This is a genomic window from Peptococcaceae bacterium 1198_IL3148, from assembly GCA_036763105.1.
Classification (GTDB): Bacteria; Bacillota; Desulfotomaculia; order Desulfotomaculales; family Desulfohalotomaculaceae; genus JBAIYS01.
In genome coordinates this window covers 1-115,343 of record JBAIYS010000006.1, presented here as the reverse complement: position 1 = coordinate 115,343, position 115,343 = coordinate 1, and the positions used below count along the sequence as shown (strand labels likewise).

Genomic DNA, 115,343 nt, shown 5'->3' with positions numbered 1-115,343 from the left:
TTAACCATCAAAGTTGCCAGGTTGGGTTATCGCATAAAGGAAGTGCCTGTTCAAATGACCCATGCAGAAACTGGCAGAGATATTGCTGGTTTTAAGCACCGTGGCAAACAATTTGTCCATGTGGCTAAAGAATTGTTTGTTTGTTTTTTAAACAGGTAAAAATAAAGATTAAGCTAAAACCGAGGTGTTTTTGTTGCTTTCAGTAGCCACTGTAAGCTTTCCTTTTCTATTACTATTAAATATCATCATTGGTTTTATTATCACAATGGTTATTATGCCACCCATTGTGGAAATGGTTCGGGAATCTGGTTTTGTCAGACCCAATTATAAAGGTGACCCAATTCCAGTGGGTGTGGGTTTTATTTTTTTAATTACCGCATTGGTTGCTTGCACGCTAAGTCAACTAATGTTGAATTTGCTGGGCAATAATGGTTTGCTTTTTATGTTGGCAATATCGGTCATTACCTTTTTGGGACTGGTGGATGATGCGCTGGGTTCTAGGGCGGCCAGCGGTTTAAAAGGCCATTTTAAAGCATTGCTAAAGGGTCAACTGACCACTGGGGCATTAAAGGCGTTGGCTGGAGGATTGTTGGCCTTTCTCATTGCTTTGACGGGCCATATATCCGCCACCTTTGAATGGCGAGTAATTGCTTTAATTGTGGCTGACACCTTGATTATAGCTCTGTCAATAAATGCCGTTAATCTGTTAGATTTGCGACCGGGCAGAGCCTGTAAAGGCTTTATACTACTGGCCGGTATTATTATATTTATTGGTTGGAAAAACACCAATCTAATGCCGTTAGCGTTGTTGTTGGGCAGTGTGTTAAGATACATTTCTTGGGACTTAAAAGCCCAGACCATGATGGGTGACACCGGCTCAAATGCTTTAGGGATAGCCATTGGTACAGCAGCAGCATGGTGCTTTAGCGATGTTGCTAAAATTTGTTACCTGATATTTCTAATAGCGTTTCATATCTTTACTGAAAAGTACTCGCTAACCAAGGTAATAGCTGGTAACCGTCTTTTAAACTATTTAGATAAATTAGGCAGAGATTAATGACCAAATACCAACTGTCGGTATTTGGTCATTTTTTGTTAGAAATAATTAGCAGGTATTTTCTGAAAAGTGTCGAAGAACTGATTACTCAAACAATAATGGATGTCAGATTGCCGAGGGAAGGTGTTAGATTGAATTTTAATAGTCGCCCGGTGACAATATTTACTGGCAATTTGGGCAGCGGGAAAACAGAAATAGCGATAAATTTTGCTGAAGGCTTGGTTCAAAGGGGAAAAAAAGTAAGTCTAGTTGACTTGGATATTATCAATCCATATTTTCGTACTAGGTTGGCCAAGGAGTGCTTAATTGATAAAGGGCTGGACGTTGTTTGTCCACCGCCCCACTTGGCAAATGCCGATGTCCCGGCCCTTTCTCCTGCCATCAAAGGGGCATTGCAGGTTGAGAATGGTTTTTGTGTCTGTGATGTGGGTGGCGATGATGTGGGCGCCATTGCGTTAGGTAGATTTAAGCCGTTATTGCCTGCCGAGAGGATTAATTTATATTTTGTCATCAATACCTGCCGCCCTTTAACGGCAACATTAGATGACATCCTAACGATGTTAAAGACCATTGAAACCACCTCCCGCCTTAAAGCCACCGCATTGGTGAATAATACCAACCTAGGTCCAGAAACAGATTGTGACTTGGTTATGGCTGGAGATAAATTAGTGCGAGAAGTGTCAGCTATTTTAGAGCTTCCCATTGCCTTCACCGCCGTTAAAAAAGAATTGGCGCCGCAGCTGTTAGAGTATGGGTTATCTACACCAATATTGCCGTTAGAATTTTACATGTTACCACCATGGAAAAAAGAAGAAATGCAATAAATTTTTATAACTAACTAAGCATAAAGGAGGAGACGAGCATTGGCCCGAGTTATATTTCGTGAAGAGCGCTGCAAGGGTTGTGAATTGTGCATTGCTGCCTGTCCGGAAGATATTATTGTCTTGGCTGAACATATTAATGCCATGGGCTTTCACCCCGCCACAGTGACTGAGCAAGAAAAATGTAAGGGTTGTGCCATGTGTGCCAGAATGTGTCCTGATGTTGTAATCACAGTGGTTAGGGAGGTGGCGGAGGCATGAGTAAGGTACTAATGAAAGGAAATGAAGCCATAGGCGAAGGTGCAATCAGAGCTGGCTGTCGCCATTTTTTTGGCTATCCCATTACTCCCCAAAGCGAACTACCCCACTACTTGGCTAAACGGATGCCAGAGGTGGGAGGGGTATTCTTACAGGCGGAAAGCGAAGTTTCTTCAATCAATATGGTGTATGGTGCCGCCGGCAGCGGGGTAAGGGTAATGACTTCCAGCTCTAGTCCTGGTCTTTCTTTAATGCAAGAGGGCATATCCTACATGGCAGGGGCGGAATTACCCTGTGTTATCGTCAATGTGATGCGCGGTGGCCCTGGTTTGGGTAACATTGCGCCATCCCAAAGCGATTACTTTCAAGCCACCAAAGGTGGTGGTCATGGGGATTATAAATTAATCACGTTGGCACCGGCGTCGGTGCAGGAAATCATTGACATGATGGCCAAAGCCTTTGATTTGGCGGATCAATACCGAACCCAAGTAATGGTACTGGGTGACGGTGTTTTAGGGCAAATGATGGAACCGGTCGAACTTGGCGAAATGAAGGAAGTAGAACAACTGCCAAAACCTTGGGCTGCCACCGGCCTAAGGGGACGGAGTGAGCGCAACATCATTAATTCATTATACATAGTTCCCGAAGTCTGTGAGGAGTTAAATCAAAAACTATTTGCCAAGTATGCGGAGATCGCTGCCAAAGAAAAGCTTTGGGAGGAGTACCAACTGGCTGAGGCGGAAATAGTTTTAGTGGCCTACGGAACTGCCGCTCGGATTTGTAAAGCAGCGGTGGAAAAGGCCAGGGCCAATGGGATAAAGGCCGGTTTAATTCGGCCCATTACTTTATGGCCTTTCCCCACAGAGGTAATGGCCCAGGCAGCAATCACAGCCAAAGAATTTTTAACGGTGGAGATGAGTATGGGTCAAATGGTTGAGGATGTCCGTTTGGCTGTAAATGGAGCATGTCCGGTGCATTTTTATGGTCGCACCGGAGGTATGGTGCCAACGGTGACCGATGTATTAACAGAAATAGAAAAACTGGCTGGAGGTGATCAACAGTAATGATTAAAGAAGTATTTAAAAAAACATCAGTGCTTACTGACAAGCCATTTCACTACTGTCCGGGATGCACCCACGGCATTATTCACCGCTTGGTGGCAGAAGTGATTGATGAGCTGGGTATTGCTGACAATACTGTTGGTGTGGCTCCGGTTGGTTGTGCTGTCTTTGCCTATGACTATTTTAATCTGGATATGTTTGAGGCCGCCCATGGTCGGGCGCCAGCGGTGGCAACGGGCATAAAACGTTCGTTGCCAGACCGAATTGTGTTTACCTATCAAGGTGACGGAGATCTGGCTTCCATTGGAACCGCTGAGATAGTGCATGCGGCCGCCAGGTCGGAAAAATTCACCACCATCTTTGTCAACAATGCAGTATATGGCATGACCGGGGGGCAAATGGCCCCCACCACACTGCTGGGTCAAAAAACCACCACCACACCCCAGGGACGTAACCAAGAGCTAAACGGGTTTCCCATTAGAATGTCCGAACTGCTGGCCACAATGGATGGTGCTGTATATGTGGCCCGGGTGTCAGTACACAATGCCATCCATGTAAACAAAGCTAAAAAGGCCATCAAAGAGGCCTTTATGGCCCAAATTAATGGTTTGGGATTTGCCATTGTGGAAGTGTTATCCTCTTGCCCAACTAACTGGGGACTAAGCCCCAATGAAGCACTGAAGTGGTTGGAAGAAAATATGATTCCTTACTATCCACTGGGTGTATTTAAATCACCAGCGGAGGTGGATTAAATGTTAGAAGAAGTATTAATAGCGGGTTTTGGTGGACAGGGGGTTTTATCCACCGGCCAACTTCTGGCCCAAGCCGGTATGACCGAAGATAAGCATGTGGCCTGGTATCCATCCTATGGTCCGGAAATGCGTGGCGGTACAGCAAACTGTGCAGTTACCATATCTGACCAGCCCATTAGTTCACCACTGGTAACGGAACCATCCACATTAATTGTAATGAACCGACCTTCTTTAGAAAAGTTTGAAAACCAGGTGGTGTCCAATGGCAGAATTTTAATTAACTCATCGCTGGTGGATTTTGATGTCAAACGCCAAGATGTTTTAGTAATGAAAATTCCTGCCAATAAAATTGCTGAAGAAATTGGCAACCTTAAAGTGGCGAACAACGTGATTTTAGGGGCGTTAATTCAATTAACTGGTATAGTGACCATCGACTCGGTGGTTGAATCCTTGAAAAAAGTGCTGCCGCCCAGAAGACATAATCTAATTCCGGCAAACCGCGAGGCGTTGGAGCGGGGGGCTAAATTGGCAACGGAGTATACAGTTTAAAAATAGTAACAATGCGGGGGTGATTTATCGCCCCCGTATTGTTATGTCTAGCAAAATGTGGACACAATTATAAATAAGTGCTAACATTTTTCTGTGGAGTTTGATTATTAAATGAGGTGATTTAGATGGTTAACCGCGAGCGGTTGGTGGAAGAATTCCTAGAATTGATACAGATTGATAGCCCGTCAGGCCAGGAAAGAGCAATTGCCGATGTGCTTAAGCAAAAGTTAACTGATTTAGGATTCGAAGTTTACGAAGATAATGCCGGTGGTCAGGTGGGGGCAACGGCCGGTAACATCATCGCCACCCTACCCGGGGACGGAGCCGGTCTGATGTTAATGTTAAGTGCCCACATGGACACGGTGGAACCGGGGATAGGTGTTAAACCTGTAATCAATGACGGGGTGATATCCTCTGCAGGAGACACCGTGCTGGGAGGAGATGACAAAGCTGGAGTTGCGGTAATACTGGAGGCCGTTAGGTGCATTAAAGAAAACAACGTTAGACATGGTGGCCTGGAAGTAATCTTTACAATTTGGGAGGAAGGCGGTCTCAGAGGTGCTAAGGCATTGGACTATAGCAAGGTGAAGTCTAAAATGGGTTATGTACTGGATAGTGATGGTGCCCCGGGAAAACTGATTATAACTGCACCGACATCAAATGCCATCAGTGCCACCATCAAGGGAAAAGCTGCCCATGCCGGAATGTCTCCGGAGAAAGGGATTAGTGCCATTCAAGTGGCGGCCAAAGCCCTTGCCAAAATGAACCTGGGCAGAATAGATGAAGAGACCACTGCCAACATTGGCATTATCCAAGGGGGCAAAGCCACCAACATAGTGCCGGACAATGTATATATTTCTGGCGAAGCCCGTAGTCTCAATCCTGAAAAATTAGCTGCCCAAACTAAACACATGTGTGATTTGCTACAACAGGAGGCCGATGCAGCCAAGGCTGAAATAATCATTGACGTGGAAAAGGAATATGATGTCATTAACCTAAGCCAAGGGGACCAAGTTGTACAACACGCTGTTGCTGCTGCGAAAAATCTTGGTTTGCAACCGGTGTTGGGTAGTACCGGCGGTGGCAGTGATGCCAACGTCTTTAATGGTCGCGGTATTTGCTGTGCTAATATCGCCATTGGCATGAACAAAGTGCATACCACCGATGAAAATATTAAAATAGCGGATATGTGTCAGGTGGCGAAATTTGTGGTGGAGATAGTTAAAGAAACCAACAAGTAAATATTGGAGTGATATTATTGATTCGTATCAGGCAGGGCAGGGTAACGAAAATACTAACCCAGCACGCTGATGTGGTTGACCTAATGGTTGCAGTGGAGGGACTTGAGCAAAGGGCGGTAAATTACACGCAGTTAACCGGGTCGGTACAGGTTGGTGATCAGGTGATTTTAAACACCACCGCTGTCCATAAAAAATTAGGTACCGGCGGCAACCATTTTGTCATTGCTAACATAAATAACCACAGTGTTGATCCAGCCGAAGCTGGTCATATTATGAAACTGCGCTATACCCCTAGTCAGGTCAAGGTGTTGTCTGTTGAAGAAGATGACAGTCCCTACGCAGACATCATGGGCCGGACCACATCACTGGCCGGTATGCCGGTGGTGGTGGCTACGTTGCACAGTATGTTGCCGGCGGTGGCTGCCGCCATTCACCGACAGAGTTATGGCAAACTAAAGGTTGCCTATGTGATGACCGATGGAGCGGCCCTGCCGATGGCCTTTAGCAGAATGGTCAAGCTATTAAAGGGAAAAAACATGATCCACAGCACCATCACCTGTGGTCATGCCTTTGGGGGCGACTATGAGGCGGTAAATATTTATAGTGGCCTGATAGCGGCCCGGGCGGTGGCTAAAGCTGATATAGCAGTGGTGGCCATGGGTCCTGGCATTGTTGGCACAGGTTCCAAATATGGCTACACTGGATTGGAACAGGGGCAGGTGGTTAACGCTGTGCATACACTGAAAGGTCGAGCGGTGGCGGTACCGAGAATTAGTTTTGCCGACCCCCGGGAGCGCCATCGGGGTTTAAGTCATCATACCAGGACAGCTCTAGGTGACGTGGCTTTGGCCCAGTGTACCGTAACCATTCCCTTGATGGAACAGTCTAAAAATCAATTGGTGGCTAATCAGTTGCGGGACAGTGGTATTAGCAATAAACATCAAATTGTACAGGTTGATGCTGATTCAGCGCTGCAAGCATTGAGTGACGCCGGCATTAAAGTAACCACCATGGGTCGAACGGTGGAACAGGATCGGGAGTTTTTCCTGGCTGCTGGCGCTGCCGGTATCTATAGCGCTAAGTTATTTGATTGAGCACCAATGAATTTACGGGGGCAATTAGTTTAATTTGGCATGGATTAACTCAGTTACTGTTTTATACTCTTTGCTGTATTCAGCAAGGATTTGGCGTAAGTCCTTTACTCTGCCAAAGATAAAAATACTGTTTTTATTAATATAAACATCTGTGATTCCCAAAGAATTATCCCCCTAACGTTATTTTATTAAGTGTTTCAATATATGATGGAACATTAAAAGTTATGATTAACTGTTGGAGGAATTTATATGCTTCCCACTGTCATGTTGACCGTTAACGCCAGTGGTGCGGCGGCGGCTGCCAAGAACGGGCAGGTAGTGGTGGTGGTAGATCTGATTGATATGTCCACCACCTGTGAGGCTGCTTTAGATGCCGGGGCGCTGGCGATATTTGGTGCTGCACCGGATAACGCCCGCTGTCCGGTGGCCACCAACCCCGAACAGATTGGCATTATAGCCGGTAATAAGGCTGTTGCCGAACAAACAGATATTGTGGTCATTGCCGAACCGCGGGTGGGTTCCGATGCCGAAAGGTTAAGCAGTGTTTCCCAATTAATCAAGGGGATAGAAAAGTCCGGTTCCCGGGTGGGTGCAGTATTGCCCAATATTGGCTCTGAAACAGCAAAATTAACCGACCTAAGGGGCCGCATTGTGGTGGCTGCCACTGGCACCGGCGGTGTAGCCTTTGATGCGGCAGTAACCGCTGGGGCACCGGCGGTACTAACCGCCACTGTGGCCCGCACCATGCAGAAAAAAGGCGTTGCACCGGCCAATGCCGGTGTAGAACGGGCGGTGGCCACCGCTAGACAACTAAAAACTGGTATTGCTGTGGTGGCAGCATCTGCCAACTCCCTTGAGGATATTTTGGCGGCAGAATATATAATTAAGCAAATTATTACCACCTGGTAATACAAAACGCCCCCTGCGCATAACATGTATGGACAGGTTTATGCACAGGGGGCGTTATAATGTCTAGACTTAGTAAAATATGCTTAGCCTCACTGCGTGCCAACTGGATTTATTTACTAATTGTAGTAGTTACCTATGGCTTTGGTTGTGTTCTGGGTGTGTTGGCATTGGATTATTTAAAGGCAGATCAGGCGGGGGAGTTAAATGAATATTTGAATATGTTTATCGAACAAGCTGGTGGTTTGAGCATCGACGCCCAGCAGGCAGTAAAGTCCAGTACCATTAATAATTTGAGTGTGATCGTAGTCATCTATCTGCTGGGGTTAACGGTTATCGGTATACCGATGATTTTGCTGTTACTGTTTGTTAGAGGGTTTGCCATTGGATTTGCCATCGGGTTTCTCACCAAACAAAAGGCTTGGCAGGGTGTAATACTGGCATTGGTATCTATTTTGCCTCACAATTTTTTCTATGTTCCCGCTTTATTGATAGCTACAGTGGCATCACTTTCATTTTCGGTGCTATTGGTAAAAAGGTTTTTCAACTCTAAGTTGGCAATCTGGCCCAGTTTTATCGGTTATAATTTGATACTGTTAGCTGTATGTGCCGTAGCGGTGGGGGCTAGTTTTGTGGAAACATATTTAACCCCATACTTAATAAAAAGTACCGCTGCTATGTTTGGTGGTTAATGGCTGGTGTGGAGGGATAACAAGTGTTTATCGTTGTGATGCAAAAAATTAAGGATAAAATGATGCAGTTGCTGAGGATGTTATTTGTTTTAGCCATTTTGATCATCTTGGTGGTGCAACTGTGGGAAACGGTAAAATCCATTGATATGGAAGATAAGCCTCCCCAAGGGGACGCGGTGAGGGTGGAGTTAAATAATATATCTGTCTATGGTGATCATCAAGAGGCAGAAAAGCGTGCCGGTGATTGGTTTAATGGTTTACTTAACAAACTAAAAAATTATCATCGGGGGGAATAAACATGAAATTGACAGAGGATTTGTGAAATTTTTGTGGAAGTAGTCTAGCTGTAAGACTACTTTTTGGTTTTTAGGGGGTGTAGGGGTGGAGAGAATAGTTACAGATTTTTTTCACTACCTTGCTGTAGAAAGAGGGCTTTCTCAAAACACGTTGTCTTCGTATAAAATAGATATTAATCAATACGTTAATTTTTTGAAACAACAGGGAATAAATAAATTGGTGGATTCATCCAAAAACAATATTATCAGCTACTTAATGCAGTTACAAAAGGCCGGTAGGGCGCCGGCCACCATATCCCGAAGATTAGCTGCTTTAAAAACCCTCTACCGATTTATGCTCAGCGAAGGATTGATTGACACTGACCCAGCAGCTGATTTAGAATCGCCAAAACTAACCCAACGTTTACCTCAAGTGCTAACTTTTCAAGAGGTAGAAAAGCTTCTCAACCAGCCCCAGGTGGATACTCCCGCAGGTCTTAGAGATAAAGCGATGTTAGAGTTGCTTTATGCCACTGGTATCAGAGTATCAGAGTTGGTTTCATTGGATATTGAACATGTTAATCTGGAAGTAAGTTACATCCGCTGTTTTGGTAAAGGGTCTAAAGAAAGGATTGTCCCCCTTGGATCAATCGCCGGCAAATATGTAAAAGAATATGTAGCAGTTGCCAGGGTAAAACTAACCAAGGGTAAAAAAGATGAGCAAGCGCTCTTTGTCAACCAGCATGGCAAACGCTTAACGCGCCAAGGATTTTGGAAGATTATTAAAAAATATGCCCGCAAGGGAAAAATCGGCAAAGTGATCACCCCCCATACCTTACGCCATTCCTTTGCCACCCATTTGTTGGAAAATGGCGCCGATTTGCGTTCGGTGCAAGAAATGTTAGGACATGCTGATATTACCACAACCCAAATTTATACTCATTTGACCAAAAGCAGAATAAAAGAAATATATTCACAAACGCATCCAAGGGCTTAAGGAGAGTATTTAAATGGCTAATTATGATATTAATCGCATTACCATTATCGTGTTGGACAGTGTTGGCATTGGTGAACTGCCGGATGCCGCCCAATACGGTGATCAGGGTAGCAATACTTTGTGTAATACTGCCTGGGCAGTGGGAGGGCTAAACTTACCCAACTTAGCCCAGTTGGGGTTGGGCAATATTGCACCCATTGAAGGTGTGCCCGCAGTGGAAAATGCCACTGGATGTTATGGCAAAATGCAAGAGCAATCAGCCGGAAAAGATACCACCACCGGTCATTGGGAGTTGGCTGGAATTATATTGGACAACCCATTTCCGGTATTCCCCAACGGCTTTCCACAGGAGTTTATAGAGCAGTTTGAAAAAAGAATTGGTCGAGAGGTTTTAGGCAATAAAGCGGCCTCGGGGACAGCTATAATCGAAGAATTAGGTGCGGAACATGTGCGCACCGGTAAACCAATTGTCTACACTTCGGCGGACAGCGTTTTTCAAATTGCCGCCCATGAAGAGGTTATATCTGTTGAGGAGTTATATCGCTTTTGTGAAATTGCCAGGGAGATGCTTACCGGGCAACTGGCGGTGGGTAGAGTGATTGCTCGGCCCTTTATTGGAGAGCCAGGAAGTTTTACACGAACCACCAACCGCCATGATTACTCGCTGTTGCCAGTTAAAACCACTGTGCTGGATTTACTTGTTGAAAACAATTTGGCGGTAATGGCTGTGGGTAAAATTGCAGATATATTTGCTGGCCGGGGCGTGACCGATGTCACTCGCACCAAGACCAACATGGATGGTGTCGACCAAACCTTAGCCTATCTGGGCAGTGATAGCCGAGGGCTAATTTTTACCAATTTGGTAGAATATGACCAAACCTATGGCCATCGCAATGATCCCCAAGGTTATGCCAGAGCTTTAGAAGAGTTTGACGGTCGGCTACCGGAATTAATTTCTGCCCTCAAGGATGAGGACATTTTAATTATTACCGCTGATCACGGTTGTGACCCCACAACCCCTAGCACAGACCATTCCCGGGAATATGTACCGCTGTTAGTTTATGGTTCTAAAGTAAAGCCCGGAATCAATCTCGGGGTTCGTCAGACCTTTGCCGATGTGGCGGCCACCATAGCGGATATTTTTGGCATCCCCTTTAATGTGGGCACCAGCTTTGCAAAAGATATATTAAAATAAACTCAATTGTTTTTAGACAGGTTCTGTTAATGCGTCAGAGGTGCTAATTTTTGATGCACCTCTGACGTATTTTATAGGTAGCGTGCTGCGCCAACAAACTGCACCATATAATTTTTTGAAAGAACGTAATTATACCCTGAAACACAGATTGATGCTTTAAGTCAGAACGGGTATAAGTGACTTAAAAAGCTGGGGTTTTGCATAGTGAGCGGCGTATGGATGAGCAGTGCCAAACTAAGCAAAGGCTGCTGGCGGAGGCGGGCCGCGCATAGGACGTGCGCGGCCGGCAACTGAGTTATGGACGACGAACTTGCCGGGAACCCGCCGGAGCCAGCAGACTGAGCGCTAAGTTTTGGCCTGCGAAGAAATAGCTTAGCGAACGGTGCAAAACCCCAGCTTTTTTAACTAATAGATTATCAGTTTGCCGTAACCTTTATCTCAACAATAAAACAAAAATTAAACTAAGCAAAAGACACCTGGGTGTCGTTATTAATTAACAATACATAAAGGGGCTGGTGCAAAACGTTATGCAACAGCCTCTTTTAATACCTTCAGTTGAAACCCAACAACGTTCGCTATAGCCGATGCCGTTTTTTTAAAATGACCTTTTCTTAAATGCCAGTGCCAAGGTGCTTTTCCAAAAAGTACTAAACATTAAGTTGCCCCCTGCGAAACATAATACCTTCTAGAGGATAGTGTTTATTTTTCAAAAGGGGGACCGGAAATGTTTAAAAAATTGGTATCAATATTTTTAACCTTAGTACTAATATTGGGATTGGTTTCAACAGCTTGGGCAGTGCCACAACCAGGGGATGCCAGTGCTGTGTTGGAAACAACTGCTGAATCAGCTATTTTACTGGACTACCACACTGGGCAAGTGATGTTTAGTAAAAATCCTGATAAAAAGTTGCCAATGGCCAGCGTTACTAAGTTAATGACCATGCTGCTGGCCTGTGAGGCACATAGTAAGGGTCAGGTTAATTTATCGGATATGGTCACCACCAGTGAACATGCCTATAGCATGGGTGGTTCGCAAATATACCTTGAACCAGGAGAAGAATTGACCTTTGAGGAGATGATGATATCCATTGCCACCGGGTCAGCCAATGATGCCAGTGTGGCGGTGGCGGAACATTTGGCTGGTAGTGAAGAAGCCTTTGTTCAAATGATGAACGACAAGGCCAAAGAACTGGGTTTAAACAATACCCATTTTTCTAACCCCACCGGATTGCCAGCAGAAAATCATTACACCTGCGCCAGCGATATGGCGGTAATTCTGCGGGAAGCACTAAACTACCCATTGTTTAGAAAAGTTTCTAACATTTATGAATATGACCTCCGGGGCGGTGAATTTAAACTCTGGAACACTAACAAATTGCTTAAATGGTATCGTGGTTGCGATGCCGGTAAGACTGGTTGGACCAATGAAGCCAAATATTGTTTAGCGGCATCGGCGGAGCGGGATGATCTGCGGCTAATTTCTGTGGTGTTGGGGTGTCCCGAACCAAAGAGCCATTTTAGAGAAACTATGAAAATATTTAACTATGGCTTTGCCCGTTATCAGTCGGTGGTGTTGGCTAAAGAAGCCCAAAAAATTAAAACCTTACCGGTGAGCAAGGGAATGGTTGACACCATTGAAGTGGTCACTGCAGAGCAAGTGTCTGTGGTGGTGCCCCGCGGTGGCGATAAAGGTATTAAAGGTGAGGTGAAGCTACCGGACTATTTGTCCGCTCCCATCCAAAAGGGGCAAGTGGTGGGTAGTTATACTGTGACCAAGGATGGCCAACAACTTTCCCAGGTGGATTTAGTGGCCACCGCCGATGTGGCCAAGGCATCTCCATTTCAGTTGATGGGTAAAGTGATCAACAGCATGTTTGGGATGGATAACAACAAGTAAATTTGATGAAAAATTTAGGGGCTGTTGCGCAACTTTGCAACAGCCTCTAAATGTATTGTTAATAACGACATCCAGGTGTCTTTTGCCGTTGCTTTTTAGATAAAAAGTTAATTGAAAAACCCAACACCTGCTGCAGGTGGCGAACGACATATAGTGGCGCAGCGAACCGAAGTTAGCGAAGGAGGTTGTCGGAGGCAGGGTGGCGCATAGGACGTGCGCCACCGGCTAAGAACAGCCCTTTTTTGCATTTCGACAGATGTTGTGGTAATATATGGCAGGAAAATAATGGTTGTTAATAGAAATAGAAATAAACAATATTGTGTAAAACTGGAGGAACTGTGATGCAGTGGGAAATTTCGGTGAATGACTATACACTTTTGGCCAGATTATCAGGTGAGTTTGATCTTAGCTTTGCCGACAGATTGCGCAAAGAATTGGACACAGTTATTCAAAATGAACAGGTACGGAATATAGTTTTTACCTTTACCGATGTCAGTTACATAGACAGCTCTGGCTTAGGGGTAATACTGGGGAGATACAAGCGCATTTCTCAATTTGGTGGCAAGATGGCCATCGTTGATCCCCAACCCCAAGTAAGGAGAATACTTGAACTATCTGGTTTATTAACTATTATTAGTGAATACAACGATGAAGTAGAGGCTTTGGAAAAAATTGTGTAAAAGGAAGTGAGTGCGATGGAACTAATTAACCAATTTAAAATGCAGTTTAAAAGTATTGCTGAAAATGTTGCCTTTGCCCGGGTGACAGTGGCAGCCTTTGCTTCACAGTTGGATTATACGTTAAATGAACTGGAGGAAATAAAAGTTGCTGTTTCTGAGGCGGTAACAAATTCTATAGTGCATGGCTACAACAATGAACCCCAGCACTTTATTAAATTGACAGTATCCCTAACTGAGACCGGCATGCAGATATTAGTGGAGGACAATGGCCGTGGTATTGAGGATGTTGACCAAGCTATGCAACCAGCCTTTTCTTCGGCCGAGGATAGAATGGGTTTGGGATTTGTATTTATGCAATCCTTTATGGATGAACTAAAGGTTGAATCTACGGTGGGTAAAGGTACATCCATTAACATGTTTAAAAAAGCAAAACTAGCTGCGGTAAATCCGGAGCATTAAGGCGGTAAGAGAAAAAAATGAGCGGTAGACTGCTGGAAATGAACCTGCCTCGGTTTCCTTTGCTTAAAGATGAAGAAATGAAACAATTAATAACTAAGGCCCAAGCCGGGGATCAAGAGGCTAGGGATAGGTTAGTAAACTGCAATCTAAAACTTGTCTTTAATTTAGTACAGCGGTTTCAAAATCGCGGCTATGAATTGGAAGACCTCTTTCAAATTGGCACCATTGGGCTAATGAAATCAATAGACAAGTTTGACCTTAGTTATGATGTTAAGTTTTCTACTTATGCTGTGCCGATGATAGTGGGGGAAATCAGGCGCTTTTTAAGGGATGACAATCCCGTTAAAGTAAGCAGATCTTTAAAAGAAGCTGCTTACCGCATTCAAATGGTTAAGGAGCGACTGATCACTAAACTGGGTCGAGAACCGACCATTGGTGAAATTGCCGAGGATTTAGGCTGTACCAGGGAGGAAGTGGTCACCGCTCTGGAAGCTGCCCAATCTCCCACCTCAATATATGAAACATTGCACCAGGACGATGGTGACCCAATTTATATTTTAGACCAACTGAAAAGTGATGAAGAAGGCGACAATCCGTGGTTAGAGCAACTGGCGGTCAAGGAGTTGCTGATGAGACTGCCTGAGCGGGATCGAAAAATCATTTTATGGCGTTTTTTTGAAGATTTAACCCAAGCCGAAGTGGCTAACCGATTAAACATCTCCCAGGTTCAGGTATCACGGTTAGAGAGGCAAGCACTAAAAAAATTGCGCCAATTAGTGGCCAATGAATCTTAAGAAAGGATGCGAAACGCATCCTTTTTGCATTAAAAGACCTTTAGAAACGCATAATAACCTAGGAACTGGCAACGGGCCGCTGTTGGAGGTGATAACTTGACTGAAAAGAGGAGAGTAATCATTATTACCGATGGTGATACTCTGGCAAAAAATGCAGTGGAGGTGGCCGCCAGAAATATTGGGGCCCGCTGTATTTCTTCTTCAGCAGGTAACCCGACTAAACTATCCGGCAGAGAAATAGTTAAACGAATACTACAAACCCCCTATGATCCAGTGGTGGTGATGGTGGATGATCGTGGTTGGCGAGGTGAAGGGGCGGGAGAAAGGGCCCTTAGACAAATTGCCGCACACCCCAATATTGAAGTATTGGGTGTGTTGGCAGTGGCCTCCAATACCGAAGGTTTAGAAAGCATTGATGTAAACGAATCTATAACCAGTACCTGCCGAGTGGTTGATGGCCCGGTGGACAAGGACGGCCATCGCTGTTCAAAGGAGTACGGTTTGCGCGGGGACACGGTGGAAATACTAAGGGATTTAGATATTCCGGTGGTTATTGGTATTGGCGATGTGGGTAAAATGCATGGTGCTGATGACGCTGTTTTTGGCTCCCCTGTGACGACCAAGGCGCTGCAAGAAGTGTTAGAGAGGAGTGGTTATTATGGCAATGGCCGCAGCAACTGATGAAGCAACGCTTTCCAAACACTTAGATGACAATATAACAACCCTTAATGAGCAGTTGGGGGTGGGTAAAAGTTATGATTTGATTTGCCGTAAAATGACGGTGGCTGGCAAGAAAATTGCGCTATATTACATCAACGGCATGGTTAAAGATGATGTAATGACGTTGATATTGCGCAACCTTGATCAACTTGAGCGACAAGATATTTCATTACATACGCTGCAAAAGTTGCTCAGTGAACATATCAACCATATTCAAGTGCAGGCGGAGAGCAAGCTCACCACCATTATCAACAATGTGATGTCCGGCCCATTGGCACTGGTGGTTGATGGCGAGGACCAAGCATTAATTATTGATGTTCGCACCTACCCCGGCCGTCAACCCCAAGAACCGGATTTAGAAAAGGTGGTTCGGGGATCCCGGGATGGTTTTGTAGAAACGGTTTTGCTGAATACCGTTCTGTTGCGCCGTCGTATTCGCGATCCCCGGTTGCGTTTTGAAGTGATGCAGAGTGGTGCCCGTTCTAAGACCGACATTGTGATTGGCTATATAGCAGATATCGCTAATCCTGAAATGGTGGCGCAGGTTAAAGAACGGGTTAAATCCATCAATATCGATGGCCTGCCGATGGCAGAAAAGGCGGTGGAAGAATTAATTACGCCGGGCAGCTATTGGAATCCCTTTCCCAAGGTGCGTTACACCGAGCGGCCTGATGTGGCGGCAGTGCATTTGTTGGAAGGTCGGGTTTTGGTGATGGTGGATACATCACCCAGTGTTATTATAGCGCCATCCACGCTGTGGGATCATATGCAACATGCCGAAGAGTTCCGGCAGAACCCCACGGTGGGTGTTTATGTGCGTTGGGCCAGATACATCGGCATAGCGGCTTCGATATTCCTATTGCCACTTTGGTTTTTATTTGCTATCCAGCCGGATCTGTTACCGCCCAGTTTAAGGTTTATAGGTCCCAATGACCCCGGTAAAATACCGTTAATTGGGCAGTTTTTATTGGCTGAGCTGGCCATAGATTGGATTCGACTGGCGGCTATTCATACGCCGACGCCGTTGGCCACGTCCTTAGGTATTGTGGCCGCCCTGCTAATAGGTGACATGGCTGTCGGGGTGGGGTTGTTTACCGCCGAAGTGGTGATGTATACTGCGGTGGCCATGGTGGGTGTATTTTTGACCCCCAGTTATGAATTGTCATGGGCCAATCGATTGGTGCGTCTATTTCTGTTGCTCTCGGTGGCAGCTCTTCAACTGCCGGGATTCCTAGTGGCCAGCATGATTGTGTTAGCGTTGCTGGCATCCACCAAGTCCTTTGGTGCCCCTTATTTGTGGCCGGTGATTCCCTTTGATTTTAAAGGGCTAAAAACAATCTTTATCCGTACTCCGGTTTCGGTACAAAATCATCGGCCCAGTATTTTAAAACCCCAGCAAACCATTCGACAATCAACCCAACAACGGAGGCTGGCACCGGCTAGAAAGCCGGAAGAATCTAAAAAGCCTCCCAAGGGCAAATAATCACAAAAAAGGGCAACCTTTGTTTGTTCTCAGCCGGTGTCGTTATTAACAATACAAAAAGGGGCTGTTGCAAGTTTTTGCAACAGCCCCTTTTTGCATTAACGACAAGGTGGATATGGTTGGGGAGTCCCCAAAAGAAGCAGAATCAAAACTAAGAAAACAATAAAACTGTTATCGCCATAGCCATAACCTGGCCCGTGACCGCAACCGCTCATAATTTCACCCCCTCGGTAATAGGGTATGTAGCTTAATAGTAAATGGTGAAAGTTTAGTTGGATGGGATATTTTGGCTAAATTTTGTTCATAATAGGGAAAGATGTGTTTTAAGGAGGTATATATATGTCCGTTAAGGTGGGCATTCCCAGAGCCCTCTTATATTATTATTACTATCCGCTGTGGAAAGATTTTTTTGAATCACTGGGCTGCGAAGTGGTGCTTTCTGATAAGAGCAACAAGGGCATATTGGACAGCGGCATTAAAAATACTGTGGATGAGGCTTGTTTGCCGGTAAAGTTGGCCTTTGGCCACGTAAAAAATTTAGCAGATAAACCTGTTGATTACATATTTATCCCCAGGCTGGTCAGCGTTGCTTACAAAGAGTATATTTGTCCCAAATTTTTAGGTTTCCCGGATATGGCCAGGCAAAATATTGTTGGATTACCGGCGGTCATTGATACCACCATCAGTTTTATGCGCAAGCGCCATAATGTGGATCAGGCATATAAACAGTTGGGCAAGAAATTTAGCGGCAATCCTATTAAGGTGCGGCAAGCCTATCACAAAGGTCTAAGGGCATTGGCAAAGTATAACCAATTGCTGTTAAAGGGCCATCTGCCAGAAGAGGCAATGTCAATAATGTATGATCGGAGCGCCAAAGCCAGCCAAGTTAAACCCTGTGGTGATTTAAACATTGCCATCATTGGACATCCATACAATATTTATGACCCCTATATTAGTATGAATATTATAAAACGGTTGCAGAGCATGGGGGTAGTGGTGGTGACCCCGGATCACCTGTCAGAGGATGAAGTGCGCCACCAGGCTGGCCGATTGCCCAAAAAACTGTTTTGGACTTTGGGCCAACGCATGATCGGTGCCGGATATCATTATGCCGAAAGTGAAGATATTGACGGCATCATTCATATTGCTGCCTTTGGCTGTGGACCGGATTCAATGACGGGAGAACTGATTGAAAGAAACATTCGGGGTAGCACCAAGTTGCCCTTTTTAAACCTAACTCTGGACGAACACACTGGAGAAGCGGGGGTAATCACCAGGCTAGAGGCATTTTTGGATATGGTGCGTTGGAAAAACTCCCCAAAAAAACAATTTATTAGCTAGTACTGAAATTTGTTTTAAACAAACGCTTATTTTGGAGGGAAAAATGAAAGTTACCTTTCCCCATATGGGGTATCTATATGTGTGTGTTAAAGGGTTGCTGGAGTATTTAGACATTGAGGTAATATTACCGCCGCCCACCAGCAAGCGCACCCTAACCTTAGGCACTAAATACGGCCCGGAATTTGCTTGTATGCCCTTAAAACTTAACTTGGGCAACATGATTGAAGCCAGCGAACTTGGTGCCGATACTTTGATAATGATTGGTGGCTGTGGCCCCTGTCGTTTCGGCTATTATGCTCAGGTGGAATACGCCATTCTAAAGGATCTAGGTTACCATTACAACATGGTGGTATTGGAACCACCGGATAAACACATTAGCGAATTAACCACCCGCATTCGCAAAATAACCGGTAATAAGTCTTGGGTGCAGGTGATTAAAGCCATCCGGTTTGCTTACCAAAAAAGTAGAGCGGTTGATGAAGTGGAATTAATGTCCTTTAAAATAAGGCCTCGGGAGCTGGTTTTAGGGGAGACAGACCGTGCTTTGGCAAAGGCAATTAAAGAAATTGATAACGCCGCCAGCCCACAGCAGTTGCAATTGGCCCTGCTGCGGAGCAAAGATATCATGAACAGTGTAGCCATCGATCCAAACCGACCGGTGATTAAAATTGCCTTGATAGGCGAAATCTATACACTGCTAGACCCCTTTTCCAACTTAAACATTGAACGCCATTTAGGCCGACTGGGAGTGGAAGTGGATCGATCCATTTATTTAAGTGAGTGGATTAATGATCATTTATTTATGGGTCTGTTAAAGGGCATCCGCAGCACCAAGGAGTACTGCCAAAGTGCTGCCCCATTTCTTAATCACTTTGTGGGTGGCCACGGATTAGAAACCATTGGCAGCGTGTCGGTTTATGCTAAGCGGGGATACCACGGGGCAATTCAATTATTTCCCTTTACCTGTATGCCAGAAATAGTGGCCCAAAGCATTCTGCCAAAGGTGGGGGATGCTTTGGCTATGCCGGTAATGACTTTAATTGTAGATGAACACTCCGGTGAAGCAGGGATGATTACCCGGTTAGAAGCCTTTGTGGATTTGCTCACCAGAAAAAGAGAATTTAAAGCTAATTAGATAAATTTTTAGAGGAGGCAATTTTTGCAGTGATTGGTTATTTAGGAGTAGACGTGGGGTCGGTCAGTACCAATATTGTATTAATTAATGAAGACAATCAGGTATTAGAAAATCTATACCTGCGCACCCAGGGACAACCAATAAGAACTGTCCAACAGGGTTTAAAGAAACTTGCGCAACATCTACCAATCAGTACAGTGATTAAAGGAGTGGGTACCACTGGCAGTGCCCGTCATTTGTCGGCAGTGATGGTGGGGGCAGATGTGGTTAAAAATGAAATCACCGCCCATGCTGTTGCTGCATCCCAGCAGGTACCTGGGGTACAAACGGTATTAGAAATTGGTGGCCAAGATTCAAAGATAATTATACTGCGCAACGGTGTGGTGGCGGACTTTGCCATGAACACAGTTTGTGCAGCCGGCACTGGTTCCTTTTTAGATCAGCAGGCCAGCCGGCTAAACACACCGATAGAAGAATTTGGCACATTAGCCTTAAAAAGTACCACTCCGGTGCGCATTGCCGGGCGCTGTGCTGTTTTTGCCGAGTCGGACATGATTCATAAACAACAAATGGGTTTTGAACTGCCAGACATAGTGGCAGGGCTTTGCGAAGCGCTGGTGAGAAACTATTTGAATAACGTAGGTAAGGGCAAAGAAATTTTGGGCCCAGTGGTATTTCAGGGTGGTGTTGCCGCCAATGTTGGCATGAGAAAGGCCTTTGAAAAAGAGCTGGGACTGGAAGTAATTATTCCTCAAAATTACGATGTCATGGGGGCTATGGGAGCCGCGCTGTTGGCCAAAGAAGCGGTGGCCAAGGGGCAACCCACCAAATTTAAAGGCTTTGGTATCGCAGACGTCAATTTTGCCGTGGGCAGTTTCGAATGTGACGGTTGCCCCAATATGTGTGAAGTGGTGGAAATAAACGAAGAAGCCATCACCATCGCCCGCTGGGGCGACCGCTGTGGCAAATGGGCCAATGCGTTGGTAAGGGAGCAGAGTAAGATTAGTTAATGCTCAACAATTTTGAATTATGAATAAAGACATCGGTTTGCCGTAAGTGTATACAATATTTTGTAGTTAACAAGGTTGAAATAATATCCTAAATAAAATATAATAACACCAGTTCAAAAGTTAATATAGTGAAACCTCATCTCTAGCCGGAGGTGGGGTAGAGGCGCGAAATACAATAGTACTTTAGCGGAGAAGCGGTTCGTTGATGCTATAGGAAAGGGTCTTTCGCCGAAGTTCAGCAGCAAACCGTAACCTGCTGGGCTGGGGCGGCATCGAATAGGTGTCGGACTGCCACACAGACAAGCTGTGTGGAGCGCTATCTCACAGGTGTAGAGGTATCTATGTCTATAACGATCCATAGCATACCTATGGATCGTTTTTTGTTTTTATTACCAATATTTACCGGTGTTAAAAAATGTTTAAGAATGCACAAATTGGTACCTCAGACGCGTAAAATTTTGTATAGGAGGTATTTCCAATGAAACTACACGGTACTATGCGCATAAATGATAAAGGAAATCTTGAAATAGGCAGTTGTGATACCACAGAGTTAGCCCTGGAGTTTGGAACGCCCTTATATGTTTTAGATGAACAACACTTCCGTCAAAATTGCCGGGATTACTACCGATCCTTTACAGAACAATATGGAGCAGATGTTCTCTATGCTGGAAAAACCCTTCTTACGTTGGCGGTTTGCCGCATCATTGATGAGGAAGGGCTCAGCCTTGATGTGGTTTCCGGTGGTGAGCTTTACACCGCCATTAAGGCTGCTTTCCCCATGGAAAGGGTATATTTTCACGGTAACAACAAAAGCCCTGAAGAAATTAGACTGGCCTTGGAATATAACATAGGTCGTTTTATGGTGGATAACCTTTATGAATTAAAGCTTTTGAACAAACTGGCGGGAGAAATGAAAACAACTGCCCAAATATTGCTTAGATTGACCCCCGGGGTTGATGCTCACACTCACGAATATATTAGAACGGGTCACATTGATTCCAAGTTTGGACTGGTCATTGAAAACGGTCAGGCTATGGCGGCGGTGCAACGGGCTTTGGAACTGCAGAATATCGAACTAAAGGGTTTCCATTGCCACATTGGTTCCCAAATCTTTGAACTGGAATCCTATGCCCATACCGCTGAAGTGATGATGACCTTTGTTAACAGTGTGCGTCAACAAACAGGGTTTGTTGCCTCAGAACTAGACCTTGGCGGTGGATTGGGTATCTATTATACCGAAGGTGATCAGCCCCAACCAATTAAAGTTTACGCCGATCTGTTGATGCGCGCTGTTAAAGAGCAAGCCCAGCGATTGGATTTGCCAACACCTAAAATAATGGTGGAACCAGGGCGTTCGATAGCCGGACCTGCCGGTACTACGTTATATCGCATCGGGGCCATCAAGGATATCCCCGGTGTTCGCAAATATGTTGCCGTTGACGGCAGCATGAGTGACAATTTGCGGCCGGCACTGTATGGTGCCAAGTATGAAGCCTGTGTTGCCAATCGCATGTTAGAAGCGCCGTCACAAGTGGTTTCGGTGGCTGGTAAATGCTGTGAATCAGGCGATATGTTGGCTTGGGATTTGCCGTTGCCCTCCGTTCAGTCTGGAGATATCCTGGCAATGTTTTGCACCGGGGCTTACGGTTACTCCATGTCGATGAACTACAACAGATTGAAGCGCCCAGCCATGGTATTGGTAAATGATGGCCAGGCAGAACTGATTATTCGCCGAGAAAGTTATTTAGATATTGTGAGAAATGATTTAATACCCGAAAGACTGAAGAATAAAGTGGTCAACATTGCTAATGTAAGATAAAAAAGCTTCCCTGTAGCACCCGTAATGGGTGTTTTTTTTTGAATTTAAAGTTCCGCCTAAAGCTTGCCAATGCCAAGCTTTTCTAACACTCTATTGTTATGTTATAATGTAAAGTATTGTTAGTGGGGAGGAATTGGTGTCATGGATATAATTACCACCCATACAAATTCAGATTTAGACGCGTTGGCAGCCATGGTGGCTGCCCAAAAATTATACCCCAAAGCGGATATGGTATTTCCAGGTAAACTATCCCGTAACGTGGAAGATTTTTTAGCTTTACACAAAGATATGCTAAAAATAAAGCCTGTAAAGTTAGTGGATATGAAAAAAGTTCGCCGTTTGATTATTGTGGATAATCACAATCCTAAACGGATTGGTAAACTGGCTAAACTGATGGAAAATCCAAAGGTAGAAGTACATATTTACGACCATCACCCGGCCACCGAGTGTTTTCTCACGCACAAAATGGTGGTCATTGAAACAGTGGGCGCTGCCACCACATTATTGGTGGAAAAAATTCGCAGCCAAAACATTGACATCACCCCGTTGGAAGCCACCATTATGGCTTTGGGCATCTATGACGATACCGGCTGTATGGTATTTAGCAGCACCACCCCGCGGGATGTGGAGGCGGTGGCCTATCTACTGACTAAGGGAGCAAATTTAAGCGTTATTGCGGAATATCTGGCCCGACCGTTGACGGAGGAGCAACAAACGTTGTTAAAAGACTTGTTGGTTACTTCGGAACGGCACAACATCAATGGGGTTAAAATTTTGTTGGCCAAAGGAAAATCAGCAGAATTTATCGATGGCTTGGCAGTACTTACCCACAGGCTGGCTGAAATAGAACAGGCAGATGCTGTCTTTGCCACCGTGGAGATGGAAGATCGGGTACACATAGTGTCCCGGAGTTCGGTGCCCGAGGTTGATTGTCGCGAAATTTTAGGCAATTTTGGTGGTGGTGGTCATATAGCCGCTGCCTCTGCCAGTGTTAAAGATGTCGATTTAGATGTGTTAACAACTCAATTGTTGAATGTGATCAGTGAAAATGTCAGACCAATGATGATAGTACGGGATATTATGTCTAATCCAGTCAAAACGGTATACCCAGAAACTAAAATTGAAGAGGCCAACCGGGTGATGTTGCGCTACGGTCACACTGGCCTGCCGGTGGTTCGAGGGCTGGAATTAGTTGGGGTAATATCACGTCGGGATGTGGAAAAGGCCATGCACCACGGTTTAGGTCATGCGCCGGTAAAGGCCTATATGAATGTCAACGTGCACACCATCAATGCTGATGTTCCCCTTTCCCAGGCCCAAGAGATGATGATAGAATTCGATATCGGTCGTCTGCCGGTGGTTGATGACAATCGGGTGGTGGGAATAATTTCCCGCAGTGATATTTTGCATACGCTGCATCATGATTTAAAAAGTCGCTACTTTACAACCTACCATCAGGGTAATGGCAGCAAAGTCCAGATGAAAAACATGATGCGCCGGGTACTGCCGGAGGACGTTTGGAATACACTGAAACTAGCGGGCAAATTGGCGCTACAGTATGATTACAAAGTTTATGCCGGCGGTGGCATTGTCCGGGATATTATTTTAAATGTCGAAAATTTGGATATTGATTTAATCGTGGAAGGTGATGCCATCACCTTGGCTAAGGAGTTAGCTCGAGAATTGGGTGGCAAAGTGCGCACCTATGAGAAATTTGGCACAGCAGAGGTGTCTGTGAACGATGGTTCATGGATCGACGTGGCCACAGCCAGAGTTGAATTTTACGAATATCCGGCCGCAATGCCCACTGTGGAGACTTCATCCCTGAAACATGATCTTTACCGGCGGGACATAACCATTAACGCCATGGCCATATCCCTCAACCCAGAGGATTTTGGTGAACTGGTGGATTATTTTGGCGGCAGAGAGGATTTGTACGCTGGCATAGTAAGGGTACTACATAACCTAAGCTTTGTGGAGGACCCCACCAGGATTCTACGGGCGGTGCGCTTTGAACAGCGCTATCAAATGCACATGGATCCCCAAACTTTACGGTTGTTAGAAGAGGCCATTAGGGAAGAGGTACTGCTAAAGGTATCACATGAGCGCATTTGGTATGAGTTGAAGATGATTTTAAATGAACCGGAACCGGTTGATGTACTAAATCGGTTAGCTGAACTGGGGGTTTGGGAACAATTATTCCCGGAAATAACCTACTGGGAGGTGCAACCGGTACTGGAGGAACTACCCCAAGCGCTATTGGTATTGCGTTACTGGGGCTGGAATGAACCGGCTGAAAAATGGCTGCCTTATTTGATAGCGATGTTGCATTGGAATGATGTGGACAGCGCCACTAAAGTCTGTAACAAATTTGTCATCGGTCGCCGACAAACGGAGAAGGTTGTTAGCACCGTTAAACATTGGCGTCAGGTGTTAGAGCATTTTTCTGATCCCGAGGCCACTAAATTGTCTCAGCACGCTGATATTTTGTTGCAAACATTGCCGCGGGAAGCCTATCCCATGTTTTTGGCAATAATGGAAGATAGACTGGCCATTCAAAGATTCCGTCAAGTGATGGAGTCGGTGCGCCGGAACAAACCGGTGGTTAATGGCAAGGATATTAAGGCTATGGGTTTTAAACCCGGTCCTATATATCGTAAAGCCCTAGATGCCGTATGGCAGGCTCGGATGGACGGCGTGGTAAAAACCAGAGAAGACGAATTGGAGTTTGTGGAACAATATATCCGAAGTCTTCAGAAAGGGGATAAATCTTTTGTTCGGTAACTTTCCAACTCCCTACGAAATTGGAGTTTTGTTGCCGGCCATTGTGATTGGGTTGACTTTTCACGAATACGCCCATGGTTGGGCGGCAGATAAACTCGGTGACCCCACAGCCCGTTACGCTGGTCGGTTGACTATTAACCCCATGGCCCATGTGGATATCATTGGCTTTATTATGTTGTTCTTAGCTGGCTTTGGTTGGGCTAAACCTGTACCGGTAACACCATTTAAATTAAAGGGTAACATGCGCCGCAGTTTAATGATGGTCTCACTGGCTGGCCCAGCAACTAATCTAGTAATTGCCATCATTGCTTCGTTGCTGTTTGGTTTGGTGGCCTCCTTCGGTTCGATGCCTTTGGTGGATATTATGCAACGCATTGTTACTATCAATGTGGTTTTGGCGGTCTTTAACCTGTTGCCAGTGCCGCCGTTGGATGGTAGTAAAATTCTAGCGGGCATATTGCCGGGAGAGCAGCGATGGTTGATTTACATGGAACAGTATGGCACAATTATTTTACTTTTGTTATTGTTTACCGGCATTCTCAGTCCGATTTTATGGGCCATCATCAGCCCAATTTTAGGTATCATGAATGCAATAGTTAATTTTAGTTATGGTTTATTTTTCTAAATAGAAAGAGGTGTACCAACAGATGTCAAAGGGAACTATTTTAAGTGGTATGCGCCCCACAGGTAGATTGCATATCGGACATTTAAGTGTATTAGAAAATTGGGTTAAGCTGCAGGAAGAATACAATTGCTTCTACCAAGTGGCAGACCTGCATGCCCTGACCACCTCCTTTGAGGAAACTGAAACTATAAAAAACAACGTTAGAGGAATGCTGGTGGATTGGTTAGCTGCCGGTTTAGATCCTGAAAAGAGTACAATATTTGTGCAATCGGAAGTGCCTCAGCACTCGGAATTGCACCTAATGCTGTCAATGATCACCCCCCTTTCTTGGTTAGAGCGGGTACCCACCTACAAAGACCAAGTACAGCAGTTGGGCAAGCAAGGTAAAGATATTAATACCTACGGCTTTTTAGGTTACCCCATGCTGATGGCGGCGGATATTATGGTTTACAGAGCCAATGCGGTGCCGGTGGGTGAGGACCAACTGCCCCACTTAGAGCTGTGTCGGGAAGTGGTGCGCCGATTTAATCACCTATACCAAAGACAAGTGTTTCCAGAACCCCAAGCGTTATTGGCAAAAATTAAAATGTTGCCTGGCGTAGATGGTCGCAAAATGAGTAAGAGCTATCTCAATGTGATTAACGTGGCGGCGGAGCCCGATGAAATTAAAAACCAAGTGAACGCCATGATTACCGACCCCAACCGGGTGCGGAAAACTGATCCCGGCAACCCGGATGTATGTATCGTGGACAAGTATCATGGAATATATGTAGAAGCTGAACACCAAGGCATTAGAGAGCAATGTCAAAAAGGTGAAATCGGTTGTGTGCAATGCAAAAAACGTTTAGCCCAGGCGTTGGATGAACATCAAACACCGCTTCGGGAAAGACGTAATGAAGTATTGAAACGTCCTGGTTACCTAGACGAAATTCTGCATGAAGGAGCTAAAAAGGCCAGGGCGGCCGCTCAGCAAACCATGGATGAAGTGCGGGCAGCCATCGGCATTTAACTGGAGGTCTATACATGCCTTACACAGTGCGGTTGGCTACCTTCGAAGGGCCAATGGATTTATTGCTGCACTTAATTGAAAAAAACGAAATGGATATTATGGATATCCCAATAGCCTCCATTACCGCTCAATATATGGAATACCTTGATACCATGAGAGAACTGGATCTGGAAGTGACCAGTGATTTTTTGGTGATGGCCAGCACTTTGTTGGCCATTAAGGCCCGCAGCCTGTTGCCAAAACCCCAGTTAACCGAAGACGGCACTGAAGAAGAAGGTCCTGATCCCCGGGAAGAGCTGGTGCAACGATTGTTGGAATACAAGCAGTTTAAAGAAGCAGCTCATTATTTAAAGAATCAGCAGCAGGCACAGGGCCAAGTTTATACCCGCCCCAACAATTTTGAAATGTACCAATATTTAATGCGCCCGATGGAACCCCTGGCCGGTGTAGATATGCAAAGCCTTTTAGAGGCGTTGCAAGGGGTGTTGAAACGGGCAGTGCAGGTGGAACCGCCCCAAGTGCGGGCGGAGGAAATTAGAGTACAGGATAAAATAGCCCATGTATTAAGAAAAATGGTGCTGTTTCCAGAGGGTATCCCCTTCAGTGCAGCCTTTGGGAAAAATGCCAGTCGTTCTGAAATTATTGTCACCTTTTTAGCCATTTTGGAACTGTTGCATATGGGTCAGGTGGCGCTGAGACAAAGGGAACCTTTTGGGGAAATAATTATTAAACCGGCAGAAGGAGGCAACTCCGAAGATGACGGTCTTGTTTCGGGATAATACCAAAAGTGTGATCGAAGTATTGTTATTTGTAACCCCAGAACCACTGCCTGTGGCCACCATTTGCCGCATAGCGGAAATAGAAGAGCAAGATGCGCTGGATATTTTACAAGAGCTGGCCCGGGATTATCAACAGGCCAACAAAGGATTACAGGTGATAGAAATGGCCGGTGGTTGGCAATTGGCCACCAGGCCTGAATTTGCTTCCTATGTGGAACGTCTCTATAAAAAGCAGACCAGCAGTACCTTGTCCCGGGCGGCCTTGGAATCATTGGCCATTATTGCCTATCGGCAACCGATAACCAAGGCAGAACTGGAGTTGATCCGTGGTGTTAAGTCAGACAGCAGCATTAATACGCTGCAGGAACGAGGGCTGGTGGAAGAAAAGGGGCGTCGTGACGGCCCCGGCAGACCGGTGCTTTACGGTACCACCACCGAATTTCTAAAACACTTTGGCCTAAAGGATATTTCTCAACTCCCGGATCTGGATAGCTTTATGATTGAAGCAGAAAACTTGGAACTTTAACTAAAAAATCCCCCCATTATTTTCGCATACTCAGCAGGTAATTATGAGCAAAATATAACTAGCGAAAATAGACCTGGGGGGATTTGATTTGCGAAAAATTACATATTTTTTGATGATAACATTGGCAATGGTGCTACTAACTGGCTGCGCCGGTGAAGAAAAGAAACCGGAGATGAAACCAGAAACCATAGTGGTGCCGGAGGTCTCCAGCATACCCTTCGACATAATTGAGTTGCAGGATGCTCCGGCAGTGGTGAGAAAAGTGGCCAAAGCCATAGAAAAGGAAGAATCTTTTAATTGGATCACCACCAATGGCAGTGGCTATATTCTGATTAAGCCCACTGTAGAGATAGAGCGCATTGAACAACGGGTGCCCAGTGAAAATTATGCTTGGATAAATGTTAAATTAAAGCAGGCAACGAAAACAACTACCGACGACCATGACAAAGATGAACCGGCAATAGCCGAGTTTAATTTAAAAAACACACCTAATGCGGTGGGGTTCCAGTTTAATCGGGCAGAGACCTCTGCCACCGGACAACAAACAGCGGTAAAAAAGACAGAGGCACCGGTGGTGGAGAAGGCTAAAGTCACCAATCAGCCTCAGCCCAACCAAGCTACAAAAGAAGTTGCTAAAAACAATGATAATGACGATAATGATGATAAGCAACCGGCCATTAGAATTACCAATCCCATGCCCGGGGATGCGGTGAGCAGTCCGATATCAATATCCGGGCAAGTGGGTTTTAAGAGTGCCGATGCCAGGGTTCGGGTGCTCAATTCCTCTGGAAGGGTGTTAGCAGAAAAACCAGTGGCCATCGAGGATAATGAATTTACCACCGTCTTGTCCTTTCCGCCCCCTGCCAATCAAGAGCAGGGAACGGTGGAAGCCTTTTTAATCAACCCCAAGGACAACAGTGAAGTGAGCCGCATATCGATATACGTTACACTGCTACCTTCACAATAACTAAAGCTTTACAACAGGCATCTAACGGTGCCTGTTAAATTTTTTCTTGATTATTAAATTTTACTTAACCTATTGCTTGTTCAGTTAACTATCAGATATAATAGTCTACATAAATGTTACAATTTTACAACTTAATATAATAATGGCAAACTTACCGAAAGGTAAGGACGCAAAGATACGGGCCTACGGATAACTATGGTCGCCGATCTGCCTTAGGCAACTTGAAAAACCCAACCTAAGTTAAAACAACTTGAGTGTGGTTTTTTTTGTCTTATTGAGCAGCGAAAGGATATTTTCGCAATATTATCAATAGTGAGACAAAGGAGATATGGGCGATGGTGTAAGGGAAAACTGGTCCGTCGCTGCTTGATTAAAAAGAATCGAGGGAGGTTGCTGGGTTGAGAAAGTTATTTAGGAATCAAAGGGGTTTTACTTTAATTTAACTGATGATGGTGATTGCCGTCATTGGTATTTTAGCAGCGGTGTTGGTGCCTAAAATGGGTGGCCTCAAGGATAATGCTAAGCTGGCTGGAGTGGAATCCAACGTGCGTTAGGTGGAAACCCATGTTTATGGACTGATTGAAAGGTATAGAAATAATGCTACCGAACTGGATGATGCTTTAATCAAAGCGATTAATGGCGATGATGATAGTGATGGGGCATTGATAACTAATCCCTTCACCAATGCCAGCGGTGCTGCTAGCACCGGAAGAGATGCTAAAGCAGTAATTGTTGTTGAGCGTGCGGGCAGTAGCTCTAGTGCACCTGGAATTAACGATAGCAATAAAGGTATGGTGTATGTAGAAGTTCTTCATGACAATAAAGTAGTAGAAAGTGTAGTTATAACCCCTTACGATAACACAGGCGCACCAATGCGAGAAAAAACCATTGCGCCTTAAGGGTAGATTTTATGCAAACCAACAACAAAAAACTCCGCCTGGGAGATATGTTGGTGCAGGCGGGGGTAATTACCGATGAACAACTAAATGCGGCCCTAAGTCAACAGCGCAGCTCCGGCAGACGGTTAGGTGAAATTTTGTTACAGGGTGGCTACATCACCCAGCAAGATTTGACCAAAGTTCTCGAATCGCAACTGGGCATAAAGAGTATTAATTTAAAACAAACTGCAGTAGATGCCAAAACCGCTCGGATGATTCCAGAGAACTTAGCCCGGCGGCATGTGATAATTCCGGAGCAGGTGGTCAATGGCCACCTGCTCCTTGCTATGCAGGATCCGCTGGATCAAATTGCCATTCAAGACGTGCGCTTGCTGGTGCAAATGCCGATAACACCGGTACTGGCCACCAGTGATGATATCATTGGCAGCATTAAACGGGTATTTAGCCACTGGAAGACCCAGTAGAATTTGATATGCAAGGCGTTAACCAAACCCAAATTAATCTGCGAGCCTGCTTGGATTTTGCCACCGGGTTGCGGGCTATTTTGCGCCAAGACCCAGATATTGTAATGGTGGGTGAAATCCGTGACCACCAAACGGCGGAAATCTCCGCCCGGGCGGCATTAACTGGCCATTTGGTGTTGAGTACGCTCCACACCAACGACGCCCCAGGTGCGGTGGCGCGGATAATAGATATGGGAGTTCAGCCCTACCTCTTGTCATCGTCATTAATATAGGTATTGTGGCCCAACGCCTGGTGCGGAAGGTTTGCCCCGAATGTAAAAGATCCTTTGTTGCCGAAGAACGAGAAAAACGGATTCTACAACTGCCACTGGACAAGCCACTAACCTTGATGCGGGGTACAGGATGTGATTACTGCAACCTAACCGGTTACAGAGGTCGGGTCGGTGTTTTTGAAATCATGGAGGTAACCAAAGAACAGCGGTTGTTAATAGATAAAAGAGTAGCCACCGATGAACTGCGCGATGTTGCCATTAAGCAAGGCATGGTACCACTATGGGTGGATGCCCGTCAAAAGGTATTGCATGGTATTACCACCATTGAAGAAATGCTTAGGGTTACCTACAGCTAGTTGACATAATGGAGTGAACAATATGCCTGAGTTCAGCTACCGGGCCATCAATTCCCGGGGAGAAATATTTACCGGATCAATGAATGGCGACGACGCTAAAACAGTACAACAGTTGCTAAAAAATGATGGGCCAATGCCTGTGGAAATACAACAAAGCAATTATTTTTCCTCCCCCTTTGTTTTGCCCACCACCAAGTCGAAAAGGCAAATCGGTGGCGAGGCCATTAGCCATTTTTGCCGACAGCTATCGGTTATTTTGCGCTCCGGAGTCAATATATTAAAGGGTTTAGAAGTAATGGGGCAGCAAAGTTCAGATAAACGGATGCAAGCGGAGATTGAGCGCATTTATCAAGAGGTACAAACCGGACGTACCATCGCCGAAGCCATCAGTGACCGGGAGTCACCACTGCCCCAACTGTTGGCCAGCATGGTGGCCACCGGTGAGGCCAGTGGTACGTTGGATGAAGTATTGCGCAATCTGGCAGATTTTTATGACAAAGAACACCGGATTAAACAAAAAATTAAATCCGCTAGAATTGTGGTGGGTATATCAGAGTTTACTGTTACTTATTGGTATCTAGTTTTGGCTTTGATATCCGGTGTGGTAATTTTTTGTGCTGTGTACCTCAAAAATCCCCAAGGCAGACTTAATAAAGATAATTTTATTTTTCATATTCCATTACTGGGTAAAACTTTGCGGGATGTGGCCATCATGCGGTTTGCCCGCACCACATATATCCTTGTTAAAAGTGGCTTGCCGTTATTGCAAGGGCTGCACTACGTTAAGCAAAACGTAAACAATGGGCTGGCGGAGCAAGCCGTTGAGTACGCCATAGAGGGGGTGCAACGGGGGGAGGCTTTGGCCGAGAACTTAGCCAAAGCAAGTTACTTCGACAATTTGTCCATCCAAATGTTCTCCATCGGCGAGGAAACGGGGGAATTAGAAGGGATATTGCTGGAGATGGCAGAATTCTACGACAAAGAATCTGAGGCTGGTTTTACCAAACTATTGGCCTTGGTGGAACCAGCGATGCTGGTGGTAATTGGTAGCATTGTAAGCATATTATCATTTCTGTCATGCTTCCGATGCTGGATATGTTCAGTCACATTCAACACTAATAACCTGGGAAGGGGAACATTTTGTGAACAAAAAATATCTCCTTAACAACAAGGGAATGACTTTGGTAGAGGTAATGATGGCTGTGGCTGTGTTCGGCATCATTTTGTTATTGGTTACCCAAATGGCCAATGCCAGCAGCAGATTGACTACCGACAATATTGAACAAATGCAGATGGCCGCAGTGGCCCATAATGTTGCTGAGGACATAAAGGTCAATAAAATTTTAATCACCATATAAAGAGCTTACAAGCAAGATTAGTGAGTTAAAGCATGAAATAAATGAATTAAACCAACTGCTAACCGAATTAAAAAGTTCCGAAGCATTTGAGGATTTGCAGGATGAAATAGAAAAGTTAGAAACACAGCAAGCCAATAAAGTGACCGAATTAACTGTGGCAATGGAAAAAGGAATGGGATCAGTATATAGAGGAAAAGTATTGTCACCTCGAAGATGGTCAATCCCTTAATGAGCACTACCAATTGAAAAATGTCAGTATAGATGACTATATCGACAAAATTAAAGCGATTGAAGACCCAGAGGAAGAAGATGTATTAGATTGGTTAATAAATAGTTATGGCAAAGATTTTTTGCAGGTGAGTTTTAATACTGAACAATCAGGTTCTTTGGCTAATTCGGTTAATAATTCGGAAGCGCAAATTCTTACCAAAAAGGTTACTGGTACTTACGATAGAACGGAATACGTTTATTACGTAAAGCTTTGGTACTATTGGGATGGCAGTACTGGTTCGTATAAAGGTTTAGGTGAACCATATGTTGCCCCTGAACCCACCAAGCCTGATGAAAATACTGGGCCCTTCGCCATTATTACCAATCATTTGTTTACCTCCCACCTAAGGGATTTTACAGGCTTGTTTAATGATGCACCGCAAATTGACGGCAATGTATTAATTGGGCCGGATAAATTATCTGACAGCTTTTTAACATACGGTATCGATGTAAAAGGGAATTTATATGTTGGCACCGCTGGCACCCACGCCGTGATTTTAAAGGGAAGAACTATGTTTATGTATGCTGATATTCCCTTTAATTTTGTTTTAACGGCAGAGAACGATTTATCAATATTGGCTAATGAAATGCGTGGTTACATGGATTATTTTTCTTCCCGTAATTTTGGTAAAGTACTGGATGGGATCACTGTTTTAGGTGAATTGGCAACCAAACCTGATGTGGGGGAAGTATTGGCTCAATATTTATCGCTACCGGTAACTGTGGGCTTATCACAAGTGGGCCCGATAAATTTCAAAGGGGAAGCCAGTGCAGAATTTAAGCCTTGGGCATCTGTTTATGCTGGCATATTGGGTTTAATGATGCGCGGAAAGACTAACTTTATTGATAGCACAAGTATTGATTATCAACATAAATCCACACCGGAAGCCTCATTTAGAGCATAAGGTAGGTAAATCAATTGAAAACATATGTGAAAGATATTAACTTTTTGCCCCAACGGATTATATTGGCTCGCAAAAAAAGAAAAAGACTGTATGTATTTAGTGTGGTCTTTTTAATGGTGACAGGCCTAATTGGTTGGGTTTGTTGGTTTCCTTACCAACTGGCAAATAGCTATCAACAAAGGTTAACCACTATAAACACTGAGTTAGAGCAGTTGGAGCCAGCCAAGCCTTACTATCAGCATTTAGTAAAGCGTGAAGATGAATTAAAAGTCAAAAGAGATGCTCTAACTGAAATTAAGCAAAAACAAACGGATGTGTTAGCATTACTTTCTGCAGTTAACTCAATTTTACCCACCAATTGTTATGTTTCGCATCTAGATGCTGAGTTGTCAGGGGAGTGTACCATTGTAGTGGTAACCCATAACCCGGCGGAAACTGCCAGAGTGTTGGTGGGTTTAAGAAGCCTTGGACTATTTGAAGGAGTTTCTCTATCCGATGTTGATAAAGTTCCCTTTACAGAAGGAGCAGAAAAAGTAGCATTTAAGTTAAAATTTAGCGGTGCCTCAGGCACTGACCAGCAACAAAATAATCAAACGGAGCAGAACAGCAATCGCCAACAAAGGGTAAATGATAGTCAAAAGGCCAGCGAAACCGATGGTGCAGTTGTTAAAAATAGCGGAGAAGGCACCGAGAAGGTTATTGACATTGAAGAAGATAGTAAAACAAATAATAATTCAATTAATAATACCAGCAACACCGGCACTGATAACGTAGGAAATAATAATCTAATAAAAGAAAACCCGATAGAACAAAGGGAAAGTGATGGCTATGAAATAGATTTTGATAAAGATTTAGAACAACAGCTTAGACAAATGGAAAAAGGGTTGCTGGAACGAGAATTAAATTCTGCTACCCAACAATAAAGGGTGATACTGTAGTGAAGGTTACAATAGACATAATAAATAAAGTTAACAACCTCACCAAGAGGGAAAAAATAATAATTAGTGCTTTGGTTATCGTTGCAGTTTGCACTCTCTATTATAAATATATTTTGGCACCCCAAATTAACGAAATTACTCAACTAACTAAGGAAATAGCTAGCCAAGAAGAGTTGCTTGCCACCAGGCTAAATCAAGGCTGGGATAATATTCCTTGGCTTAAAGAGCGTTCGCAGGCGGTGGATGTAAAAATTGAGGCCATGTATAGCCAAGTACCAAACATAGCGGATGAAGCAAACTTACTGTTAGACTTGTATAAAATTGCCAAGGACAATGGTATGCTGAGAGACACCATTAGTTTTAGTAAAATAAAGCAAGGGGAAGATAAAGAATATAGCACCATGGAGATATCGCTGAAAGTCTTTGGTAGTAATGAGAACATCTATGAATTTATAAGTGATGTACAGAATTATAGCCGAATGAATCGCATTACTCAAATTACCTTTGAACCAATAACTCCAGTGGCCAGTGAATGTGCATTAACCATCGAGTACTATATTCTACATCAAATAGAATCTGATCCGCTGGATTACCCCTTTATGGAGGGCCAGTACGGTAAGGACAAGCCCTATCAAATTTTTAATATCTATGAAAAAGAAGCTATAAATTTCGATGGTTTAGAAGCAGGTTTTGATAACTTCCAGCAGGATACTGAAACCGTTGAAAGTGGGTCGCCAACAGAAACTGTATCCCAGCATCAGTTTCCTCGCTGGTTGCTACCGGTGCCCTGGTGGATACGCCCAAGTGAGTAAGCCCAAAATTGTATGCTGGGGGGATAGATGATGGCTATCAATTTTACCCCAAAGCTGGGTCAGCTTTTAGTTAAAAATAAATTAATCACTCAGGGGCAGTTGCAGCAAGCTTTGGATGAGCAAAAGTTAACAAAAGACAAGTTAGGACGGATATTAATTAACTTGGGTTACGTTTCCGAAGAAACTGTAATTAAATTACTTCAAGAACAGTTGGGCATACCATGGGTGACTATTCCCCAAAGGGTACCGGCAGCAGTGCTGGGGTTAATAAAAGAACAGATGATGCGACGTCACAAAGTGTTTCCCATTAAAAGAGATGGTCACCTCTTAACAGTGGCCATGGCTGATCCGTTGGATTGGCTAGCCATTGATGAATTACAGCAAATGACACGGTTGCAAATAAAACCGGTACTGGCTGGTGAACAGCAAATTGAAGTTGCCATTAACAGCCATTTTGAGGTAATGCAATTGGAAAAGGAAGTTAGGAAATCCAAAGTTTTTTATCAAAGTGAAGGGCTAAAAGAAGATCCTCCCGTTGTTAAACTGGTTTCATCCATTATTCATCAAGCCATTGCAGACCGGGCCAGTGATATCCACATTGAACCACAGCAAGATGGGGTGTTAGTCAGAGAACGTGTGGATGGCTTGTTGAGGGAAATGATGTCACTACCGCTGGAAATCCTTCAACCCATTGTATCCAGAGTTAAAATTTTAAGCCAACTGGATATAGCCATCAAATTATTGCCCCAAGAGGGCCGGCTGGTTTTTAACCACTATGATGAAGCGGTTGATTTGCGCATTTCTACTATGCCAACGGTTTTTGGTGAAAAGGTTGTGCTGCGCATTCTGCAAAAAAATAAAGAGCTACAAAATATTAACCAACTTGGTTTTAGCGATATCAATATCAGAATTTTGCGGAGATTAATCAAAAGCGCCTACGGTATGATTGTCATTACCGGACCCACCGGCAGTGGCAAAACAACCACTCTCTACGCCATTTTAAATGAGTTAAAATCACCGGAGGTAAACATTATCACCATTGAGGACCCGGTGGAATATACCATTAAAGGTATTAATCAGATTCAAGTCAACAACAAGGTGGGCTTAAGTTTTGCTGTGGGTTTAAGATCGATTTTACGGCAAGATCCCGATATTATAATGATTGGTGAAATCAGAGACCGAGAAACGGCTGAGATTGCCATTAGAGCAGCTTCCACCGGCCACCTAGTGCTGTGTACGTTGCACACCAATAACGCTGCCGATGCGGTAACCAGATTAATCGATATGGGAATTGAGGCATATTTAGTGGCTTCCAGTTTAATTGGTGTAATCAATCAACGGCTGGTTCGCAAAATATGCCCCCATTGTTCAACAACCACTCAGCCAAAGGGCGACAGGTCACTGGCGCCAGGTATCAAGTGCAGTTATTGTAGAAACACAGGTTATTCAGGTCGAATGGGCATTCAAGAAGTTTTGTTGGTTAGTCAAAAAATAAAAGATATCATCACCCCCCAAATCACCGCTAGCCAAATTAATAATGCTGCCATCAAGGAAGGGCTGGTTCCCATCAAAGAAGATGGTCTACAGAAGGCTTTAGCGGGCTTAACAACTTTAGAGGAAGTGGAAAGGGTTATGTATGCCCCAGATTAGCACTTTGTTGTCATAGGTATAAGCATTGGCCAAAAAGGTAAAATAAGTTAATAGACAGTTTTTAGGGGGGAGCCAATGCAGACGTTCTTTATATATGGAATGCTTTTGTTTGCGCTGCTGATGCTGGCCCTGCTTGTGATGCCATTGCGTGTGAGATTAGCATATGAGCGAATGGACATTGATGATTTGATTACGTTGGAAATGTCGTTATGGAAGTTTCCGCGATTTAAATTACAAATACCCATTGTGGATTTAAAGACCAACTTATCCGGTTTGGCCGTTAAATTTGATGGCAAAACTAAAAAATCTGGCGCTTGGGTCAGGCGGATTGTCACCACCTTCTTGGGCTTTCCCCAAAAGAAAGATGATATTCGCGACAGCAAATTTGCTTTAAACATACCCTTTAATGTAGAAAAACTAATGAAAAGCATTGAGCATTTTAAAAAACTGTACCATCGTTATTGGCATGCCATAGAATATTTGTTAGAACATACCCAGTGTCAGCGTTTAAAGTGGTGTACTAAATTTGGCATTGGTGATGCAGCGGCCACTGGTTATGCCACTGGAGCGCTTTGGGTATTAAAAACCACTGTTTTGGGTAAATTGTTTAAATTTGTGCAACCACCCCCATCCCAACCAACTTTATTGGTACAACCAAACTTTGATAAAACCGAGATATGTTTAGATGTTGATTGCATATTTGAGGTGCGGATATACCATATCATGGTTGCCGGAATGAAAATAGCATTTACCAGAGAATAAAAAGCCCTGAGCATATTTGTATATTTGAGGTTCAGATGGGTCATATTATGGTTACTGGTAAAAAAATAACATTTACTAAGAGTAAATTGTTAGTTAGCTTAGGGGGTGTGATGGTTGAGCGACCATCCAATCGAAGGTTTAATGAAAACGGCAATGGAAAGTATCAAAGAAATGGTGGATGTAAACACCGTCATTGGGGATCCAGTGGAGACACCGGACGGTAGTGTGATTATACCCATTTCCCGTGTGGCCTGCGGCTTTGGCGCTGGCGGTGGCGATTATAGTGCTAAAGGTGAAGGCAGAGGCGAAGAACCGCAAAAACATCCCTTTGGAGGTGGCAGTGGCGCCGGAGTGTCTGTGCAACCAATGGGATTTTTAGTGGTTGGCAATGGACAAATTCGATTGTTGCCTGTTGATAACAATGCCATTTTTGACCGGGTAATTGATATGATTCCAACACTGCTGGATAAAATGCAGTCAATGTGTAACAAAAAGAGCGATAAACCGGAAACAACTTCAACTATGATGTAACACCGCCGGGGGCCATTTGCCCCCGAGTTTTATTTTTATTCATAATTACCGCTGCTCCATCATAGCTTTAAATAAGGACAAGAGTGACGAGCTGTGGAGGGGTATCATGGTTAATTATATTTGGTTAGCAATGATTGTGGTTAGCATCATCACTGCCGGAGTGCAAGGTAATATCGATGTGATTACCAAGGCGGCCTTTGAAGGGGCAGATACTGCAGTTAAGGTTAGTTTAAGTTTAATAGCGATTATGACCTTTTGGTTGGGAATTATGAAGTTGGCCGAAGCTGCCGGTTTGGTTCAGGCGTTGGCGCGGTTAGTTCAACCCATTACAGCATTTTTATTTCCCAGCATTCCCAAAGACCATCCGGCTTTGGGAGCCATTGTGATGAATCTTTCTGCCAATGTTTTGGGTTTGTCCAATGCTGCCACCCCGATGGGGTTGATCGCCATGAAGGAACTGCAGAGTTTAAACCACAACTCCAGAACTGCCTCCGAGGCGATGTGTACTTTTTTAGCCCTAAATACATCCTGTGTCACTTTAATTCCCACCACCATTATCGGTATCAGACTGATGTATGGCTCCCAAGATCCCACCGCCATTGTTGGTACCACAATTTTTGCCACTGTTTGTGGTATGACGGTGGCCATCATTGCTGATCGCACTTTTAGAAAGCTCTGGCGGAGGTTTAAACATGTTTGAATTAATTAATCAAATATCACGTTGGGCCATTCCCTTGGTATTGTTGGTGGTGCCGCTGGCGGCCTTTATTAAAAGGGTACCGGTTTTTGAAACCTTTGTGGAAGGGGCGGAATCGGGGTTTTCAACCGCCATTAAGACCATCCCCTTTCTGGTGGCTATGTTGGTGGCGGTCAGTGTTTTTCGCGCCTCCGGAGCGATGCAACTAATGGCCGATTGTTTTTTCCCCATATTGGACAAAGTGGGTTTTCCCGCTGAGGTTTTGCCCCATGCCATCATGCGACCACTATCCGGTGGAGCCGCCTTAGGCATTGCCACTGACCTGATAAAAACCCATGGCCCTGACAGTTTTATTGGTAAACTGGTATCCACCATGCAGGGAACCAGTGATACTACCTTTTATGTGTTGGCGCTATATTTTGGTTCGGTGGGAATACGCCGATATCGCTATGCAGTGGCAACCGGTCTTTGTGCTGATTTTACCACTTTGGTGGCTTCACTATTTATTGCCCACGCGATGTTTAAATAAAATAAAGGATTTTACAAATTAATGTAGAATGGAGTATGCCCGGTGAGATAACCGGGCATGAATATTTTGAGGATTTTTATGGAGGTATCTATGGAACAAAGACTACAAAAATTTCTGGCACACGCCGGGGTGGCATCCAGGCGTAAATGCGAGGAAATGATTTTAGAGGGTCGCGTTAAGGTAAACGGAAAAATAATCAAAGAACTGGGAACGAAGGTTGACCCAAGTAAAGATAAAGTGCTGGTGGATGGTAAAGCGGTAAAACAATTTGAAAAAAAGATATACTTGAAAGTAAACAAACCCCGGGGATATGTTAGCACCGTTGAGGATGATAAGGGACGTAAAACAGTGCTGGATTTGCTGGAAAATATAACCGAACGGGTTTATCCGGTGGGGCGTTTGGATTATGATTCTGAAGGTTTACTGCTGCTAACCAACGACGGCGAGTTGACCTATGCCCTCACCCATCCCAAACATGAAATTGGTAAGACCTATAGAGCCAGGGTGAAGGGAATACCGAGCGTAGAAAAATTAGAGCAACTGGCCAATGGTATTGAATTGGAAGATGGCATCACCGCACCGGCTAAAGTCTTTTTAACCCATGTATTAAACGGCAATGCCCTTTTGGAAATTACCATTCATGAAGGGAGAAATCGTCAGGTGCGTCGGATGTGTGAAAAGATAGGGCATCCAGTAATCCGCCTAGTGCGCACCCGGATTGGTCCATTGGAATTGCGCAATTTGGGCTCCGGAGAAGTAAAAAAATTAACCCCCAGAGAATTAAGCGATATTAAAAAGGCCGCTGGATTGGCCACCAGGCCTGGGGCTAAAAAGGTCGCAAAAGGAAAACCAAAACCGCCCCGTAAATGAATACAATCTAACAAAAGATGCCATATTACTACTATTATACCTAATTAATGGGAGGATTTAATATGCCTCGATGCCGACGATGCGGCAATGATAGTAGTTTGGCGTCTTCTTTATTTGGTCCGGCAGCTGATACTGCCAACGCTCCACCCTACGGTTTACTGGCAAACTTTGATGATACTGGTAAAGTGTCCACCATGGAATGCCAAGGGGCCAGTTTGGACGATGCCCAACAAGCCTATGAAGACCCAGAACACTATTTTGATATTTGCCCCCTTTGCGGTGCCAAAGAGATAGAATGGTAAATGCTAGCAGGAATTTTCTCTGTCAAATAGAATTATATAAAGTCAATTGTTGAATTTACACGAACCTTAGGAGGGTTTGATTTTGACTAATCACATAAATGATGGAGAAAATTTATACGGTAGGGTATTGGCTAGAATTAGAATGGATTTCAAAGGTATTGGCAAACCGGGCAAATTATTTTTTGGTGGTAAAGACACCGAAAAGGTAGCTGAGGAGATCCGGGATCAACAGGTAGCTGTGTTTCGCAATGTTCCGATACAGGGGATATCAATTGAAGACATTGAGATGAACACCGAAGTATACACCATGTATGATGAGATTAACCATATCGAAGTTGCCTTTGCGCCGGTGTCAATGGTGATTTCCGCTGACACGTTGCAAGATATCCTGCGCTTTGTTGCCCGGGAAGAGTTTCGTAAAATAGAAATCTTAGAACCGGCCAGCATTCACTTATCTAAGCATGACATTGAACGCCTGTTTTTTAGAATGTCAGAGGAAATGAAGGCTACTCGCCAGTACATGGAACGCAAGTACAACGGCCGCTAGCATAAAACCCAGGGTCTGTGCATATATAACAACAAACCTGTCATGAGGAGAGTTGTTTTATGAAGCGCAGACCGATTGGCCCGCTGGATAAAATTGAAAAAATTTTAATTAGAATGGTGGTCGTTACTGCGGTGACGCTGGTGGTGGTACAGGCACTGGTGGTGGATGAGCCCTTTAACACTGTGATGGCCCGGGTGGGGACAGACACTGAACCAACGGCAACCACCGTACACTGGAGTGAGCCTAGAATTACGTTGTATCTAGAAAATTACAGTGCTCTGCCCCATATGTCAGTGTTGGTTAATGGTAATGAGGTGGATGTGTTTGATGATCGTTATGTCACTGTACCGGTTCAGCATGGGGACAGAGTTGAACTGGACGGCACTTTTTATCAACAAGAGATAAAGGTGAGGGTGCTTAATATCAGTGATCAAATTGAAGAACCTTTGGTTGACAAGCAGGTTATAATAAATAGTAATGTGGTGTCTGTATGTACTGTTGAAATTAAGTAATGAAATATTTGTAGATAGTCACTTAATTATGTTGTGAGGTGTTAGGGGCATGAGTAAAGCTCCATTGCATGGCAGTAGAAAAGTAGCGAAAATTGCCATAGAAATGGCGTTGACAGAATCCAGGGATCAAGAAAAGGAATATAAAGCCAAGTATAGCCAAGAGGGTATTAAGGTTGCGGCGGTGGATTATGGCGGTGACTTTATATCTTCAGTAAATAAAATTATTGAAAGATCAGTGGTGGCTGCTAAACGTGAGGGGGTTATTAAAGAGGTCCATGCCGACGAAGGTGCGGTGGCCGGGGCCACCAGAGAAGCGTTATCGATGGTGATGCCTAAAGCGGTGGGCCTTAACGTCGGTGGTAAAATTGGCATTGCTCGGCAAGGGGATCACGTTATCGTGGCAATATTTTTTGGTGTCGGTATGTTGCACTTGGACGAAGTGGCCATTGGCATTGGTCACCGAGCGGTGGCTGCTTTATAGTTAAAATGAGACCACACTTAATCAAGGTATAGACAGCAAAAGCGGGGTTTTACACCCTGCTTTTGCTGTCTATACTTAAATTTATATTTTTTGTTTTTTCGGAAATGGTGGTGATGCTGGTGGCTTAGGGGCACCAAATGCTGGTGGATTTTCCAACGAATGCCTAGGTGCGTGAACCACTGTGATACTGTTATAAAGCCTTTCGTTCTCCCTGGTCAACTGACCATTTTTATAGTGGCGCTCCCTTAGTTCAACCCTGGGAATGACCACCGTTACCTCGTGGGGTGTCAGCAGGTTTAGTTTGCGACGTACCCTAATGATTACATCTTCCAGTTGTAACTCTATTTCGTCCTCTTGGATATGGGGATAATCAAATTTAACGGGGGGCAGCCCTTTTATCTTTTTGTTATTTTTTAACCGTTTAAACAATATCTCACCCCCATTTATGGTTAATATATGAGGGTGTGGATAATATTGTCACAAATTTATCATCTGGCTGAATATTAAAAGAAGTAAATTACCACCAGTTAAGATGGTGTATAATATATACTAACTTGGAGGTGTAGTATTTTTGCCGTCTTATAATCTGGTTAGTAGAGAATGTAAAAGCGATAACACAATTATAAAAATAGGTAACACCATGATCGGAAATGGTGAAACGGTAATTATTGCCGGCCCCTGTGCGGTGGAAAATAGAGACTTAATGTTAACATTGGCTCCAGTTTTAAAAGGAATGGGCGTTCAGATGTTGCGTGGCGGCGCCTATAAACCGAGGACTTCACCCTATTCTTTCCAAGGACTGGGGAAAGAAGGGTTATTTATTTTACAAGAGGCCAGCCACGCTGCTGGTTTACCAGTGATTACCGAACTGTTGGATGTGCGCGATTATGAAATAGTTTATCAATATGCCGATGTAATCCAAATCGGCAGCAGAAACATGCAGAATTATGGATTGTTGCAAGAGGTGGGTAGAAGCGATAAACCGGTGCTGTTAAAAAGGGGTTTATCCGCCACCATAGAGGAATGGTTATTGGCTGCAGAATACATTATGGCTGCGGGCAACAGTCAGGTGATTTTGTGTGAGCGGGGCATCAGAACATTTGAGAGTTATACCAGAAACACTTTGGATATAAATGCGGTGGCAGCGGTGAAACAACTATCTCATTTGCCGGTAATTGTTGATCCCAGCCATGCCACCGGCAGAAGGGAGTTGGTGGCACCGACGGCCAAAGCTGCTGTTGCCGCAGGGGCCGACGGTCTGATGATAGAAGTACACCCGGACCCTGGTAAAGCGCTATCGGACGGGCAACAATCCCTTTATCCCGATCAATTGGCCCGTTTAATAAAAAACATTCGTGCGATGGAAAAGGCATTAAAAAACCAATAAAGAGCCAAAACTCAGGCGGGGGTACGGGCAAACTGCCCCTACCCCCGCTTTATTATTTAAAGAATTAATTTTTTTTAAGGCCTAACTCCTCGGCCAATTGCTTCCAAGCAGGTAACGAGTTTTCAATTACCTTTTTATCCACACAGTAAGATAATCGGAAGTAACCGGGCTTGCCGTATCCAGATCCCGGCACCAACAAAATGTTATATTTCATGGCTATGTTGCTGAATTCAACATCGTCTGCCAACGGTGATTTGGGGAAAAGATAAAAAGCCCCCTGGGGTTTAATAACTTCAAAACCTAAATCAACTAGACCATTGTACAGTAAGTCCCGTTTCTCTTGATACTCGGCAATATTTACACTTTCCAGTTGCAAGTCGGCAACCAAACGTTGCATTAGTGCCGGTGCATTGACAAAACCCAAAACGCGGTTGCAGAATACCATTGCTGCCACCAGCAAATCAACTTCTTTAATTTTGGGGGATGCCGCTATATAACCAATGCGCTCTCCGGGTAAAGCTAAATCTTTACTGTGTGAAGTTACAATAATGGAGTTATCTATATATTTGAACACGTTAGGCACCACAACGTCATCATAGGCAATTTTGGCATAGGGCTCGTCGGAAATCACATAAATTGGTCTGCCATACTGCTTCGATTTACTGTTGATAAGGTTGCCCAATTCCGCTAAAATATCTGCCGGATAAATTACACCGGTGGGGTTGTTGGGCGAGTTGATGATAATCGCTCTGGTTTTTTCATTAATAGCACTTTCAATGGCCTTTATATCTGGCATAAAATTATCATCGGTACTTACCTCTTTTAAAACACCCCCGTGGTTATCGGTATAAAACTTATATTCTCCAAAGTATGGAACCAATACGATTACTTCATCAGCCGGGTTTAAAATTGATTTCAGCACAACATTTAAGCCGCCCCCTGCACCCACTGTCATTACCACATGTTCCATAGTTACACTAAGCCCAGATGCTTCAGCGATTACATCGGCCACTGCCTGCCGGGTTTCGGGATAACCAGCGTTACTCATGTATCTATGCATCCCGGGAATTGGGTTGTCGGCTAATTTTTTTAAGTTTTCTTTAAATTTTACCGGTGGTTCGTTGCCGGGATTACCCAAACTAAAGTCGTAAACTTTATCAGCTCCGTAAATTTTGCTTAGGCGATTACCTTCTTCAAACATTTTGCGCACCAAAGACGCCCCTGATAAAGACTTTTGCACTTTATCTGATATTACAGACACTACTACATCACTCCTGATTATCAATGTTAACCTATATTATAACATTATCACACTGGTTAATAGTAAAATTTTGCATTTCCTTATGAAATAATATTGTTTGCTTGATCTGTTGATGTTAGGATAAAATGAGGTATCAAAATTACTGTTGGTAGAATAATAACCAATAATAGGCATATATTAGGTTTTTAGCAAATAAAAAAGGAATTGAAAGTGCTTTGTCGAAATAGTATAAGTATTTATTGGCAATTTTGGTTAATTGACGTTAGTGGGGTTATAATATGAAAGTACAGATGAAAGTTGCCATAGATGGTCCGGCCGGTGCTGGTAAGAGTACAGTGGCAAAAAAGCTAGCCGACAGATTGGGGCTGTTATATATAGATACTGGCAGTATGTACCGGGCAGTGACACTGAAGGCGCTACAATCTCAAATTAGCTTCGGAGACGCTGAACAATTGGGTAGACTGGCTGCCACAGTAAAAATAGAGCTGGTTCCCGGTAACGAAGCAGGATGCAAAGTGTTTTTGGATGGCCAGGATGTAACCAAGGCCATTCGGGAGCCACAAGTATCTAATCATGTTTCATTGGTGGCCAAAATTCCGGCGGTGAGAAAAAATTTAGTTAAACAACAGCAGGATATCGCAGCCCATTGTGGAGTGGTGATGGATGGTCGTGATATTGGCACTCGGGTGTTACCGGATGCCAAGGCTAAGTTTTTTTTGACCGCCACCATAGAGGAGCGGGCCAAAAGGCGCCTGCAGGATTTAAAACAACAGGGACATGATATCAGCCTAAAAAAGTTAATATCTGAAATAGCGGAGCGGGACACCATGGACCAAAATAGAGCAGTTGATCCGCTAATTCCCTCTGAAGATGCTATCATCATTGACTCCACAGGGTTGACAATTGAACAGGTGGTGGAGTTGATGGTACAAAAAGTAAAAGAGGTTTACGCATAACCGATAACGGTTAAACTGTAGGATCACAACGATATATTTTGGAGGAAACGTAATGTTTTACAATTTGGCCAGGGTTGTGATGAGGCTTGTGCTACTAATCCTGCGCCGTTGGCGAGTTTTAGGTTTAAATAATTTGCCACGACAAGGCGGAGTAGTTGTTGTGTCCAACCATACCAGTTATTGGGACCCAGTTGCCGTAGGTTGTGCGCTTAATCGACCCATTCATTATATGGCAAAAAGCGAACTGTTTAATAATCTGTTATTTGCCACTTTAATTAGAGGTTTAAAGGCCTTTCCGGTGGAACGGGGCAAGTCTGACCGCAACGCCATCAGATATGCAGTTAATTTATTGATGACAGGGCAAATGATTGGTGTTTTTCCCGAGGGTACCCGCAGCACATCGGGAGAATTGCAAAGGGCTCACTTAGGGGCGGCCATGTTAGCCTTTAAAGCCAATGTGCCGATAGTTCCGGTGGCCATTGTTGGTGCCAAAGGGGTTTTGGGTAAGTTATCTGTGATTATTGGCAGTCCCATCCCATTACCTGAGTATGAAGGTTCGAGGCCTAGCCGAGAACAGTTAGAAAACTATAGTCAGCAAGTAATGAACCAATTGTCGCAGTTGATCAGCACAGCAAGATAACTGTTGAGGTGAGTTCTTTGGAAATATTGATAGCTTCAAAGGCGGGCTTTTGTTTTGGGGTTAAGCGAGCGATAGAAATGGCTCAACAGACAGCCCAAGACAAAAATGGCCCAGTTTACACCTATGGTCCCATCATTCATAACCAGCAAGTGGTTAATAAATTGCAAGAACAAGGGATAAATAAAATTGGCAACATCACTGATGAAAAGCCGGGCAGTTTAATTATAAGATCCCATGGAGTGGAGCCGCAAATATTTGAAGAGGCAACAAAAGTTGGACATGAAGTGATTGATGCCACTTGCCCCTTTGTTGGTAGGGTTCAAAAATTAGTGCGAGAATTGGCTGCAGAGGGTTACCAAGTTGTGATTGTAGGCGAAAAAGATCACCCCGAAGTCCAAGGCATTGTAGGCTGGTCCGACGGCAAAGCATTGGTGGTGGAAAATGCTGCTGAAGCTGAAAAAATTACTGGCTATAACCGGATTGGTGTAGTTGCCCAAACTACCCAACCGGAAGCAAATTTTAATCAAGTAGTTCGCACTCTACAAAATAAAGGTATTGAGGTTAAAGTATGTAATACTATCTGTAGTGCCACCCAGGAGCGGCAAAAAGCGGCTCTGGAGTTGGCCCAAAAAGTGGATGTAATGATAGTGGTGGGAGGTACAAATAGTGCCAACACCGGTAAATTGACCAAATTGTGCATGGGTACTGGCACGACCACTTATCAGATAGAAACTGCTGCTGAACTAAAAGCCGAGTGGTTTGATGGAGTTAAGCGAGCTGGACTAACAGCGGGTGCATCAACACCCAGCTGGGTTATTGAGGAGGTTGTTAATAGGATGAGCGAGTTAGGAGAAAAAATGGAAGGTGTGCAACAAGAAACTATGCAAGAGGGCATGAATGAAGCGGTAGAGGTTAAAACCCTACACAAAGGTGAATTGGTTACTGGTACAGTGGTGCAAATTAACAATGACGAAGTCTTAGTTGACGTTGGGGCAAAATCAGAAGGTGTGATTCCGTTTAAAGAATTAACCAGCTATAATGCCAACCCCCAAGAGATGGTAAAGGTTGGTGATCAAATAGATGTAGTAGTTATCAAGGCTGAAGACGAAGATGGTAGAACCATTTTATCTAAAGAGCGAGCAGATGTGCAAAAAAATTGGGCCAAATTGCAAGCTGATATGGAAAACGGCACCGTCATTGATGGCACCGTGAGAGAAGTCGTTAAAGGCGGCTTAATTGTTGATGTGGGTGTGCGGGCATTTTTACCTGCCTCTCTAGTGGATATTGGTTATGTGGAAGACCTTAGCCAGTACCTCAATGAGACCATTAAAGTAAGAATTATTGAGATGAACGATACCCGTAAAAAAGTTGTACTATCTCGAAAAGTGGTTTTGGAGGAGGAAAAAGCAAAACAACGGGCTGAACTATTCCAAACCATTGAAGATGGTCAAACAGTAAAGGGTATTGTACGTCGCCTCACTGATTTCGGTGCTTTTATTGATATCGGTGGCATTGATGGCTTACTTCATATTTCGGAAATGGCTTGGTATCGGATTAAGCATCCATCAGAAGTGGTTAATGTTGGAGATGAAATTGAAGTTAAGATTTTAAAAGTTGATAAAGAAAAGGAAAAGGTATCCTTGGGATTGAAGCAAGTGTTGCCAAACCCATGGGATAATGTGGAAGAAAAATATCAAGTTGGCAGTGTGGTGCAAGCTAAAGTGGTGCGCCTTGCTCCCTTTGGTGCCTTTGTCCAACTGGAACCAGGGGTAGAAGGTTTGGTACACATTTCTCACTTGGCGGAACAGCATGTTGAAAAGCCAGAGGATGTAGTAACTGAAGGGGAAGAAATTAAAGTAAAAGTACTTTCGGTTGACCCTGAACAAAAACGCATTCGCCTTTCTATTCGGGAAGTTAACCGGGAACCTAAGCCACAACGTCAACCTAAAAAACCCCAGGAACAAAAACCGGTGCAATATCAAACTCCCACCGAAGATGGCACCGATGGTGGTGGCATGACTTTAGGTGAAGCAATGCCCCCTGAAGTGGCAGAAATGCTCAAACAAAGTAAATAATAAATTGCTTAAAAACCTCGGTACGCTGTAATGCGTGCCGAGGTTTTTTGTTTATAAATATTTTCCATTGGGTACTATATTTAAATAGATTTATTACCAAGGCGACGGAGGAACCAATGGGAAAAAGAATATTGCCATTAATACTTACCATTACATATTTTATTTGTCTATTAATAGGGCCAAAGGCGGTGGAGGCGGGGCTGGAGTTTAATAAGAGTTGGAGTCCCTTTTCTTTATTATCGGTCAAGCATTTGGATCATCAGGCGGGGCAATGTACTGTCATCAAAGATCAAAATGAACAAGTGATCACCGAGACCTCCCGTCAAGTGGTGGTGGGTGATGAGATAATTTTACCCGACGGCAGGCATTATCGTGTAAAAAAGGTTGGGGATGCGGTGGCCACCGCTAAGTTGGTGGGGTTTGATAAACAGTACCTCGGTTGGGTGGAATACTTTTACTCCAACCCAGCAATTCCCGCCGCCGCCCATTGGAGTGATAAACCGGTGGGCATTTACCACACCCATACCGGTGAATCTTATGTTCCCACCAGCGGTAAAGCCTTTAAACCCTATGAGGGGGACATCTACCAAGTTGGCCGCAGTTTTGGTTCCGATCTGGAGAAACAAAAGGTTAATGTGATTTATTATCACACCCCCCATGACCCCCACGACAGTAATGCCTATATGCGTTCCAGGCGCACTGCCATGGGAATTATGAAAGACGATCCGGTGGCAATATTTGATATTCACCGCGATGGCGTACCCGATGCCAATAAATATCGGACCACCATAGATGGACAACAGGTTGCCAAAGTGCGCTTGGTAATTGGCAAACAAAATCCCGCCAGTGCCACCAATAAAGATTTTGCTAAGCGCTTGATGGCTTATGCCGAGCGGGTGCACCCCGGCATAATTAAAGACTTGTACATTGGCCGCGGCAATTACAACCAAGACTTACTGCCCACATCGGTACTGTTGGAAGCCGGCACCCACACCAACACACTGGCGGAATGTCAGCAGGGTATGGCGTTGTTTGCAGAAGCGGTGCCAGTGGTGCTGGGGTTAAATGAAGTAAAGGAGGGAACGGCAGCGGGGGCGACCGAGGCTACACCAATTAAGGAAACCGAAAAAAGCGGCTGGAGTACCGCCCTTTGGCTGGTGGCCATTACTGTGGTGGCGGTGGCAGCATTTATTTTTATCAATACCGGTACCATGGAGAAGGCATTAGAAACCGCTGCCAATACCATTAGAGAAATGCTGGGTAAACAGCCAAGACTACAGCAAAGGGTCAACAAAATTAAAAGCGTCATCGCTAAAAATATCGGCCCTCAGCCCCAATCAAAGCCGATACCAAAACAAAATGATAAAGAAAAGTAGCAGCATCGCTGCGAATAAATATTTTGCGCTGGGGCAACATACCAGTTGAAAATAATGTCAAATTTGCATGAGGAGGTAGGTCAATGACACAATTTCCCTTAGGTCTTATTGCACTGATAGTGGTATCATTTCTTATTTATTTTGGACTGGCCCATAGAGTACTTGACCGGATGCGGCTGAGTGACAAAGCTGCACTGGGGATTATAGTAGCTTTAATTATTGGTAGTTTTATTACCATTCCGTTGCCGGTGGGGGATATTAGATCTTCTATCAACGTGGGCGGTGGCATCATCCCCATTGCTTTGGCAATTTACCTGTTAGCCAAAGCGGGCACCAACAAAGAGCGGATCAGAGCGTTAATTGCTACGGTGGTAACAGCACTGGTGGTTTATTACTTGGGTTCAATTCTTATGAGTGGTTTGGCAGAACCGGCGGGAAGATTTGCCGTTTTAGATTCGCTCTATTTATATCCCATAGCAGCAGGGATAACCGGTTATTTGGCAGGACGTTCTAGGCGGTCGGCCTTTATTGCCGCCACCCTTGGTGTGGTGCTGGTGGATGTATTTCATTTCATTTGGCTGGTGCGCAATGGAGCAGCCGGTGGTACCGTTTCCATTGGTGGTGCCGGTGCCTTTGATGTTACAGTGTTATCCGGGGTTATTGCAGTATTGTTGGCAGATATTTTTGGTGAATTGAGAGAACGTTTGCAGGGTGGTCCCAGCAGCGAAGGACGGCCGGAAGAGTTATTGGCTGGACTGCGCAAACCGGAAATAAACCGTCATGATGAAAAGGCTGGAGCGATGGAGCGACATCAACCGGCCACCGCCATGGAAGCGGGCGACATAGAAGTGGATGACACCATGCCCTTCACAGAAAACACGCCAGAAAAGGATCATGGACGAGGGGTTGATTTAAAAGATCTCACTGGAAAAAGGAGGGGTGAATAATGACATCTAAATTAAGACTTTATTTGGCAACGGCAATAATTGCCGTGGGTGTACTGCTGCTTGGGTTGATAAGTACAGACTTTGCCATCACCACCCAGCCCGTTTGGAGTCCTTCGGCACTATTGCATGCCGATGATGTTGATCATATCGTCGGCCAGACAACGGAAATTTTTGATGACGCTGGCAACTTGGTCAGTAAAATGGCTAGAAATGTGGGTAGTGGTGATGAGATTATTAATGCAGCGGGTCAACATTATCAAATAGAAAAAGTTGACGGCAATAAAGCCACTGCCAAATTGTTGGGAATAGATAAAGAGTATTTTGCCTATGTAGACTACTTTGCCAATCTGAAAGAAGTACCAGTGGTGGCCAACAATGAGCAAAAGAATCGTCCCATCGGAATATATTCAACCCACACCGATGAATCCTATGTGCCCACCGATGGTACCGAATCCAAGCCCTTTAAGGGAGGGATTTTAGAAGTTGGCAAAGAGTTGAGCAATCGGTTGCAACAAGCGGGGGTTAATATTTTATACAGTGATAACTCCCATGATCCCCATGACAGTAATGCTTATATCCGTTCTAGACGGACAGCCACAGAATTGATGAAACAAAATCCCACCGCACTAATTGATGTGCATCGCGATGGTATACCGGATCCTAATTATTATGAACATAACATTGCCGGGAGGGATGTGACGCAAATTAGATTAGTGGTGGGCAAACAAAACCCCAAAATGCAATCCAATATGGATTTTGCCAAACGACTGATGGCCTACACCAATCAACAACATCCCGACTTAGTAAAAGAAATTTTTGTTGGCAAGGGCAATTACAACCAAGATTTAATGCCCACTGCCATATTGATTGAAGCCGGTACCCATACCAATGAACGGGAGCGTGCAGAAGAGGGTGTGGCTCTATTGGCGGATGCCGTTCCGGTGGTGCTGGGGGTTGGCTCTGGTGCAGCTGGCGGTGGACAGGCCGGTGGCCCAGGTACCGAGGTCAGTGAAGAAGCGGGCAATAATGCTTGGTCCACCCTCGGCTGGATATTGGGGATTCTGCTAATTGGCGGTGGTGCTTTTCTGTTGATGAGTACCGGTAGCCTAAAGGGTGCCGCCGAAAAAATAACCGGTTTTAGTAAAGAAATGACCAGTTTTATGGCTCCGGCTAAAAAGAAACAAGCCATTAACAAAAGGGTTACTGACCAAGATGAATCATCTGATCCCATCAGTAATGAAAAATTGAAAGATGCCCGGGATGAAGTGACCAAAGACTAGGAGGATTAATCATGCACTTGCAGGACTATCTATTGGTAATTGTTATTGGAACATTGGCAGGTACAGTTACAAGGATGGTCCTGCTGCGCATTGATTATAAACAGTATCCTGGTTATCCCCACGGCTATATCGTTCATCTATCGCTGGGCTTTATTGCCTCCGCCTTAGGGGCGGTGGCAGTGCCGGCAATAATCTATAAAGAGTTCACCGCCTTTACATTTTTAGCTTTAGCAGCCCAGCAATTCAGTGACATTCGCAACCAAGAACGTACCACTTTGCAAAGTTTGGAAGAATCGGAGTTAATTCCCCGGGGCAGGGACTATATAGAAGGTATTGCCAAAACCTTTGAAGCCCGTAACTATTTGGTAATGATAGTATCCTTTGTGACCGCCTTAAGCACACAACTGGCATTGGAAACTGGTGTTGGCTGGGCATTGGGGGCCATTGTGGGTATTATCATGATACTGATCAGCAAACTCTTTATGACCGGGCGGGTTATTGGTGATATATGTGAGGTAAAAATTGCCGATATCCGTTTTGAAGGGGCAACCCTTTGGATTGAAAATATCGCCATCTTCAATGTCGGTCTGGCAAGCCGTCGCCAAGAGATTTTAGAGGGAGGCTTGGGGGTGGTAATTCATCCTAAAAATGATAATGCCAGGGCCACCATACATGACATGGGACAACGGATGGCCATTGCCCATACCGCCGGTGTAGTTCTGGGCACAAAAAAGGATATTGATATTCCGGAATTTTCCCCCACTTTGCGCAAAGATCCAGACACTGGCAAAGTAGCTATGTACATCATGCCGGTGGAAAAGGATGCCCAAGCTTTGGTAGAGGCTGTAAACCGGACACCGGTTTTGGAAACAGCCTACAGCAAACCCTTGGCCACCAAAGCCGGGCGCTATGCATCCGATTAAAAATAAAAGCAGCGAGGTGCTGATGTGGGTATAGAAATTAGCAGTATGATTTTGGCAGCCATAACCATTAACAAAGACACAGTAGCAGGTGGTGTGCCAATTTTTTATGTAAACAATGAACAGGAGTTGCAAGATATGGCCGCCAGCATGGCTAACATTTTGGACGGCATGGCCCATCAGTTAACGAATGGCACATTAATTATTGTTAAACACTAATGCTTGACTTAAATTAACAGGTGTTAGATAATTTATGAAGTATAACCATTTGGAGGTAACTAATGCCAGTTAAAGGACTAGTAGTAACAGAAGTTTATCCCGGCAGTATTGGTGAAGAACTGGAGATAACACCCGGCGCTACCATTGTGGAGATAAATGGTAAACCCGTTACCGATTTATTAGATTATCGATTTTTAGCCAGTGATGATGAATTACAAATGAAAGTAATCACCGCCGACGGTGAAGAATGGTTAATGGAAATAGAAAAGGATTATGACGAAGATTTGGGGCTGGATTTCGGAACAAATGCCTTGGGAAAAATCAGGCGGTGTCGGAACAAATGCCTTTTTTGTTTTGTGGACCAAATGGCCCCGGATATGCGCGATACCCTTTATGTTAAGGATGACGACTATCGCCACTCATTCTTATATGGCAATTTTGTAACCTTGACCAATGTAAATGATCAGGAACTACAAAGAATTATCGAACAGCATTTAAGTCCACTATATATTTCTGTTCATACCACCAATCCGGATTTGCGGCACCGGATGATGCGCAATCCCCATGCTGCTAACATTATGAAACAGCTAACAGCACTGGCGGCAGCAGGCATAGAAATGCATACCCAGGTGGTGTTATGCCCAGGTTTTAATGATGGTAAAGAACTGGATAGTACCATCGGCGATTTGGCAAGCCTTTGGCCCAGTGTCCGTTCATTGGCCGTTGTTCCGGTGGGGTTAACTAAATTTCGCCAGGGATTGGCTGAACTTAATTTATTTACACCAGAACAGGCAGGTGAAGTGGTCAAGCAAGTTACCCGCTGGCAGCAAAAGTTTATGCAGCAGTTTGATGACCCCTTTGTATTCATTGCTGATGAGTTCTATGTTATTTCTGGACAGCCCATTCCACCGGGCCAACATTACGGTGACTACCCACAGTTAGAAAATGGCATAGGATTAATCAGATTATTCATTGACCAATGGGATCAGGTAAAAACGCAATTGCCCAAAGAAGTATACCCACCACAAAAAGTCACAATGGCCACCGGAACCTCAGCATATGCTATTATGGAGCCGATAGTGGCTAGGTTAAATCAAATAGATGGATTGCAGGTGCAACTGCATTTAATACCGCACCGTTATTTTGGCAATACTGTAACGGTGGCAGGTCTTTTAACAGGCAGTGATCTGTTACAAGAACTACAGGGAAAAGACTTGGGACAGAAACTGCTTATTCCCGCGGTGATGTTGAAGGATCAACAGGATGATGTTTTTTTAGATGATATTTCTCTTGATGAACTGGTGGAAAAGCTAGGTGTGCCAATTGTACCGGTGGATACCCCCAGCGAACTGGTGGCAGCAGTAGTCAAAGGATATGAATAATGTTTAATGAAGATAAATAAATGGTTAGAAAGTGTGTGATTCAACTTATGGCAAAACCAATTGTAGCGATTGTTGGGCGTCCCAATGTGGGTAAGTCAACATTATTTAATCGCATTGTGCGCAGCCGGGTGGCCATTGTGGAAGACCAACCCGGTGTAACCAGAGATAGATTATATTTTGATGCTGAATGGCAGGGTAACGAGTTTACTTTGATCGATACCGGCGGTATAGAGTTTAAAGATACCGACCAGTTTACCCTTCATGTTCGCCGGCAGGCGGAAATTGCCATTGAACAGGCCGACGTGATTTTATTTGTGGTGGATGCCAGAGCTGGTCTGCATCCCACCGACTATGAAGTGGCCTCAATGTTGCGGCGAATCAAGCAACCGGTGTTGGTGGTTGCCAACAAGGTGGAAAATTTTGATGCCAGTAAAATTCCTTATTATGATTTTTATGAACTGGGTTTGGGTGAACCAATCCCGGTATCGGCGGCAGAAGGGATGAACACCGGTGATCTGTTAGACAAAGTGGTGGAATTGCTACCTCAAATAGAAGAAGAGGAGTACCCGCCGGATACAATAAAGGTGGCCATTATTGGTCGTCCCAACGTCGGCAAATCCACTTTGTTCAACTCCCTAATTGGTGAAGAACGGGTGATTGTCAGCAATGTGCCCGGTACCACCCGGGATGCCATTGATACTTATTTAGAGCGGGATAACAAACATTATGTGCTGATAGACACTGCCGGTTTACGTCGCAAAGGCAAAATTGAGGAAGCCACCGAGCGCTACAGTGTAATTAGATCACTGCGGGCGGTGGAACGCTCTGATGTGGTGCTGATGCTCATTGATGCCACCGAAGGGGTCACCGAACAAGACAAACGCATTGTGGGTTATGCCGAAGAAAAGGGAAGAGCCATTGTGCTGGTGGTAAATAAGTGGGATTTAATTGAAAAAGATGGTAAAACAATGAATCGCTTTAACGAAGACATTAGAGAAGAGCTTGGTTTTATCCAATATGCACCCATAGTATACATTTCGGCATTGACTAAAAGAAGGGTTAATAGAATACTGGAACTGGTGGATTATGTGGCAGAACAGCATACATTGCGCATTTCTACCAGTAATGTCAATAAATTAGTAAGGGAAGCGATGTTGCACAACCAACCGCCCTCTGATAAAGGTAGACGTTTAAAAATTCTTTATGCGATGCAAAACTCTGTACAGCCGCCTACTTTTATTTTGTTTGTGAACGATCCGGAGTTAATGCATTTTTCCTATCTCCGTTATATCGAGAACTACTTCCGCAATGCCTATGGCTTTGAAGGTACGCCCCTTAGGTTTATCCTCCGTAAGCGTGATGAAGAATAGGATGAGGTAATGTGCACTTGGATGTTATTATTGTTTTGGTAGTGGGTTATCTTTTGGGTTCAATACCATCGGGCTACATACTGGCTAAGCTTTGGCGGGGTATTGACATTCGACAGTATGGCAGTGGCAACATTGGGGCCACTAATATATATCGAACGTTGGGGGTAGCACCGGGAATCTTGGTGCTACTGGCAGATATGGCCAAGGGGATTGCGGCGGTGTTGGCCGCCAGGTACATTGCCTCAGGTGATATCCAAGCCATAGCCGAATTATCCGCAGCAGTGGGAGCTTTATTAGGACATAGCGCTTCAATCTTTTTAAAGTTCAAGGGCGGAAAAATTGTGGCCACCGGTGGGGGAATAATCTTTGTGATTTCACCGCTGACCGGGCTGATAGCCCTAGTGCTGCTTATTGCCACAGTGGCCATTACCCGCTATGTGTCAGCAGGTTCGATGGTGGCGGCTTTATCAATACCCATTGCCTTTTATCTATTAAATTTAGATTTACCATACTTGATCTTTGGTATTGCAGTTGCAGCTTTAGTTATTTACAAGCATCGTTCTAATATAAAACGGATATTTTCTGGCACTGAATACAAAATTGGTCAAAAACCAAAATAAAAAGGGGTGACACCTTAATGCAACAAAGCATTGCTGTAATTGGTGCAGGTAGCTGGGCCACTGCCTTGGCCGTTCAGTTGGCCAGAAATGGCCACAATGTTAAAATGTGGGCCCGAAACAATGACACTGTAAACGATATCAATCGCAATCGTCAAAATAAAAACTATTTACCAGGGGTGACCATCCCCAATAATGTGCGCTGCAGCAACGATATTGGCGATGTGTTGATTGACACCAATGCGGTGTTGTTTGGCGTCCCGTCACACAGCTTTAGAGAGGTTATAAAAATGGCCCAACCAATGATTCCCCAAAACGGGCTGGTGATTAACGTGGCCAAGGGCATAGAGGAAAATACTTTGAAAAGAATGTCCGAAGTGTTTATTGAAGAGACCTCTGAAGCCGATGGTGATCGCTATGTGGTGCTCTCTGGTCCTAGTCATGCCGAAGAAGTAGGGCAAGATTTGCCCACCGCAGTGGTGGTGGCATCGAGGTCTGCCAAGGCAGCCAAATATGTGCAAAAATTATTTATGTCCGGCAGCATGCGGGTCTATACCAACCCGGACGTTATTGGTGTTGAACTGGGTGGCGCTTTAAAAAATATCATTGCTTTAAGTACAGGGGTGGCTGACGGTTTGGGTTTTGGTGACAACGCCAAGGCCGCTTTAATGACCAGGGGGCTGGCTGAGATCTCCCGTCTGGGGGTGGCTATGGGGGCATTACCCCTTACCTTTGCCGGCTTGGCTGGTGTTGGAGATTTAATTGTCACCTGTACCAGTATGCACAGCCGTAACCGCCGGGCCGGCATAGAAATTGGTAAAGGAAAAACACTGGCAGAAGCCGTTGAGACTGTGCGCATGGTGGTTGAAGGGGTGCGCACAACAAAGGCGGCCAAGGCTCTGGCCGCCAAATATCAGGTTGAAATGCCAATTACGGAGGAAACTTACCGCGTGCTGTTTGAAGATTTTTCAGCCCGGGAAGGGGTAATGAACTTGATGGGGCGGAGTGGTAAAGCAGAAATAGAAGAAGCCGCTATGTTAAAGTGGCATCATTAACTTTTTTACAGGTGTCCTCAATATAATTAACAATATCTTCACCAATCAGATATTTAACCGAGGTTTTTAGCCAATCATAGACATCGGTGCTGGCCTGGGCCTCATCGCTGATAAAGATTAAACCATGCTTAAACTCCGCTAAATCTTTGGTTATATAATGGGCGGCAAGACTTTGGCCCTTGGCTGTGGCTTTTAAGGCCGATGTCTTACCGTCCATTGCCGCTATGGTTATCAACTGCTTTTTGTTTAGGGAATGAGTAATCCTGCTGGCGGTGGAACGATTCCAATGGCACAGTTCAGCTAAATTGCTCATTGATAAACCTTCCTCAAAAATAATGGTTAACAGGGCGATAAATTGAGCCGGTGTTAAATCCAACCCACTTAAATCCTTCTCAAATGCCACATCTAAATTGTGGAACAAACGGCGCAAATACATGTAAAGACGCCAACTTTGAGACAGTAAAGGCTCATCTTTACATGGGTAATTTTTAAATAATATAGATATGTTTTTATTACTTGCTTTTTTATTGGCGCCGTATGCCGGTTTCCTTCTGCGCTTGCCAATTGAATCTTTCAAAGGTCTCACCTCAATATTTATATAGATATCGTAACGGCGTTTTCATTAGTTTACGTAACACTGGTTAATTGTGTTCCACAAAATGGAAGACATTTTTTTAATATAAATATATTTTTTTATCATTTTTAGGCGGTGGTAGCTCATACAATTAATCAGTGCCTTAGAATTTTTTTCAAATTTTATATTACATCGTCATATTACTAATTTATGTTCATATATATATATTGTTATTGTATGCCACTGGAAAAAAATAGACATGGACGGGATATTCGGTGTCTGTTAGGTGGGGTCAGTAAAATGTAGCCTGCTGTCCTGACCTTGTTTGGCTGGCGGGGGAGGGATGCATTTTACATAGATTAGGGCGGTGAATATTTTATATATTTTTTAAGGAGGGAGAGTGTGCATGGAAAAAATTGATCTTTTCCGTGATATTGCAGAACGCACCGGTGGAGACATTTATTTGGGCGTAGTCGGTGGTGTTAGAACCGGCAAGTCCACCTTCATAAAAAGATTTATGGATTTAACAGTGATTCCCAATATCAAAAATATACATGATAGAGAAAGAGCTAAAGACGAATTGCCCCAAAGTGGAGCGGGTCGTACCATTATGACCACTGAGCCCAAATTTGTTCCGAATGAGGCGGTGGAGATTAATATCACCCCCAATCTACAGGTGAAAATGCGTTTGGTGGATTGTGTCGGTTATCGTGTGGAAGGGGCGTTGGGTTACGATGAAGAAGAAGGACCGCGGATGGTTAACACCCCTTGGTTTGAAGATCCCATCCCTTTCCAAGAGGCAGCAGAAATTGGTACCCGCAAAGTAATATCTGAACACTCCACCATCGGAGTGCTGGTTACCACCGATGGTTCAATAACTGACATTGACCGTGAAAACTACGTTGATTCTGAGGAAAGAGTGGTGGCAGAACTCAACGAATTAGGCAAACCCTTTGTGGTGGTTTTAAATTCAATCCGTCCTAACAATCCCGAAGTTCAAGCATTGGCTATCGAATTACAGGAAAAATATGATGTGCCTGTATTGCCAATAAACGTAGCGGAACTGACACAGGATGATATTTTATACATAATGGAACAGATTTTATTTGAGTTTCCAGTTAACGAAGTTAACATTACACTGCCCTCTTGGGTTGAAGAGTTGGACGTTAAGCATTGGCTCCGGGATCAATTTGAAGATGCAGTGAAAACGACTGTGCATCATGTGCGCCGGTTACGGGATATTGAAACTGCCGTTGAGGCGCTGGGAGATTATGATTTTGTTAAGCAAGTTAACTTAAAAAGCATGGATATGGGCACTGGTTCGGCAGCCATTGAGATGCTGGCCAAGCAGGAATTGTTCTATCAAGTGCTCAGCGAAGAAACTGGTTATGAAGTGACTGGAGAACAGGACATTTTTAGACTGATGCGTGACTTTGCTGTGTCAAAGCAGGAATGGGACAAAGTTGCCGATGCCTTTACAGAGGTTAGAGAAACTGGCTACGGGGTGGTGACGCCCAAACTGGATGAAATGAACCTTGAAGAACCAGAGTTGATACGCCAGGGCAATCGGTTTGGCGTCAAACTAAAGGCCAGTGCACCGTCACTACACATCATTCGAGCCGATATCACCACCGAAATCACTCCGATAATTGGCACCGAAAAACAATGTGAAGAACTGGTACGCTATATGTTGGATGAGTTTGACGAGAATCCTCAGAAAATTTGGGGTTCAGAAATTTTCGGTAAGAGTTTGCATGACTTGGTTCGTGAAGGTGTACAGAACAAGATTCACCATATGCCGGAAAATGCCCAGATTAAACTTCAGGAAACACTGCAACGCATTGTCAATGATGGTAGCGGTGGTCTAATATGTATTATTATCTGATAAAAGCCCGCAATTAGCGGGCTTTTATATATTTAACACTGTATATATTATGCTCTGGCCTTTACCCACAGGTGCATGTCTTCCCAATCGCCACAGATGTGGCAGTTGTTGATTAACGTACCTCTATAGCTATAACCCAAACGGTGTAGAATTAAATTAATACCGAATTCGGAGGCCCGGGACAGGCTGTATAAACACTTGATACCTTTTTTAGCTGTTTCCTGTTCCAGTTTTGTCATTATTACACTCATTAATCCCCGCCCTCGATGTGCTGGGTCTGTGGCACAATTAGTCATTTCTGCGTTGCGATTATCTAGATCCATTTCAGCAGCGGCTACACTGGCTATTTTTTCATCTTTCCTTTCCAGGCAAACAAAACATTTGTCACAGGTTCGGGCCGAAGGGTAGCCCTACCTCTGGTTAAAAGGATTCAAATATTGCTTCAACATCTGGGTTATGATAATGGTGGTAGCCATTTAATTTGTTTGAATAATAGAACATTATTAAGATGATAAAATAGATGTTGTCAAAATTACCAGCAGGGTCTATAATGTCTACATCGGAAGGAACATTATCCTTTCCTGGGAGACATACAAATTGGGAGGGATAGCTATGTCTAATGATAACAACCGTAACAAAAAGTTTTACTTGGTAAATGAAGACATTTTACCAGAAGCAATTTTAAAAACGGCCCAAGCCAAGGAATTATTGCGCAAAGGTCAGGCAATAACAGTTAATGAGGCGGTGGAAAAGGTTGGGCTTTCCCGCAGTGCCTTTTACAAGTATAAAGAAGGTGTATTTCCCTTTAACCAGTGGAGTAGGGGAAAAATCGTCACCATATCGTTGATGCTGGAGCATCGCTCGGGCATATTGTCTACCATTTTAAACAGCATTGCGCTACAAAAGGGTAACGTACTTACTATCAACCAAAACGTACCCCAAGAGGGAATAGCCGGTGTTACGGTGGCCATTGAAACTGCAGAGCTATTGGGAGACTTGGAGGAATTGGTCAACCAATTGCGCAAAGTGGATGGTGTGCAGAAAGTGCAAGTTGTTGGTCAGAGTTAACCAATGGCGGAATTAGTATAGTTTGACGGAGGTTTTTTTATGGATGCTAAAAAAGAAGTGGTAAAAGTTGCTCTGCTTGGTATGGGTACGGTGGGCCGGGGAGTATACCGTACTCTCAGTGATAACGCAGAGGTTGTTCAACGCAGAGTGGGAGCAAAGTTAGAGATTAAAAAAATATTGGTAAGGGATGTAAATAAAAACAGAGGTGTCAATGTTCCATCGGCGGTGCTAACAGATGATATTAATGATGTCCTCAATGACCCGGAAATAGACGTGCTGGTGGAACTGATTGGTGGCATTAATCCGGCGTTAGAGTATGTGCTGGCCGCCTTGCACCGGGGTAAAAGCGTTGTTACTGCTAACAAAGACATGGTGGCTATGCACGGAAAAGAACTGTTTGCTGCCGCCTGTGAGGGAAATTGTCATTTGCTATTTGAAGCCAGTGTTGCCGGTGGTATCCCGATAATCCGTACTCTGAAGCAGAGTTTGGCCAGCAATCGTATTGAAGCTGTCTTTGGCATTATTAATGGTACAACTAACTATATGCTAACTAAAATGACCAAGGATGGTTCTGACTTTGATGCGGTGTTGAAAGAAGCCCAAGCCAAAGGATATGCCGAAGCTGACCCCACTGCAGATGTGGCAGGCTATGATGCCGCCCGGAAAATAGCCATTTTAGCTTCCATCGCCTTTAATACTAGGGTAACTTTAAACAATGTTTATGTAGAAGGAATTACCAAGGTAACCGCTGAGGACATTGCCTATGCCAAGGAATTAGGTTATGTCATTAAGTTGTTAGGTATAGCCAAGGATACGGCTGAGGGAATCGAGGTTCGGGTTCATCCTACGTTTATTCCCCAAGAACACCCATTGGCATCGGTAAACGATGTCTTTAATGCGGTTTTTGTGCGGGGGGATGCGGTGGGCGATACCATGTTTTATGGCCAAGGGGCAGGGGAATTGCCCACTGCCAGTGCAGTTGTTGCAGATATCATGGAAGCGGGCCGAGACTTAGTCAATAACACTTCCAGTATTATTGACTGTACCTGTTATGATAATAAACCGATTAAAGCCATGGGAGAAACCCAAAGTCGTTATTACATTAGAACTAAAGTGGCTGACAAGCCAGGGGTATTGGCATCAATAGCCTTAGTATTTGGCAATAAAAATGTCAGCTTAGCATCGGTGATTCAAAAGGATGCTGAGGGCTGTACCGCTGAATTGGTGCTGATTACCCACCATACCAAAGAAGAAAATGTACAGGATGCCTTAGCTGATATTCAGCACCTATCCTGTGTAAAAGAAATTGCTAACGTGATACGTGTTGAAGGGTAGAGGATGAAGATGATCCGAGTACAGGTGCCTGCTACAACGGCAAATCTTGGCCCCGGTTTTGATTGCCTGGGTATGGCTTTAAAATTGTACAACATAGTTGAGATGAAACAACTAGACAAGGGTTTAATCATCGAGGTGGTTGGCGATGGTGCTGACGGCATTCCCCTCAATGAAAACAACATTGTCTATCAAGCGGCAAACAAAGTGTTTAATAAAGTGGGTTATCAACCGGCGGGACTAAAAATTAAATTAACTAATCAGATCCCTGTAAGTCGCGGGTTAGGCAGCAGCGCTGCAGCAATTGTTGGTGGTGTTGTGGCTGCCAACATGATGGCTGGCAATAAATTAGCTGCCAAAGAATTGTTGGAATTAGCCAATGAGTTGGAAGGCCATCCCGATAACGTGGCCCCGGCTTTACTGGGGGGGATTGTCATATCGGCAGTGGAGCAAGGAGAGGTACAATCTATTAAACTGCAACCCCCAATGGGCCTGAAAGCGGTGGTTGCAGTGCCGGACTTTAAGCTTTCCACTAAACGGGCCCGGGAAGTTTTGCCCAGTCAGGTTACATTGCAGGATGCAGTGTTTAACGTGGGGCATGTGGCACTGCTGGTGGCAGCTTTAAGCCAAGGTGATATGGATAAATTAAGCTATGCCATGGAAGACAAACTGCATCAGAGCTATCGAGCGTCGTTGGTGCCAGGAATGAAAAAGGTTTTGGCGGCAGCAAAGTTGGCCGGTGCCAGAGGCGTGGTGCTGTCAGGGGCCGGACCCACTTTGATTGCTTTGGCCGATAATAATTTTGAATTAATTGCTAACGTGATGAAGGATACCTTTAGGCAAAGTGGTGTCAATGCTAAAGTAATGATATTGGAACCCAGCAGCGTGGGGGTCCGGGCTTTAGAAAGAGTATAAGCTGGCCAATTATAATTTTGTATACTTGCTGATCAAAAGGTGACTTTTACAAAAAAAGTATGATATCATATACCTTGTTATTTCTAAAAACAGGAGTGAAATGGCAGAATGTTGATTGTACAGAAATATGGTGGTAGTTCAGTTGCCAACCCAGAACGCATCAAAAATGTGGCCCGCCGGGTAGTGGAAGGCCGCAAGAATGGCAACGACATGGTGGTTGTGGTTTCTGCCATGGGTGACACTACTGATGATTTGATTGAGTTGATGAAACAAATTACCAATAACCCTTCCGATCGGGAAATGGATATGTTGCTTTCCACTGGAGAGCAGGTGTCCATTGCCTTGTTATCCATGGCCATCAAGGAAATGGGCAGTGATGTAATCTCACTTACCGGTGGACAGGCGGGAGTTAAAACCAATGAGGTCTATGCCAAAGCAAAGATTACCAATATAGACAACAGTCGCATCAAGGCAGAACTGGATAGTGGACGGATTGTGGTGGTGGCAGGCTTCCAGGGAATGAATGAGTTTAACGATATCACCACCCTGGGTCGAGGTGGCTCTGACACTTCGGCAGTGGCCTTAGCCGTTGCCCTGGGGGCAGATTTGTGTGAAATTTATACCGATGTGGACGGAATTTACACAGCGGACCCCCGGGTAGTGCCCACGGCCAGCAAATTAGCAAATATATCTTACGATGAAATGTTGGAGTTGGCCAGTTTAGGAGCGGTGGTTTTACACCCTCGGGCAGTGGAACTGGCAAAGTTGTACAATATTCCGTTGCAAGTTCGTTCTAGCTTTAATAACAATACAGGTACCGTTGTCCAGGAGGTTGGAAATATGGAAAAACATATTATCGTAAGCGGTGTGGCCTATGATTGTAACGTGGCCAAGATTGGTTTGTTTGACGTACCAGATTATCCAGGCATTGCCTTTAAAATTTTCCAGGCTTTAGCTAAACAAAACATAGACGTCGATATGATTATCCAAAGCGCCATGCGCAACAATGTCAACGACATATCCTTTACCATCACCAGAAACGATTTGCGCAAAGCGCTGGCTGTGGTGGAAGAGATACAGAGTGAAATCGGTTTTGGAGGCTATACCCACGACGAAGATGTTTGTAAAATTTCTATTGTGGGCGCCGGTATGGTTAGTCACCCCGGTGTGGCAGCCATGATGTTCGAAGCACTGGCCGAAGAGAGTATCAACATTGATATGATCACCACTTCTGAAATCAAGGTATCCTGTGTAATTAAAGCAGACGATACCGAAAAGGCAGTGAAGGCACTGCATCATAAATTTAATTTAGATGACTTGAATAGTTAAAGTGTTACAAAAGGGGCCCATATCAAGGTGCTCCTTTTTATTTGACATATGTTCAAATTGCCATTAAAATTATGGCAAGGAGGGGGAGAAGAGATGCCGCGACCGCCTAAATGCAGAAGGGTAGAATTTGTACCGGAGGTAACCTATTTTAAGCCAGCCGGTGTACCGATGGTGGAACTAGAGGAAATGTCGTTGACAGTGGAAGAATTGGAAGCCATTAGACTTAAAGACTTAGAAGGGTTAGAGCAAGAATCCTGTGCAGAGCGCATGCAGGTATCACGACCAACATTTCATCGCATTCTTGTGGCCGCCCGCAACAAAATAGCCCAAGCTTTGGTGAACGGCAAAGCAATTAGGGTAGAAGGCGGCAATTTTCATCATGTACCCAAACACCATGGGGGTAAACGCTGTCGCAACCATGGTAACAACGAAACTAAACGATAAATTGTTATTGGCAATGGCAGGATATTTGTTAACTGATGGGGAACTCCTTTGGTATTATTAATATTAAAGGAGTTGTTGTTATGGGTAAAATCCTTTTTATTAAGGCCAATCCCAAGCCTGATGAACACTCTAACACCTTTAAACTTGCCAACGTATTTTTGCAGGAGTATATAAAGTACCACCCCAAAGATGAAAAAGAAATCACTACCCTAGATTTGTATCAGCTGGGTATTCGCCTGCTGGATGGAGAGATGATAGCAGCAAAGTTTTCCGGTCAGCACAATGAAGTGCATGCCTATGCCCAGCAGTTTGCCGCTGCGGAAAAATATATTATCGCCGCCCCCATGTGGAATTTAAGTATCCCGGCCATTTTGAAAGCATACTTTGATTATGTGGTGCAAGTGGGAATAACCTTTAAGTATACAGAAAATGGGCCAGTGGGGTTATTGACAGACAAACCGAGAAAGGCGGTCCACATTGTAAGCCGCGGTGGTATGTACAGCGAAGGTCCGGCGGCGCAATACGAGATGGGCGATAGATATGTGCGCACCATTCTAAATTTTATGGGTATCCCACATGTTGAAACCATCAAACTGGAGTTAGCCGATGTATTGCAGGGAGAAGCCTTGGCGGCGGCCCAAGAGAAGGCTTACTACGAAGCTAGGGATTTAGCAAAGGTGTTTTAAATACAGTATCGGTCACCACCCACAATTTACTATAAATTGTGGGTGGTTTTTAGTTTGTTTGGATGCTGCAAAAAATATAGGCCAGTGGATTGTGTTATAATTATTCAAGATATTATTTTAAAGCAGGTGACAAAATGGATATTTATCAGCAACGGTTCCAACGGGCCCAGAAGTTATTGGCGACCCAGCAGGTGGATGCGGTGGTGGTGACTTCGACGCCTAACTTTTTTTATTTCACCGGTACTTGGCTGGAATCAAACGAAAGATTACAAGCCATTGTCATTCCCCAACAGGGTACCCCAACTTTATTAGCCCATGAAATGTTTAAGGAACAGGTGGCAGCCGCTGGGGTGGACATGCTGTTTTGGTCCGATGGACAGGTGGCGGTAGAATTATTGAACCAATATTTGCCCTCTGCCGGCACGGTGGCCATTGATAATAGTTGGCCCAGTGGCAATTTAATTCAATTAATGCAAATCAACACCCATTTGAATTTTGTGGACAGCAAAGATATTTTGGGTGCATTGCGTTTACATAAAGATCAGGTGGAAGTTGCCAGGCTGAAAGAATCCGGCAAAACAGCCGATCGGGTGATGGAATCATTGGCTAAATTTATTAAACCCGGCCTCACTGAACGCCAGGTGGCAGATGAAATCCGCAGTCAATTTAAACAGCTGGGAGTAAGTAAATTATCCTTTGATGTCATAGTTTCCACTGGCGACAATTGCGCCATTCCTCATCACGTTCCCGACGGGACAGTGCTGCAGGCAGGACAAACGGTATTGATTGATATGGGAGGCATTAAGGATTATTACTGTTCTGATATAACGCGCACCTTTGCACTGGGGCAGCCGTCCCTTGAAATTAGAACCGTCTATGAAATAGTAAAAACGGCCCAACAGCAGGCTTTTCTAGCCATTAAACCGGGCGTCACCATGGAGCATGTTGATGCGGTGGCCAGGAACATCATCACCGAGGCCGGATATGGTCAGTATTTTACTCACCGCACCGGACATGGTGTGGGGATTGAAATTCACGAAGAACCCTATCTAGCCGCGGGCAATTTCCAGCGGTTGGCTGAAGGTATGGTGGTCAGTGTAGAACCTGGCATATACCTACCAGGTAAGTTTGGTGTCAGAATTGAAGATACCGTTGTGGTGACAGCAACCGGGGCGGAACGGTTAAATAATTTCACCCGAGAATTAATCATCAAACCATAATTTTTTGGCAAACATATTGATAAAGAGGTGATATACTTTGCATCAGATTTCGTTGCAGGATATTGAAAAAGCCCGTGAAGTGTTGGCGGATGTGGTGAAGAAAACTGACATTATCACCAGTCCAATCAATGATTTGTGCAGTAGCGAAGTTTATTTAAAACTGGAGAACTTACAGCGTACGGGTTCCTTTAAAGTTCGCGGTGCTTACAACAAAATCAACAGTTTAACGCCGGAACAGAGGGAAAAGGGGGTTATAGCCTCGTCGGCGGGCAACCATGCCCAAGGGGTGGCGTTGGCGGCTCAAGAGTTTGGCATTAAGGCCACCATAGTGATGCCCGAAACAGCTCCTTTGGCCAAAATATCTGCCACTAGAGGATACGGGGCTGAGGTGGTGCTAAGTGGATTTGTTTATGATGATGCCTATGCCAAGGCGGTAGAAATTCAACAAAAGACCGGGGCTGTTTTTATTCATCCCTTCAACGATCCAGCGGTCATTGCCGGTCAAGGAACAGTGGCCTTAGAGATTCTGGAGGAACTGCCCGATGCCGATGCCATTATGGTTCCCATTGGCGGTGGTGGGCTAATTGCCGGAGTGGCTTTGGCCGCCAAAGCCATTAATCCGCAAATAAAAATTATTGGGGTGGAGGCAGCCAATGCCCCCTCGATGAAAGAATCCATTAAGCATCATGAACCAATTACATTAAAAAGTGCCGCCACCATAGCCGACGGCATAGCTGTTAAAACGCCGGGTGATTTGACCTATCAAATAGTCCAACAGTATGTGGATGATTATATTACTGTGGAAGAGGATGAAATTGCCAAGGCCATGCTATTATTGCTGGAACGGTTTAAACTAGTAACCGAGGGCTCCGGTGCGGTGCCAATGGCGGCGATGATTAACGGTTGCTTAAATATGCCCGGTAAAAAAGTAGTGGCTGTGCTTAGCGGGGGCAATATCGACGTTAATGTGCTATCTAGAATAATAGATAAAGGCCTGGCTAAAGCCGGGCGTAAAACCGAGCTTACCACGATTTTGCCAGATAGGCCGGGCAGTTTACAAAATATGCTCAAAATCATCTCTGAGCTGGGCGCAAATATTGTGGAAATACACCATAACCGCATTACCAGTGAGGCTGAATTAAACTCATCCCGGGTTGACTTTGTTTTGGAAACCCACGACAATAATCACTTGGAAAAGTTGATTGGCGAACTGCAAAGAAATGATTACAAAGTACGCCGAGCATAAAAAAGTAAAGGGAGAATCGTCATGATTCTCCCTTTGCGGTGTTACTTCAACATTTCTGCCAGATCGGTTTTAGCATCACCGATTAATTTTAAGTTAAAGGTATTTTGTAGCACTCCCAGTACACCGGGGGTGATAAATTCTGGTGCCTTAGCGCCAATGTAAATGTTTTGTACCCCTAAGCTGAACAGTCCCAGCAGGATGGCCACCGCCTTTTGTTCGAACCATGACAATACAATGGTTAATGGCAGTTCGTTAACGGTGCAGTTAAAGGCCTCTGCCAGAGCCAACGCAATTTTCACTGCCGATACCGAGTTGTTGCATTGACCAAGGTCAATGTAGCGAGGAATGTTGGTGCCCGGAACGTTACCGTAATCCACGTCGTTAAATCTGAATTTACCACAAGAGGTGGTTAAAATAACACATTCCTTTGGCAAAGAGGTGGCCAGTTCTCTGTAGTAGTCGTTACCTTTACCAGGGGCATCACAACCAGCGATCACAAAGAAACGTTTAATCTTGCCAGCTTTTACTGCCTCAATGATTTCCGGTGCCAGACCCAACACAGTTTGGTGGTGGAAACCGGTTAACAGAGTTTTGTCAGATTGAACATTGGCTGCTGGCAACGACAGTGCCTTTTCAATCAATGGAGTAAAGTCATCGTTTTCAATTTTGGTTACTCCCTCAAGACCAGTCAGGTCATAGGAGAAGAAACGGTCAGAGTAACTGCCTTTAATGGGCATTACACAGTTGGTGGTGGCCAGAATGGCACCGGGAAATTCTTCAAACAGCTTTCTTTGATCAAACCATGATTTACCGATGTTACCCTTTAAGTGTTTGTATTTTTTCAGCTCTGGGTAACCGTGGGCAGGCAACATTTCTGAGTGAGTGTAAATGTTGACCCCTTTACCTTCAGATTGTTTAAGCAGTTCTTCCAGTGCAAACAGGTTATGTCCGGTGACTACAATGCATTTACCTTCAATTTTATTTGAAGATACATTAATTGGTTGTGGAATACCAAAGCGGTCGGTATGGGCTTTATCCAGCAGCTCCATCACTTTAACGGTGGCACTACCCACTTTTAATGCCATGTCAACGGTCTCTTGTAGGTTGAAGTTTACGTTGGTCAATGTTGAATATAGAGCTTCATGGGTGATGGCGTCAACATCGGGGTCGGTGTATCCCAACTGTCTGGCGTGGGTAGCATAAGCTGACACACCCTTTAAGCCAAAAATGATGGTGTCTTGCAAACTGGCTAGGTCTGGAGTTTTGCCACACACACCAATTTTTTTGCAACCGCCTTTAGGGGTTTGCTCACATTGGTAGCAGAACATATCCATTTTTTCTTGCTCTTTTTTGTCTTTGGTAAAGAATGATAACATGTAATAATCCCTCCTGATGTATTTGAAATTGTTTTTCCAATTTGTTCGCGTCGCTTGACGATGGTTAAATTATACCTAGTTAAATAAAATTCGGATATGATTTATGTCATAATACCGGTGTGAGATTGCTCACAACCTATTAAATTGGACAAGTGGTTAATGGCGGGTTAAAATATTAATGTTAAAGAATTGTTTTTTTTAAGGAGAGTGCACATGGCTGAATTACTGACGGCATTACATAAATATTTTGGCTTTTCTGAGTTTCGCCCTGGACAGCGAGAGGTAATTGATCAGGTGTTAACTGGACATGATGTGATGGCGGTGATGCCCACTGGGCGCGGTAAGTCACTGTGTTATCAGCTGCCCGGGCTAATGCTTCCTGGGGTAACGTTGGTAATTTCACCATTGGTGGCATTAATGAAGGATCAGGTGGATAGCTTACATACCAGAAATTTGCATCAGGTCACTTATTTAAATAGTCAACTGACTGCTGAGGAGCACAAAGAGCGGCTTAACGGTATTAAGCGGGGTGAGTATAAACTGGTCTACATCGCTCCAGAAAGGTTGCGCACCAGAAGTTTTAGCAACCTTTTACCCAACTTGCCCCTAGAGTTGCTGGTAATTGATGAAGCCCATTGCATTTCGCAATGGGGTCATGACTTTAGACCGGATTATTTATATATCAAGGAATTTGTGAACAGTATCAGTAAACGCCCTAAAGTGTTGGCCTTAACTGCCACTGCCACCCTAAAGGTACAACAGGATATTTTAAAACAGTTGGGCATAGAAAATGCCACCAGGGTTGTGGCCGGCAGTGACCGCCCCAACCTGTACTTATCGGCTCAAAAGGTTGATAATGGCAAAGCCAAATTGCAGGCATTGGCAGAGATATTGGTGGGTGAAAAGGGCAGTGGTATTGTGTATACCGCTACCCGCAAAGATAGCGAAGCGGTGGCACAATTTTTAATTTCGCAACTGGGGATGAAAGCTGCCCCTTACCATGCAGGTATGGACCCAGATCAGCGGGCAGCGGTACAGGATGGGTTTATCAATGACCAATATTCAGTGGTGGTGGCCACAAATGCCTTTGGCATGGGAATAGATAAGCAGGATATTCGATATGTGATTCATTTTAGCATGCCAGCCAGTATTGAAGCCTATTATCAAGAGGTGGGCAGGGCTGGCCGGGATGGCCAACCGGCTAAATGTGTATTGCTCTATGCTGCCAGAGACAAAGCACTGCAGGAATGGATGATAGAAAACGACGCCATCACCCGGGAACATTTGGTCATTTTTTGGAAGGCCTATCAAAGGAATTTAAACAACGGTCGGTCACTGTTAAATCCTGCGGAATTGGATGCTGCCGGGTTGGATGACAACAGGTTGCGTCTGGTGGTGGGGGCGCTGGAGCGTCATGGTGTCATCACCATGCTAGAAAGAAACTCCGAATACTTAGAGGTGGAAATGGGCCCGGTGGAAATGAGCCCGGCCATTTGTCAAGCGGTGTTGCAAGAGTCCCAACGGCGCGGTACCGATCGGCGCAGTAAGCTCTCCTACCTGGTTAATTGGGTGCATGCCGGGATTTGCCGCCGAGAAATGTTGTTGGAGTACTTTGGTGAAAAGGTAACCGATAAACCAGAACGTTGTTGCAACAACTGCGATCAGCAAGACCAGCAAGATGTGTCCTTTGAGCCGTTGGAGATTTTGCGCTGTGTGCAACAAATGGTTCGGGGAGTGGGACGGAAAAAACTGGCTGCCATTTTACAAGGTTCCAAAGCGAAGGATATTACCGAACGGGATTATCATCTGCTGACGCATTACGGCAAATTAAGAAATCGATCAGGCCCTGAACTGTTGGCGATGATTGATCGTCTGCTGGGCGATGGGTATTTACTGTCCAGTGGTGAGCAGTATCCGGTGCTGGAGCTAACTTCCAAGGGTTGGGAGGCCCTTTCCTTGGGTAACCCGTTACCCATACCGGCGGCCCCGGTAAAGACTAAGGGTGATATTAAAATACCCAGTGAATTTTCTAACCGGCCCAAGGTAGCACCGGATGAAACTTTGCTAAATGCCTTGAAAGAGTACCGCAGCAGTTTGGCCCGCAAGAATCAACAACCGCCATTTATGTTTTTTCACGACCGGGTGTTGGTGGAAATAGCGATTAAAAAGCCCCACTCGCTGGAAAAACTCGGTTCTATATCGGGCATCGGCCCGAAAAAACTAGCCGATTATGGCAAAGATTTACTGGCCATTGTGGGCTTCTACAGTAAATAAAATATGGAACTGGCAAAAACCAGTTCCATATTTTATATCAATTAACTCCTTGGAATGCAGATTTCTTGGCCCACTTGTAGCCTGTTGGGGTTTACCCCCGGGTTAGCGGCTTGAATGGCCTCGACGGTGGTGTTAAACCGCTGTGCCAAGGAGAAGAAAGTGTCTCCGGATCTAATTACATATGGTGTTGTGCCGGCAGGGCATCTGCCGGGCTGAGGTCCATTGCCCCCAGGTATACAGATGGTTTGCCCCACCTGTAGGTTGTTGGGGTCAACATTTGGGTTAGCATTTCTAATGGCATCCACAGTGGTGTTGAACCGTTGTGCCAAGGCAAAGTAGGTGTCTCCAGATCTAACTACATATGGTGTTGTGCCGGCAGGGCATCTGCCGGGCTGAGGTCCATTGCCCTCAGGTATACAGATGGTTTGCCCCACCCGTAGGTTGTTGGGGTCAACATTTGGGTTAGCATTTCTAATGGCATCCACAGTGGTGTTGAACCGTTGTGCCAAGGCAAAGTAGGTGTCTCCAGATCTAATTACATATGGTGTTGTGCCGGCAGGGCATCTGCCCGGTTGAGGTCCATTGCCTCCAGGTATACAGATGGTTTGCCCCACCCGTAGGTTGTTGGGGTTAACACCTGGGTTAGCGGCCTGAATGGCTGCCACAGTGGTGTTAAACCGCTGAGCCAAGGAGAAGAAAGTATCTCCGGATCTAATTACATACGGGTTAGTGCCGGCAGGGCATTGCCGTTGTTGGGCCATCATGCCAGATGCCGGTGGGATACAAATGGTTTCTCCCACTGAAACAACGTCTGGATCTTCAATTTGTGGGTTAGCAGCAATCAATCTTTCTAAGCTAATATTATTGCGACGGGCAATGACAAACAAATTGTCACCGGGTCTAATTACATACAGTCTGCCTCCGGGACAGGGTGGTACATCCGGTTGGGGTATGCAAACCACTTGACCCACTTGTAATCTGTTGGGGTCAACCCCCGGGTTAGCAGCGATAATATCGTCAACGCTGACGCCAAAGCGCTGAGCCAGTCTAAAGAATGTATCTCCAGCTCTGATGGTGTATTCTCTGCTACCCGGTGGGCATTCTGTCGGTTCTTCACCGGGAATACAAATTCTCATGCCAACCCTTAGGTTGTTAGGATCAATACCGGGGTTTAATCTTTGAATGGCACTTACAGTGGTGTCAAATTCATTTGCCAGTCTAAACAGAGTATCGCCCTGCCTGATTGTATAGGCAAAGGACCCTGCTGGGCATTCACCGGGCATAACGCCGGGGATGCAGATGATCCGACCCACTTGTAGGTTATCGGGATCCAAACCTGGGTTTGCTCTCAGTATGGCATCCACCGATACATTGTAGCGGCGGGCAATGGAGAACAGAGTATCCCCTGCCCTGATGGTGTAAAGAGTACCATTGGGGCACTCTGGCTCTGGTTCTGGTACGCCTGGGAGACAGATCACTTGACCGACCCGCAGGTTATCGGGATCAACATCTGGGTTGGCTTCTAATAGTGCATCTACTGAAAGATCAAAACGTCTGGCGATAGTAAAAAAGGTGTCGCCTGCTCTAATGGTGTAGGTTCTGCCGCCTGGACATTGTTGACGGTTATGTCTTACCATGCATTAATCAACTCCTCACAAAATTTCTATAGTATATTACGTTGCAAACATCAAAGTAGTGATTGATGTGGAGCAAATATTTTCAAAAGTTGTGAGGCGTTGAGAATTTATAAGCAATTATTGCTCTAAACAGATGTGGTGGCTAAATTAAAGTAAATATTTGTTTACTATGTCACTGTTATGGTAAAATATTACACAGACATCAAGGGCGTGGCCCTTAATTGATATTAAGGTGGGTTTGGTTTTGCAACAAGTTAAAATATATACCGATGGCGCCTGTTCTGGCAACCCCGGTCCCGGTGGCTATGGAGTGGTGCTTTTATATGGCGATCACCAGAAAGAATTGTCCGGAGCCTATGACAACACAACCAATAATCGGATGGAAATACTGGCAGCCATTATTGGGTTGGAGAGCCTAAAACGGCCTTGCCAAGTTACCCTTTATAGCGACAGTCAGTATTTGGTTAATGCCATGACCAAAGGTTGGCTGGATAAATGGCAGCGCAACAATTGGATGCGCAACAAAAGTGAACGGGCAAAAAATGTAGATTTGTGGAAACGCTTATTGGCCGCTGCCAACAGGCACCAAGTGGAATGGGTGTGGGTCAAAGGCCATGCCAGCAACGAAATGAATAATCGCTGTGATCAATTGGCTGTCAGTGCCATTAAAGAAAAGCCCAGACAAATGGATAACCCTGAGTAACGGTGAAGGGAGATAATTGGTGTGAAAATAAAGCCGTTTTTACTGGAACGGTGGTTTGCTAAGTATGAATTTGTGGTCAAACATAATCTATGTGCCAGTTGTGCGTCGGCCACCACCACCGCCGACCTATTGACAATGGCTGGCCAAGCTAAAGCGGAAGAGTACTTGAATCTTAATTTAGATTATACCCCAAACCCCGGGCACCCTCAGTTGAGAGAAGAAATCGGCAAACTTTATCAAAATATTGGTGCCCAAAATATTCAAGTGACCACCGGGGCTTCGGAAGCCATTTTTTTATTGATGAATATTTTGTTGGAACCGGGCGACAATGTGGTGGTAGTTGATCCCATTTACCAGTCATTGTTTGAAATTGCCCTTTCTATAGGAGTGGAAGTGAGGCGTTGGCCATTAAGTGACGAAGAATTTGCCACTGACCTTAAGTCTCTGACCCCACTGATGGATGAACACACCAAAATGGTTGTGGTTAACTACCCCCACAGTCCCACCGGAGCGATGATTACTAAGGCTGAGCAGCAACAATTAATTAAAATCATCGAGCAACACGGTTGTTACTTGGTTTCAGATGAGGTTTATGCCGGCATTGTTTATCATCAAGAGGATATTTTGCCCCGGGCGGCGGATTTGTCACCACTGGCCATCAGCATTGGTGATTTTGCCAAGCCATGGGGCATGGGCGGTCTAAGGATTGGCTGGTTGGCCTGTCAACAGTTAGATTTACTGACGGAATGTGCGGCCATGCGGGATTACACCACCATGTGTAATGCGGCACCGGCGGAATTTTTGGCCACCATTGCTTTACAACACAGTGATGAAATCTTACCGCTGAAAATAAGTGAAGCTAGAAAAAATTTGACCACCTGGGAGCAGTTCTGCCAACAACATCCTGGGGTATTCACTTGGATACCGCCTAGGGGAGGTTTTTCTGCATTTCCCAAAGTGGAGCTAAGGGTAAATATAGATGACTTTTGCCGGCGATTGGTTGAAGAATATAGCGTGTTGCTAATGCCGGGGTCAGTTTTTGGTTATGATAACCATATCCGCATTGGCTTTGGACAAAGGGAGCAAGAATTTAAAGCGGGGCTAGAGTTACTGGGTAAGTTTATCAAATCCTTATAATGGGGTGAACTGGTTCTATTGAAGCTAGAAAAGGCAGAGATATTTTACTCGCAACCATTGGCCAACAAATATTTGTTGAATTACCCGCAGGTGGCCCATTTGTATGATTACAATCCTTACCTAGACAGTAGCTATCGACAAAGACTTGTTGATGTCTCGGATTGTTCTGGCTTTAAACGGCAGCAACTATGCCGGGCATTATTATTATATAATGGTCATTTGGGTGCCGGGGAAAAGACGGTGCAAAACATCAGTCGGCTGGCGGAAAATGCTGCCGTTGTGTTAACTGGTCAGCAACCGGGTATATTTACCGGCCCCCTTTATACCATTTACAAGGCTTTAGCTGCCTGTATGCTGGCTAAAAAATTAACGTTGACATTGCACCATCCAGTGGTGCCAATTTTTTGGGTTGGTTCAGAGGATCACGACTTTTTAGAAATTAACCATGTCAATGTACCAAGTGCCACCGGCCCGGTGACGTTGACACTGCCCTACCCAGTGGATGGACGACCCTCGGTGGGTACCATCCCACTGTTGCCTGAGGTTAAGCAACTGCTGCAGCAACTGCAACATTATTGTCATGGTGACAAACAACAATTATTAGGGCAGCAAATGCTGGCAATTATAGAGAAATCTACAAACCTAAGCGATTGGTTTGCTAGATTGCTATCTTGGTTGTTTAATGATTTTGGTTTAATAATGGTGGACTCAATGCTGCCAGAAATCAGAAGGCTTGAGGCTGATTTCTTTTACCAAGCGATAGCAAATAATGTGGCAGTGGAGCAGGCCTTTAAAGCGGGATATAATAAGGTGGCAGCCATGGACATCAAACCCCAAGTGGAGCACTGCCCTGGGCGCGCCAATCTGTTTATTTATCACCGGCAGCAACGTACAGCATTGTATCGGGATAAAGGTGGTTACCGCAGCCGTGATGGTAAAATAAGGTATAGCCCACAAGAGCTTTTATCGCTGGCAGACACCAGCCCAGAGAGGCTTAGTGTAAATGTAATTTTAAAACCAGTGGCCACCGAAATGATATTTCCGCTTTTGGCATATGTGGGGGGGCCGGGTGAGATTGGTTATTATGGCCTGTGTAAGCCCTTATACCATCTCTTTGGCCGCAAAATGCCTGTTATTTATCCCCGCCCCAGCGTGACATTGATCGAACCCCGGGCAATGAAGTACCTAAATAAATATCGTCTGTCCCCGGCCCAATTTACCAGTAACCCGCAAAAATGCGTCGCTAACTTTTTACATAACACGCAAAGCATTAATATTAATGAGCCTTTCGCCCAATTTAATGCAGATTTAACAATTCTACATAAAAAATTATTTTGCCAATTAAATAAATTGCCGGCGGATATTGCAGGACTAGAACAGGAAAATTTACACAGTCTCATCAAAAAAGTTAATCAATTACAGGCCAAAGTGACCCAAAGGCACCGCAAAGCCCACCAAACCGAGCTTAGACAACTTAATTGGTTGCAGCATCAACTGACACCATCGGGTGGGCAGGAACGAGTATACAACATAATGCCCTATTTAGCTAAGTATGGGGTAGAACTAATAAATAAATTGGGTGAACTTCCCTTGCTGGAAGGTAATGAACACAATTTAGTGTATTTGTAAGTCACATAGATTGAGCAGGTGCTTACCTGCACCTGCTCAATTTGCTAATTCAAAATTCCTAATTCATAATTTAAGGCACAGCCCGCTAGTTATCTCATTCCGGCCATGATGTAATAGCCAAGGTAACCGACCACAATGACCCCTATGACGTGTACCAACCAAAAGCCAGCGTTGGGATATGCCCAAGTGGTCCCCGCCAATGGACTGGCGTGTTCTGTTTTGTCAGCCATATTCAGACCCCCTACTAAATTTTAAATATAGTTTACCCCAGTGATTTAGATTGATGTATTTTTAGTCTGATTAAGGCTTCTTCTACCCATTGGTAACTGAATTAAAATCACACTGCCAATTACCAAAAGAATGCCCAATAATTGAATGGCATTAATTTGTTCATGAAAAATAAAGGCGGCTAAAATTACTGCAACCACCGGTTCCATGGTGGCAATGATAGACGCTTTGCTGGTTTCTACAAATTGTAGTCCGGTGGTATATAAGGTATAGGCTGCCACCGTAGGAATGAGCGCAATTAACCATAAAAATGTTGCAATGGTAACGTCATTAAATATATAAAGTGATTGCCAAGGCTTGCCATACAGTGACAAAAACAAGCTACCAAAGGCGAAAGAATAAAATGTGATGGTCCAGGGGGAACAAGTAACCAATGCTTTTTTACTAAAAATGCTATATAATCCGTAGGTAAGGCCCGCCCCTAAACCGGCAACGATGCCAATTGAATTTAGTTTTAGATTATTTAAATCATAGGCTTGGGAAACCAGCGCACAGCCAATGAGCGTTAATACCAGGGCCACTGTTTTTTGTGTTGTTACTTTTTCATTAAAGATAAAGCGGGATATGATAGTGACAAATATTGGAGCGGTATAGAGTAATATTACCGCTGTGACAATGGAAGTCATATCGATGGCACTATTATAGGCCAGGTTAAACAGGCACACCGAAACCAAGCCGATGCATACCAACAAAGGCAAATCCTGTTTTTTAACCTTAAAATCATGGCGGCGAAATAGCAGTAGGTAACCACCAAATATTAATGTGGTTAAAAGAACCCGATAATTTGCCACCGTTACCGGTGACAAACCATGGTTAAATAAAACGGTGCTAATTGCCCCCAGGGTACCCCAACAGGATGCCCCCAGGGCCACTAGTAAATAACCTTTTTTCATTAATTAGCCTCCAACATATCTTTTTAAAGTAATCTTAGCCTTCAATCGGGTTCTTTGTCCAGTATTATAAAATTATTATTTAGGAGATGTGCAAAATGAGTGATATGATCATTGTCAGTGCCTGCTTGGCTGGCCAGAATTGCAAGTATACCGGTGGTAATAACTTAGAACTGCATATTGTCAGACTGGTGGAACAAGGTAAAGCAATACCGGTTTGTCCAGAAGTGTTGGGCGGTTTACCAACCCCAAGGCCGGCCTGCGAAATCAGCGGTGGCAATGGTCACGATGTGTTGGCAGGACGGGCCAAAGTATTTAATTTAGATGGTAAAGATGTGACCGCAGAATTTGTTGCTGGTGCTAAAATAATATTAGAAAAGGCAATAAAACAGCACGGTGTTAAGGTGGCCATACTAAAAGAGCGCAGTCCATCCTGTGGAGTTAACATCATTTATGACGGCACTTTTAATAGTGTGCGCAAACCCGGTCAAGGGGTATTGGCGGCCTTGCTGTCCCAGTATGGGGTAAAACTGTACTCGGAAGAAGACCACTGGGAATTATTAAAGTAATCCATAGTTGGAGGAATTATTTTGATTTATCTCTGTTTTTTGCTGATAATGTTAGGGGCAGCCGTTTTTACAGCATCCTTTATTGGGGTGGTCTATCATTTGGTCAGTATTGGGCGCATCACCAAAGAAGAATTAATTAACAACCGATTAATAAAGTTTGGCATCGGTGGATTGTGTTTAATTTTATTTGGTCAGGTAATCATCTGGCTGGCATTGTGATAAGGATAGAAATAATTTTCACATTCGCTGAATAAATTACCCCTATTATAGATGGTAAAATAGTTATATAATGGTTTGGGGTGGTGATAACATGATTTTAGTGACTGGTGCCACTGGCTACCTTGGACGATATGTGGTTAAAGATTTGCTTGAATCTGGGCAACAGGTGCGCTGTCTGGTACGCAATGCCAAGGAGATTAACATTCCGGGGGCTGAGTTGGTTCAGGGAGATATCACCGACCCTGTTTCACTGGCGGTTGCTTGCACAGGAGTAGACAGTATAATCCATCTTGTTGCCATTATTAGAGAAAACAAGCACATGAGCTTTGAAGCCATTAATATTGACGGCACCAAAAACTTACTTGAAGCGGCTAAAACCAGTGGTGTGCAACATTTTATATATATGAGTGTTTTAGGAGCCAGCACAAACCCTAAATATAAATACACCTATTCAAAGGGGGTTGCTGAAGTAGAGGTGGTTAACAGTGGTATAAATTATACCATTCTTAGACCATCGGTAATATTTGGCCCGGGGTTTGGCTTTGTGGATCGATTGTTACAATCGTTGCGCATGACCCCCACCATTGTGGTTGTACCAGGGGATGGAAACACTAAATTTCAACCGATTTCAGTTAAAGATGTGGCCAAATGCGTAGAAACAGTGATCCAAAAGCCGGAGCAATATATCAATCGAATAATTGATATCGGTGGGCCTGAGCATCTTACTTATGAACAAATGTTAGATACTGTTATGGAAATAACCAACATTAAAAAAGCGAAACTACATCTACCCATACCGTTGGTGCGGGTGGCAGTGGGTTTAATGCAACGTTTTATGGCTGATCCGCCTGTGACGCCGGTGGAATTGGCTCAATTGGATGTAGACAATAAAACCAGTGTCAATGCGATAAAGAAGCACTTTGGATTTATTCCCACCAAATTTGCCGAGGGAGTGGCATATATACAATATAAGGTAAAGGAACCAAAAGAGGACTCAGAATAAAGAGCCCTCTTTTGTTGTTTGAAAATATTTCCCTGACAATGGTTACAAAGCGGTGGTTAATTTCGTCTATAAAACAGAGTGTCAATACACCGGAGGTTTGTATAAAGATGCAGTTTGTAGAGAATCGCCCGCATCCAGATACTGAACTGGATTTTGAAGAACTATATAATTTAAACTTTTCCAAAATCAACCGTTACCTGCGCTATCGCATAACCAATACTTGGGATGCAGATGATTTGACAACTTTGGTATTCATGAAAGCACTGGATAAATTTCATACCTATCGCGGTCAAAGTTCCTTTTCGTCTTGGTTGTTTCGGATTGCTCACAATGTTTATGTTGACTATGTGCGAGGTTATCGGGAGTTAACGGTGATAGATGACCTGTTGCAACAACAACCAGCTATGGAGGGCAATCCTGAGGAGCAGTTATTGGTCAATGAAGAACTGGACGAATTGCGAGCCATGTTAAATCAATTAACTCCAGATTATCGCGATGTAATGGCGCTGCGGTATGCCGGTGAATTGAGATTTGGACAAATTGCAGAGGTGCTGGGTAAAACCGAGGCCGCTGTGAGGATGACCCATCACCGGGCTATAAAATCTCTGCGCCAACAAATGCAGCCAAAAGGTTAGGGGAGAGGACATATGAAGGAAAAGAATGGCCAACGGCAGAATGATCATAAAATACTGTCCCTTGATCAGTATCGGCATCATTTTGCTGAAGATAACAGTGGTGCAGACGAAAAGTCGGTACACCAACTTTTGCAGCACATGCGTAGAATGCGTGAAGCGGTGCCTGTAAACTATCAACTACAGGAAGAACTTAGAAAAAAGTTATTAGCAAAACAGAGGAATGTACCTAAGCCGGAATTGCCGGTGCCCAAGGTCAGCAACAGTGGATCAATGCTTAAGGGGCGTTGGATTGCTTTACTAATAGTGCTACTGATGGTGGTGGTATTTTTAATTGTCAACAAGTCCCAGCATTACAGCTTGCAATCCGTGGGAATGCCTAAAGAGGTTGTGACATTGTGGAATGCAGACAGCAATTTGTCCTTTGCTGTGGTGCCAAATGAAGGTGTGCTAATTGCCCGCCATGGCCAACTCTTACTGTCCGATAGCTCCGTTGGCCAGTATCGAGTATTGGATGCGGCCAACAGTTGGTTGTACAATTACCCTGCAGTGAGTCCCAATGGTGACAAAGTGGCCTTAGTGAGACAACGGCAGGGGGCTGTTCCACAAATTGTAGCTATATCAATGTCGGAGCTAAAAAACGTTAACCAGGAGTTAGATGCCAATGGTTTTACCGTGCTAAGGTCTGCCAACCACCAGCAACAGTTTGCAGATTTAGCTTGGTCCCCGGATGGATCCCAATTGGCCTATACAGTGATAAACAAGCAAGGTAAAACCGAAGTGTGGGTGCTGGAGGGCCAAGACAATCGATTTTTAGCCAAAGGGATTAAGCCCACATGGTCACCGGATGGTACAGAGCTTGTAATACAGCGACAGATCAATGAAAACAAAACTGTGTTGGTGTTAATTGATGTTAAAACCGGTACCGAGAAATTCCTTGGCGAAGGTGAACAACCGATATGGGGAAGTAATGGTTACCTAGCCTTTGTTAGCACCAGTCAGCAGGAAAGGGTATTGACCTTTATGCCTGACGGCACGCCACAGTTTACCATACGGCAGCGGGTAGGAGAGATCCGATCGATTTTTGCCGGAAGCAACGGGCAAAGATTGCTGGAACAATTGGACCACGATAAAAACTGGTTGGCACTGAGTACTTTATTGGTGAGTCCGGACAAAGGAACTGGCGATAGAGAAATTGACTGGTTGCGGCAGATGGAACTACAGGGTGTTAGGGAACCGCGGGTGTTAATGTTAGACGAGGTAGAAAAATGCCATAATCCAGCCTTTGGCATGGAAGGTAAAATGCTTTTCTATGCTCGCCAAGACCAGGGCAAGACAACGATATTGCAGGTTGATATTGAAGAACGTCCTATTGATCGAGGAGTGAAATAATGATGAATTGTCGTAGGTTTCTAACTGCCTTTATTGCTCTGCTGATAATAATTTTACCTAATATTGCCTTGGCGGATACAGTTTTAACGGTAACACCGGGCTTAAATGGGTTGTATAAAACTGATCAACCAGTGCAATTGAACATCAGTATTGCCAATAACGGCGCAGCTGTGGAAAATGCGGTGTTGATGGTAAAGCAAAATAGAGAATCTTTAGGTTATACCCCGGCGGGTAGTGCCGTTTACCAGAAAACCGTTGATCTACCGGCCAATCAGCGGGTAGAAACCCAAATAGTTATCCCCGGTGAAATGGCAAACAACAATGCGCTGGTTTACCTGTATGCTAACGATACCGAGCTGGCTCGCGCCAAAGTTCAGGGGGTGGCGGTCAATGACTTTATCGGCCTTAGTGTCGGTGAGACGCCTTTGGCCAATGGATTGCCAATCTGGCTGGAAACCAATATGAAAAATATGCTGACGTTAAAATATATGGCCCCCACAGAGGTGCCCGACAATCCCATTGCCCTAGGTGCCGCTGATTTTATTGTGATGGATGATCAAAGTATCGGAGCGTTATCCTCCCAGCAACTAACAACCATTCATCACTGGGTTACGTTAGGGGGAACGCTGCTACTTTCTGGCGGTGCCGGTGCGGCAGAGGGTCAGGCCTTTGCGGACATCAGTCCGGTTCTGGTAACTGGTAATAAAAATATTACCGGCAATTGGAATGGTCTTAGGACGGCAACAAATGCCGTTGCCGTGACCACAGGTACCTTTGTGGATGGCGAAAAATTACTGACAGTGGACGGTACCACGCTGGTTGCTCGTCGAACCATTGGCAGGGGAGACGTGGTTTATAGTGCCGTAGGACTAGAAAATTTGCAGGCTAAAGATAACAAAGTGTGGGAAGCGTTGCTAAAAATGCATGATGCTCCCATCATGGCAGCTAAGCATGGTAATGACCGAGATATTAATATCTCGCTTTTAGACGCCAGTGCCAACTTTCCTCAGTTGCATCCACCCTCAATAACCTATTTGGTGGGGATATGGGGATTGTATATGGTGCTGGTGGCACCGGGGTTGTATTTGTTGTTAAAAAAATACAACCGACGGGATTGGGCTTGGCTAGGAGTGCCGATGCTGGCAGTATTAACAGCAGCAGTCATTTACTACTCAGCCCCGATGCATAAACTTAATGGGCCGTTAGGACAGACCTTGGCAATGGTCGAGGTGGTTGACGAACAGGTGGCCGAAATTAAAGCAGATGGTTCTTATGTTTCACCCAAGGGTGGTGAACTGATGTTGGCCGACACTGACCAAGGGTTAATTACACCGCGCGTGAGATATAACGGTGATAATTGGGGCCAATTGCCAATTATTGATTATAGCAATCAACAAATTGGAGTAAATTACGGTAAGGTTGGCTATTTGTCATTGCGCCAGGCTTCGTTGTATAAAGTTGTCAATGATTTTGGTTATATAAAAGGTGAAGTTAAACTGGAAGGGAGCAAAATAACCGGTCAACTGATCAACCAAACCAACATAGATATTGAAAAGTGTATCCTGATTTTTGGTGACAACGTTGTGGAGCTGGGCGAACTGCCAACCAACGGCAGTATTAATGTGGATGAAGATGTGATGACCGCTAAGCGGTTCAACTGGGAGACCGATCTGCAAGACTGGTTTGGAACCAACACCGAGGCCCTTTACCAAATTCGTGATGCAGTGGCCACAAAGGAATATGTTGTTGAAACAGAAGCGGATAAAGGGATACAGTTGGTTGCTTTAGCAAAACAGGTTCCCGGCCTAATGCAATTAAAGAATGCTGATGCTGAAAACATTAGCACTGCCATGATAAAACAACAAATACCGTTGGTATTGCCTGATAGTGGAAAATTCCGTTTGCCAGCAGGGTTTATACCGGCCAACATTGTGGAGAGTAATGGTGGCTTAGAGCAAACCCCAGAGGGCTACATGATTCACGGTGGTCATGTAACAGTGGAATTTAATCTGCAATTGCCAGTACAACAGCAAGTGGAAGTGCAGGCAGTGGAGATATCAAATTTGCTGGTGGCATCTAATTATCAATTGAGCATATTTGATTGGACAAATGCCAGCTGGGTGCCCATTGAACCAAACCGAGGTCGATTGGCGGGGAATGATTTAAAACCATACATTTCGGAACAAAACCGCTTGCGAATTAATATTGAAAAATCGGATTATTATGATGTGATGCCGTTACCGGGTCTGGCAGTGGAAGGGGTGGTGAAATGATTGAAATAAAAGGTTTAACCAAGAGTTTTGGCAAAACCCAAGCTCTTAAAAGCCTAGACTTAACCATCCCCCCTGGTCAGGTTTATGGCTTAATAGGGCCAAACGGTGCCGGCAAAACAACGGCCATGAGTATAATAGCGACACTTTTGCCAGCGGACAGTGGTGTTGCCATGGTTAATGGTTTTGATGTGACCACCGAACCCCAAAATGTCCGACGGCAAATTGGCTATATGCCCGATTTTTTCGGTGTGTATGATGGTTTAACAGCTAAAGAGTATTTAAGTTTTTTTGCCACCGCTTATCATATACCGGCGGCAAAACAAGACCAGTTAATTTTAGATTTACTGGAGTTGGTTAATCTTCCGGAGAAATCCGATGCCTATGTGGATAATTTATCCCGTGGTATGAAACAGCGGCTGGCGTTGGCCAGATGCTTGATTCATGACCCGCAGGTGCTGATTTTGGATGAACCGGCATCGGGCTTGGACCCCCGGGCCAGGGCAGAGTTGAAAGAAATTTTGCAGCAATTAAAGCAAATGCATAAAACAGTAATTATTAGCTCTCACATACTGCCTGAGTTGGCGGAAATATGTGATCAGGTGGGGATTTTAGAAAACGGCAGGCTGGTGGCCAGTGGATCGGTGGCAGAAATAACCGCCGGTGGTCAGGGAAGTAAAGTAATTGCCATCGATGCACTGGAGCTTTTAGAAGAGTTGGTTATTTACCTGCAGCAATATCCCGGAGTAAAACAAGTAAATGTTCGCAGTAATCAAGCCAGAATTGTATATCACGGTGATAAAACCGATCAAAGCCAGTTGTTAAAGAACCTGATAGAACAAGGCTTCCCGGTGTTGCAGTTTGCCGAACAACAGGGCAGTTTGGAAGAGGCCTTTATGGCAGTCACCAAGGAGGTGATATCACAATGATCCAGTCTAACCCCGTGTTGGTAAAAGAGTTAAGACAGCGTTTTCGGAGCCTAAAGGGGCCATTGATACTACTCTTATACCTCTTGGTGATTGGTGGCTTTATACTGGGCTTTATATACTTGAACTGGCGTTACCAACCGATGACCTTTGACCCTGATCGCAGTCGGGACATATTTATGACCCTCAGTGTAGCCCAGTTAATTTTGCTAGGTTTTGTTATTCCGGGGCTGACTGCGGGCACCATCAGTGGCGAAAGGGAACGACAGACCCTTAATGTATTGCTAACAACCGAACTCAGTCCCACCGCCATTGTAATTGGCAAAATGCTATCGTCATGTTCCTTTACTTTACTGTTGATAATGGCCACTGCCCCGTTGTACAGTTTGGTATTTATGTTTGGAGGTGTTTCTCCTACTCAATTATTGGGGGTTTTTGGCTTTTACCTGGTGACAATGTTTCTTTTTGCTGCCGTTGGCATGGCCTGTTCTTCATTTTTTAAACGTACTGGCATTAGTACCGTCACCGCTTACGGCATCATTGCTTTTTTAGGGGCAGGAACAGCCTTTTTGGCAGCCTTTATACATGAATTTTTGCGGAAGCCTGAATTGCCTCCACCGGACACAGCTCCTTTTATCGTGCAGTTCTTATTTGATATCAATCCGGTGATTGTGTTGATGCGGATTATGAACGAGGGGGCACCCTTAATGGATGAGGCGGAGTGGTTTTTGCCCTATTGGGGCGTTTATATCGCTTTTTATGTTGGCAGCGGCATTTTGTTGTTGATATGGAGTGGCAGAAGACTTAACCCTTTGAGAAAGGGTAATCAAAATAAACTATTTCGTTAGCGCACCACCCCCCCGCATATATTAAATGCGGGGGGGCTTTTTTTATGGTAAAGGCTTATTTTTTTGCTATATTGCAGGTAAAATAACTAATAATGGATAACATAATGTAAGTGATAAATATTTTTGCAATATCGAGAGGAGGATATTTTTGCCTCGTTGGGAAAATGACAACACAGAAGAAATTAAGAAAGGTAAGAATTTAAAAAGCAAAATTCGCATTAAAAGTTTTTATAAAAAAACTCCTTTGCGCAAAGAGACCCAGCCAGTGGCTCCCGCTGGTCCCTTTCAACTGGATGACTTTCAAGCCGAAGCCATTGAGGCGGTTTTAGCCGGTAGGAATGTGTTGGTGGCCGCCCCCACCGGCACCGGAAAGACCTTAATAGCAGAAAAACTTGCCGAAAAGTTAATGGATGAGGGGATGGGGTTAATATACACATCGCCATTAAAGGCCCTTTCCAATCAAAAATATGCTGATTTCAGAGAAATGTTTGGCGATGAAAGGGTTGGTTTAGTTACCGGTGATGTCACCATTAACGGTGATGCCATGTTGACGGTGATGACCACTGAGATATTTCGCAATAAATGTTTTGAAGATGTGGAACAACTGGCTAACATTGCCTATGTCGTTTTTGATGAAATCCATTACCTAGATGACCCGCACCGCGGCACATCGTGGGAAGAAGCAATATTGTTTGCCCCACCGCATATGAAAATATTAGGTTTGTCCGCCACCGTACCCAATGTGAAGGAGATGGCCACTTGGATTGCCGAAGTGCGCAATGCCGAAGTGCTGGTGGTGGAAGAAAGAAAACGGGCGGTGCCCTTGGAAATTAACTGGGTGACACCGGATAATGAAATAATAAATGAACACGAGGCCAAACGCCAGGTTAAAAAACTCTCTGACAAACGGAAGGAAGAACAGGAAGAGTACAAGGCTAGGAAACGTAATAAATTCTATAATTAACGTAACTAATGGGAGGATATTCATGGCTAAGCCCCGCAGATTTAAAGACCCCGCTGAAATAGTGGAATTAATCCAAGATAAATTGCCAGCCCTTTATTTTGTTTTTGGCCGGGCCAAAACCGAGGAAATGGCATTTGAAGTAGGAAAAGAATGGGACTTTCTCTATCCCGATGAAAAGGAACGGGTGCGGAAAATGATCACTGATGCCGAGGCCGAACATCCCGATATGTTTGTCCATCGAGATCGGGCGATGTTAAAGCGATTACTGATGCAGGGCATCGGTTACCATCATGCTGGACTTTCTCCGGCATTAAAGCGCATTGTGGAGCGTTTATATGAATCAAGGTTAATTTGGGTGTTGTTTTGTACCGAAACCTTTGCAGCCGGAGTTAATTTTCCAGCTTCCAGTGCAGTATTTGAATCCTGTCGCAAGTGGGACGGACGAGAATTTAGACAACTGTTAAATCGAGAATTTTTTCAAATGGCAGGCCGAGCCGGTAGGCGCGGCTTTGATGAGCAGGGACATGTTTATATTCAAATTAGTGCCGAACATCCCGATGAAACCGGATTCTTTAAAGAATCTGAAGTTGAAATGGTGCACGGTCGATTGGCGGTCTCGGCCAACACCGTTTTAAGTTTGTTAATGTGGAAGTCGGATCAAGAAATAGATCATTTTTTAAAAAGCAATTTCTCGGCCTTCCAAAAACGGCGTCGTTTAAAAGATATTAATCGTAAAATTACTAAACTGCACAATAAGCAACAACAACTGCAAGAACATTTTTGTGAGGAACAGCAAAGTACTTCTTGCCCACTGATTCGCAAAAAATTGAAGCGAGAATTACATAAGTTGAAAAGTCGCAAATATAGGCAGATGCCCGGCTCACAATCTAGAATAGCCGAAATTGAAAACACCCTTAGTTTGCTGAAAAAGAAAAAATGTAAAAATGTTCAATGCTTTGATGCCGCCAGAGAAATTAAAGAAATCAACAATCGCTTAGAGCTTTTACATTATAAAAAGAAACAGATGGAGTATGACGCCAAGCAATACACCATAGACTTTCAAAAAATGCGCACACTGCTGCAGCGCTTAGGTTATGTTAAGGAGCGAGAATTACTGCCCCGGGGTAAGTTTGCGTTGCACTTACACGTCCAGGAGATATTTGTAACGGAATTGGTTTTTTCTGGCTTAATAGAGGATTTGCCAGCGGATGAAGTGGCGGGAATTTTGGCTGGTATCGATTATGTTCCCGGTCGCCGAGAATATATTCAAATTCCGCCTTACGATTTTGACGTGGTTAACAAACTGCGGGCAGAATTAATGGAGATGGGTGTACCCCAAGATTATATGGTTTGGTCACCTGTTCCGGGTTATTTAGCCTATGCTTGGTATAACGGCAAAGAGTTTGATCACCTGCTGGATAATTGCAGTTTGCAAGAGGGTGATGTGGTGTCAGTGATTAGGCGAGAGATAGATCTGTTGCGACAGATGGAAAAGGCGGCAGTAGATAATCCGGTACTGCTGGAAAAACTCCGGGGTATCCGCAGGACGTTAGACCGTGATCAGGTTGCAGTGTTATTTTAGACCCACAAGTAATAAGAGGCCTAGGGCCTCTTATTACTTATATTACTTATCTTTATATTACAATTATGTCTCCGGTGGAGTTAAGGACAAACTTATCTCCAAAGGCCTGATAAAAAGCCATTTGGGCTTTAAAACCGGTACAGTGGTTGGCAGCGATTTTTTGGATATTGAATGTTTGCATTGCTTTAATGGTTTTGTCCAGTTTTTCATTGTCTGCCTCAAACAAATGGGTACCGCCAATGACGGCGTAAATGTGATTGCTGTTGGTTAATTCTGTGGCGTATTGCAAGGTATTGATTAATCCGGCATGGGCACATCCGGTAATCACCACCGTACCTTTGCCGGTGGAAATCACTAAGGCTTGATCATCTAACATTGAATCCGGTAAATAATCATTGTTTTTTTCGGTATAGAACAAAGGGTTATTGGTTTCAAAATCCGTCACCCTAGGAATCTCACCAGTAACAATTAAACCGGGTACTAATTCTGTAGGCTTACTGGACAACTTATATCTTGCACCAATATTGGTTAATTCCTGAGCTGAGGCCGGAGCCCCACTATTGCGAAAACCTTCCTTGGGCATCAGTTTGTATTTGGTTTTTAAAGCATCAGGATGGGCAAAAATCTCCTTGGAGCCGATTTTCCGTAGCACACTGTAGAGTCCCCCGGTATGATCATAGTGGCCGTGGCTTAGGACAATGGCATTAACTTCCCGCAAATCGACGTTTATTGCCCGGGAATTGGCAATAACCGATGCCCCCTGTCCGGTATCAAAGAGAACTTTGAAACCCTTATATTCAATAAACAGCGAAAGTCCGTGTTCAGCTAATAATCCACAACGGTGTGAAGCATCTTCACTTAAAGTGGTAATCTTTAATTCCTCCATACCTCCCCCTCCTAGTTATAATGTTATTTCTGTATATCCTTTAAATATCCTGCAAGAAAAAATATAGTTTAAATAAATTTTTTTATTTAACATACAATTATAAATGTTTGTCAAATTGTTTGAACTAAAAAATAATAAAGTAAATTCCATTACATCTATTGCATATATTGCTATGTCTTGTTATAATATGAAGGTCGTTCTTGTAAAATAATTGAGGGCGCATAAATACGCCCTCAAAATCAAATATTATGAAATCATCACATAATCTTCGGCAAATTGCTGTTCATTGGGACTATCGGTGAATTTTAACACGTACGACTTGGTAATAATGGACGGTTCGGAGGATGGGGTGTTGGCCAGGCAGAAAAGCGTAAGTTTGGCAGTTTCAGAAGTGCCCCTTTCAGAGCGGGTAAGGACGAGCCAGTTAAAGGCGCAGATGTTTCTGATGATTAGGGTTTTACCCAGTCCTTTGTATTGGAAGCCTAAATCAAGTAACTTGTAGTTTTCGCTATCGGTGGTCATTAAGGTGACCGCTTTTACAGGTTTAAACTCAACGTCAGTGGATTCGTTGTCTTCAATTGCTAGGTAAACCTTTTTGTCCGAACCAAGAACTTGAATCCACTTTAACCTTGCTTTAAGTTCCTCAATTGCCTCTTCATTTAAGTAGTTACTGTGCATGGCTATCTCCTCCTATACTTTATTAGATTTGTTAATTAGTTTTATTCTATACAGCATGTAAACTTTCCTTTTTATTAAGCTAACTTTTTAACAGAAAATTATTACTTTCACATTATTTTTGCCATTCTTTATAATAAATATTATGATTTTTTTACAAAAGTGTTCATTTTTGCAAAAATGTTTCAAAACCTCCCTCAATAAAATAAGTTTTTCTTGCATTTACTCACTCATTCTTACAATTTCAAGTACATCCAATAACGGCATGCAGGAATGTATTTGAATTAATAACATTTTATGGTAGGTCGGGATATAACCTAACAAAGGGTAAATCCTTTTTACAAATTATGGTTGCACAATGGATCTCCACTTACACCCTTGCGGTTAACCCTCCCACGTCTCACGGGGTCCAACTATTTGGCCCTTACATTCCTTCGTTCTACCTCTCAAGGGGTGGAGGCCAGGGATGCTCCCTTGCTGGGTCATGCCCGTATGGTAAAATTAGTTCCCGGCTTCTCCGTGCTTGATTTGTCTGTTTTAAAATCGTCTTAAAGAGTGTTTTATCTTTTAAATACCTTTTTAAGCAGCTTCCTGTAATTGTGATTGACGAACAACACCTAATACTTGTTCTGCATTATATGCGACTTGATTTTTACCTAAGGTGTATAAAATACGTATAAGTTTTCCACAGAGGGCAACTATAGATTGTTTTTTCTTCAAAGGATTTTCTGCCCTCGTGGTTAGGTATTTGTGGATAGCCTTAAACTCTTGGTTTTTGGCAACCATGACTAACACTGTTTTAAACAAAAGGGCTCTTAGGCGAGGGCGCCCCCGTTTGCTTATGCGTGATTGCCCTTTGTGCTTGCCAGAACTGTTCTCTTTTAAATTTAGACCGGACAGTTTGATTATTTGTTGCCCATGATTATATCGATTTAGGTCCCCTACTTCTGCCAAAAAACCAGCAACCGTAACCAAGCCAACTCCAGGAATAGTCATCATTTCTTTGGCTCCTGGTATTTGTTTGATTAACTCTTGCACTGCTTTCATCAGTGTTTCCATTTGTTTGCACAGAGTATCATATTGTTCAAGTAGCATCTTTATTTCATGACGAGCAAACTCTATCCCTGTGGATAACCCGATAGAGTCCTTGGCAGCCAGCATTAGTTTGTTGGCTCTTTTGATACCAACTGCTCGTTTAATTTCGGTTCGCCACAGCCTCACAATACCTTCTACAGTTGTTTTAACAATGTCTTGGGGCAGTGGGCAAGCACTTAATATCATTAAAGATGCTTTGCCTTCCCAATCTTTAAAAACTCCTGTATACTCTGGAAAATACCTATCTAACCAATTGTGTATTCTACCTTTTACCCTATTAAGATCTTGATTCAAGCGATCTCTTTGAACCATTCCTACCCTCAGTTCTGCATATATACCGGTGGGTAAGTTAGGTTCTGAATATCGCCCGTCTTTTACTAATTGAGCAATTACTCTTGCATCTTTAATATCGTTTTTGGTTGGTGAATTGTCGTCCAATTCTTTACTTTTCTTAACATGCAGGGGATTTACCACTACAACCGCTATGCCTTCTCTGCGTAAAAACTCAGCCATTGGCAACCAGTAGTGACCCGTAGGTTCGATGCCTACAATAGCATCTTCTTTGCTGTGCTCAAGCATTAGGGTTCTAACCCAATGCATCAGTTTGGTTAAGCCTGCTCTTGTATTATCAAACACCAGCCGCTTTCCCAACTCAATTCCTCTAAAATCCTGAGCACGTGCTACGTGTTTTGCTTTAGCAATATCAGCACCGATAATTAAAGTTGCTTCTGTGAGTTGCTCAATTCGTTGTTTTTGTTTATAATTCATTTTGAAGTACCTCCTGTGTGATTAAATTAGGGGTCGGTCGCCTGAACAGCTCGACACCCAGTATATTACAGGAGGTGCTTCTTTTTTTCAAAGGTCATTTTATTTCCTTACAGGAATGCTCCCTATTTTATTTAAAGGGAGGTTTTGCATTTAATGATTTTGGCAAAGCCATAAATTAAAATGTAAACCATAACACAACCTAAAATGCCAGCTAACCCGCCGGCCAGATTAGAATAGGTTATTCCAGGTATACTGTAGTCTTGAAATATAGCAGTGTGATTTTTAGCTGCACCCATAAAGCCCAAATCCTCTGCCACTCTTTCTAAGCCATCGGGAAATGTAGATGCAAAGTTTGATAAAACCCCGGCAACTAATAAAATAATTAATACCGTTAAAAACAATCTAATTCTTGGCATGGCCAATCACCTCGGATTGTAGGTCGGTGTGGGTTGAAAATTTGAAAAAGTAATGTGCCGCCAAGATTGTTATACCGGCTTCCCCAATGCCGATCAGACTATGCCAACCAACCATGGCAGCAAACACGCTTGTTAGTGGGCCGTTGCCAGAGATGGACAGTTCTAATGCCGCCACAGCTGAAACAGCCACCACAGATGTCCAGCAACCAAGGGCCATTGCTACGGTGCGATTTGTTTTGTCATAGGCTATGCAATAAATACTATAACCAACGGCAGTGGCAATTACTGCCATGTTAATAATATTTGCCCCCAGCGCTAACGTGCCCCCATCATGGAAAAACAGACTTTGTACCGCCAATACCATGGTCATTAGTATACCGCCAGCCCAAGGACCGCATATAACTGCAGCTAAAGTGGCACCAATTAAATGGCCGCTGGTGTGGTGACCAATGGAGTAATTAATCATTTGTGCAGCAAAAATAAATGCTGCCACCAGCCCTAGAGTGGTTGGTTGTTGAGCCGCTATTTCTTTGCGAATGTGTTGCCAGCCAAAGACTAACAAGGCTCCGCTGGCTATAGCAGTGGTTGTAGCGGTCACCGGATCTAGGAACCCATTAGGTATATGCAAGATAAATAACCTCCTTCCAATTTAATGTATATTAGTGAACATGTAAAATATTAATTATTACTTCAAAAAACACATAACTCAAAAAATGCTGTTGGCTTTTATTGTATAACAATATATAATAACTCCTGCAGCGAAGATATCGGGACGTGGCGCAGTTTGGCTAGCGCGCTACCTTGGGGTGTATGCAATTTCTGCTTTTTTAACTAGGTTTCTCAAAGCCAATGATACCAAGGGTTTAAGGGCTTAGATACCTTTTAAAAAAGTAGTAGTCAATGGTAGACCCTATATCAGTATATCAAGACCACTTTCTTTTAGTACTGTATAAAAACTAAAAGGAGTGGTTTTTTGTGTTATTAAAATTTGCTTTGCAGGACTTCAACAATGACTGAGAGTTTAAAAACCTATCAAAAAATACGCTAACATCTTACAATTTTACACTTAAAGAATTTCACGAATTCTGTGTAAAAAATGACATTATTAATGTTGAGGATGTGCGACCAACAGTAGTAAAAACCTATCTAATGATGTGTCAAAAGGAAAAGGGTAATAACCCTACTACCATCAATTCAAAATTACACCATCTAAAAATATTCTTTAATTATTTGCAAGATGAAGAAATTATTGCAACTGAAAAGCAAAACCAACTAAAAAGGTTGGTTATATCAAAGAGGATATAAAGATTGATGTATTTACTAATTATCAAATTAAGCAAATGCTAAACTACTATAAGCGAGTTAAAAATCGTGAAAAAAGTTTCTTTGCATATCGGGACTATACCATGATTATTGTTTTTCTTGGTACAGGCATGAGGTTAGGTGAAGTTGTCAATTTACGGTGGAAGGATATTAATTGGGAAAACAATACAATTACCGTTTTTGGTAAAAAGCGAATACAAAGCAGTTTGCCTATTACCGATAAACTTAAAAATGAATTAGCAGAATATAAAATTTTTGTTCAGCAGGTATTTAAGAAACCATGTGAATATGTTTTTGCTCTAAAGGATAATAAACAAATGACTTCTGGGGCTGTGAAATGTGTTTTTAAAAGATTAAAGGATAAGATGAATTTTAATGATGTTAGATTATCGCCCCATACATTTCGCCATACAGAGAATGTAAAGAGTTTCGTGTAAATGGTTAAACTTACCATTAAGGGAGGATGATCATTTATGCGAAACGCTTCTTCTTTAGCGAAGGAGCTGGCAAAAGGTTGCCGCTCAGTTGAGGAAATTCAAGAAAAGTTAAGAGGCCTTTTTAAGGACACATTGCAAGAAATTTTCGAAGCAGAGATGGATAAACATCTTGGCTATGAAAAGCATGATCCTGCTGGCAACAACAGTGGTAATAGTCGCAATGGCTACAGCAAGAAAAACATAAAAACCAGGTTTGGTAAATCAGAAATTGAAATTCCAAGAGACAGAAATGGGGAATTTGAACCGCAAGTACAAGTAATTAAAAAATACGAGAATACTTCCAATCAGTTGGAGGATCAGATTATTGCAATGTACGCTAAAGGTATGTCTACCCGTGATATTGAAGACCACATGCGAGAAATTTACGGTGTCGACGTGTCACCAACCATGGTTAGTAAGATTGCAGATAAAATTCTACCACTGATTGCAGAGTGGCAATCCAGACCTTTAAATCGTGTTTACCCCGTCGTTTTTTTGGATGCTATTCACTTTAAAGTACGCCAGGATAATCGAATAATTAATAAGGCAGCATATAGCGTTTTGGGCATCAATATGGAGGGACACAAAGAAATACTAGGGATTTGGATTGGCGAAAATGAAAGTGCAAAATTCTGGTTAGGCGTATGCAATGACCTTAAAAACCGTGGTGTTGAAGACATTCTGATTGCTTGTAAAGACGGGCTTTCAGGCTTCTCGGAGGCCATAAATACTGCTTTCCCGAGGACCGAGATCCAGCTGTGCGTTATCCATCAGATACGCAATTCCATGAAGTATGTTTCCTACAAAGAACAAAAAGAAGTGATGATTGATCTGAAGAAAGTTTATCAGGCTTTAACTCTGGAAGAAGCCGAATTTGCTTTTGAAGAATTCAAAGATAAATGGGGTAAAAAGCACCCAATTATCATCCGTTCTTGGGAAAACAATTGGCTTGAATTAACCACTTACTTTAAGTACCCGTATGCAATCCGCAGACTAATTTATACAACCAACGTTATTGAAGGTTATCACAGACAGTTGCGAAAAGTCACCAAAACCAAAACAGCGTATCCTTCAGATGAAGCACTAACCAAGATAGTTTACTTAGCTACAATGGATATTTCAAAGAAATGGAATATGCCTGTAAGAGACTGGACACAGTGCATTTCTCAGTTTGCGATATACTTTAGTGACAGGCTGGAATCTGAATTGGCAATCTAAAAGAAAGTGGGGCTTCGCCCCAAAGTTTATCGCTCCAGTTCTCCCAAGGATAGGGGAATAGTTAAGGGGTAGCAAACGCCACCCCTATCCTCGGCAGAACCCCATCAAACGCTCGGGTTGCTCTTCAGCATTGCCCTATCCTTTTGATGAGTAAGAGCCATGAATATTATCACCAATTATTGGGAAAATAATTCCCAAGGCATAATAAAATATAAAACGGTAAGAAACCTATTTACACAAAACTATTTATACTCCCTGGCCGTGTGTGATATATCTTTTCTTACCGTCACTGGCGGCAGTATTTTTATGCCGTTGTGTTATGACTATTTGACACTTTTGTTGCCCCGGTATATTTACATTTTATTTTAGATAAAAAGGTGGATTGTTGCTCTCCTCTCTAGGGTCTTGCTGCTATGGAGTGAGGTCATAATATTCCTTCAGAGCTCTATTCCTTTTGAAATGGTTGTGAAACCCCGGGTATCAATGTAATTTAAAAAATAAGTCAGTAACATTATCCTAGATGTCAATCGTTAGTTGCAGAATTTAAATTCGGCATTTTCTGTGGTGTTGGACTTTCTGTTAAACAATCTTTTATTTACCCTTTGGCTTTATTATGTACGCATAGTCCTTTGGATATAGTCCACTAAAGTCCGTAAGTAAACTAATGTATTGTCTATCTAAAGATATTTTTGAAGATGAATAACTTGCATCCAAGAACATAGGGAAAATATCTAAACCCGTTATAATACAATAGTTTTTTTCTTTTAAGTCAAATAATAATATTTCATTGCCCGTACTTACTATGTACAAATAATTATCATAGAGATGCATTGAAAAAATATTTTCGTTTAATAATTTCCTAAAACTAATTTTTGATACATCATTAAGTTTAATATTATAAAAATATATATTTTCACCACGCATATCGTTCCATACAATATAATCATTGCTAACTTGAGGCCATATACATTCTATTTCTTTAGACAAGTTAAACATTTGTTCTACCTGATAGTTTTTTACATTAATTAGGTTGAAAGAAAGATTATTATTAACGTCTTTTATAATTAGGGCTCTATCCTCATTTAAACTTGGACGCGCAAATTTATGGAAATGAAAGATGTCTTTACTAATGAACGAAATACCTTCTTCGGTTAAATTATAGTTCGAAAGTTTGAATGAGTTTGTTAAAACATCATATTCGTACCATGAAAGGTACCGACTATTTCCGCCTAAAACAATAGGCTGATTTATTGGTTCATAAGAAACCGAGTGGATTTCTTTAACTCTTTGTGTCTTTAGTTCAAAACTTACTAAAGTATATTTGCTTGTTCCTAATGTCGTCCAATACAATTGTTTCTCATCTGCTCTTAATTCATTTACCCAAACAACTTCCGGATCCTGTATTTCAAATATTAGTTTTCCTTCATCTGTGATAATATCATATTCGTATACTCTCGATAATTTGGCAGTAGTGGATTGCTCTTTTAAAAAGTTAACTATATAATATATTTTATTGCCAAACACAGTTAAATCAGTTAAATCAGTTAAAATACCTTCATTGGAGATAGGCAATGGAAAATAATTTACTTCACTAATGTTGAACATTATGGCCTCCATAATATGAAAAGTATTTTGTATTTGCATGTAAGATAGGAGCATTATCTGATAATAAACTACCATTAATAATTGATTTCATATCTTTCTTGTCAGGTGCATAATAATAATTATATTGTTCTGATGAGTATTTATTCAATTCATCTCTCATCTTATAAACATAAGTACCACTACTATCTGTTCCCATATTTTTTGCTAATGTATCCTGCTTTGCATTATACGTACTACCAGCAACCTGACTTTCTTGCCCCATTCCATAAATCGTTGTCAATGCACTTGCAGGACCACAATAATAACCATTTTTTTGTTTAAACTTAGGAAAATAGATGAGCGCAATATTACCTTGGCCACTTTGCGGAGAAATAGCATTGTTACTATTAAATTTCAACTTAGTATCAACTATACTTTCAATCATATCAGTAGCGTCTTCTGGGTTTTCTTCATAATGTTTTTGGAATTCATCAAGCTTATTATATTCGTTCCAAATTTCCTGTGGCTGCTTCCTGAGCAATGCCACCATTAGCTTGCATACAAGCCATCACGCCAGGCTTCTACTTGTTCAACAAAGAGTCCTTTAGAACGGCAGCATTCAGCCATCTCTATTTCACTTAGAGAAGCTGTTTCAACAACAATCAAAAACTTGTCTTGTGTGCTCCATTTTTCTGTTTCAATCTCACCACCAGGAACAGCTATGCCATTAGCTCTGGCTTTCTTTTTCCAGTCATGTAAAGTGGCCACTGAAAGTCCTGTTTCTTTTGAGATTGCACTTACAGACTCATTATTGGATGGCATCATTCTTTGTATAATTGAATATTTGAATTCAGCACTGTACCTTGCCATAGTTTTACCTCCTCGGTGTTACCGTTAACTAACTATAATTTATTTAGAGGTCTATGACATCTATCCTAACATAGGGGGGGAACAATTTCTAAGTTAATTAAGTTAAGGAATTTGTTTTAGTAGGGTAAAAAACATCCTAATAATTATGCAATAATATGAATATATTCAAAAAACCTGCGACCACTTGCTTTTTAGCCACGACCACTATATAATGTATTGGTACAGTTGAAAAAAGTTAGTGGTCGCAGGTAAGAAAAAATAACTATTGACAACCCCTAAACCCTTTAGTTATAATAACCACTGCAGCGAGATATCGGGACGTGGCGCAGTTTGGCTAGCGCGCTACCTTGGGGTGGTAGAGGCCGCAGGTTCAAGTCCTGTCGTCCCGACCAGTTTCTAAAAACAATTTTAATAAAACGAAAAGCCCTTGATTGCAAGGGCTTTTTGTGTTTTAATGCATAAAAGAGAACGTCCAATATGGACGTTCTTTTAGTTTGCGCTTGTCCAAGCTAATTCCGTCATTTCTAAACCCATCAAAGATTTGCCCTTTGTTATGATAATAGTTTTTAAATTAATGCCCTCCATAAAAATGGTTACTGAGCACATATCTGTTGAGCCAACTAATAACATTCAATAAGAACTAATTTTTGAAACGAAACGTTCCCATAAAAACCAGGACTTATCACCTAAAGATAAATAACTTTATGTTGGAAGGTGAAGCGGTTGAGGATTATGAAAATCAAGTATTATCCAATGGCACTTTTCCTTATAATTTTAATTACTGTTACAGCATGTAACGGTGATAATAATGCTGGCGATAAATCGGACAGTTACTTGACTTCAGAACAGGTATTGAATGTATTTAAACAAGAAGGCATCAAACTAACACCAAGCGATAAAGAACCACCAATCAACCTTATAATAAGCGGAGTGCAACCACTAATTTATCAAATAGATGACTCAAATAATCAATATTTGCTGATATATGCCTTTGATTCCTTCGCTAATGCAAGGGATTGTAATTATCAGTTACATAATAATAAACTTATGTTTGAAGATTTGGAGGTGATCTCTCCGCTTTATTTTAAGGTAAAAAATATAGTGTTAGCGTTAGCTGCGGAAAACGCCTATGACTTTGCAATTATGCGGTATAACAATATATCACCAATCATTTTTGAAAAATTACATGATACAAAAGAGTTGGTTTTCGCTGGCGAGGGAGAACACTGGAAAGCTGCCACTACAGTTAAATACTACGAGTACTATTTAGAAGGCGACAAATTATATCACGATAGTTATCATACTAAAGAAACTGTAATTACTTATAAAGGTGATAAAGAAAAAGTCACTACCTTTGATTATAAATGCAGCAATGGTGCCGCTGGTACGGGGCAAACTTTGAATCATGCTGGTGTTTCTGGAGGGCACTATAGTGGTGGTAATGGAGCGCTGCCAAGGGAAGAAGACACTTACACCATGGACATTCACTGGAATGGCAAAACCGAATCCTTAAATCTAAAAGCTATTAAACATGAGGAAATATAATGATGAAGGATAAAACAATTCCGCTGTTGTTAGTTGCTTCTGTGTTAGTCCTGACAATGGGGCTAGATAGTGCTAATGTTTTAGCAGTTATAGCTGATAAAGGCTTTTTAATTGCAAGAGAGCACCTGCTGGATGCACTGTATTTGATTATTGGAATTTTATCATGGATGGGGTTTAAAAGATCAGGCAATGGTTTTTTTAAATGGATGTTTGCTTTTGCAGTAATCAACATCATTCTCAGTTTTGAGAGTACGCTTTTCCGCCAATTAGTACAACAATTGTATAACACCCAAAGCTACTCAGACTATACATCAACTATTTATGTCATTACTAACATTATAGCCTCCGCACTAAACATAGCCCTACACATAATAATCGCCCTACTGCCAATTTATGCCATTTCTAATTACGATGATAAACTCAAGTTCCTAGATGTATTTAAACCAAGAATGCTAATGGCAATTATTCTGTTCTGGGCTTTTTTAACAATTTACATTTCTGTAATGCACTTCCAACAAGTACCTGCCTTAAGCAAATCCTATTTAATTTTTGTAGTAGCTAACAGTGCTGGGTTTATTGCTATTGCTATCTATGGGGTTAAAAAGTCATTAGACAAATACAGAGTGCATAATTGCCAGTTATTCAAATGGCTTATGGCTTATTTTGCTACTAATGTTATTTTTCAAATCTTGGTGTTGGCGATTAATATTAAATTTATTATTTTGGGAGAAATGTCTAATTTCACATACTTGATGTTGATATATGCTGCACCACTACTACTGATCATTGCATTGTTAAAACACCGTGAAGAGGCCGCAGACTAAAGTAAATCGTCAGAGTGGTTTTATAGAATTGTAGTTAAAGGAGGTAAAAATGTATTTTGATGAGTTTGTAAATGCAATCAAAAAAGGTGGCGCCAAAGCTTTTATAATTAACCTTTTAGGTAATTCATTACTGCTTTTTGCTAGTGTCATCATCCTTACTTATACCTCAGATGAATTTTCACCTGTTCAGATACTGTCCGGTTACCCAAATGTTTATCAACTAACTGACATTCTAATACTGGCGCTCGTTTTTGGTTTAATAAATGCTGCTATTTACTTACTTCTTTTTGCTGGCATGCTTTAAAGACCTACATTTTATAGCCATTGTTTTAATTCTAGCCATTCCAGTAATGATAGTTGCTGCTTTGCCCATGAAATCACAGAATGAAGTTTTCATTAGTTACATATTGGCCATCTTAGCCGACTTATTTATTTATGTAGTAATTGCCCCCAGATACATTTTTAATATCTTTAATTTATATTACTTAGATTACGTAGGGTTTACCAAAAAGAATTTCAAGCCGTTGTGTATCTACTCACTGTTATTGGTAATGGCGTCATTTATTCCACATATTGGCTCCTACCTGTCTTATGTGCTGCTGGCTTTTTATACTCTATATATTTTAATTTTATATAAACATAATCCACCGTTAGCAAATAGCTAACTCTATTATGGGGGGTATGATTTTGATAAAACCTTTTCGGATAGGAGTTTTAGTGCTAAGCTTTGTTGCGTTAATAGCATTTGTTACACAAGACTTAAGCATATTGGTGAAATATGCAGGCATAGTCGGACTTGTTTGCATGGGCTGGGCAGCAATACTTTCAGGTGTTTTATTGCGTGGGGGTGAAATTAGAGCAAATTATGCAACCGAATCAAATGAAGATAGAGAAAAACGGTTTAGATGGGCTAACAACTTCTTTATCATTGGTTTACCCAATATAATTGCAGCGGTAGTAGTTTATATCTTAGTTTTAGCTAGACTGGCAGAGATTGCTGCTTATTAGAGGGGGAATGCGAATTAAAGAGGGGGCGCTATTTTGTTTTTGTATTTACTCACTGTTACTTCAATCTTTGTACTTATAGGAACCATTATTAGCAATAAGCTTAATATTGCAGAGAGAAAATTTGTTTACAAGCATGTCAACAGAATTCACAAGTGGTCAGAAATATTAATATTTATATTTATATTATCATTAGTAGTTTTATATTATTTGCATCTTTTTCTGTGTTATATGGGGTCCGTGCTTTTATGGCATGGAAATACGATGAAGAATCGAATGAATACATCATAACCATTTTATATAGTTGTGAATTTATATTATTTTTTATAGGGTTGTTGTTATTCTTTAATAACAATCGTTATTTTTTGGGTTAGTTGTTTATTTCACAATACCTAAAAATGGGCTAGAAATACATTTTATACTTGTACCTCTGACTAACTCTATTTTACATTAGGTTTTATGGGGGTGTAATAAATAAACAAAAATACGGTTATTGGTATATTCTTTTTATTACTGATGGTATTTGGGTTGTTTTTCTCTGCTGAGGCTTCTAATGGGTTTTGTTTAGGTGAATATTTGCTTAATCAACTGGGATTAAAGTCTTGGCAAAACAATGAAGAGCAGCTGGGTTTACGTTATATATTTTTCTATGCCTTGGCCTTTGTGGTTATTGGTTGGTGGGGAGCAGCTAAATATTTAAAGGCTAGCCATGCCAATTTAGTTAAAGCATTGCCGTTGTTTTTTGTAGCCCTGCTATTTATTGTTCCTAAAGCAACAGAGCTCGCTAAAGATACCTACTACTCCTTTCAAGACGGTATACAGGCAGTGGAATATCATGCTGATGATAGCAAATGTCACGTCGTTACCACAGGGGAAAAACAAAGGCTGTCAGGAACGATAGTCTTAACAAACCATAGTAAAGAAGAGTTACAAGTATCTGTAAAGTTAGTTGATAAAAAATGCTTTACTGAAGATCTAGTTCTTAAAAATGGCCAAAATCAAAGAATGTATCTATTAGTACCAAAGCATAAAAACTCTTTGGATTTTGAGTTCTATATTGGTAAGGGTAAGACAATATTTCATAATGGGAGAACAATGGGGCCTAAAATAGAGCTTATTGAACAGAACCGTCCGTCCACTGCTTATTGATTATTACAAGAACTATCAATGGCATTAAATACTTTATTTATAATGGATTCGACACAATGGTATTTATAGGATTAATATTGAAAAAATAGGTAATGTGAATTAATATAAAGCTTGGAAATTATCGAATCACAAGAAAGTGCTAAAGTCGAAGGAGAAATAGAAATATGAGTGCTAAAAAATATTTGGAAGAGGTTATATATCAAATTAATGAAAAAAATTCATTTTTATTGAAGGCCAAGGCTTGGTCATCTCCAATATATGGATTTTCATTTGATAAATCAAGAAGTATAAAGGCTATGGATGCTCTTATGAAAAGTTCTATTGTTAATGAAAGCAGAAGTGATGTTATTTGTATTCTGGCCGATTGGGAAACTGTGGCGGAAGGGATTTATTTTACTGATAAAGCAATTTATGTTAACTCACCCAAAAACAAAAGCAAAAAATTTAGGGTTAGTTATGATGATATAAAGCAATTAAATTACGATAGGTCAACGGTAGAGTTAGAGATTATAACCGATAATGGTTCCACATATTATATAGACACACCTATGTGGAGTAAAAAAACATAAAGATCTTTCTTGAAATTGCCTCAGGAAATATGAATCTAGACGCTGATGAAATAAAAAGGGTGGAGCATATAAAATTAATACAACCTGATCAGCATACTGGTTCAATAGCGGCAGGTGTAGTTTATGGAAATGTAAGTAATGCCAGCACCATTTATGGAATGGATAAATTCAATACTCCCAGGGGCCATGGATTTGCAGCCGAAAGAGCAAATCATCTTTACGATAAGTTTACCGGGAAAGATGCCAAACTTGTGGGAGATGATAATGCAAAATTTGGTGCCGACAGAGTAGTTGACGGTGTAAATATTCAGTCAAAATACTGTAATTCTGGTTCTAAGTGTGTTCAGGAATGTTTTAAAGATGGAAAACTCAAGTACTTAAACCCAGATGGTTCGCCTATGAAGATTGAGGTTCCGTCAGATAAGTATGATGCTGCCGTTCAAGCGATGGAAAACCGGATAAAGAATGGCGAGGTGCCTGGGGTTACCGATCCAAGCGAAGCAAAGAACATAGTTAGGAAGGGAAATTTTACATACGAACAAGCTAAAAATATAGCTAAAGCGGGCACAGTGGAGTCAATAACTTTTGATGCAGTAAATGGCGCAATTATTGCAAGTACAGCCTTTGGTTTAAGTACAGCCTTAGCCTTTGCAACTTCTATTTGGAATGGCGATGATTTTAATGTAGCTTTAAAGTCTGCAACATATTCAGGGTTAAAGGTAGGTGGAACTACATTTGCTACAGCTGTTTTAGCTAGTCAATTATCCAAAGCAGGTTTAAACAGTGCCTTAGTAGGTAGTTCAGAAGCTGTTGTTAGAATCATGGGTCCTAAAGCATCAGCAGTGTTAGTAAATGCCTTTAGAAGCGGAACTAATATTTATGGCGCTGCAGCTATGAAAAGTGCGGCTAAAATGCTAAGAGGTAATGCTATAACAGGTGCGGTTTCAGTTGTGGTGTTATCTTCTGTGGATGTCGTTAATATTTTTAGGGGTAAAATATCAGGAGCGCAATTGTTTAAGAATGTTGCAAGTACTGCATCTACCGTAGCAGGCGGCACTGCCGGTTGGGTAGGAGGTGCTTCTGCTGGAGCGGCAGTGGGTTCCGTTATTCCCGGAATTGGTACAGCTATTGGGGGAGTTGTCGGAGGTTTACTAGGTTCTTTTGCTGGTGGAAGTGTAGCGGGTAAGGTATCAAATACCGTTCTCAATGAATTTATTGAAGATGATGCAAATGAAATGGTGCGTATTATAGAAAAAGTCTTTACGCAAATGGCAGAGGATTATTTGTTAAACCAAACAGAAGCCGAAAACATTATTGATTATTTGAAAGATGATTTGACCGGATCGACACTGAAGGATATGTTTGCTAGTGGTGACAGAGAAAACTTTGCCCGCAATTTATTGATAATCCATGTTGAACGTGAAGTTAGGAAACGTAAAAAAATCAGTATGCCTTCACAAGAGGAAATGCAAAAAGGACTAAAAAGTGTTCTGGAAGAAATGTCCGATCAGATGGCTAAACAGTAAAATCAGGGGCTTGCATAATGCAGGCCCTTGATTTTTTTGTTTGGTGGTGATATTTTAAATTGGTATTTATTTTAATATATAATTTATTTTGAACGGAGACTCGTCTGAATATAATTGAATATCTATATTTTTGGTTAGGGGGTAAACAGATTGGGTTACATTTATGTTCTTTTATATTTAGCAGCAATAGTAACCGCAAACATTCTAAGTGCTAAGTTTGCACCGGTAGCCATTGGGCCATTTTTAATTAGTTTGGGTACCTTTACCATTGCTGCCACTTTTGTATTGCGGGATTTGGTACAGAACCGTTTTGGTAGAACCAAGGTTTACATAGCGATAGCGGTGGCTCTGGGGTTATCTATGCTTAGTTCTCATCTATTAGGCGATACCTATGCCATAGTTATTGCCTCTGGGGCATCCTTTTTAGTTAGTGAAAGCACCGATACCGAAATTTATACCCGACTTAAAGCGTCTTTGGCCAAACGGGTTTTTTGGAGTGGTTTGGCCGGAGGCATTTTGGACAGCTCGGTTTTTGTAATTTTAGGCTTATCTCCGCTGGGAGCGGGCTTTATTCCTTGGGCTGCTGTTCCCATGGCCGTAATAGGGCAGATTATCTTTAAAACAATACTGCAGGGCATTGGGGCAGCGGTGATTGGTTACAGCCACAAAAAGAGGGATGTTTGCGTCGGCGTATAATTATGTTGGAAAATTATTGCTAGTTGACATAATTAATTAGTCTGATTATAATTTCATTAGAGCAGCGAGCTAAAAGGATAGTATTCCTGCTATGTTAGTTACCTTAGTTGTTTTTAACCGACAGTGTAACACCGGGAGTTCGGGTTCATTTAATAGATGCCAGGCCGTTTTATATTACGGAAGGCAGAAGTTAATGATAGAACACCCACCTGCGAGAAGGCGGGTATTAAAAACGGTAGGGTAACGGCACGGTGGGTATTATTAAAAATATTAGGTCAATATTGACATTATGTTAATTAGAGATTATAATCACAATATAAACATAGATAATGTGACATCATTCCTGCTATGTTAGTTGCCTTAATTAGTTTTTAACCGACATAGTGACTAAGGGAGCTCGGGTTCGTTAATAGATGTCAAGCCGTTTTTGCTACGGAAGACAGAAATTTAGCGACAGAGCACCCACCTGCGAGAAGGCGGGTATTAAAAACAATAAGGCGACGGCACAGTGGGTTAGCCTCTTTTAAAACCTTGTACATATGTACAAGGTTTTTGCTTGCTTTATCATAGGTATGTATATTCTTTTTAAAATTCCGCTGCGAATTGCTGAAACAATTCTGCCCTTATTTCTTCGTGCTCCTCTCTGGTCGTTATTTGTCCACTTTCTAATAAACTTTTATATAACCAATAATCATAAATTGCTTGCCGCAGTGCTCTAATGCCTAAAAGCGAGCAATGCTGTTTTTGTTCTGGCAATCCCCCTAGGTATTCTACAACATCGTCATCTGTTAATTGCAATGCTTGGTCACAGTGTTTGCCTTTAGCCAACACAGTAACCACACTGGTTGTTGCAATGGCTCCAGCACAACCTTGCACTCGAAATTTAATGTCTTTGACAATGTTGTCTTCAATTAAAGTGGTAATTTCACATATATCACCACAACCGGGATCGCCGATTTTACCACGGCCATTAAATTTTTCAACCACTCCCACGTTTTTAGGATTGGCAAAGTGCTCCATTGTTTTTTGATTATAAATTAATATTGAACTGTTATCGTCGGGCATTATTAGCATACCTCCATAAATATATTTATTAAACTTAATATATATATACTTAGCCAATGGTTAAAACCCTTTATTTTGGTGTAAAATATTGCTTGCCCTATACATGTCTAGTAATAATATATGGTAATAAATGGCAATTACTAAAATCATTTGGTAACTGTTGCCACAAGGGTTATAATAGTACTTAACTACAATTTTGGGTCGAAGGAGTGGTTTCAAACATGATCGACTTGAGAAGCGATACCGTTACTCAGCCTACAATCGAAATGAGAGAAGCTATGGCCAATGCCGAGGTTGGGGATGACGTATATCAGGAAGACCCAACAGTAAATAAACTGGAGGATGTAGCGGCACAATTGATCGGTAAAGAAGCAGCACTTTTTTTACCTTCAGGTACCATGGCTAATCAAATTGCAGTGCTAACCCATACTGAACGTGGTGACGAAGTGATCTTAGATGCGGAATCCCACATATTTTACTATGAAGTTGGCGCACCAGCCATGTTGGCCGGGGTTCAATTAAATCCTGTGCCGGGGTTAATTGGTAGAAATGCAGTGGACAAGCTGCGTGAAACATACCGCCCCAAAGATATTCATTATCCCAATACCCGTTTGCTATGCTTGGAGAACACCTTTAACCGCGGGGGCGGTACGGTAATGACCCCGGAAGAAATGAAAGCTGTTTATGAATTGGCTAAAGAACTTAATCTATCTGTCCACCTTGACGGGGCTAGAATATTTAATGCTGCCATAGCATCCCGTTGCCCAGCCAGTGATTTTACTAAGTACTGTGACACGGTGATGTTTTCTCTGTCCAAAGGCTTAAGTGCCCCGGTGGGTTCCATTTTAGCCGGTGAGAAAAAATTTATAGATAAAGCGCGCAAATATCGTAAAGCTTTAGGTGGCGGCATGCGACAAGCGGGCATATTGGCAGCGGCCGGTTTGGTGTCTTTAAAAATGATCGACCGCCTTGCCGATGACCATGCCAATGCCAGAGCCTTAGCAGAGGGGCTGGCAAAAATAAAGGGTTTGCGGGTGGAACTGCATTTGGTGCAGACAAATATTGTACTGGTTGACATAACAGCCATAGATATGGATGCTAAAACCTTTGTAAATGAGTTGGAAAAACATGGTGTGAAGGCATCGGGATTTGGCCCTCAACTGGTGCGGTTTGTTACCCATAAAGATATATTAAGAGAAGATATTGAACAGGCTATAAAAGTGTCTAAAATTGTCATAGGAAGTCTGTAGTGACGTAATGGGACCTTTTGCCTAATATTAACAAAAAATTGTTGCATTTTGTTACCAAAACATGTAAAGTTATTAGTGTAAGTGTCAGTAATATTATGATGAGGGGAGAGTTCGTCTTGGCAAAGCTAGCGGATAAGTTTTTAGGCATGCTGGGATTTGAATTGGTGGAAGAAGACGAGCCTCAAGAGATAATGCCTGCAATGAAAAAAGAAGAAAAGGTAGAAACAAAAAATAGTTGGTTTTCTTCTAAAACGCAGGAGCGAGAAGAGGAACGTCGCCCCAAATTGACCAGTGTACCCACTAATACATATAACACCAAAATGGTAATTTTAAAACCGACTTCCTATGATCAGGTACAGAATGCTGCCAATCATTTGGGGGACAACCATTCGGTGGTGGTAGATTTAACCGAAATGAGTATTGAGCAAGCCCAGAGAGTATTGGATTATTTAAGCGGTGTGGTTTTTGCTATCAATGGCAAAGCCAGCCGGGTGGGAACGGGTATTTTCTTATTTGTGCCTGCCAATGTTTCCATTGAAGGGGCATTGGACGATTTTATGTTTACCCAAAATAAAGAAGTAACCAAAGAGACTGTAGAGGATGAAGGCTTTACTTCCCTTTTAAAAGCAGTAAATAATTAAAAATGATATAAAATTAAAAGGAAGGCGTATTATTACACCTTCCTTTAATTTGTCCCGAATGTGTGATTAGAAACTGTTTGTTTTCTTATTGAAATTAAAGGTTTCCGCCAGCCAGGTGATGGTAATAAAGACAACCAGGTTTGTGAGCCAACTTAGCCCCATTCCCCAATTGTGGTAAGTAATGATACTGCGTTGCACCAACAGATATTCCAATCCCAAAAATAACGTGGCGGTGGCCAGGATATGCAAAATTTTTAACCAACGATTGATAGGAATAAACTGTACAAATATTGTACCCATGGTGAACACAGCGCCAAAGGTAAAAAAAACTGAGCCACCGCCCAGCTTGAGCTGGGCCATAACATGATAAATGCCCATGGCATCGGCACTTGTATCCACTATTAATTGCAGAATGATAGCAGTTATTCCACCCCAAAGGGTGTATTTAAGCAGTTGCCTATCAATCAGCAATGCGAACATTATCCAACTGAGTACAAAGGTTACAATCCATTCAATCATTAGTCTAAAAACTCCTTATTATTGCCGCTTATTCTGCTGATTAAATTTGATATTAGTTTTACGCCACTGTAGTGGGCCGTGGTGGCTAAGGACGTCACCCCCGGAACCTTTAACATTTTTACCAGCATATCCAGCCCACTGTTATCAAGCTGGTTTAAGGATTGATGTATCTTATCTAATCTTTCATTAGCCTTAATCAGTGTTTTTACTTTTTGTTCGTAGTTACTACCTTTCACTATACTGCGAGCCGCTTCAATACCACTGATCATTGACATCATCAACCCTTGCCCCCACAGGGCTGGCACAAACCCTCCAGCGTTGCCTACTATTATAGTGTTGGCCACTTGATGTTTTTTAAGCCTGCCCGTTTGATATTCTAATTCAAAGAATGCTGTAAATTTAGGCTCAGACTGCAATTTATTGATAAATGTATTCCAATAGTCGTGCAGTTCTTGCCGACTGATACCATTTACAAATAACGTTAAGGCCGCTGCTTTATTGTTATAGGGTGCCAGGTACGCATAACCTTCCCGGGCAAACTCACGGTTAACCCAGACTTCGGCTGTGCTGGGTGCAAATTCCCCCACCATATTGCCGCCCCGCACCCAGCCCTGAAAGGTAGATTGCCAAATATTTAATTGTATTGGAATGCTGGGTGAACCATCCGCCAATACCACCCAATCGTAGTTATCTCTAATTTTAAAATAGTCGACATTTTGCCGTAGATTAATTTTCACCTTTAGCTCGCTGGCAAGTTGATTGTGTAAATTATTGTCAGAATGACCCATTTCTACAAAATGCCCCAGTTGACCGGTAAAAGTTTTTTTGTGGTTAGGGCTATGTAAAACCAACCGTTTAATTTTAGCCAATGGTTTAATTTTTAACCGATATTGTTTGTATAAGTAGCGTATTTGTTCAGATGTTACCAAGCCTAGATCCAGCATCACGGCAGGAAAGGAACAGGGATCTCCTACCTGATAACGTTGTTCATATACTTCTGGAGTAATCCCTAGTCTTTCTAATTCTATGGCACAGGCCAAACCTGCTATGCCAGCACCGATAATAGCTACTTTCACTTAGTCACCACCTGAAAAAAGTCTCAAGTCTAATTTATCCAGTATATTAAAAATTATCCGCTGTTAGTTTCGGTTTAACTTGTCATAAAAAGATAACTTCTCTGAAACAATAGTAACAGGTGATGGAAAATGCGCAGACTATCCCAAAAAGAATTAATGAACTATGCTTTTAAAATAGCAGTGGAGCGAGAAGAACGGTTTACAGCTAAATACTTTTATTGGTCTAAAATGGTAAAAAATAAGGAATTGACGGCATTATTTGGCGACTTTGCTGTGGCCAGCCGTTCCCATGTGGCCAAACTAAAGCAAGAAATGAGTAAGTTCAATCTTAAGTAGGAGGTGTTGCGGTTTGGACACCCTAGACCTGCTTTATGATGCTTTAATGAGCAAAATGGATAATCAGGCCTTTTATAATGAGCAAGCAATAAAAATTACAAATCCCATGGCCAGACAGTTCTTTATCAATTTGCGTGACGAAGAAATGCAACATATTACCATGTTGCAAAAAAAGATTCACTCCATTGAAGGTAAGCCATTCCCCATTAGTAAAATTGTACCGAAAATTCAGCTTTAACCGGGTTGTCATAACCCGGTTAAGTGTTTATCCAACCAAGCGATAAATAAAAAGTAACCAATGGCACCGATGCCCAATGCCAAAGTTAGAATTATAAATGTATACAAACTCATAAAAGCACCCCTGAACTAAGTTTTAGAAATTATTTATTCAAATATACATTTGAGGTGACAAAAATGAAGGTGGCGATTATTGGTGCGGGAATGTCTGGCCTTTCCTGTGCCCATGAATTGGAACGTCTGGGGATTAAGCCGGATATTTTTGAAGAACGCAGTCGTTCCGGGGAGATATTTCCCCATGTGTCAGCAATGATGGAATTGTTTATTCGTCCCAAAACCGATCCGATAGCTTACCTTGACAAACAATTTCATATCAAGTTAAAACCATTAAATAAAATGACCAAAGTGCACATGAATTTCTCTGGAATTAAGCGGGATATCAAAGGTAGTTTGGGGTACTTTTTTAACCGTGGGCAGCATGATGGTAGTGTTGAGGATCAATTATCCAAAATGATTAAAGCCAAGGTGAATTACAATGTTAAGGCTGATTATGAAGAATTAAGCCGAGTCTATGACCAGGTGGTGGTTTGTACTGGTACTAATCAGATTGCCAAGGAACTGGGGCTGTGGGATAATTTATTTCATTCTATTTTGCGGGGCGCAATCATTTTGGGTGAGTTTGACCCCACCACATTAATAATGTGGTTTAACAAAAAATATAACGACACTGGCTATGCTTACTTGACCCCCTTTAGCACAGATATGGCTTCTTTGGTGTTAATTGTCCGCAATATTGGCCCGGAAGAAATGGATGACTACTGGCATTTGTTTTGGGAAAATGAACAATTTGATAAGAAGTATAAGATTATTGAAAGTTTTACGTTAGAACATACCACCGGCTTGGTTTATCCGCATCATTTGGGAAATATTATGCTGGCAGGCAATGCCGGTGGTTTTTTGGAACCCTTTTTAGGATTTGGTCAAATGGCGGCCATTCGTACCGGGGTTTATGCCGCCCAGTCCATAGCCCAAGGTAAAGACTACGAAAAATTGTTGGCACCCATCAACACTGATATTAGCCGCTCAACGATAATCAGGGAACATTTGAATATTGCCAGTAACAGAACGATGAATTGGGTAACCTGGGGGGTTACTTTACCTGGTATCAAACAAATTGTATATAATAGCAAACTGGACGTATTTAAATACGGAACGGGGGTTATGAAACTGTTGGACAAGCTTACCGGTGAAAGAATATCCAGACAGTAAAGAACAAGGCGCATTAAAAACGACACTTGTTTATTTTTTTACTAAATTTTGTTATGTTTTATGTAGTTGTGGTGTCTAAATACTGATGGATTATAAATTAAAGAAGTAACTTCGCCTGGAGGTAAAGAATGAAAGAAAAAGTTATTGCATTGTGGCTAAAAATTAAAGGATTGCCAACGTGGAGTAAATGGTTATTAACTACTTTACTAGTTATTTTTATTATTGGCACACTGTTATCTATCACTGGCAACAAAGATACAGGTGTTACAGTGATGACGGGGAAAATTGAAAAGAGAAGCGTAGAGCGCAGCATTATAAGCAGTGGAAGCTTGGAGTCTGTTGATAAACAAGAGTTTTTTACACCTGTAGACAGCACTTTAATGGAGTTAACGGTGGAGGTGGGTGATCGGGTCAAAAAGGGGGAGGTTTTGGGTCGCTTAGACACCTTAGAATTAGGCAGGCAGTATGAAAATGCCAAAGCTAATTTAGCCATAAAGGAGGCAGAATTGGCAAAGGCCCTTGCCATTAACGACGAATTAGAGTTGGCCGCTGCTAAAGCCCAATATGATCAGGCTAAAAACCACTATGATCGTACCGAACGCCTCTATAATGAGGGCGTGGTAAACTTAGAAGAAATGGAAAGTGCTAGAGTTAGCTATGCCCAAGCAGATGCTAACTATCAGCAAACCAAAATGAGAACCCAGCAAGGTGCCACAGCCAAGCAAGTTTCCTCATTACAATCTCAGGTTGATCTGGCCAAACAGGAGGTTGCCCAAGCTAAAGAGCGTTTGGATTTAGCCACCTTTATTGCTAAGGAAGACGGGGTGGTGCTTTTTGTGGGTGCAGAGAAGGGCAACCGGGTGTTAGAAGGCAGTCGCATTTTAGTGGTTGGCAAAGATAGCCAGTTGGAGGTAACAGCAAAGGTAAACGAGCTTGATGCCGGTGACATAGAAGCGGGGCAAAGTGCCCAGGTTACCACCGCCACTGTCCCGGACAAAGTATTTAATGGTGAAGTTACTCGGGTGGCGGCGGCGGCTATTTCCGAGGGTGAAGGTAATAGTAGTGTGCCGGTGACGGTAACTTTACAAAATAATTCAAAGGGGTTAAAACCTGGATACACAGTGGATTTAAAAATAATTACTATGCCAAATAAAGAGTTTTTGACCGTACCCTTTGAAGCCATTATTAGTAAAAATGGACAAACCATAGTTTATACAGTTGAAGATGGTATTGCCAAAGAAAAGAAAATAAAGACTGAACCCGGTAACGAACTATTTGATATCGTTGTGTCTGGCTTAAAGGTTGGGGAGACGGTAATCCTTAATCCACCACCACAATTAAAGGACGGACAACCAGTAGTGATAGGTGAAAACAGATGATCGAAATAACAAATGTAAAAAAAGTGTATCAAACAGGTGACATCGCCGTTGAAGCGTTGAAGGGCATCACCATGTCTATAAAAAAGGGCGAATTTGTAGCGATCATGGGACCATCGGGTTCTGGCAAGTCTACTCTGATGAATTTGTTGGGGCTATTGGACACCCCCACCGAAGGTTCATATCAATTGGCTGGTAAGGAAGTGTCGGGGCTAAGCAAAAATGCCCTCGCTTTATTGCGCAATCAGCAGTTGGGCTTTGTTTTTCAGGCCTTTAACCTGATACCCAGTTTATCCGCCTTAAAAAATGTAGAATTGCCGATGCTGTATGCTGGCATCAAGCCTAGCGAGCGACGCCAAAAAGCAATTGCTGCCTTAGAAAGGGTAGGGCTAGGTGAGCGCATATATCATCGACCCAATGAACTTTCCGGTGGTCAAAATCAGCGGGTGGCCATCGCCAGGGCTATAGTTAATAACCCAGTTGTGCTGATGGCCGATGAGCCGACCGGTGCTTTAGATACCCACACTGGTGAAGAAATTATGGCTATTTTTCAAGAACTACACCGTGACGGAGCAACCATAGTTTTGGTTACCCATGAGCCTGATATTGCCCAATATGCCGAAAGAATTTTGCGATTTAAAGATGGTTTGTTAATTGCAGATGAGCAAGTTAATAACCGTATAATAGCCTCTAGTAAAGGGGTGTAGGTGTGAATTTAAAAGAGTTTTTAATTGTTTCTCTAGAGGGAATTAAAAATAATAAATTGCGTTCATTTTTAACTACCCTAGGCATCGTCATTGGCATAGCGGCAGTAATTTTGGTTATGGCCATTGGTGAAGGCGGTAAAGCAATGATTATTGGCGAGTTGGAACAATATGGTACTAATATTTTTCAGATATACCCCAATTACCGGGAGGGTGAGTATGTTAGGTTGAGGGACTTCACTAAAGAAGATATCACCGTTGTCAAAGCGCTGTCTTCGGAGGTTAAGTATTTGGCCCCAATGAAATATGAGCGCCAGGAAATTCGGGGTTCTGAAGGTAAAAAAACAGTCCAAGTCATTGGCACCACCACTGATTATCAATACATCAGAAATTTAGAAATACAATGGGGCAGGTTTTTTAACGAACAGGATGATGCCGTTGGTAGACGGGTAATAGTTTTAGATGAGGCATTGGCCAATGAGCTTTTTGGTTTTGAAAATCCGGTGGGTCAAAGGGTGATGATTGAAGGCGGTAATTCAGCGCTGGTTGTTGGTGTGATTAAAAAAAGGGAATCCCAGTTGCCGGGCATGCAACCAGATCAAAATGCTTATATACCAGTATCCTTTATGGTTGGTTCATCCCAATGGGAATATGTAAATATGTTAATGGGCAGTGCAGCCAGCAAAGAAATGGTCTATCAGGCTATGGATCGAACTAAAAAAATTTTAGAACGACGTCATAATACCACTAATCATTATGATGCCTATAGTATGGAACAAGAAATGGAAATGGTTGGCAAAGTCACTGGAATTATGAGCTTAATTATCAGTAGCATTGCTGGCATTTCACTGTTCGTTGGTGGTATTGGTGTAATGAATATTATGTTGGTATCAGTTACCGAAAGGACACGTGAAATTGGCATTCGGATGGCTTTGGGGGCCACAAGAAAAGATATATTAACTCAGTTTCTAATTGAAGCGGTGGTGCTCTGCTCCGCAGGCGGTGTAATAGGTATCTGCATAGGTTATGCTGGATCAATGGTAGCATCGTATTTTCTTAATCTGCCGCCACTGGTGTCGTGGTGGACTGCGCTATTTGCGTTCCTATTTTCAGCAATTATCGGTGTATTCTTTGGCATATATCCGGCAAACAAAGCCTCTAAATTAGATCCAATAGTGGCATTGAGAAGAGAGTAGAAAAGCGCGGTCATCATACCGCGCTTTTAAATTTAATATTATTTACAGTTACCAAAAATTGTTGCTTGCAACAAAGATACAAAAGTAATAAAATAAAATTCCGCCGCCGATGAGGCGGACGGAAACAGCAACATGGAAAGCGAAAACAAAAGTAAAAAATACCAGTTGACATAAAGTTGGCTCAGTGTTAAACTAATAAACGTCGCTGCTGAGGCGGCGGCAACAACTGGAAACAAACAGATCCTTGAAAACTAAACAGTAAGAGATGGATGTTGTAGAGGCTCAATTCATTGAGCCCGGATAAAAAAACATTCATTATTGCATGCAAGTGTTTTTGTAGGGGCCGATTTATCGCGCCCACAAAAAGAAACATTTGCGCATAGTGAAAACGCATGTTTCAAAAAATAACACATGATAAATGAGCTAAAATCAGCTTATTCATAAA

123 protein-coding genes, 1 tRNA gene, 2 other RNA genes, 2 pseudogenes and 2 riboswitches (1 of these 130 running past the window's edge) are annotated in these 115,343 nt (G+C 43.0%); of the genes and pseudogenes, 108 read left to right on the top strand and 20 right to left on the bottom strand.

Going from position 1 to position 115,343, the window contains the following annotated elements; all coding sequences use genetic code 11:
- The 9 genes from V6C27_07690 to V6C27_07650 form a co-directional block, all read left to right on the top strand.
- On the top strand, positions 1-159 hold the end of the coding sequence (locus V6C27_07690) for a glycosyltransferase family 2 protein (GenBank protein MEG6616306.1). 525 nt of this gene lie to the left of the window's left edge; only the last 159 of its 684 coding nucleotides appear in the window; the start codon falls outside the window, past its left edge; its stop codon occupies positions 157-159.
- Positions 160-190: 31 nt separating this feature from the next.
- Positions 191-1,057 (top strand): hypothetical protein, encoded by an 867-nt coding sequence (locus V6C27_07685; protein ID MEG6616305.1) that lies wholly within the window; start codon positions 191-193, stop codon positions 1,055-1,057.
- On the top strand, positions 1,057-1,881 hold the full coding sequence (locus V6C27_07680) for a hypothetical protein (protein ID MEG6616304.1): 825 nt from the start codon (positions 1,057-1,059) through the stop codon (positions 1,879-1,881). The genes V6C27_07685 and V6C27_07680 overlap by 1 nt, the downstream gene beginning before the upstream one ends.
- Positions 1,882-1,920: 39 nt before the next feature.
- Positions 1,921-2,139: a 4Fe-4S binding protein gene (locus V6C27_07675; protein ID MEG6616303.1), complete on the top strand. Its 219-nt coding sequence runs from the start codon at positions 1,921-1,923 to the stop codon at positions 2,137-2,139.
- The gene (locus V6C27_07670; protein ID MEG6616302.1) at positions 2,136-3,200 is read left to right on the top strand and encodes a 3-methyl-2-oxobutanoate dehydrogenase subunit VorB; all 1,065 of its coding nucleotides are present in this window, start codon (positions 2,136-2,138) and stop codon (positions 3,198-3,200) included. Before V6C27_07675 ends, V6C27_07670 begins: the two co-directional genes overlap by 4 nt.
- The gene (locus V6C27_07665; protein MEG6616301.1) at positions 3,200-3,949 is read left to right on the top strand and encodes a thiamine pyrophosphate-dependent enzyme; all 750 of its coding nucleotides are present in this window, start codon (positions 3,200-3,202) and stop codon (positions 3,947-3,949) included. Before V6C27_07670 ends, V6C27_07665 begins: the two co-directional genes overlap by 1 nt.
- Positions 3,950-4,498 (top strand): 2-oxoacid:acceptor oxidoreductase family protein, encoded by a 549-nt coding sequence (locus V6C27_07660; GenBank protein ID MEG6616300.1) that lies wholly within the window; start codon positions 3,950-3,952, stop codon positions 4,496-4,498.
- A gap of 125 nt (positions 4,499-4,623) precedes the next feature.
- A complete protein-coding gene (locus tag V6C27_07655) occupies positions 4,624-5,739 on the top strand; it encodes a M20/M25/M40 family metallo-hydrolase (GenBank protein MEG6616299.1) in 1,116 nt (371 codons plus the stop codon).
- A gap of 17 nt (positions 5,740-5,756) precedes the next feature.
- Positions 5,757-6,833 (top strand): DUF3866 family protein, encoded by a 1,077-nt coding sequence (locus V6C27_07650; GenBank protein ID MEG6616298.1) that lies wholly within the window; start codon positions 5,757-5,759, stop codon positions 6,831-6,833.
- Positions 6,834-6,857: 24 nt separating this feature from the next.
- Here the strand turns inward: V6C27_07650 and mciZ are convergent, their stop codons facing one another.
- Positions 6,858-6,995, bottom strand: a complete 138-nt coding sequence (gene mciZ, locus V6C27_07645; GenBank protein MEG6616297.1) for a Z-ring formation inhibitor MciZ — start codon at positions 6,993-6,995, stop codon at positions 6,858-6,860.
- An 87-nt stretch (positions 6,996-7,082) separates the two neighbouring features.
- Between mciZ and V6C27_07640 the strand changes: the two genes are divergently transcribed.
- The 41 genes from V6C27_07640 (at position 7,083) to V6C27_07440 (ending at position 42,081) form a co-directional block, all read left to right on the top strand.
- Positions 7,083-7,742, top strand: coding sequence for a hypothetical protein (locus V6C27_07640; GenBank protein MEG6616296.1), 660 nt, complete (start codon positions 7,083-7,085; stop codon positions 7,740-7,742).
- Between the two features lie 59 nt (positions 7,743-7,801).
- Positions 7,802-8,431 (top strand): stage II sporulation protein M, encoded by a 630-nt coding sequence (spoIIM, locus tag V6C27_07635; GenBank protein ID MEG6616295.1) that lies wholly within the window; start codon positions 7,802-7,804, stop codon positions 8,429-8,431.
- A gap of 23 nt (positions 8,432-8,454) precedes the next feature.
- Positions 8,455-8,727, top strand: coding sequence for a hypothetical protein (locus V6C27_07630; GenBank protein ID MEG6616294.1), 273 nt, complete (start codon positions 8,455-8,457; stop codon positions 8,725-8,727).
- A gap of 85 nt (positions 8,728-8,812) precedes the next feature.
- Positions 8,813-9,703 carry a site-specific tyrosine recombinase XerD gene (gene xerD, locus V6C27_07625; protein ID MEG6616293.1) on the top strand — a complete coding sequence of 297 codons (891 nt, stop codon included), beginning with the start codon at positions 8,813-8,815 and terminating at the stop codon, positions 9,701-9,703.
- Between the two features lie 13 nt (positions 9,704-9,716).
- On the top strand, positions 9,717-10,898 hold the full coding sequence (locus V6C27_07620) for a phosphopentomutase (GenBank protein MEG6616292.1): 1,182 nt from the start codon (positions 9,717-9,719) through the stop codon (positions 10,896-10,898).
- Positions 10,899-11,622: 724 nt separating this feature from the next.
- On the top strand, positions 11,623-12,795 hold the full coding sequence (locus V6C27_07615) for a D-alanyl-D-alanine carboxypeptidase family protein (GenBank protein MEG6616291.1): 1,173 nt from the start codon (positions 11,623-11,625) through the stop codon (positions 12,793-12,795).
- A gap of 341 nt (positions 12,796-13,136) precedes the next feature.
- Positions 13,137-13,475, top strand: a complete 339-nt coding sequence (spoIIAA, locus tag V6C27_07610) for an anti-sigma F factor antagonist (protein MEG6616290.1) — start codon at positions 13,137-13,139, stop codon at positions 13,473-13,475.
- Positions 13,476-13,490: 15 nt separating this feature from the next.
- Positions 13,491-13,934, top strand: coding sequence for an anti-sigma F factor (spoIIAB, locus tag V6C27_07605; GenBank protein ID MEG6616289.1), 444 nt, complete (start codon positions 13,491-13,493; stop codon positions 13,932-13,934).
- Between the two features lie 17 nt (positions 13,935-13,951).
- Positions 13,952-14,728 carry an RNA polymerase sporulation sigma factor SigF gene (sigF, locus tag V6C27_07600; protein ID MEG6616288.1) on the top strand — a complete coding sequence of 259 codons (777 nt, stop codon included), beginning with the start codon at positions 13,952-13,954 and terminating at the stop codon, positions 14,726-14,728.
- A 96-nt stretch (positions 14,729-14,824) separates the two neighbouring features.
- Positions 14,825-15,409 (top strand): stage V sporulation protein AE, encoded by a 585-nt coding sequence (locus tag V6C27_07595; protein MEG6616287.1) that lies wholly within the window; start codon positions 14,825-14,827, stop codon positions 15,407-15,409.
- The gene (locus V6C27_07590) at positions 15,393-16,931 is read left to right on the top strand and encodes a spore germination protein (protein MEG6616286.1); all 1,539 of its coding nucleotides are present in this window, start codon (positions 15,393-15,395) and stop codon (positions 16,929-16,931) included. The genes V6C27_07595 and V6C27_07590 overlap by 17 nt, the downstream gene beginning before the upstream one ends.
- 339 nt (positions 16,932-17,270) lie before the next feature.
- Positions 17,271-18,272, top strand: coding sequence for an acyl-CoA dehydratase activase-related protein (locus tag V6C27_07585; protein ID MEG6616285.1), 1,002 nt, complete (start codon positions 17,271-17,273; stop codon positions 18,270-18,272).
- A gap of 43 nt (positions 18,273-18,315) precedes the next feature.
- Positions 18,316-19,407 (top strand): CoA protein activase, encoded by a 1,092-nt coding sequence (locus V6C27_07580; protein MEG6616284.1) that lies wholly within the window; start codon positions 18,316-18,318, stop codon positions 19,405-19,407.
- A 29-nt stretch (positions 19,408-19,436) separates the two neighbouring features.
- Complete coding sequence (locus tag V6C27_07575; protein ID MEG6616283.1) at positions 19,437-20,417, top strand: acyl-CoA dehydratase activase; 981 nt, start codon at positions 19,437-19,439, stop codon at positions 20,415-20,417.
- 150 nt (positions 20,418-20,567) lie between these two features.
- A riboswitch (Lysine riboswitch) is annotated at positions 20,568-20,744 on the top strand.
- A 151-nt stretch (positions 20,745-20,895) separates the two neighbouring features.
- Positions 20,896-22,236, top strand: a complete 1,341-nt coding sequence (lysA, locus tag V6C27_07570) for a diaminopimelate decarboxylase (GenBank protein ID MEG6616282.1) — start codon at positions 20,896-20,898, stop codon at positions 22,234-22,236.
- Between the two features lie 141 nt (positions 22,237-22,377).
- A complete protein-coding gene (locus tag V6C27_07565) occupies positions 22,378-25,020 on the top strand; it encodes a CBS domain-containing protein (protein ID MEG6616281.1) in 2,643 nt (880 codons plus the stop codon).
- Positions 25,010-25,645: a site-2 protease family protein gene (locus V6C27_07560; GenBank protein ID MEG6616280.1), complete on the top strand. Its 636-nt coding sequence runs from the start codon at positions 25,010-25,012 to the stop codon at positions 25,643-25,645. The genes V6C27_07565 and V6C27_07560 overlap by 11 nt, the downstream gene beginning before the upstream one ends.
- 22 nt (positions 25,646-25,667) lie before the next feature.
- Positions 25,668-26,654 carry a tryptophan--tRNA ligase gene (gene trpS, locus V6C27_07555; GenBank protein MEG6616279.1) on the top strand — a complete coding sequence of 329 codons (987 nt, stop codon included), beginning with the start codon at positions 25,668-25,670 and terminating at the stop codon, positions 26,652-26,654.
- Positions 26,655-26,668: 14 nt separating this feature from the next.
- Entirely contained in the window at positions 26,669-27,433 is a 765-nt protein-coding gene (locus V6C27_07550; GenBank protein MEG6616278.1) for a segregation/condensation protein A, read from the top strand.
- Positions 27,411-27,959 carry an SMC-Scp complex subunit ScpB gene (gene scpB / locus V6C27_07545; GenBank protein MEG6616277.1) on the top strand — a complete coding sequence of 183 codons (549 nt, stop codon included), beginning with the start codon at positions 27,411-27,413 and terminating at the stop codon, positions 27,957-27,959. Before V6C27_07550 ends, scpB begins: the two co-directional genes overlap by 23 nt.
- A gap of 88 nt (positions 27,960-28,047) precedes the next feature.
- The gene (locus V6C27_07540) at positions 28,048-28,926 is read left to right on the top strand and encodes a Gmad2 immunoglobulin-like domain-containing protein (protein ID MEG6616276.1); all 879 of its coding nucleotides are present in this window, start codon (positions 28,048-28,050) and stop codon (positions 28,924-28,926) included.
- 134 nt (positions 28,927-29,060) lie between these two features.
- A riboswitch (cyclic di-GMP riboswitch) is annotated at positions 29,061-29,141 on the top strand.
- 231 nt (positions 29,142-29,372) lie between these two features.
- Complete coding sequence (locus tag V6C27_07535; GenBank protein ID MEG6616275.1) at positions 29,373-29,480, top strand: type II secretion system protein; 108 nt, start codon at positions 29,373-29,375, stop codon at positions 29,478-29,480.
- A complete protein-coding gene (locus V6C27_07530) occupies positions 29,481-29,825 on the top strand; it encodes a hypothetical protein (GenBank protein ID MEG6616274.1) in 345 nt (114 codons plus the stop codon).
- An 11-nt stretch (positions 29,826-29,836) separates the two neighbouring features.
- Entirely contained in the window at positions 29,837-30,289 is a 453-nt protein-coding gene (locus tag V6C27_07525) for a hypothetical protein (protein MEG6616273.1), read from the top strand.
- A gap of 8 nt (positions 30,290-30,297) precedes the next feature.
- Entirely contained in the window at positions 30,298-30,561 is a 264-nt protein-coding gene (locus V6C27_07520) for an ATPase, T2SS/T4P/T4SS family (protein MEG6616272.1), read from the top strand.
- Positions 30,562-30,566: 5 nt separating this feature from the next.
- Positions 30,567-30,917 carry a hypothetical protein gene (locus V6C27_07515; GenBank protein MEG6616271.1) on the top strand — a complete coding sequence of 117 codons (351 nt, stop codon included), beginning with the start codon at positions 30,567-30,569 and terminating at the stop codon, positions 30,915-30,917.
- A 22-nt stretch (positions 30,918-30,939) separates the two neighbouring features.
- The gene (locus V6C27_07510) at positions 30,940-32,082 is read left to right on the top strand and encodes a type II secretion system F family protein (GenBank protein ID MEG6616270.1); all 1,143 of its coding nucleotides are present in this window, start codon (positions 30,940-30,942) and stop codon (positions 32,080-32,082) included.
- Positions 32,060-32,275, top strand: a complete 216-nt coding sequence (locus V6C27_07505) for a type II secretion system protein (GenBank protein MEG6616269.1) — start codon at positions 32,060-32,062, stop codon at positions 32,273-32,275. Before V6C27_07510 ends, V6C27_07505 begins: the two co-directional genes overlap by 23 nt.
- Positions 32,276-32,517: 242 nt before the next feature.
- A complete protein-coding gene (locus V6C27_07500) occupies positions 32,518-33,450 on the top strand; it encodes a hypothetical protein (GenBank protein ID MEG6616268.1) in 933 nt (310 codons plus the stop codon).
- 14 nt (positions 33,451-33,464) lie between these two features.
- Positions 33,465-34,373: a hypothetical protein gene (locus tag V6C27_07495; GenBank protein ID MEG6616267.1), complete on the top strand. Its 909-nt coding sequence runs from the start codon at positions 33,465-33,467 to the stop codon at positions 34,371-34,373.
- A 14-nt stretch (positions 34,374-34,387) separates the two neighbouring features.
- Positions 34,388-35,200 carry a type 4a pilus biogenesis protein PilO gene (gene pilO, locus V6C27_07490; protein ID MEG6616266.1) on the top strand — a complete coding sequence of 271 codons (813 nt, stop codon included), beginning with the start codon at positions 34,388-34,390 and terminating at the stop codon, positions 35,198-35,200.
- A gap of 30 nt (positions 35,201-35,230) precedes the next feature.
- A complete protein-coding gene (locus tag V6C27_07485) occupies positions 35,231-36,850 on the top strand; it encodes a GspE/PulE family protein (GenBank protein MEG6616265.1) in 1,620 nt (539 codons plus the stop codon).
- Between the two features lie 75 nt (positions 36,851-36,925).
- Positions 36,926-37,612: a DUF2953 domain-containing protein gene (locus tag V6C27_07480; GenBank protein MEG6616264.1), complete on the top strand. Its 687-nt coding sequence runs from the start codon at positions 36,926-36,928 to the stop codon at positions 37,610-37,612.
- 114 nt (positions 37,613-37,726) lie between these two features.
- On the top strand, positions 37,727-38,143 hold the full coding sequence (gene ytfJ / locus V6C27_07475) for a GerW family sporulation protein (GenBank protein MEG6616263.1): 417 nt from the start codon (positions 37,727-37,729) through the stop codon (positions 38,141-38,143).
- A gap of 106 nt (positions 38,144-38,249) precedes the next feature.
- Positions 38,250-38,843, top strand: coding sequence for a nucleoside recognition domain-containing protein (locus tag V6C27_07470; GenBank protein MEG6616262.1), 594 nt, complete (start codon positions 38,250-38,252; stop codon positions 38,841-38,843).
- Positions 38,836-39,369, top strand: coding sequence for a spore maturation protein (locus V6C27_07465; protein MEG6616261.1), 534 nt, complete (start codon positions 38,836-38,838; stop codon positions 39,367-39,369). The genes V6C27_07470 and V6C27_07465 overlap by 8 nt, the downstream gene beginning before the upstream one ends.
- A gap of 90 nt (positions 39,370-39,459) precedes the next feature.
- Complete coding sequence (locus V6C27_07460) at positions 39,460-40,239, top strand: pseudouridine synthase (GenBank protein MEG6616260.1); 780 nt, start codon at positions 39,460-39,462, stop codon at positions 40,237-40,239.
- A gap of 62 nt (positions 40,240-40,301) precedes the next feature.
- The gene (locus V6C27_07455; protein MEG6616259.1) at positions 40,302-40,541 is read left to right on the top strand and encodes a hypothetical protein; all 240 of its coding nucleotides are present in this window, start codon (positions 40,302-40,304) and stop codon (positions 40,539-40,541) included.
- A gap of 82 nt (positions 40,542-40,623) precedes the next feature.
- Positions 40,624-41,088 (top strand): hypothetical protein, encoded by a 465-nt coding sequence (locus V6C27_07450; GenBank protein MEG6616258.1) that lies wholly within the window; start codon positions 40,624-40,626, stop codon positions 41,086-41,088.
- Positions 41,089-41,147: 59 nt separating this feature from the next.
- The gene (locus V6C27_07445) at positions 41,148-41,600 is read left to right on the top strand and encodes a hypothetical protein (protein ID MEG6616257.1); all 453 of its coding nucleotides are present in this window, start codon (positions 41,148-41,150) and stop codon (positions 41,598-41,600) included.
- Positions 41,601-41,649: 49 nt separating this feature from the next.
- Positions 41,650-42,081: a HutP family protein gene (locus V6C27_07440; protein MEG6616256.1), complete on the top strand. Its 432-nt coding sequence runs from the start codon at positions 41,650-41,652 to the stop codon at positions 42,079-42,081.
- A gap of 81 nt (positions 42,082-42,162) precedes the next feature.
- On the opposite strand, the gene V6C27_07435 is transcribed toward V6C27_07440, so the two are convergent.
- Positions 42,163-42,510, bottom strand: a complete 348-nt coding sequence (locus V6C27_07435; GenBank protein MEG6616255.1) for a hypothetical protein — start codon at positions 42,508-42,510, stop codon at positions 42,163-42,165.
- A gap of 142 nt (positions 42,511-42,652) precedes the next feature.
- Between V6C27_07435 and aroF the strand changes: the two genes are divergently transcribed.
- Positions 42,653-43,468 (top strand): 3-deoxy-7-phosphoheptulonate synthase, encoded by an 816-nt coding sequence (aroF, locus tag V6C27_07430; GenBank protein MEG6616254.1) that lies wholly within the window; start codon positions 42,653-42,655, stop codon positions 43,466-43,468.
- Between the two features lie 64 nt (positions 43,469-43,532).
- Here the strand turns inward: aroF and V6C27_07425 are convergent, their stop codons facing one another.
- On the bottom strand, positions 43,533-44,729 hold the full coding sequence (locus tag V6C27_07425) for a pyridoxal phosphate-dependent aminotransferase (protein MEG6616253.1): 1,197 nt from the start codon (positions 44,727-44,729) through the stop codon (positions 43,533-43,535).
- 278 nt (positions 44,730-45,007) lie between these two features.
- Between V6C27_07425 and cmk the strand changes: the two genes are divergently transcribed.
- The 12 genes from cmk (at position 45,008) to V6C27_07365 (ending at position 57,566) form a co-directional block, all read left to right on the top strand.
- A complete protein-coding gene (gene cmk, locus V6C27_07420; GenBank protein MEG6616252.1) occupies positions 45,008-45,685 on the top strand; it encodes a (d)CMP kinase in 678 nt (225 codons plus the stop codon).
- Positions 45,686-45,737: 52 nt separating this feature from the next.
- Positions 45,738-46,325, top strand: coding sequence for a lysophospholipid acyltransferase family protein (locus tag V6C27_07415; protein MEG6616251.1), 588 nt, complete (start codon positions 45,738-45,740; stop codon positions 46,323-46,325).
- An 8-nt stretch (positions 46,326-46,333) separates the two neighbouring features.
- Positions 46,334-48,400 (top strand): bifunctional 4-hydroxy-3-methylbut-2-enyl diphosphate reductase/30S ribosomal protein S1, encoded by a 2,067-nt coding sequence (locus V6C27_07410; protein MEG6616250.1) that lies wholly within the window; start codon positions 46,334-46,336, stop codon positions 48,398-48,400.
- 116 nt (positions 48,401-48,516) lie between these two features.
- A complete protein-coding gene (spoIIP, locus tag V6C27_07405) occupies positions 48,517-49,776 on the top strand; it encodes a stage II sporulation protein P (protein MEG6616249.1) in 1,260 nt (419 codons plus the stop codon).
- Between the two features lie 83 nt (positions 49,777-49,859).
- The gene (locus tag V6C27_07400; protein MEG6616248.1) at positions 49,860-50,723 is read left to right on the top strand and encodes a DUF1614 domain-containing protein; all 864 of its coding nucleotides are present in this window, start codon (positions 49,860-49,862) and stop codon (positions 50,721-50,723) included.
- Complete coding sequence (spoIIP, locus tag V6C27_07395; protein MEG6616247.1) at positions 50,723-52,003, top strand: stage II sporulation protein P; 1,281 nt, start codon at positions 50,723-50,725, stop codon at positions 52,001-52,003. Before V6C27_07400 ends, spoIIP (V6C27_07395) begins: the two co-directional genes overlap by 1 nt.
- Positions 52,004-52,014: 11 nt before the next feature.
- Entirely contained in the window at positions 52,015-52,926 is a 912-nt protein-coding gene (locus V6C27_07390; protein ID MEG6616246.1) for a YIEGIA family protein, read from the top strand.
- 24 nt (positions 52,927-52,950) lie between these two features.
- A complete protein-coding gene (locus tag V6C27_07385; protein MEG6616245.1) occupies positions 52,951-53,142 on the top strand; it encodes a hypothetical protein in 192 nt (63 codons plus the stop codon).
- A 62-nt stretch (positions 53,143-53,204) separates the two neighbouring features.
- Complete coding sequence (locus V6C27_07380) at positions 53,205-54,524, top strand: DUF512 domain-containing protein (protein MEG6616244.1); 1,320 nt, start codon at positions 53,205-53,207, stop codon at positions 54,522-54,524.
- Positions 54,525-54,571: 47 nt separating this feature from the next.
- Complete coding sequence (gene der, locus V6C27_07375; GenBank protein MEG6616243.1) at positions 54,572-55,894, top strand: ribosome biogenesis GTPase Der; 1,323 nt, start codon at positions 54,572-54,574, stop codon at positions 55,892-55,894.
- A gap of 11 nt (positions 55,895-55,905) precedes the next feature.
- Positions 55,906-56,514, top strand: coding sequence for a glycerol-3-phosphate 1-O-acyltransferase PlsY (gene plsY, locus V6C27_07370; GenBank protein ID MEG6616242.1), 609 nt, complete (start codon positions 55,906-55,908; stop codon positions 56,512-56,514).
- 17 nt (positions 56,515-56,531) lie between these two features.
- Complete coding sequence (locus tag V6C27_07365) at positions 56,532-57,566, top strand: NAD(P)H-dependent glycerol-3-phosphate dehydrogenase (protein ID MEG6616241.1); 1,035 nt, start codon at positions 56,532-56,534, stop codon at positions 57,564-57,566.
- On the opposite strand, the gene V6C27_07360 is transcribed toward V6C27_07365, so the two are convergent.
- Positions 57,544-58,143, bottom strand: coding sequence for a MarR family transcriptional regulator (locus tag V6C27_07360; GenBank protein ID MEG6616240.1), 600 nt, complete (start codon positions 58,141-58,143; stop codon positions 57,544-57,546). The genes V6C27_07365 and V6C27_07360 overlap by 23 nt on opposite strands.
- 403 nt (positions 58,144-58,546) lie before the next feature.
- On the opposite strand from V6C27_07360, the gene spoIVA reads away from it, so the two are divergent.
- Positions 58,547-60,025 carry a stage IV sporulation protein A gene (spoIVA, locus tag V6C27_07355; GenBank protein ID MEG6616239.1) on the top strand — a complete coding sequence of 493 codons (1,479 nt, stop codon included), beginning with the start codon at positions 58,547-58,549 and terminating at the stop codon, positions 60,023-60,025.
- Between the two features lie 47 nt (positions 60,026-60,072).
- On the opposite strand, the pseudogene V6C27_07350 reads toward spoIVA, so the two are convergent.
- Positions 60,073-60,399, bottom strand: a pseudogene (locus tag V6C27_07350) (GNAT family N-acetyltransferase).
- A 238-nt stretch (positions 60,400-60,637) separates the two neighbouring features.
- On the opposite strand from V6C27_07350, the gene V6C27_07345 reads away from it, so the two are divergent.
- The 8 genes and pseudogenes from V6C27_07345 to ilvA all read left to right on the top strand — a co-directional run bounded on the left by V6C27_07345 (position 60,638) and on the right by ilvA (position 68,265).
- Positions 60,638-61,093 (top strand): ACT domain-containing protein, encoded by a 456-nt coding sequence (locus V6C27_07345; protein MEG6616238.1) that lies wholly within the window; start codon positions 60,638-60,640, stop codon positions 61,091-61,093.
- 39 nt (positions 61,094-61,132) lie between these two features.
- Positions 61,133-62,428 (top strand): homoserine dehydrogenase, encoded by a 1,296-nt coding sequence (locus V6C27_07340; GenBank protein MEG6616237.1) that lies wholly within the window; start codon positions 61,133-61,135, stop codon positions 62,426-62,428.
- Between the two features lie 9 nt (positions 62,429-62,437).
- Positions 62,438-63,340, top strand: coding sequence for a homoserine kinase (gene thrB / locus V6C27_07335; GenBank protein MEG6616236.1), 903 nt, complete (start codon positions 62,438-62,440; stop codon positions 63,338-63,340).
- Positions 63,341-63,448: 108 nt separating this feature from the next.
- On the top strand, positions 63,449-64,669 hold the full coding sequence (locus tag V6C27_07330) for an aspartate kinase (protein ID MEG6616235.1): 1,221 nt from the start codon (positions 63,449-63,451) through the stop codon (positions 64,667-64,669).
- A gap of 93 nt (positions 64,670-64,762) precedes the next feature.
- Positions 64,763-65,044, top strand: a pseudogene (locus V6C27_07325) (DUF134 domain-containing protein).
- Positions 65,045-65,193: 149 nt separating this feature from the next.
- Positions 65,194-65,799, top strand: coding sequence for an NAD(P)H-dependent oxidoreductase (locus V6C27_07320; GenBank protein ID MEG6616234.1), 606 nt, complete (start codon positions 65,194-65,196; stop codon positions 65,797-65,799).
- A 134-nt stretch (positions 65,800-65,933) separates the two neighbouring features.
- Positions 65,934-67,019, top strand: a complete 1,086-nt coding sequence (locus V6C27_07315) for a Xaa-Pro peptidase family protein (GenBank protein ID MEG6616233.1) — start codon at positions 65,934-65,936, stop codon at positions 67,017-67,019.
- A gap of 37 nt (positions 67,020-67,056) precedes the next feature.
- A complete protein-coding gene (gene ilvA / locus V6C27_07310; protein ID MEG6616232.1) occupies positions 67,057-68,265 on the top strand; it encodes a threonine ammonia-lyase in 1,209 nt (402 codons plus the stop codon).
- Between the two features lie 41 nt (positions 68,266-68,306).
- Here ilvA and hcp read toward each other — a convergent pair whose 3' ends face one another.
- Positions 68,307-69,593, bottom strand: a complete 1,287-nt coding sequence (gene hcp / locus V6C27_07305; GenBank protein MEG6616231.1) for a hydroxylamine reductase — start codon at positions 69,591-69,593, stop codon at positions 68,307-68,309.
- Positions 69,594-69,854: 261 nt separating this feature from the next.
- On the opposite strand from hcp, the gene V6C27_07300 reads away from it, so the two are divergent.
- Positions 69,855-71,915, top strand: coding sequence for an ATP-dependent DNA helicase RecQ (locus tag V6C27_07300; GenBank protein MEG6616230.1), 2,061 nt, complete (start codon positions 69,855-69,857; stop codon positions 71,913-71,915).
- Between the two features lie 41 nt (positions 71,916-71,956).
- Here V6C27_07300 and V6C27_07295 read toward each other — a convergent pair whose 3' ends face one another.
- Positions 71,957-73,552, bottom strand: a complete 1,596-nt coding sequence (locus tag V6C27_07295; protein MEG6616229.1) for a LysM peptidoglycan-binding domain-containing protein — start codon at positions 73,550-73,552, stop codon at positions 71,957-71,959.
- 244 nt (positions 73,553-73,796) lie between these two features.
- Between V6C27_07295 and rnhA the strand changes: the two genes are divergently transcribed.
- Genes rnhA through bshC form a run of 3 tightly spaced genes read left to right on the top strand, consistent with a single transcriptional unit; the run spans position 73,797 to position 77,021 of the window.
- Entirely contained in the window at positions 73,797-74,255 is a 459-nt protein-coding gene (gene rnhA, locus V6C27_07290; GenBank protein ID MEG6616228.1) for a ribonuclease HI, read from the top strand.
- A 21-nt stretch (positions 74,256-74,276) separates the two neighbouring features.
- Positions 74,277-75,392 (top strand): aminotransferase class I/II-fold pyridoxal phosphate-dependent enzyme, encoded by a 1,116-nt coding sequence (locus tag V6C27_07285; protein MEG6616227.1) that lies wholly within the window; start codon positions 74,277-74,279, stop codon positions 75,390-75,392.
- A gap of 18 nt (positions 75,393-75,410) precedes the next feature.
- On the top strand, positions 75,411-77,021 hold the full coding sequence (bshC, locus tag V6C27_07280) for a bacillithiol biosynthesis cysteine-adding enzyme BshC (GenBank protein ID MEG6616226.1): 1,611 nt from the start codon (positions 75,411-75,413) through the stop codon (positions 77,019-77,021).
- An 89-nt stretch (positions 77,022-77,110) separates the two neighbouring features.
- On the opposite strand, the gene V6C27_07275 is transcribed toward bshC, so the two are convergent.
- Both V6C27_07275 and V6C27_07270 read right to left on the bottom strand, forming a co-directional pair.
- Entirely contained in the window at positions 77,111-77,251 is a 141-nt protein-coding gene (locus tag V6C27_07275; protein MEG6616225.1) for a hypothetical protein, read from the bottom strand.
- Positions 77,252-77,296: 45 nt separating this feature from the next.
- Positions 77,297-78,202, bottom strand: coding sequence for an EamA family transporter (locus V6C27_07270; protein MEG6616224.1), 906 nt, complete (start codon positions 78,200-78,202; stop codon positions 77,297-77,299).
- 104 nt (positions 78,203-78,306) lie between these two features.
- Between V6C27_07270 and V6C27_07265 the strand changes: the two genes are divergently transcribed.
- The 10 genes from V6C27_07265 (at position 78,307) to V6C27_07220 (ending at position 88,604) form a co-directional block, all read left to right on the top strand.
- On the top strand, positions 78,307-78,768 hold the full coding sequence (locus V6C27_07265; GenBank protein ID MEG6616223.1) for a DUF523 domain-containing protein: 462 nt from the start codon (positions 78,307-78,309) through the stop codon (positions 78,766-78,768).
- Between the two features lie 39 nt (positions 78,769-78,807).
- Positions 78,808-78,987, top strand: a complete 180-nt coding sequence (locus tag V6C27_07260) for a hypothetical protein (protein MEG6616222.1) — start codon at positions 78,808-78,810, stop codon at positions 78,985-78,987.
- 91 nt (positions 78,988-79,078) lie between these two features.
- Entirely contained in the window at positions 79,079-79,990 is a 912-nt protein-coding gene (locus V6C27_07255) for a complex I NDUFA9 subunit family protein (protein MEG6616221.1), read from the top strand.
- A 107-nt stretch (positions 79,991-80,097) separates the two neighbouring features.
- Entirely contained in the window at positions 80,098-80,625 is a 528-nt protein-coding gene (locus V6C27_07250; GenBank protein MEG6616220.1) for a sigma-70 family RNA polymerase sigma factor, read from the top strand.
- Between the two features lie 12 nt (positions 80,626-80,637).
- On the top strand, positions 80,638-82,014 hold the full coding sequence (locus V6C27_07245) for a hypothetical protein (GenBank protein ID MEG6616219.1): 1,377 nt from the start codon (positions 80,638-80,640) through the stop codon (positions 82,012-82,014).
- 2 nt (positions 82,015-82,016) lie between these two features.
- Complete coding sequence (locus tag V6C27_07240; GenBank protein ID MEG6616218.1) at positions 82,017-84,287, top strand: hypothetical protein; 2,271 nt, start codon at positions 82,017-82,019, stop codon at positions 84,285-84,287.
- A complete protein-coding gene (locus V6C27_07235) occupies positions 84,284-85,213 on the top strand; it encodes an ABC transporter ATP-binding protein (protein ID MEG6616217.1) in 930 nt (309 codons plus the stop codon). The genes V6C27_07240 and V6C27_07235 overlap by 4 nt, the downstream gene beginning before the upstream one ends.
- On the top strand, positions 85,210-86,058 hold the full coding sequence (locus V6C27_07230; GenBank protein MEG6616216.1) for an ABC transporter permease: 849 nt from the start codon (positions 85,210-85,212) through the stop codon (positions 86,056-86,058). The genes V6C27_07235 and V6C27_07230 overlap by 4 nt, the downstream gene beginning before the upstream one ends.
- A gap of 148 nt (positions 86,059-86,206) precedes the next feature.
- Positions 86,207-87,022: a DEAD/DEAH box helicase gene (locus V6C27_07225; protein ID MEG6616215.1), complete on the top strand. Its 816-nt coding sequence runs from the start codon at positions 86,207-86,209 to the stop codon at positions 87,020-87,022.
- A 22-nt stretch (positions 87,023-87,044) separates the two neighbouring features.
- On the top strand, positions 87,045-88,604 hold the full coding sequence (locus V6C27_07220) for a helicase-related protein (protein MEG6616214.1): 1,560 nt from the start codon (positions 87,045-87,047) through the stop codon (positions 88,602-88,604).
- 52 nt (positions 88,605-88,656) lie between these two features.
- On the opposite strand, the gene V6C27_07215 is transcribed toward V6C27_07220, so the two are convergent.
- The 5 genes from V6C27_07215 to V6C27_07195 all read right to left on the bottom strand — a co-directional run bounded on the left by V6C27_07215 (position 88,657) and on the right by V6C27_07195 (position 93,072).
- The gene (locus V6C27_07215) at positions 88,657-89,490 is read right to left on the bottom strand and encodes an MBL fold metallo-hydrolase (protein MEG6616213.1); all 834 of its coding nucleotides are present in this window, start codon (positions 89,488-89,490) and stop codon (positions 88,657-88,659) included.
- A gap of 246 nt (positions 89,491-89,736) precedes the next feature.
- A complete protein-coding gene (locus tag V6C27_07210; GenBank protein ID MEG6616212.1) occupies positions 89,737-90,168 on the bottom strand; it encodes a hypothetical protein in 432 nt (143 codons plus the stop codon).
- A 576-nt stretch (positions 90,169-90,744) separates the two neighbouring features.
- Entirely contained in the window at positions 90,745-92,028 is a 1,284-nt protein-coding gene (locus tag V6C27_07205; protein ID MEG6616211.1) for an IS110 family transposase, read from the bottom strand.
- A 131-nt stretch (positions 92,029-92,159) separates the two neighbouring features.
- Complete coding sequence (locus V6C27_07200; GenBank protein ID MEG6616210.1) at positions 92,160-92,444, bottom strand: PDGLE domain-containing protein; 285 nt, start codon at positions 92,442-92,444, stop codon at positions 92,160-92,162.
- The gene (locus tag V6C27_07195) at positions 92,431-93,072 is read right to left on the bottom strand and encodes an energy-coupling factor ABC transporter permease (GenBank protein MEG6616209.1); all 642 of its coding nucleotides are present in this window, start codon (positions 93,070-93,072) and stop codon (positions 92,431-92,433) included. The genes V6C27_07200 and V6C27_07195 overlap by 14 nt, the downstream gene beginning before the upstream one ends.
- Positions 93,073-93,733: 661 nt before the next feature.
- Here V6C27_07195 and V6C27_07190 point away from each other — a divergent pair.
- Positions 93,734-94,204 carry a tyrosine-type recombinase/integrase gene (locus V6C27_07190; protein ID MEG6616208.1) on the top strand — a complete coding sequence of 157 codons (471 nt, stop codon included), beginning with the start codon at positions 93,734-93,736 and terminating at the stop codon, positions 94,202-94,204.
- A gap of 36 nt (positions 94,205-94,240) precedes the next feature.
- On the top strand, positions 94,241-95,461 hold the full coding sequence (locus V6C27_07185; protein ID MEG6616207.1) for an IS256 family transposase: 1,221 nt from the start codon (positions 94,241-94,243) through the stop codon (positions 95,459-95,461).
- Positions 95,462-96,052: 591 nt separating this feature from the next.
- Here the strand turns inward: V6C27_07185 and V6C27_07180 are convergent.
- The 3 genes from V6C27_07180 to V6C27_07170 are packed head-to-tail and all read right to left on the bottom strand — an operon-like array spanning position 96,053 to position 97,915.
- Positions 96,053-97,066 carry a hypothetical protein gene (locus V6C27_07180; protein MEG6616206.1) on the bottom strand — a complete coding sequence of 338 codons (1,014 nt, stop codon included), beginning with the start codon at positions 97,064-97,066 and terminating at the stop codon, positions 96,053-96,055.
- On the bottom strand, positions 97,053-97,595 hold the full coding sequence (locus tag V6C27_07175) for a hypothetical protein (GenBank protein MEG6616205.1): 543 nt from the start codon (positions 97,593-97,595) through the stop codon (positions 97,053-97,055). The genes V6C27_07180 and V6C27_07175 overlap by 14 nt, the downstream gene beginning before the upstream one ends.
- Complete coding sequence (locus tag V6C27_07170) at positions 97,595-97,915, bottom strand: helix-turn-helix domain-containing protein (protein MEG6616204.1); 321 nt, start codon at positions 97,913-97,915, stop codon at positions 97,595-97,597. Before V6C27_07170 ends, V6C27_07175 begins: the two co-directional genes overlap by 1 nt.
- A 314-nt stretch (positions 97,916-98,229) precedes the next feature.
- Between V6C27_07170 and V6C27_07165 the strand changes: the two genes are divergently transcribed.
- From V6C27_07165 to ssrS (V6C27_07110), 12 genes are all read left to right on the top strand, one after another.
- Positions 98,230-98,307, top strand: a tRNA-Pro gene (locus V6C27_07165).
- A 340-nt stretch (positions 98,308-98,647) separates the two neighbouring features.
- Positions 98,648-99,460 carry a hypothetical protein gene (locus tag V6C27_07160; protein MEG6616203.1) on the top strand — a complete coding sequence of 271 codons (813 nt, stop codon included), beginning with the start codon at positions 98,648-98,650 and terminating at the stop codon, positions 99,458-99,460.
- Positions 99,460-100,284, top strand: coding sequence for a hypothetical protein (locus V6C27_07155; protein MEG6616202.1), 825 nt, complete (start codon positions 99,460-99,462; stop codon positions 100,282-100,284). Before V6C27_07160 ends, V6C27_07155 begins: the two co-directional genes overlap by 1 nt.
- Before the next feature lie 49 nt (positions 100,285-100,333).
- Positions 100,334-100,588 (top strand): hypothetical protein, encoded by a 255-nt coding sequence (locus V6C27_07150; GenBank protein MEG6616201.1) that lies wholly within the window; start codon positions 100,334-100,336, stop codon positions 100,586-100,588.
- Positions 100,548-100,949, top strand: coding sequence for a hypothetical protein (locus V6C27_07145; protein MEG6616200.1), 402 nt, complete (start codon positions 100,548-100,550; stop codon positions 100,947-100,949). Before V6C27_07150 ends, V6C27_07145 begins: the two co-directional genes overlap by 41 nt.
- A gap of 22 nt (positions 100,950-100,971) precedes the next feature.
- A complete protein-coding gene (locus V6C27_07140) occupies positions 100,972-101,292 on the top strand; it encodes a DUF5316 domain-containing protein (GenBank protein MEG6616199.1) in 321 nt (106 codons plus the stop codon).
- A gap of 513 nt (positions 101,293-101,805) precedes the next feature.
- Entirely contained in the window at positions 101,806-102,438 is a 633-nt protein-coding gene (locus V6C27_07135) for a hypothetical protein (GenBank protein ID MEG6616198.1), read from the top strand.
- A gap of 164 nt (positions 102,439-102,602) precedes the next feature.
- Entirely contained in the window at positions 102,603-103,007 is a 405-nt protein-coding gene (locus tag V6C27_07130; protein ID MEG6616197.1) for a hypothetical protein, read from the top strand.
- Positions 103,008-103,036: 29 nt separating this feature from the next.
- Positions 103,037-104,533, top strand: coding sequence for a hypothetical protein (locus V6C27_07125; GenBank protein ID MEG6616196.1), 1,497 nt, complete (start codon positions 103,037-103,039; stop codon positions 104,531-104,533).
- Between the two features lie 150 nt (positions 104,534-104,683).
- Positions 104,684-105,229, top strand: coding sequence for a VUT family protein (locus V6C27_07120; protein MEG6616195.1), 546 nt, complete (start codon positions 104,684-104,686; stop codon positions 105,227-105,229).
- An 80-nt stretch (positions 105,230-105,309) separates the two neighbouring features.
- A non-coding RNA gene (ssrS, locus tag V6C27_07115) (6S RNA) lies at positions 105,310-105,491 on the top strand.
- Positions 105,492-105,566: 75 nt separating this feature from the next.
- Positions 105,567-105,748, top strand: a non-coding RNA gene (ssrS, locus tag V6C27_07110) — 6S RNA.
- A 66-nt stretch (positions 105,749-105,814) separates the two neighbouring features.
- Here the strand turns inward: ssrS (V6C27_07110) and V6C27_07105 are convergent.
- Positions 105,815-106,294 (bottom strand): iron-sulfur cluster assembly scaffold protein, encoded by a 480-nt coding sequence (locus V6C27_07105; protein MEG6616194.1) that lies wholly within the window; start codon positions 106,292-106,294, stop codon positions 105,815-105,817.
- A 221-nt stretch (positions 106,295-106,515) separates the two neighbouring features.
- Between V6C27_07105 and ltaE the strand changes: the two genes are divergently transcribed.
- Positions 106,516-107,544: a low-specificity L-threonine aldolase gene (ltaE, locus tag V6C27_07100; GenBank protein ID MEG6616193.1), complete on the top strand. Its 1,029-nt coding sequence runs from the start codon at positions 106,516-106,518 to the stop codon at positions 107,542-107,544.
- A 116-nt stretch (positions 107,545-107,660) separates the two neighbouring features.
- Positions 107,661-108,185 (top strand): cell division protein SepF, encoded by a 525-nt coding sequence (sepF, locus tag V6C27_07095; protein MEG6616192.1) that lies wholly within the window; start codon positions 107,661-107,663, stop codon positions 108,183-108,185.
- Positions 108,186-108,251: 66 nt separating this feature from the next.
- Here the strand turns inward: sepF and V6C27_07090 are convergent, their stop codons facing one another.
- Both V6C27_07090 and V6C27_07085 read right to left on the bottom strand, forming a co-directional pair.
- On the bottom strand, positions 108,252-108,704 hold the full coding sequence (locus tag V6C27_07090) for a hypothetical protein (protein MEG6616191.1): 453 nt from the start codon (positions 108,702-108,704) through the stop codon (positions 108,252-108,254).
- Positions 108,704-109,780, bottom strand: coding sequence for an NAD(P)/FAD-dependent oxidoreductase (locus V6C27_07085; GenBank protein ID MEG6616190.1), 1,077 nt, complete (start codon positions 109,778-109,780; stop codon positions 108,704-108,706). The genes V6C27_07090 and V6C27_07085 overlap by 1 nt, the downstream gene beginning before the upstream one ends.
- A 129-nt stretch (positions 109,781-109,909) precedes the next feature.
- Between V6C27_07085 and V6C27_07080 the strand changes: the two genes are divergently transcribed.
- The 6 genes from V6C27_07080 to V6C27_07055 all read left to right on the top strand — a co-directional run bounded on the left by V6C27_07080 (position 109,910) and on the right by V6C27_07055 (position 114,898).
- Positions 109,910-110,116, top strand: a complete 207-nt coding sequence (locus V6C27_07080) for a hypothetical protein (GenBank protein MEG6616189.1) — start codon at positions 109,910-109,912, stop codon at positions 110,114-110,116.
- Positions 110,117-110,129: 13 nt separating this feature from the next.
- Positions 110,130-110,354: a hypothetical protein gene (locus V6C27_07075; protein MEG6616188.1), complete on the top strand. Its 225-nt coding sequence runs from the start codon at positions 110,130-110,132 to the stop codon at positions 110,352-110,354.
- Positions 110,355-110,530: 176 nt separating this feature from the next.
- Positions 110,531-111,622: an NAD(P)/FAD-dependent oxidoreductase gene (locus tag V6C27_07070; GenBank protein ID MEG6616187.1), complete on the top strand. Its 1,092-nt coding sequence runs from the start codon at positions 110,531-110,533 to the stop codon at positions 111,620-111,622.
- A 128-nt stretch (positions 111,623-111,750) separates the two neighbouring features.
- Positions 111,751-113,001: an efflux RND transporter periplasmic adaptor subunit gene (locus V6C27_07065; GenBank protein MEG6616186.1), complete on the top strand. Its 1,251-nt coding sequence runs from the start codon at positions 111,751-111,753 to the stop codon at positions 112,999-113,001.
- On the top strand, positions 112,998-113,705 hold the full coding sequence (locus tag V6C27_07060) for an ABC transporter ATP-binding protein (GenBank protein ID MEG6616185.1): 708 nt from the start codon (positions 112,998-113,000) through the stop codon (positions 113,703-113,705). Before V6C27_07065 ends, V6C27_07060 begins: the two co-directional genes overlap by 4 nt.
- Positions 113,706-113,707: 2 nt before the next feature.
- A complete protein-coding gene (locus V6C27_07055) occupies positions 113,708-114,898 on the top strand; it encodes an ABC transporter permease (GenBank protein MEG6616184.1) in 1,191 nt (396 codons plus the stop codon).
- The last annotated feature ends 445 nt before the right edge of the window (positions 114,899-115,343 follow it).

Coding starts and splice junctions, on each gene's coding strand:
- V6C27_07680 (MEG6616304.1), top strand. CDS start 1,057: ATGACCAAATACCAACTGTCGGTATTTGGTCATTTTTTGTTAGAAATA.
- V6C27_07670 (MEG6616302.1), top strand. CDS start 2,136: ATGAGTAAGGTACTAATGAAAGGAAATGAAGCCATAGGCGAAGGTGCA.
- V6C27_07665 (MEG6616301.1), top strand. CDS start 3,200: ATGATTAAAGAAGTATTTAAAAAAACATCAGTGCTTACTGACAAGCCA.
- V6C27_07660 (MEG6616300.1), top strand. CDS start 3,950: ATGTTAGAAGAAGTATTAATAGCGGGTTTTGGTGGACAGGGGGTTTTA.
- V6C27_07655 (MEG6616299.1), top strand. CDS start 4,624: ATGGTTAACCGCGAGCGGTTGGTGGAAGAATTCCTAGAATTGATACAG.
- V6C27_07640 (MEG6616296.1), top strand. CDS start 7,083: ATGCTTCCCACTGTCATGTTGACCGTTAACGCCAGTGGTGCGGCGGCG.
- spoIIM (MEG6616295.1), top strand. CDS start 7,802: ATGTCTAGACTTAGTAAAATATGCTTAGCCTCACTGCGTGCCAACTGG.
- V6C27_07620 (MEG6616292.1), top strand. CDS start 9,717: ATGGCTAATTATGATATTAATCGCATTACCATTATCGTGTTGGACAGT.
- V6C27_07615 (MEG6616291.1), top strand. CDS start 11,623: ATGTTTAAAAAATTGGTATCAATATTTTTAACCTTAGTACTAATATTG.
- spoIIAA (MEG6616290.1), top strand. CDS start 13,137: ATGCAGTGGGAAATTTCGGTGAATGACTATACACTTTTGGCCAGATTA.
- spoIIAB (MEG6616289.1), top strand. CDS start 13,491: ATGGAACTAATTAACCAATTTAAAATGCAGTTTAAAAGTATTGCTGAA.
- sigF (MEG6616288.1), top strand. CDS start 13,952: ATGAGCGGTAGACTGCTGGAAATGAACCTGCCTCGGTTTCCTTTGCTT.
- V6C27_07590 (MEG6616286.1), top strand. CDS start 15,393: ATGGCCGCAGCAACTGATGAAGCAACGCTTTCCAAACACTTAGATGAC.
- V6C27_07585 (MEG6616285.1), top strand. CDS start 17,271: ATGTCCGTTAAGGTGGGCATTCCCAGAGCCCTCTTATATTATTATTAC.
- V6C27_07580 (MEG6616284.1), top strand. CDS start 18,316: ATGAAAGTTACCTTTCCCCATATGGGGTATCTATATGTGTGTGTTAAA.
- lysA (MEG6616282.1), top strand. CDS start 20,896: ATGAAACTACACGGTACTATGCGCATAAATGATAAAGGAAATCTTGAA.
- V6C27_07565 (MEG6616281.1), top strand. CDS start 22,378: ATGGATATAATTACCACCCATACAAATTCAGATTTAGACGCGTTGGCA.
- trpS (MEG6616279.1), top strand. CDS start 25,668: ATGTCAAAGGGAACTATTTTAAGTGGTATGCGCCCCACAGGTAGATTG.
- V6C27_07550 (MEG6616278.1), top strand. CDS start 26,669: ATGCCTTACACAGTGCGGTTGGCTACCTTCGAAGGGCCAATGGATTTA.
- scpB (MEG6616277.1), top strand. CDS start 27,411: ATGACGGTCTTGTTTCGGGATAATACCAAAAGTGTGATCGAAGTATTG.
- V6C27_07535 (MEG6616275.1), top strand. CDS start 29,373: ATGATGGTGATTGCCGTCATTGGTATTTTAGCAGCGGTGTTGGTGCCT.
- V6C27_07525 (MEG6616273.1), top strand. CDS start 29,837: ATGCAAACCAACAACAAAAAACTCCGCCTGGGAGATATGTTGGTGCAG.
- V6C27_07520 (MEG6616272.1), top strand. CDS start 30,298: ATGCAAGGCGTTAACCAAACCCAAATTAATCTGCGAGCCTGCTTGGAT.
- V6C27_07510 (MEG6616270.1), top strand. CDS start 30,940: ATGCCTGAGTTCAGCTACCGGGCCATCAATTCCCGGGGAGAAATATTT.
- V6C27_07485 (MEG6616265.1), top strand. CDS start 35,231: ATGGCTATCAATTTTACCCCAAAGCTGGGTCAGCTTTTAGTTAAAAAT.
- V6C27_07480 (MEG6616264.1), top strand. CDS start 36,926: ATGCAGACGTTCTTTATATATGGAATGCTTTTGTTTGCGCTGCTGATG.
- V6C27_07470 (MEG6616262.1), top strand. CDS start 38,250: ATGGTTAATTATATTTGGTTAGCAATGATTGTGGTTAGCATCATCACT.
- V6C27_07465 (MEG6616261.1), top strand. CDS start 38,836: ATGTTTGAATTAATTAATCAAATATCACGTTGGGCCATTCCCTTGGTA.
- V6C27_07460 (MEG6616260.1), top strand. CDS start 39,460: ATGGAACAAAGACTACAAAAATTTCTGGCACACGCCGGGGTGGCATCC.
- V6C27_07455 (MEG6616259.1), top strand. CDS start 40,302: ATGCCTCGATGCCGACGATGCGGCAATGATAGTAGTTTGGCGTCTTCT.
- V6C27_07445 (MEG6616257.1), top strand. CDS start 41,148: ATGAAGCGCAGACCGATTGGCCCGCTGGATAAAATTGAAAAAATTTTA.
- V6C27_07440 (MEG6616256.1), top strand. CDS start 41,650: ATGAGTAAAGCTCCATTGCATGGCAGTAGAAAAGTAGCGAAAATTGCC.
- cmk (MEG6616252.1), top strand. CDS start 45,008: ATGAAAGTACAGATGAAAGTTGCCATAGATGGTCCGGCCGGTGCTGGT.
- V6C27_07415 (MEG6616251.1), top strand. CDS start 45,738: ATGTTTTACAATTTGGCCAGGGTTGTGATGAGGCTTGTGCTACTAATC.
- spoIIP (MEG6616249.1), top strand. CDS start 48,517: ATGGGAAAAAGAATATTGCCATTAATACTTACCATTACATATTTTATT.
- V6C27_07400 (MEG6616248.1), top strand. CDS start 49,860: ATGACACAATTTCCCTTAGGTCTTATTGCACTGATAGTGGTATCATTT.
- spoIIP (MEG6616247.1), top strand. CDS start 50,723: ATGACATCTAAATTAAGACTTTATTTGGCAACGGCAATAATTGCCGTG.
- V6C27_07390 (MEG6616246.1), top strand. CDS start 52,015: ATGCACTTGCAGGACTATCTATTGGTAATTGTTATTGGAACATTGGCA.
- V6C27_07380 (MEG6616244.1), top strand. CDS start 53,205: ATGCCAGTTAAAGGACTAGTAGTAACAGAAGTTTATCCCGGCAGTATT.
- der (MEG6616243.1), top strand. CDS start 54,572: ATGGCAAAACCAATTGTAGCGATTGTTGGGCGTCCCAATGTGGGTAAG.
- V6C27_07365 (MEG6616241.1), top strand. CDS start 56,532: ATGCAACAAAGCATTGCTGTAATTGGTGCAGGTAGCTGGGCCACTGCC.
- spoIVA (MEG6616239.1), top strand. CDS start 58,547: ATGGAAAAAATTGATCTTTTCCGTGATATTGCAGAACGCACCGGTGGA.
- V6C27_07345 (MEG6616238.1), top strand. CDS start 60,638: ATGTCTAATGATAACAACCGTAACAAAAAGTTTTACTTGGTAAATGAA.
- V6C27_07340 (MEG6616237.1), top strand. CDS start 61,133: ATGGATGCTAAAAAAGAAGTGGTAAAAGTTGCTCTGCTTGGTATGGGT.
- thrB (MEG6616236.1), top strand. CDS start 62,438: ATGATCCGAGTACAGGTGCCTGCTACAACGGCAAATCTTGGCCCCGGT.
- V6C27_07330 (MEG6616235.1), top strand. CDS start 63,449: ATGTTGATTGTACAGAAATATGGTGGTAGTTCAGTTGCCAACCCAGAA.
- V6C27_07320 (MEG6616234.1), top strand. CDS start 65,194: ATGGGTAAAATCCTTTTTATTAAGGCCAATCCCAAGCCTGATGAACAC.
- V6C27_07315 (MEG6616233.1), top strand. CDS start 65,934: ATGGATATTTATCAGCAACGGTTCCAACGGGCCCAGAAGTTATTGGCG.
- hcp (MEG6616231.1), bottom strand. CDS start 69,593: ATGTTCTGCTACCAATGTGAGCAAACCCCTAAAGGCGGTTGCAAAAAA.
- V6C27_07300 (MEG6616230.1), top strand. CDS start 69,855: ATGGCTGAATTACTGACGGCATTACATAAATATTTTGGCTTTTCTGAG.
- V6C27_07295 (MEG6616229.1), bottom strand. CDS start 73,552: ATGGTAAGACATAACCGTCAACAATGTCCAGGCGGCAGAACCTACACC.
- V6C27_07275 (MEG6616225.1), bottom strand. CDS start 77,251: ATGGCTGACAAAACAGAACACGCCAGTCCATTGGCGGGGACCACTTGG.
- V6C27_07270 (MEG6616224.1), bottom strand. CDS start 78,202: ATGAAAAAAGGTTATTTACTAGTGGCCCTGGGGGCATCCTGTTGGGGT.
- V6C27_07265 (MEG6616223.1), top strand. CDS start 78,307: ATGATCATTGTCAGTGCCTGCTTGGCTGGCCAGAATTGCAAGTATACC.
- V6C27_07255 (MEG6616221.1), top strand. CDS start 79,079: ATGATTTTAGTGACTGGTGCCACTGGCTACCTTGGACGATATGTGGTT.
- V6C27_07250 (MEG6616220.1), top strand. CDS start 80,098: ATGCAGTTTGTAGAGAATCGCCCGCATCCAGATACTGAACTGGATTTT.
- V6C27_07245 (MEG6616219.1), top strand. CDS start 80,638: ATGAAGGAAAAGAATGGCCAACGGCAGAATGATCATAAAATACTGTCC.
- V6C27_07240 (MEG6616218.1), top strand. CDS start 82,017: ATGAATTGTCGTAGGTTTCTAACTGCCTTTATTGCTCTGCTGATAATA.
- V6C27_07235 (MEG6616217.1), top strand. CDS start 84,284: ATGATTGAAATAAAAGGTTTAACCAAGAGTTTTGGCAAAACCCAAGCT.
- V6C27_07230 (MEG6616216.1), top strand. CDS start 85,210: ATGATCCAGTCTAACCCCGTGTTGGTAAAAGAGTTAAGACAGCGTTTT.
- V6C27_07220 (MEG6616214.1), top strand. CDS start 87,045: ATGGCTAAGCCCCGCAGATTTAAAGACCCCGCTGAAATAGTGGAATTA.
- V6C27_07215 (MEG6616213.1), bottom strand. CDS start 89,490: ATGGAGGAATTAAAGATTACCACTTTAAGTGAAGATGCTTCACACCGT.
- V6C27_07210 (MEG6616212.1), bottom strand. CDS start 90,168: ATGCACAGTAACTACTTAAATGAAGAGGCAATTGAGGAACTTAAAGCA.
- V6C27_07205 (MEG6616211.1), bottom strand. CDS start 92,028: ATGAATTATAAACAAAAACAACGAATTGAGCAACTCACAGAAGCAACT.
- V6C27_07200 (MEG6616210.1), bottom strand. CDS start 92,444: ATGCCAAGAATTAGATTGTTTTTAACGGTATTAATTATTTTATTAGTT.
- V6C27_07185 (MEG6616207.1), top strand. CDS start 94,241: ATGCGAAACGCTTCTTCTTTAGCGAAGGAGCTGGCAAAAGGTTGCCGC.
- V6C27_07180 (MEG6616206.1), bottom strand. CDS start 97,066: ATGTTCAACATTAGTGAAGTAAATTATTTTCCATTGCCTATCTCCAAT.
- V6C27_07175 (MEG6616205.1), bottom strand. CDS start 97,595: ATGGTGGCATTGCTCAGGAAGCAGCCACAGGAAATTTGGAACGAATAT.
- V6C27_07170 (MEG6616204.1), bottom strand. CDS start 97,915: ATGGCAAGGTACAGTGCTGAATTCAAATATTCAATTATACAAAGAATG.
- V6C27_07160 (MEG6616203.1), top strand. CDS start 98,648: ATGAAAATCAAGTATTATCCAATGGCACTTTTCCTTATAATTTTAATT.
- V6C27_07155 (MEG6616202.1), top strand. CDS start 99,460: ATGATGAAGGATAAAACAATTCCGCTGTTGTTAGTTGCTTCTGTGTTA.
- V6C27_07150 (MEG6616201.1), top strand. CDS start 100,334: ATGTATTTTGATGAGTTTGTAAATGCAATCAAAAAAGGTGGCGCCAAA.
- V6C27_07145 (MEG6616200.1), top strand. CDS start 100,548: ATGCTGCTATTTACTTACTTCTTTTTGCTGGCATGCTTTAAAGACCTA.
- V6C27_07135 (MEG6616198.1), top strand. CDS start 101,806: ATGGTATTTGGGTTGTTTTTCTCTGCTGAGGCTTCTAATGGGTTTTGT.
- V6C27_07130 (MEG6616197.1), top strand. CDS start 102,603: ATGAGTGCTAAAAAATATTTGGAAGAGGTTATATATCAAATTAATGAA.
- V6C27_07125 (MEG6616196.1), top strand. CDS start 103,037: ATGAATCTAGACGCTGATGAAATAAAAAGGGTGGAGCATATAAAATTA.
- V6C27_07105 (MEG6616194.1), bottom strand. CDS start 106,294: ATGCCCGACGATAACAGTTCAATATTAATTTATAATCAAAAAACAATG.
- ltaE (MEG6616193.1), top strand. CDS start 106,516: ATGATCGACTTGAGAAGCGATACCGTTACTCAGCCTACAATCGAAATG.
- V6C27_07090 (MEG6616191.1), bottom strand. CDS start 108,704: ATGATTGAATGGATTGTAACCTTTGTACTCAGTTGGATAATGTTCGCA.
- V6C27_07080 (MEG6616189.1), top strand. CDS start 109,910: ATGCGCAGACTATCCCAAAAAGAATTAATGAACTATGCTTTTAAAATA.
- V6C27_07070 (MEG6616187.1), top strand. CDS start 110,531: ATGAAGGTGGCGATTATTGGTGCGGGAATGTCTGGCCTTTCCTGTGCC.
- V6C27_07065 (MEG6616186.1), top strand. CDS start 111,751: ATGAAAGAAAAAGTTATTGCATTGTGGCTAAAAATTAAAGGATTGCCA.
- V6C27_07060 (MEG6616185.1), top strand. CDS start 112,998: ATGATCGAAATAACAAATGTAAAAAAAGTGTATCAAACAGGTGACATC.